The organism is Rhizobium sp. Root1203, assembly GCF_001424945.1.
In the GTDB taxonomy this organism is placed as follows: domain Bacteria; phylum Pseudomonadota; class Alphaproteobacteria; order Rhizobiales; family Rhizobiaceae; genus Rhizobium.
The window spans coordinates 1-115,343 of record NZ_LMCW01000034.1 but is presented as its reverse complement, the minus strand read 5'-3'; the positions used below and the strand labels follow the sequence as shown (position 1 = coordinate 115,343).

General features: G+C 60.1%; 104 protein-coding genes and 4 pseudogenes (1 of these 108 running past the window's edge). 58 read left to right on the top strand and 50 right to left on the bottom strand.

The window, feature by feature from the left end; genetic code table 11:
• The 5 genes from ASC97_RS24870 to oiaX form a co-directional block, all read right to left on the bottom strand.
• On the bottom strand, positions 1 to 275 hold the start of the coding sequence (locus tag ASC97_RS24870) for a DUF2291 family protein (protein ID WP_057471000.1). 370 nt of this gene lie to the left of the window's left edge; the window shows 275 of its 645 coding nt (coding positions 1-275); its start codon is at positions 273 to 275; its stop codon lies off the left edge, out of view.
• A 74-nt stretch (positions 276 to 349) separates the two neighbouring features.
• Positions 350 to 1,291: a D-ribose ABC transporter substrate-binding protein gene (locus tag ASC97_RS24865; protein WP_057470999.1), complete on the bottom strand. Its 942-nt coding sequence runs from the start codon at positions 1,289 to 1,291 to the stop codon at positions 350 to 352.
• A gap of 79 nt (positions 1,292 to 1,370) precedes the next feature.
• Entirely contained in the window at positions 1,371 to 2,198 is an 828-nt protein-coding gene (locus ASC97_RS24860; protein ID WP_057470998.1) for a phosphogluconate dehydrogenase C-terminal domain-containing protein, read from the bottom strand.
• A gap of 101 nt (positions 2,199 to 2,299) precedes the next feature.
• Positions 2,300 to 3,634, bottom strand: coding sequence for a four-carbon acid sugar kinase family protein (locus ASC97_RS24855; protein ID WP_057471138.1), 1,335 nt, complete (start codon positions 3,632 to 3,634; stop codon positions 2,300 to 2,302).
• A gap of 4 nt (positions 3,635 to 3,638) precedes the next feature.
• Positions 3,639 to 4,895: a 3-oxo-isoapionate-4-phosphate decarboxylase OiaX gene (gene oiaX, locus ASC97_RS24850; protein WP_057470997.1), complete on the bottom strand. Its 1,257-nt coding sequence runs from the start codon at positions 4,893 to 4,895 to the stop codon at positions 3,639 to 3,641.
• A gap of 186 nt (positions 4,896 to 5,081) precedes the next feature.
• Between oiaX and ASC97_RS24845 the strand changes: the two genes are divergently transcribed.
• From ASC97_RS24845 to ASC97_RS24835, 3 genes and pseudogenes are all read left to right on the top strand, one after another.
• Positions 5,082 to 5,792: a transcriptional regulator NanR gene (locus tag ASC97_RS24845; RefSeq protein ID WP_057470996.1), complete on the top strand. Its 711-nt coding sequence runs from the start codon at positions 5,082 to 5,084 to the stop codon at positions 5,790 to 5,792.
• Positions 5,793 to 5,913: 121 nt separating this feature from the next.
• Positions 5,914 to 6,708, top strand: a pseudogene (locus ASC97_RS24840) (SDR family oxidoreductase); the annotation flags it as partial.
• Positions 6,709 to 7,030: 322 nt separating this feature from the next.
• The gene (locus ASC97_RS24835; protein WP_082530153.1) at positions 7,031 to 8,512 is read left to right on the top strand and encodes a phospholipase D-like domain-containing protein; all 1,482 of its coding nucleotides are present in this window, start codon (positions 7,031 to 7,033) and stop codon (positions 8,510 to 8,512) included.
• On the opposite strand, the gene ASC97_RS24830 is transcribed toward ASC97_RS24835, so the two are convergent.
• Positions 8,453 to 9,433 (bottom strand): lysylphosphatidylglycerol synthase domain-containing protein, encoded by a 981-nt coding sequence (locus ASC97_RS24830; RefSeq protein ID WP_057470994.1) that lies wholly within the window; start codon positions 9,431 to 9,433, stop codon positions 8,453 to 8,455. The genes ASC97_RS24835 and ASC97_RS24830 overlap by 60 nt on opposite strands.
• Before the next feature lie 74 nt (positions 9,434 to 9,507).
• Between ASC97_RS24830 and ASC97_RS24825 the strand changes: the two genes are divergently transcribed.
• On the top strand, positions 9,508 to 10,269 hold the full coding sequence (locus ASC97_RS24825; protein WP_057470993.1) for an endonuclease/exonuclease/phosphatase family protein: 762 nt from the start codon (positions 9,508 to 9,510) through the stop codon (positions 10,267 to 10,269).
• Positions 10,270 to 10,804: 535 nt separating this feature from the next.
• Here ASC97_RS24825 and ASC97_RS36400 read toward each other — a convergent pair.
• Positions 10,805 to 11,494: an MgtC/SapB family protein gene (locus ASC97_RS36400; RefSeq protein ID WP_057470991.1), complete on the bottom strand. Its 690-nt coding sequence runs from the start codon at positions 11,492 to 11,494 to the stop codon at positions 10,805 to 10,807.
• Between the two features lie 258 nt (positions 11,495 to 11,752).
• A complete protein-coding gene (gene rpsU / locus ASC97_RS33520; protein ID WP_082530152.1) occupies positions 11,753 to 11,992 on the bottom strand; it encodes a 30S ribosomal protein S21 in 240 nt (79 codons plus the stop codon).
• Between the two features lie 541 nt (positions 11,993 to 12,533).
• Here rpsU and ASC97_RS24805 point away from each other — a divergent pair.
• On the top strand, positions 12,534 to 12,869 hold the full coding sequence (locus ASC97_RS24805) for a hypothetical protein (RefSeq protein ID WP_057470989.1): 336 nt from the start codon (positions 12,534 to 12,536) through the stop codon (positions 12,867 to 12,869).
• Positions 12,870 to 12,971: 102 nt separating this feature from the next.
• Here the strand turns inward: ASC97_RS24805 and ASC97_RS35715 are convergent, their stop codons facing one another.
• Positions 12,972 to 13,160 (bottom strand): hypothetical protein, encoded by a 189-nt coding sequence (locus ASC97_RS35715; protein ID WP_082530150.1) that lies wholly within the window; start codon positions 13,158 to 13,160, stop codon positions 12,972 to 12,974.
• Positions 13,161 to 13,324: 164 nt separating this feature from the next.
• Here ASC97_RS35715 and ASC97_RS24800 point away from each other — a divergent pair, with 164 nt between their 5' ends.
• Together ASC97_RS24800 and treZ are read left to right on the top strand one after the other, a co-directional pair.
• On the top strand, positions 13,325 to 14,407 hold the full coding sequence (locus ASC97_RS24800) for a DNA topoisomerase IB (RefSeq protein ID WP_057470988.1): 1,083 nt from the start codon (positions 13,325 to 13,327) through the stop codon (positions 14,405 to 14,407).
• Between the two features lie 40 nt (positions 14,408 to 14,447).
• A complete protein-coding gene (gene treZ, locus ASC97_RS24795; protein WP_057470987.1) occupies positions 14,448 to 16,229 on the top strand; it encodes a malto-oligosyltrehalose trehalohydrolase in 1,782 nt (593 codons plus the stop codon).
• Between the two features lie 34 nt (positions 16,230 to 16,263).
• Here the strand turns inward: treZ and ASC97_RS24790 are convergent, their stop codons facing one another.
• The 4 genes from ASC97_RS24790 to ASC97_RS24775 all read right to left on the bottom strand — a co-directional run bounded on the left by ASC97_RS24790 (position 16,264) and on the right by ASC97_RS24775 (position 19,733).
• Complete coding sequence (locus ASC97_RS24790) at positions 16,264 to 16,596, bottom strand: DUF2934 domain-containing protein (protein ID WP_082530149.1); 333 nt, start codon at positions 16,594 to 16,596, stop codon at positions 16,264 to 16,266.
• A 29-nt stretch (positions 16,597 to 16,625) separates the two neighbouring features.
• Positions 16,626 to 16,859, bottom strand: coding sequence for a DUF6894 family protein (locus ASC97_RS24785; RefSeq protein WP_057470986.1), 234 nt, complete (start codon positions 16,857 to 16,859; stop codon positions 16,626 to 16,628).
• Between the two features lie 137 nt (positions 16,860 to 16,996).
• The gene (glgX, locus tag ASC97_RS24780; RefSeq protein ID WP_057470985.1) at positions 16,997 to 19,066 is read right to left on the bottom strand and encodes a glycogen debranching protein GlgX; all 2,070 of its coding nucleotides are present in this window, start codon (positions 19,064 to 19,066) and stop codon (positions 16,997 to 16,999) included.
• 226 nt (positions 19,067 to 19,292) lie between these two features.
• Positions 19,293 to 19,733 carry a hypothetical protein gene (locus tag ASC97_RS24775; protein ID WP_057471136.1) on the bottom strand — a complete coding sequence of 147 codons (441 nt, stop codon included), beginning with the start codon at positions 19,731 to 19,733 and terminating at the stop codon, positions 19,293 to 19,295.
• A gap of 440 nt (positions 19,734 to 20,173) precedes the next feature.
• Between ASC97_RS24775 and ASC97_RS24770 the strand changes: the two are divergent.
• Positions 20,174 to 24,513, top strand: a pseudogene (locus tag ASC97_RS24770) (N,N-dimethylformamidase beta subunit family domain-containing protein).
• Between the two features lie 112 nt (positions 24,514 to 24,625).
• Entirely contained in the window at positions 24,626 to 25,804 is a 1,179-nt protein-coding gene (locus tag ASC97_RS24765) for a GTP-binding protein (protein WP_057470984.1), read from the top strand.
• 70 nt (positions 25,805 to 25,874) lie between these two features.
• On the opposite strand, the gene ade is transcribed toward ASC97_RS24765, so the two are convergent.
• Positions 25,875 to 27,563, bottom strand: coding sequence for an adenine deaminase (gene ade, locus ASC97_RS24760; RefSeq protein ID WP_057470983.1), 1,689 nt, complete (start codon positions 27,561 to 27,563; stop codon positions 25,875 to 25,877).
• 354 nt (positions 27,564 to 27,917) lie between these two features.
• Between ade and ASC97_RS24755 the strand changes: the two genes are divergently transcribed.
• Positions 27,918 to 28,817 (top strand): DUF6030 family protein, encoded by a 900-nt coding sequence (locus ASC97_RS24755; RefSeq protein ID WP_274534175.1) that lies wholly within the window; start codon positions 27,918 to 27,920, stop codon positions 28,815 to 28,817.
• A 54-nt stretch (positions 28,818 to 28,871) separates the two neighbouring features.
• Here ASC97_RS24755 and ASC97_RS24750 read toward each other — a convergent pair whose 3' ends face one another.
• Positions 28,872 to 30,686, bottom strand: coding sequence for a chloride channel protein (locus tag ASC97_RS24750; RefSeq protein WP_244481584.1), 1,815 nt, complete (start codon positions 30,684 to 30,686; stop codon positions 28,872 to 28,874).
• Between the two features lie 90 nt (positions 30,687 to 30,776).
• On the opposite strand from ASC97_RS24750, the gene ASC97_RS36395 reads away from it, so the two are divergent.
• Together ASC97_RS36395 and ASC97_RS24740 are read left to right on the top strand one after the other, a co-directional pair.
• Positions 30,777 to 30,953, top strand: coding sequence for a hypothetical protein (locus tag ASC97_RS36395; RefSeq protein WP_443216775.1), 177 nt, complete (start codon positions 30,777 to 30,779; stop codon positions 30,951 to 30,953).
• A 303-nt stretch (positions 30,954 to 31,256) separates the two neighbouring features.
• Positions 31,257 to 31,673, top strand: a complete 417-nt coding sequence (locus ASC97_RS24740) for a MarR family winged helix-turn-helix transcriptional regulator (protein WP_057470981.1) — start codon at positions 31,257 to 31,259, stop codon at positions 31,671 to 31,673.
• 56 nt (positions 31,674 to 31,729) lie between these two features.
• Here the strand turns inward: ASC97_RS24740 and ASC97_RS24735 are convergent, their stop codons facing one another.
• The 3 genes from ASC97_RS24735 to ASC97_RS35970 form a co-directional block, all read right to left on the bottom strand.
• A complete protein-coding gene (locus ASC97_RS24735; protein WP_057470980.1) occupies positions 31,730 to 32,089 on the bottom strand; it encodes a hypothetical protein in 360 nt (119 codons plus the stop codon).
• A gap of 32 nt (positions 32,090 to 32,121) precedes the next feature.
• Positions 32,122 to 32,337 carry a hypothetical protein gene (locus ASC97_RS36390; RefSeq protein ID WP_443216779.1) on the bottom strand — a complete coding sequence of 72 codons (216 nt, stop codon included), beginning with the start codon at positions 32,335 to 32,337 and terminating at the stop codon, positions 32,122 to 32,124.
• Positions 32,338 to 32,409: 72 nt separating this feature from the next.
• Positions 32,410 to 32,541, bottom strand: coding sequence for a hypothetical protein (locus ASC97_RS35970; protein ID WP_274534174.1), 132 nt, complete (start codon positions 32,539 to 32,541; stop codon positions 32,410 to 32,412).
• Positions 32,542 to 32,914: 373 nt separating this feature from the next.
• Between ASC97_RS35970 and ASC97_RS24730 the strand changes: the two genes are divergently transcribed.
• The 6 genes from ASC97_RS24730 to ASC97_RS24705 all read left to right on the top strand — a co-directional run bounded on the left by ASC97_RS24730 (position 32,915) and on the right by ASC97_RS24705 (position 39,648).
• Positions 32,915 to 33,658, top strand: a complete 744-nt coding sequence (locus ASC97_RS24730; protein WP_057470979.1) for a GntR family transcriptional regulator — start codon at positions 32,915 to 32,917, stop codon at positions 33,656 to 33,658.
• 68 nt (positions 33,659 to 33,726) lie between these two features.
• A complete protein-coding gene (locus ASC97_RS24725) occupies positions 33,727 to 35,238 on the top strand; it encodes a putative N-acetylmannosamine-6-phosphate 2-epimerase (protein ID WP_057470978.1) in 1,512 nt (503 codons plus the stop codon).
• A 48-nt stretch (positions 35,239 to 35,286) separates the two neighbouring features.
• Positions 35,287 to 36,618, top strand: a complete 1,332-nt coding sequence (locus ASC97_RS24720) for an ABC transporter substrate-binding protein (protein WP_057470977.1) — start codon at positions 35,287 to 35,289, stop codon at positions 36,616 to 36,618.
• Between the two features lie 55 nt (positions 36,619 to 36,673).
• A complete protein-coding gene (locus ASC97_RS24715; protein ID WP_057470976.1) occupies positions 36,674 to 37,546 on the top strand; it encodes a carbohydrate ABC transporter permease in 873 nt (290 codons plus the stop codon).
• On the top strand, positions 37,543 to 38,364 hold the full coding sequence (locus ASC97_RS24710; RefSeq protein ID WP_057470975.1) for a carbohydrate ABC transporter permease: 822 nt from the start codon (positions 37,543 to 37,545) through the stop codon (positions 38,362 to 38,364). The genes ASC97_RS24715 and ASC97_RS24710 overlap by 4 nt, the downstream gene beginning before the upstream one ends.
• Before the next feature lie 141 nt (positions 38,365 to 38,505).
• A complete protein-coding gene (locus tag ASC97_RS24705) occupies positions 38,506 to 39,648 on the top strand; it encodes an ROK family transcriptional regulator (protein WP_057470974.1) in 1,143 nt (380 codons plus the stop codon).
• Positions 39,649 to 39,680: 32 nt separating this feature from the next.
• On the opposite strand, the gene ASC97_RS24700 is transcribed toward ASC97_RS24705, so the two are convergent.
• Positions 39,681 to 40,727 carry a Gfo/Idh/MocA family protein gene (locus tag ASC97_RS24700; RefSeq protein WP_057470973.1) on the bottom strand — a complete coding sequence of 349 codons (1,047 nt, stop codon included), beginning with the start codon at positions 40,725 to 40,727 and terminating at the stop codon, positions 39,681 to 39,683.
• A gap of 273 nt (positions 40,728 to 41,000) precedes the next feature.
• On the opposite strand from ASC97_RS24700, the gene ASC97_RS24695 reads away from it, so the two are divergent.
• The 9 genes from ASC97_RS24695 to ASC97_RS24655 all read left to right on the top strand — a co-directional run bounded on the left by ASC97_RS24695 (position 41,001) and on the right by ASC97_RS24655 (position 51,712).
• Positions 41,001 to 42,299, top strand: coding sequence for an extracellular solute-binding protein (locus ASC97_RS24695; protein WP_057470972.1), 1,299 nt, complete (start codon positions 41,001 to 41,003; stop codon positions 42,297 to 42,299).
• A gap of 67 nt (positions 42,300 to 42,366) precedes the next feature.
• Positions 42,367 to 43,296: a carbohydrate ABC transporter permease gene (locus ASC97_RS24690; RefSeq protein ID WP_057470971.1), complete on the top strand. Its 930-nt coding sequence runs from the start codon at positions 42,367 to 42,369 to the stop codon at positions 43,294 to 43,296.
• A complete protein-coding gene (locus tag ASC97_RS24685; RefSeq protein ID WP_057470970.1) occupies positions 43,293 to 44,135 on the top strand; it encodes a carbohydrate ABC transporter permease in 843 nt (280 codons plus the stop codon). Before ASC97_RS24690 ends, ASC97_RS24685 begins: the two co-directional genes overlap by 4 nt.
• A 37-nt stretch (positions 44,136 to 44,172) precedes the next feature.
• The gene (locus ASC97_RS24680) at positions 44,173 to 45,414 is read left to right on the top strand and encodes an ROK family transcriptional regulator (RefSeq protein WP_057471133.1); all 1,242 of its coding nucleotides are present in this window, start codon (positions 44,173 to 44,175) and stop codon (positions 45,412 to 45,414) included.
• Positions 45,415 to 45,447: 33 nt separating this feature from the next.
• Positions 45,448 to 46,302, top strand: a complete 855-nt coding sequence (locus ASC97_RS24675) for a sugar phosphate isomerase/epimerase family protein (RefSeq protein ID WP_057470969.1) — start codon at positions 45,448 to 45,450, stop codon at positions 46,300 to 46,302.
• Positions 46,303 to 46,325: 23 nt separating this feature from the next.
• The gene (locus ASC97_RS24670) at positions 46,326 to 47,381 is read left to right on the top strand and encodes an ABC transporter ATP-binding protein (RefSeq protein WP_057470968.1); all 1,056 of its coding nucleotides are present in this window, start codon (positions 46,326 to 46,328) and stop codon (positions 47,379 to 47,381) included.
• Positions 47,382 to 47,509: 128 nt separating this feature from the next.
• Positions 47,510 to 50,539, top strand: coding sequence for an alpha-mannosidase (locus ASC97_RS24665; RefSeq protein WP_057471132.1), 3,030 nt, complete (start codon positions 47,510 to 47,512; stop codon positions 50,537 to 50,539).
• Positions 50,540 to 50,686: 147 nt separating this feature from the next.
• Positions 50,687 to 50,893: a CsbD family protein gene (locus ASC97_RS24660; RefSeq protein WP_057470967.1), complete on the top strand. Its 207-nt coding sequence runs from the start codon at positions 50,687 to 50,689 to the stop codon at positions 50,891 to 50,893.
• A gap of 303 nt (positions 50,894 to 51,196) precedes the next feature.
• On the top strand, positions 51,197 to 51,712 hold the full coding sequence (locus ASC97_RS24655; protein ID WP_057470966.1) for a DUF992 domain-containing protein: 516 nt from the start codon (positions 51,197 to 51,199) through the stop codon (positions 51,710 to 51,712).
• A 472-nt stretch (positions 51,713 to 52,184) separates the two neighbouring features.
• Here the strand turns inward: ASC97_RS24655 and ASC97_RS36385 are convergent, their stop codons facing one another.
• Positions 52,185 to 52,436, bottom strand: a complete 252-nt coding sequence (locus ASC97_RS36385; protein WP_057470965.1) for a DUF982 domain-containing protein — start codon at positions 52,434 to 52,436, stop codon at positions 52,185 to 52,187.
• The gene (locus tag ASC97_RS24645) at positions 52,436 to 52,792 is read right to left on the bottom strand and encodes a hypothetical protein (protein WP_057470964.1); all 357 of its coding nucleotides are present in this window, start codon (positions 52,790 to 52,792) and stop codon (positions 52,436 to 52,438) included. Before ASC97_RS24645 ends, ASC97_RS36385 begins: the two co-directional genes overlap by 1 nt.
• 407 nt (positions 52,793 to 53,199) lie before the next feature.
• Between ASC97_RS24645 and ASC97_RS24640 the strand changes: the two genes are divergently transcribed.
• A complete protein-coding gene (locus ASC97_RS24640) occupies positions 53,200 to 53,484 on the top strand; it encodes a DUF982 domain-containing protein (RefSeq protein ID WP_057470963.1) in 285 nt (94 codons plus the stop codon).
• Positions 53,485 to 53,680: 196 nt separating this feature from the next.
• A complete protein-coding gene (locus tag ASC97_RS24635; RefSeq protein WP_057470962.1) occupies positions 53,681 to 54,028 on the top strand; it encodes a hypothetical protein in 348 nt (115 codons plus the stop codon).
• An 87-nt stretch (positions 54,029 to 54,115) separates the two neighbouring features.
• Here the strand turns inward: ASC97_RS24635 and ASC97_RS24630 are convergent, their stop codons facing one another.
• The 8 genes and pseudogenes from ASC97_RS24630 to ASC97_RS36380 form a co-directional block, all read right to left on the bottom strand.
• Entirely contained in the window at positions 54,116 to 55,156 is a 1,041-nt protein-coding gene (locus ASC97_RS24630) for a trans-3-hydroxy-L-proline dehydratase (protein ID WP_057470961.1), read from the bottom strand.
• 22 nt (positions 55,157 to 55,178) lie between these two features.
• Positions 55,179 to 56,198, bottom strand: coding sequence for an Ldh family oxidoreductase (locus tag ASC97_RS24625; protein ID WP_057470960.1), 1,020 nt, complete (start codon positions 56,196 to 56,198; stop codon positions 55,179 to 55,181).
• A 1-nt stretch (position 56,199) separates the two neighbouring features.
• Positions 56,200 to 57,396, bottom strand: coding sequence for a M20 aminoacylase family protein (locus ASC97_RS24620; RefSeq protein WP_057470959.1), 1,197 nt, complete (start codon positions 57,394 to 57,396; stop codon positions 56,200 to 56,202).
• 364 nt (positions 57,397 to 57,760) lie between these two features.
• Positions 57,761 to 57,964, bottom strand: coding sequence for a cold-shock protein (locus ASC97_RS24615; protein ID WP_057470958.1), 204 nt, complete (start codon positions 57,962 to 57,964; stop codon positions 57,761 to 57,763).
• Between the two features lie 109 nt (positions 57,965 to 58,073).
• Positions 58,074 to 58,991 (bottom strand): polyphosphate kinase 2, encoded by a 918-nt coding sequence (ppk2, locus tag ASC97_RS24610; RefSeq protein ID WP_057470957.1) that lies wholly within the window; start codon positions 58,989 to 58,991, stop codon positions 58,074 to 58,076.
• 141 nt (positions 58,992 to 59,132) lie between these two features.
• The gene (locus ASC97_RS24605) at positions 59,133 to 59,369 is read right to left on the bottom strand and encodes a hypothetical protein (protein WP_338012542.1); all 237 of its coding nucleotides are present in this window, start codon (positions 59,367 to 59,369) and stop codon (positions 59,133 to 59,135) included.
• A gap of 157 nt (positions 59,370 to 59,526) precedes the next feature.
• Positions 59,527 to 59,835, bottom strand: coding sequence for a hypothetical protein (locus tag ASC97_RS24600; RefSeq protein WP_156390460.1), 309 nt, complete (start codon positions 59,833 to 59,835; stop codon positions 59,527 to 59,529).
• Positions 59,820 to 60,026: pseudogene (locus tag ASC97_RS36380) on the bottom strand (hypothetical protein); the annotation flags it as partial. The pseudogene ASC97_RS36380 and the gene ASC97_RS24600, both read right to left, overlap by 16 nt.
• A gap of 217 nt (positions 60,027 to 60,243) precedes the next feature.
• On the opposite strand from ASC97_RS36380, the gene ASC97_RS24595 reads away from it, so the two are divergent.
• Complete coding sequence (locus tag ASC97_RS24595; RefSeq protein ID WP_057470955.1) at positions 60,244 to 60,504, top strand: hypothetical protein; 261 nt, start codon at positions 60,244 to 60,246, stop codon at positions 60,502 to 60,504.
• An 18-nt stretch (positions 60,505 to 60,522) separates the two neighbouring features.
• Positions 60,523 to 61,296 carry an exodeoxyribonuclease III gene (gene xth / locus ASC97_RS24590; RefSeq protein WP_057470954.1) on the top strand — a complete coding sequence of 258 codons (774 nt, stop codon included), beginning with the start codon at positions 60,523 to 60,525 and terminating at the stop codon, positions 61,294 to 61,296.
• Between the two features lie 100 nt (positions 61,297 to 61,396).
• Here the strand turns inward: xth and ASC97_RS24585 are convergent, their stop codons facing one another.
• On the bottom strand, positions 61,397 to 61,639 hold the full coding sequence (locus ASC97_RS24585) for a DUF1127 domain-containing protein (protein WP_057470953.1): 243 nt from the start codon (positions 61,637 to 61,639) through the stop codon (positions 61,397 to 61,399).
• Positions 61,640 to 61,813: 174 nt separating this feature from the next.
• On the opposite strand from ASC97_RS24585, the gene ASC97_RS24580 reads away from it, so the two are divergent.
• The gene (locus ASC97_RS24580; RefSeq protein ID WP_057470952.1) at positions 61,814 to 63,826 is read left to right on the top strand and encodes a BTAD domain-containing putative transcriptional regulator; all 2,013 of its coding nucleotides are present in this window, start codon (positions 61,814 to 61,816) and stop codon (positions 63,824 to 63,826) included.
• Between the two features lie 98 nt (positions 63,827 to 63,924).
• On the opposite strand, the gene ASC97_RS24575 is transcribed toward ASC97_RS24580, so the two are convergent.
• The gene (locus tag ASC97_RS24575) at positions 63,925 to 64,287 is read right to left on the bottom strand and encodes a winged helix-turn-helix transcriptional regulator (RefSeq protein WP_057470951.1); all 363 of its coding nucleotides are present in this window, start codon (positions 64,285 to 64,287) and stop codon (positions 63,925 to 63,927) included.
• A gap of 101 nt (positions 64,288 to 64,388) precedes the next feature.
• Here ASC97_RS24575 and ASC97_RS24570 point away from each other — a divergent pair, with 101 nt between their 5' ends.
• Positions 64,389 to 65,402, top strand: coding sequence for a zinc-binding alcohol dehydrogenase family protein (locus ASC97_RS24570; protein ID WP_057471130.1), 1,014 nt, complete (start codon positions 64,389 to 64,391; stop codon positions 65,400 to 65,402).
• 49 nt (positions 65,403 to 65,451) lie between these two features.
• Here ASC97_RS24570 and ASC97_RS24565 read toward each other — a convergent pair whose 3' ends face one another.
• Positions 65,452 to 66,474: an LLM class flavin-dependent oxidoreductase gene (locus ASC97_RS24565; RefSeq protein ID WP_057470950.1), complete on the bottom strand. Its 1,023-nt coding sequence runs from the start codon at positions 66,472 to 66,474 to the stop codon at positions 65,452 to 65,454.
• Positions 66,475 to 66,629: 155 nt separating this feature from the next.
• Between ASC97_RS24565 and ASC97_RS24560 the strand changes: the two are divergent.
• The 3 genes and pseudogenes from ASC97_RS24560 to ASC97_RS24550 all read left to right on the top strand — a co-directional run.
• A pseudogene (locus tag ASC97_RS24560) lies at positions 66,630 to 66,856 on the top strand (TRAP transporter large permease); the annotation flags it as partial.
• 137 nt (positions 66,857 to 66,993) lie between these two features.
• The gene (locus tag ASC97_RS24555) at positions 66,994 to 67,956 is read left to right on the top strand and encodes a sugar-binding transcriptional regulator (protein WP_113000881.1); all 963 of its coding nucleotides are present in this window, start codon (positions 66,994 to 66,996) and stop codon (positions 67,954 to 67,956) included.
• 71 nt (positions 67,957 to 68,027) lie between these two features.
• On the top strand, positions 68,028 to 70,082 hold the full coding sequence (locus ASC97_RS24550) for a bifunctional aldolase/short-chain dehydrogenase (protein WP_057470947.1): 2,055 nt from the start codon (positions 68,028 to 68,030) through the stop codon (positions 70,080 to 70,082).
• Between the two features lie 129 nt (positions 70,083 to 70,211).
• On the opposite strand, the gene ASC97_RS24545 is transcribed toward ASC97_RS24550, so the two are convergent.
• The 3 genes from ASC97_RS24545 to ASC97_RS24535 form a co-directional block, all read right to left on the bottom strand.
• Entirely contained in the window at positions 70,212 to 71,264 is a 1,053-nt protein-coding gene (locus ASC97_RS24545) for a substrate-binding domain-containing protein (RefSeq protein WP_057470946.1), read from the bottom strand.
• Between the two features lie 62 nt (positions 71,265 to 71,326).
• Positions 71,327 to 72,346: an ABC transporter permease gene (locus ASC97_RS24540; protein WP_057471129.1), complete on the bottom strand. Its 1,020-nt coding sequence runs from the start codon at positions 72,344 to 72,346 to the stop codon at positions 71,327 to 71,329.
• Between the two features lie 45 nt (positions 72,347 to 72,391).
• The gene (locus ASC97_RS24535; protein WP_057470945.1) at positions 72,392 to 73,906 is read right to left on the bottom strand and encodes a sugar ABC transporter ATP-binding protein; all 1,515 of its coding nucleotides are present in this window, start codon (positions 73,904 to 73,906) and stop codon (positions 72,392 to 72,394) included.
• A 192-nt stretch (positions 73,907 to 74,098) separates the two neighbouring features.
• On the opposite strand from ASC97_RS24535, the gene mtnK reads away from it, so the two are divergent.
• Genes mtnK through ASC97_RS24510 form a run of 5 tightly spaced genes read left to right on the top strand, consistent with a single transcriptional unit; the run spans position 74,099 to position 79,558 of the window.
• A complete protein-coding gene (mtnK, locus tag ASC97_RS24530) occupies positions 74,099 to 75,370 on the top strand; it encodes an S-methyl-5-thioribose kinase (RefSeq protein WP_057470944.1) in 1,272 nt (423 codons plus the stop codon).
• Entirely contained in the window at positions 75,367 to 76,461 is a 1,095-nt protein-coding gene (mtnA, locus tag ASC97_RS24525; RefSeq protein WP_057470943.1) for an S-methyl-5-thioribose-1-phosphate isomerase, read from the top strand. The genes mtnK and mtnA overlap by 4 nt, the downstream gene beginning before the upstream one ends.
• Before the next feature lie 3 nt (positions 76,462 to 76,464).
• Positions 76,465 to 77,400: a transketolase gene (locus ASC97_RS24520; protein WP_057470942.1), complete on the top strand. Its 936-nt coding sequence runs from the start codon at positions 76,465 to 76,467 to the stop codon at positions 77,398 to 77,400.
• 2 nt (positions 77,401 to 77,402) lie between these two features.
• Positions 77,403 to 78,404, top strand: a complete 1,002-nt coding sequence (locus ASC97_RS24515; protein WP_057470941.1) for a transketolase family protein — start codon at positions 77,403 to 77,405, stop codon at positions 78,402 to 78,404.
• Positions 78,404 to 79,558, top strand: a complete 1,155-nt coding sequence (locus ASC97_RS24510) for a RuBisCO large subunit C-terminal-like domain-containing protein (RefSeq protein WP_057470940.1) — start codon at positions 78,404 to 78,406, stop codon at positions 79,556 to 79,558. Before ASC97_RS24515 ends, ASC97_RS24510 begins: the two co-directional genes overlap by 1 nt.
• 56 nt (positions 79,559 to 79,614) lie before the next feature.
• Here the strand turns inward: ASC97_RS24510 and ASC97_RS24505 are convergent, their stop codons facing one another.
• The 3 genes from ASC97_RS24505 to ASC97_RS24495 form a co-directional block, all read right to left on the bottom strand.
• On the bottom strand, positions 79,615 to 80,943 hold the full coding sequence (locus ASC97_RS24505) for a DUF882 domain-containing protein (protein ID WP_244481582.1): 1,329 nt from the start codon (positions 80,941 to 80,943) through the stop codon (positions 79,615 to 79,617).
• A gap of 401 nt (positions 80,944 to 81,344) precedes the next feature.
• Positions 81,345 to 81,548, bottom strand: coding sequence for a cold-shock protein (locus tag ASC97_RS24500; RefSeq protein WP_037058066.1), 204 nt, complete (start codon positions 81,546 to 81,548; stop codon positions 81,345 to 81,347).
• A gap of 178 nt (positions 81,549 to 81,726) precedes the next feature.
• Positions 81,727 to 82,527, bottom strand: coding sequence for a class I SAM-dependent methyltransferase (locus ASC97_RS24495; RefSeq protein ID WP_057470939.1), 801 nt, complete (start codon positions 82,525 to 82,527; stop codon positions 81,727 to 81,729).
• A gap of 161 nt (positions 82,528 to 82,688) precedes the next feature.
• Between ASC97_RS24495 and ASC97_RS24490 the strand changes: the two genes are divergently transcribed.
• The 7 genes from ASC97_RS24490 (at position 82,689) to ASC97_RS24460 (ending at position 90,404) form a co-directional block, all read left to right on the top strand.
• Positions 82,689 to 83,903, top strand: coding sequence for an ROK family transcriptional regulator (locus ASC97_RS24490; protein WP_057470938.1), 1,215 nt, complete (start codon positions 82,689 to 82,691; stop codon positions 83,901 to 83,903).
• Positions 83,900 to 85,159, top strand: coding sequence for a M20 family metallopeptidase (locus tag ASC97_RS24485; protein WP_057470937.1), 1,260 nt, complete (start codon positions 83,900 to 83,902; stop codon positions 85,157 to 85,159). The genes ASC97_RS24490 and ASC97_RS24485 overlap by 4 nt, the downstream gene beginning before the upstream one ends.
• A gap of 39 nt (positions 85,160 to 85,198) precedes the next feature.
• Positions 85,199 to 86,260 (top strand): substrate-binding domain-containing protein, encoded by a 1,062-nt coding sequence (locus ASC97_RS24480; protein ID WP_057471127.1) that lies wholly within the window; start codon positions 85,199 to 85,201, stop codon positions 86,258 to 86,260.
• A 79-nt stretch (positions 86,261 to 86,339) separates the two neighbouring features.
• Positions 86,340 to 87,404 carry a substrate-binding domain-containing protein gene (locus ASC97_RS24475; RefSeq protein WP_057470936.1) on the top strand — a complete coding sequence of 355 codons (1,065 nt, stop codon included), beginning with the start codon at positions 86,340 to 86,342 and terminating at the stop codon, positions 87,402 to 87,404.
• 62 nt (positions 87,405 to 87,466) lie between these two features.
• A complete protein-coding gene (locus ASC97_RS24470) occupies positions 87,467 to 88,444 on the top strand; it encodes an ABC transporter permease (protein WP_057470935.1) in 978 nt (325 codons plus the stop codon).
• 14 nt (positions 88,445 to 88,458) lie between these two features.
• Entirely contained in the window at positions 88,459 to 89,658 is a 1,200-nt protein-coding gene (locus tag ASC97_RS24465) for an alanine racemase (RefSeq protein ID WP_057470934.1), read from the top strand.
• Between the two features lie 11 nt (positions 89,659 to 89,669).
• Complete coding sequence (locus tag ASC97_RS24460) at positions 89,670 to 90,404, top strand: ATP-binding cassette domain-containing protein (protein WP_057470933.1); 735 nt, start codon at positions 89,670 to 89,672, stop codon at positions 90,402 to 90,404.
• A gap of 62 nt (positions 90,405 to 90,466) precedes the next feature.
• On the opposite strand, the gene ASC97_RS34775 is transcribed toward ASC97_RS24460, so the two are convergent.
• From ASC97_RS34775 to ASC97_RS24445, 4 genes are all read right to left on the bottom strand, one after another.
• The gene (locus tag ASC97_RS34775) at positions 90,467 to 90,631 is read right to left on the bottom strand and encodes a hypothetical protein (protein WP_200959541.1); all 165 of its coding nucleotides are present in this window, start codon (positions 90,629 to 90,631) and stop codon (positions 90,467 to 90,469) included.
• 71 nt (positions 90,632 to 90,702) lie between these two features.
• A complete protein-coding gene (locus ASC97_RS24455) occupies positions 90,703 to 91,713 on the bottom strand; it encodes a hydroxyacid dehydrogenase (RefSeq protein ID WP_057470932.1) in 1,011 nt (336 codons plus the stop codon).
• Positions 91,710 to 93,566 (bottom strand): DUF2264 domain-containing protein, encoded by a 1,857-nt coding sequence (locus ASC97_RS24450; protein ID WP_057470931.1) that lies wholly within the window; start codon positions 93,564 to 93,566, stop codon positions 91,710 to 91,712. Before ASC97_RS24450 ends, ASC97_RS24455 begins: the two co-directional genes overlap by 4 nt.
• Entirely contained in the window at positions 93,556 to 94,602 is a 1,047-nt protein-coding gene (locus ASC97_RS24445) for a LacI family DNA-binding transcriptional regulator (RefSeq protein WP_057470930.1), read from the bottom strand. Before ASC97_RS24445 ends, ASC97_RS24450 begins: the two co-directional genes overlap by 11 nt.
• Before the next feature lie 141 nt (positions 94,603 to 94,743).
• On the opposite strand from ASC97_RS24445, the gene ASC97_RS24440 reads away from it, so the two are divergent.
• Both ASC97_RS24440 and ASC97_RS24435 read left to right on the top strand, forming a co-directional pair.
• A complete protein-coding gene (locus ASC97_RS24440; protein ID WP_057470929.1) occupies positions 94,744 to 96,033 on the top strand; it encodes an ABC transporter substrate-binding protein in 1,290 nt (429 codons plus the stop codon).
• A 230-nt stretch (positions 96,034 to 96,263) separates the two neighbouring features.
• Complete coding sequence (locus ASC97_RS24435) at positions 96,264 to 96,908, top strand: ThuA domain-containing protein (protein WP_057471126.1); 645 nt, start codon at positions 96,264 to 96,266, stop codon at positions 96,906 to 96,908.
• Between the two features lie 68 nt (positions 96,909 to 96,976).
• Here the strand turns inward: ASC97_RS24435 and ASC97_RS24430 are convergent, their stop codons facing one another.
• The 8 genes from ASC97_RS24430 to ASC97_RS24395 form a co-directional block, all read right to left on the bottom strand.
• The gene (locus tag ASC97_RS24430) at positions 96,977 to 100,009 is read right to left on the bottom strand and encodes an aminotransferase class III-fold pyridoxal phosphate-dependent enzyme (RefSeq protein WP_057470928.1); all 3,033 of its coding nucleotides are present in this window, start codon (positions 100,007 to 100,009) and stop codon (positions 96,977 to 96,979) included.
• A 28-nt stretch (positions 100,010 to 100,037) separates the two neighbouring features.
• Complete coding sequence (locus tag ASC97_RS24425) at positions 100,038 to 101,453, bottom strand: GH1 family beta-glucosidase (protein ID WP_057470927.1); 1,416 nt, start codon at positions 101,451 to 101,453, stop codon at positions 100,038 to 100,040.
• Positions 101,434 to 103,083 carry an amino acid ABC transporter permease gene (locus ASC97_RS24420; protein WP_057470926.1) on the bottom strand — a complete coding sequence of 550 codons (1,650 nt, stop codon included), beginning with the start codon at positions 103,081 to 103,083 and terminating at the stop codon, positions 101,434 to 101,436. The genes ASC97_RS24425 and ASC97_RS24420 overlap by 20 nt, the downstream gene beginning before the upstream one ends.
• Positions 103,084 to 103,172: 89 nt before the next feature.
• Positions 103,173 to 103,919 carry a transporter substrate-binding domain-containing protein gene (locus tag ASC97_RS24415; protein WP_057471125.1) on the bottom strand — a complete coding sequence of 249 codons (747 nt, stop codon included), beginning with the start codon at positions 103,917 to 103,919 and terminating at the stop codon, positions 103,173 to 103,175.
• 28 nt (positions 103,920 to 103,947) lie between these two features.
• Entirely contained in the window at positions 103,948 to 105,012 is a 1,065-nt protein-coding gene (locus ASC97_RS24410) for a LacI family transcriptional regulator (RefSeq protein WP_057470925.1), read from the bottom strand.
• Positions 105,013 to 105,176: 164 nt separating this feature from the next.
• Positions 105,177 to 105,686: a PAS domain-containing protein gene (locus tag ASC97_RS24405; protein WP_057470924.1), complete on the bottom strand. Its 510-nt coding sequence runs from the start codon at positions 105,684 to 105,686 to the stop codon at positions 105,177 to 105,179.
• Between the two features lie 455 nt (positions 105,687 to 106,141).
• The gene (locus ASC97_RS24400) at positions 106,142 to 107,296 is read right to left on the bottom strand and encodes an ATP-binding protein (RefSeq protein WP_156390459.1); all 1,155 of its coding nucleotides are present in this window, start codon (positions 107,294 to 107,296) and stop codon (positions 106,142 to 106,144) included.
• Between the two features lie 2 nt (positions 107,297 to 107,298).
• On the bottom strand, positions 107,299 to 107,991 hold the full coding sequence (locus ASC97_RS24395) for a response regulator (protein ID WP_057470922.1): 693 nt from the start codon (positions 107,989 to 107,991) through the stop codon (positions 107,299 to 107,301).
• A gap of 511 nt (positions 107,992 to 108,502) precedes the next feature.
• Between ASC97_RS24395 and ASC97_RS36375 the strand changes: the two genes are divergently transcribed.
• The 8 genes from ASC97_RS36375 (at position 108,503) to ASC97_RS36100 (ending at position 115,343) form a co-directional block, all read left to right on the top strand.
• Complete coding sequence (locus tag ASC97_RS36375) at positions 108,503 to 108,994, top strand: phosphatase PAP2 family protein (protein ID WP_443216778.1); 492 nt, start codon at positions 108,503 to 108,505, stop codon at positions 108,992 to 108,994.
• A gap of 169 nt (positions 108,995 to 109,163) precedes the next feature.
• A complete protein-coding gene (locus ASC97_RS24385; protein ID WP_057471124.1) occupies positions 109,164 to 110,069 on the top strand; it encodes an adenylate/guanylate cyclase domain-containing protein in 906 nt (301 codons plus the stop codon).
• Between the two features lie 135 nt (positions 110,070 to 110,204).
• Complete coding sequence (locus ASC97_RS24380; protein WP_156390458.1) at positions 110,205 to 110,540, top strand: helix-turn-helix domain-containing protein; 336 nt, start codon at positions 110,205 to 110,207, stop codon at positions 110,538 to 110,540.
• Between the two features lie 12 nt (positions 110,541 to 110,552).
• Positions 110,553 to 110,909 (top strand): hypothetical protein, encoded by a 357-nt coding sequence (locus ASC97_RS24375; RefSeq protein ID WP_057470919.1) that lies wholly within the window; start codon positions 110,553 to 110,555, stop codon positions 110,907 to 110,909.
• A gap of 202 nt (positions 110,910 to 111,111) precedes the next feature.
• Positions 111,112 to 112,356 carry a transporter substrate-binding domain-containing protein gene (locus ASC97_RS24370; RefSeq protein WP_244481581.1) on the top strand — a complete coding sequence of 415 codons (1,245 nt, stop codon included), beginning with the start codon at positions 111,112 to 111,114 and terminating at the stop codon, positions 112,354 to 112,356.
• Positions 112,357 to 112,521: 165 nt separating this feature from the next.
• Entirely contained in the window at positions 112,522 to 113,196 is a 675-nt protein-coding gene (locus tag ASC97_RS24365; RefSeq protein WP_057470918.1) for a response regulator, read from the top strand.
• Entirely contained in the window at positions 113,193 to 114,641 is a 1,449-nt protein-coding gene (locus ASC97_RS24360; RefSeq protein WP_057470917.1) for a sensor histidine kinase, read from the top strand. Before ASC97_RS24365 ends, ASC97_RS24360 begins: the two co-directional genes overlap by 4 nt.
• A 219-nt stretch (positions 114,642 to 114,860) precedes the next feature.
• Complete coding sequence (locus ASC97_RS36100; RefSeq protein ID WP_338012541.1) at positions 114,861 to 115,343, top strand: hypothetical protein; 483 nt, start codon at positions 114,861 to 114,863, stop codon at positions 115,341 to 115,343.

Sequence of the window (115,343 nt, the reverse complement as noted above, 5' to 3'; positions counted from 1 at the left end):
GCGCTGCTCTGCTTGTGTGTGTTGCCATATTTCTCACCGGCCTGGTCGGGAGCGGACGCGGCCAATGCCACGACGTCCTTAAGGTCGCCGGCGCGCTTTTCCAGATAGGGGATAGCCTGCGACTGCCAGATGGCTTCGACTTTTGCTGTAGGATCAAAGGCGCCCTTTGCAATCTCGGCTGCCTTTTCCTCTGCCGTCGGCGTCTTGATAATTTTGCAGCCCGGCAGTGTCATCGCAAGCAATGCGATCACAACCGCGCTCTTCACCCTCGCCATCCAAGAAACTCCGTGGGATAGGATAAAAAGCGAAGAACGCCATTCGCGCTCTTCGCCATTGGCCTGAACCGTCTTTAGTTGGTGACAGCGAAGGTTTCGAGCGCGCCTGCGTTGTCTGTGTTGATAAGAACGCAATCCATCAGCTGCTTTTCTTCCTTGGGTGTCGCCTTGGTCTTGATGTAGGCGTCGGCCTGTTCGACAGCCATTTGAGCCTGCGCGTATGCAGGCTGCAATACGGTTGCCTTGATGCCGCCTGCCTTGATCGAGTCGCGCACATCGTTGGAGCCATCGAAGCCGACCACGATTACGTCCTTGCGGCCAGCGGCCTGCAATGCAGCGATCGCGCCCATGGCCATCGTATCATTGCCAGAGATCACGCCCTTGATGTCGGGATTGGCTTGCAAGATGGTTTCCATCTTTGCGTAGGCTTCTGTCTGGCTCCAGTTGGCGGACTGCTTGGCGACACTCTTCAGGTCGGGGTAGTCGTCAATGACGTCATGGTAGCCCTGCGACCGGATGCCAGCATTGGTGTCGGATTCCTTGCCGACGAGTTCGACATAATTGCCCCTCTCACCCATCAGCTTGACGAACTCCTGCGCGCCGAGCTGAGCGCCCTGGTAGTTGTTGGAAACGATCTGCGCAACGGCGACGCCTGTCGCATTGATCTCTCGGTCGATGAGGAACGACGGAATGCCCGCGTCCTTGGCCTTCTTGACAGCCGCGACGGTCGCATCGGCGCCGGCGTTGTCGAGGATGATGGCTTTGGCACCGCGACCGATTGCGGTATCGATCATCTGAGACTGCTTGTTGGCGTCATCGTCATGGGTCATGACAAGCGCCTCGTAGCCCAGTTCCTTCGCCTTGGCTTCGGCTCCGACGGCTTCAGCTTTGAAGAACGGGTTGTCGTGGGCCGGCGTGATAATGGCGATCAGGTCGGCCGAAAAGGCGGGCATTGCAGTCCCCAGTGCAAGTGCGCTTACGAAGGCAGCGACAGTCAGTCTGCGTGTCAGTCTCATGGTTTCCTCCCAATATGAAACAAGCCCTGTTCCCAGCAGGGCGGCAAAGGGAGGGGTGTTCCCCTCCCGGGATGTGTTGTCAGGTGATCCGCCGGATGCTTTCGGCAATCTCCTGAGGTTCGAAGACCTTTTTCCAGTCATCCCGCATCAAAGCAGGGATGCCAAATTCGATCGCCTTGTTGCAGGCGTCGGAAAACACACCATCGACTTCCTTGAAGATGACCGCGCCCAGCACGTTCATGTGCCCGAGCAGGAAGTCGCGGGCAGCTTCCGCCGGCACGCCACGTGCAACGCATTCGTCCATTGCCTGACGCATGACAACCAGAAGCGAGGCACAGACCGTCTCCGAAAGACCGGGCTCAAGCATCGCCATCTGTTCCACGGTCACCCGATGCGAGCGCATGACGGGTGCCCAGATCACCTTCGCGATTTCCTCGCCGAGCCCATAGGCGTCCTCCGGACCCTGCATCAGCGCCGAGACGATATGCTGCTTGGCAAAGAGGCCACCAAAATGGTCCTTCTTTGCCGACATTTCCGTCTCGTCGTTGAAGATCGGCGGGTGGCAGGGGTGGGTGACGAAATAGGTGAGATCGGCACGCTTGGGCAGGTGATCGGCAAAAGGTGCGGCGGCATCGAGAGCCACGACCATGGTGCCGGGCTTCAGCTTGTCAACGATGCTGGAAGCAACCTTGCCGATGGCCGTATCCGGCACAGCCAGGATAACAACATCAGCACCATCAAGAGCCGTGTCAGTCGCCAGGCATTCCAGCCCCAGATCGTTCTTCAGCCGCGCTTTCCCGGCGTCGCTGACCTCGACATGGCGCACGTCGAACCGGGAACCCTTGAGGTTTTTTGCGAGCCGGTAGCCCATTTTGCCGCCGGCCCCAAAGAGAGCAATTGAAGTCATGTTTCCTCACCTCGTACGTTTTTTGAATTCCTAGCTTAACTGGTATGATGAGTCAATCACCATGTCATCATACACTAGGGGTGCCGGCCGATAGATGACGACTATTGGCTTCCGTCACGGATCTGCGAAAAATATCCATCGCTACCAACCTGTCCGCCCTTCAATGCCACCTGCAATCCATTGGTCGGCGTGTAGTTACCATGAGCCGTGCAGAGGGGTGAGCCGGGTGTTTGGGGTAGGGGAAGCAATGTTGTCAGCGCGTCGATGCGCAACTCTTTCAGGGCGTGGCTCGAGGTATCCCCACCGGCGACGACAGCGCGGTTGAGGGTTTCCCTCTCCACGAGGCGCCTGAGAATGATCCCAAGGGCCGATCCAAGCTGATGGCGAGCTCCTGGGAGCCGATCAATCTCGCTGCCGCGGTCTGCTTCCGGTCCAAGGGCGGTGTGCAGAACGACGCTGCGCCCCGCTTTCAGCCGGGTGACACCTTCTTCGACGGCTGCATCGATCGACCGATCACGGTTCTCGCCCACCAACTCGAGGGGATCGACGCCGATGCCGTCGAAGCCGTTTTTGGTCGCATCGCGGATCTGGCGTTCCGTCGTCGGAGAGACGCTTCCCGAGACGACGGCAAGCCGCTCGACTTTTCCGGGCGTGCGAAATTCCGGCTGCTTACCGAGTATGCCCTCCGCCTTCCACGCTTGAAGCAGCGCGTATTCGACACCGGACGAGCCTGCGGTAAACAAGCCAGGCTGACGTTTAGCCCGCCAAAGTTGCCGGCCGGCGGACGCCTGCGACTGTGCGCTGTCGACGTCGATCAGCATGATACCGGAGATTGCGGCGGTGATTTTGTCCATGCGCTGATCCGCATCGGATGCGGCTATGGTGGCAAGGTCTGCAAGGGCAACGGGAAGCGTTGTCTGTTTCGCCAAATGCACGGCAAGATCGGCTTCGTCCATCGGCGTCACCGGGTGGCGGCTCATGACCGGATGACGATCAATGCGATAGACCTGATCCTGATAGGCTGCGAAGAGATGCCCGAAGGCCGTGTAGCGCTTCAATTGCGGCGCACCGACGATTACCGGAACGATCGGCTGATCACCAAAGACGGTCCTGCCGATCTCGATCGCCTTGCCGATATTGCCGATCTCAGGGCTGGAATCGAAGGTCGAGCAGACCTTGTAGTGGCAAATGTCGGCACCGCGCGACTTTAGCCACTCGAAGATTGCGGGCAGGTGCTCGTCCATCCAGTCAGGGGTTTCACTCCGGCTGGTCCCGGCAATTCCGAAGGCCCGGTAGTCCGCAAAACGCTCGGCCGTGGCGTCCGTGGGAAGTCCGAGAAACAGGACCGTCGATACGCCGCTCGATGCGAGGGCCTCCATGACGTCCGTGGAGCCGGTAAAGTCATCGCCGTAGTAGCTGAGAAGAGGCTTTGCCATGGCGTCACGCAGCCTTGCCATCGCCGAATTTCGCAATCGAGGCTGCAAGCTCGGGATGATCTCTGGCATATTCCTCGAGTGGGATGTCGGCGACGGCCGCCTGCCAGGCTTGCTGCACGGCGCGCACGCCGGCAGCAGGGCCATCCGGATGACTGACGATCCCGCCGCCACAGAGATAGAGCAGGTCCGTCGTCCGGCCGGTGCGCTGATATGTGTCGGCTGCCTGTCCGCCCCATTGTCCGGAGCCGGCAACCGGCAGGCAATCGACCATGTCGAACAACGGCGTGCTGACTGCCTTGAAGGACTGGACGAAGCTTTCGTCAGGCTCCCAGTATTTCACGCGAATGCCATTGATCTGGAACTGGTCGACACCCAGAAGACGCCAGAATTGCTGGTAAACCCTGAAATCGAGGCCAGCCCCCGGATCGCGGGTGAGAACATCCCATCCGTTCCGATGGGCATGCAACACCAGGCCGGACCGCTTCCTGAGGAAACTCATGCCGCCAAAGCCGATGGAGTTGATGTTGACGACAGCGCAATTCCCGCCCGCATTGAGAACGAGATCATGGTTGCGCATCATTTCATCGGGATCGGCATGTGAGATGCCGAAGGCATACATCACCTTTTTACCGGTCTTCTGCTCATGATCGAGGATCATGGGCATGATTGCCTCGACGCGTTCCTTGAGAGGCGAATAAGCGGGGCTCATCAGCTTCTCGTCGTCCTTGATGAAATCCACGCCGGATTGAATGAGCTCGCCGACGAGGGCAGCAGTCTCCTTCGGTCGAAGGCCAAGGGCGGGCTTGACGATCGTTCCGATGATTGGCCGATCATCGACGCCAGTCAGGCGACGGGTGCCAGGAAGTCCAAACTGCGGGCCAGGGTGCGCTGATCTAAACGCCGCCGGCAGTTTCATGTCCACGACACGGATGCCAGTCATGCCCTTGATCGAAAACACGCCGCCAATCGCGATCGTCATCAAAGCCGACAGGTCGGTCCCGATCGCATCGAGCGGAAAGGCGATGTCGACGTCAGCGCGGCGAAGTGGACCATGTCCAGGAGCGACTTCTGGCCAGGTCGGGAAATCCGTGTCCGGCAGATGTCGTATGTCCAAAACGCGTGCGGCGACGCGGGCCTTCAGCTCTTCGGTTTCGCCGGGAACAGCAACGAAGGTGCCAGTTGACTGGTCGCTGGCGATCTTGGCCGCCATGGCCTCGACGCTGCTAGGGGTTTCGATGCGGTAGGTCAGCGTAATCATCATTTCGAGCCCGTTGTTCCTCCTGCCGCGGACATCTTTGCCATGGCATCAACTTGTGATCTGGTATAATGAGTATTCCATTTTCTGCAACGATAAATTTCCATCCCGAGCTATTCGAAATGTCGGACTTTCTTGCAGGCGTTCGAAGATGCATAAGGAGAGGGGAACATTTTGAGCCAGCGAGAGACCATGAACCAGCCAATCGAACAGATCGTCCGTCGTAAATTGTCCGATGAGGTCTTTGACCGGCTGGAGCGGATGATAACGTCGGGCGAACTTCAGCCTGGCGATGAAATGCCTTCCGAGCGCGTTCTCATGGAAAGGTTTGGCGTGGGACGCCCCGCCATTCGCGAAGCAATGCAATCGCTAGCGAATATGGGATTGGTCAGCATCTCCCATGGAGAACGTGCGAAGGTCCTCCGATTGACCGCCAAGTCGATTTTGCGGCAGGTCGACTTGACTGCAAAGATCATGTTGTCACAATCATCCGATTCCCTGGAGCATCTGAAAAGCTCGCGCATTTTCTTTGAGCGCGGAATGGCGCGTGAAGCGGCCGCCAAAACAACGGAAGCTGATATCCGCGACCTTAGAGAGATTCTGGACAATCAGCGCAGCGCCCTTGGCAATGCCCAGGAATTTATCGCGGCCGACATGCAGTTTCATACCCGAATTGCACAGATCTCAGGCAACCCGATATTCGTTGCCGTAAGCGAAGCCATGCTCGCATGGCTGAAGGCGTACCATACCGAAATGCTGATCTGGACGGGCAAGGAGAAGTTTACCCTTGTCGAACACCAGGAAATACTCGAGCGGCTGGCAGCGCATGACGCCGATGGCGCCGAAGCGGCCGTTCTCAAGCATCTTGAGCGATCGAGTGCTCTTTATACGAGTCGAGACTAGGATATCCGCGTGTAGCGGTGGGGCAAGACCGAGGTTCTGTCCGAATGAGCGCGGCCCCGCTTTTATCCGGTCACCTAAAACCTTTTCGTTCCAGCGACGTTGTACTCCCACGATCCAAGGGAAAGCGGACCTTCCCTTGGCTCCGATGTACGATGCGCCTTTCTACCAGGGCTCCGGGAAATTGAAGGACAAGGTGGCGCTGATCACAGGTGGTGACTCTGGTATCGGACGTTCGGTGGCGATCCTGTTCGCCCGCGAAGGTGCCGATGTCGCGATCGTCCATCTCGATGAAGTCCAGGATGCCGGAGACACGAAGGCCGCCATCGAAAAAGAAGGACGGGAGTGCTTGATTATCCGTGGCGACGTTAAGGACGCGAGCTTCTGCAAAAAGGCTGTCGAGAAGACAATGACCCGGTTTTCCCGCCTCGACGTCCTGGTCAACAACGCCGCTTTCCAGGTCCACACAGCCGACATCGAAGACCTGACCGACGAGCACTTCGACGAGACACTCAAGACCAATCTGTACGGCTACTTCTACATGGCCAAGGCAGCCATCCCGCATCTGAACAATGGCTCCGCCATCATCAACACGGGGTCCGTCACCGGCCTGGAAGGATCGAAAGGGCTGCTCGATTATTCGATGACCAAAGGCGGGATCCATGCCTTCACGAAGGCCCTTTCTAGCCAACTGGTACCGAGAGGGATCCGCGTCAACGCGGTCGCTCCGGGCCCCGTATGGACGCCGCTCAATCCATCGGACAAGGAAGCCGACGACGTCGCGACATTCGGCAGCAAGACGCCGATGAAACGCGCCGCGCAGCCCGAAGAGATCGCTCCCGCCTACGTCTTCCTCGCTTCCCCGCAGGTGTCGAGCTACATCACGGGTGAGATCCTTCCCATCGTTGGCGGCTATTAAGAGAGGCGGTCAGTGTTCACCGAAAGTTGTTCCCCGAACACACGCTCCCAGGGATGATCAAAAAGCCCGCCCCGGCCCAACTGGGGCGGGCTCGTACCGATCCGACCCCTCGGACCACGGCTGCCTTCTTACCGCTACGAAGGAAGGTAGCAGTGGCCCGGTAATAGACAACTCGAACCTCGTTCGATGGTTATTCGGTAAGGTTACCCGAGATGCGATCCGGATTTATGCAAATCCAGAGCCCCTCTGGAACGGATGATCAACGTCACGCGTTCCTGGGGTTGGGCACGAAAAAAGTGCGGTCTTAAATATCGGAGTTTCGATGGCTACTATGAGGTGGGCGATGGGAGAAGTGTCGTCGGTATCTGCAATCGTCGAGCCGGGGCGCAATGTCTGGAACGTCGCGAAAGCGGAAAAGGCGTCGTTCCTGATCGATGGATCTGCTTATTTCTCCGCCCTCGATGCGGCTCTTCGCGGTGCGCGACGCACGATCTGGATCGTCGGCTGGGATTTCAACCCGGATATCTGCCTGCGACCGCGCGTCAGTTCCGAAACCCTTGGGGAGCTGCTACTTCGTCTGACCGATGACGCCCCGGAACTGCAGGTTCGGATCCTTGTCTGGGGGATGGGTCCTGTCTATTCGGGCAAGTCCCTGAAGATTTTCCGTGAAAGCGCTTTTTCGAGGCATCCGCAAATCAACTTGCGGTTCGATCTGAGACATCCCTTGAGAGGCAGTCACCATCAAAAGCTGGTGGTTATTGACGATGCGCTTGCATTTCTCGGGGGTATCGATCTCACGGCGCGCCGCTGGGACGAGCCGGACCATCGCGTCGACAATCCATTGAGAGCCGCTCCGGACGGGCAACCTTACGGTCCCGTCCACGATATTCAGGCGATGGTTTCAGGTGAGGCAGCGCTCCTCATCGGAGATGTCGCACGTCGACGCTGGAGCAGGGCGACAGGAGAGCCAATCGACCGTCAAACTGATATTGCGGCGTCCTGGCCCGAGTCGATTGTCGCAGACATGCGCGGGGCCGCTTCTGGTGTCGCGCTGACTGAGCCCGGCCTTGTCGGAAAGCGTGGTCGCCACGAAGCCATAAAGTTGACCCGCGATGCGATCCGCGCAGCCAGGAGGTCGATTTATATCGAGACGCAATACCTCGCCTCATTTGGGATCGCTCGCAGGCTGGGGCGCCGATTAAGAGAGGCGGACGGGCCGGAGATCGTCGTACTCGTCACCAGGAGTTCGCACGGCCTGATCGAAAAGCTGACGATGGGGGGCAACCGCGATCGCGTCATACGGCGGCTAAAACGAATGGACCGACACGACAGGCTCCGGATTCTTTATCCTGTCGTCCCAAATCCCGCAGGCGGCGAGCAGGAAGTTACGATCCATTCAAAGGTTATTATAATCGACGATCGGTTCGTCCGCATTGGCTCCTCCAATCTCAACAATCGATCAGAGGGCCTCGATACGGAATGCGATTTGGCACTGGAAGCGGGCGAAGCAGCGCATCGCAATGCAATCTTCGCCCTCAGAAGCAAGCTTCTAGCCGAACATCTCGACGCAAACCCCGAAACGGTGGGCCAAATGCTTCGACAATCGGGCTCCCTCGTGAAGTCGCTCGATGCGCTCAATACAGGTTCCCGTGGCCTGCGGGAGTTTTCCGTCGATCTGACGCGCGGCGGGATTTCGCCGCTTCCCGGTACCTCCGTCATCGATCCGCAAATTCCCTTTCGGCCCTTACGCAGAATGCGCGCCTTGTTCGCAAACCTCAGGATGAGGTTGGCCGCCATCTTTTGACCGACGCCCATCCTTTAGCCGGCTCCACATTTCACTGATCGCGAGAAGCGCAAGGCCCAAAGCAAGAGGCAGAAGGAAATAGATGGCTCGAAAGGCAACCAAGGCACCGATTGAAGCGGAGTCCGGCAAGACATGCCTCACGGTCGCTTCCAGAACTCCCAGGCCGCCCGGCACGTGGGTCACGAGCACTGCGATGTTTGCCAACACGAAAGCCGTCACCGTCTGAACGAAGCCGGCGTCTGTATCAGCTGATATGAGCTGGTGAAGGCATGCGGACACGAACACGAAATTGAGGGTCCCAAGCGCGATCTGCGCAAGGCTTGCGGATACGCTCGGAATCTGGAAGCCCCATCGCCGGATTTTGAGAGGAGCGCGAACCGTGGCCGCGAGAACGAGGTAGGCCACCGGAATTACCGCACATCCGATGCCGAGGAAAAAGACATGCCCGGCAGTCATGTTCAGTGCCTTTCTGGCATCATCGGGATTGGCGAGAAGGGCGATAGCAGCGAGCGAAGTCAGACCCAATCCTACCGTCACGCCGCAAAACAGGACAACCTTTGCAACTTCTTCCGTCGTCAGGCCCCAACGGCTGTAGAAACGATACCGCACAGCGCCGCTGCTCAGCGCTGCTACTCCGAGATTGTGACCGATAGACAAGGCGGTGAACGAGGCGATCGCAGCCTTGGAATAGCTGAGCGGCTTGCCTGCATAGCGCAGCCCGAGCCAGTCGAAGCCGGTCAAACAGGCATAGGAGGCGGCAGCAAAAGCGGCGCTCGTCACGAGTCGGACGGTCGGGATGGCGCGGATTGACGCCACAACCTCATCAAGCGAATAGCGATGAAAGACCCTGTACAGCAGGTAGCTCGCCAGCATGAGACTTGCGACAAGGACGATGTTAACCAGCAGGCGTTTCAGAATCATCGGTATTCCGTTTTGTGTACGGTGAAAGGAAACTCCCAGATGGAACGAACGGTGCCGATCGAGGTTCCTTTACAATGAGCTCAAATCGCGACAGTTCCCCCCGCCAGCGTTCGCCCACAGTCTCAATATTGACGTACAATGTTCACAGCTGCATCGGCACGGACCGCAAGATCGATCCGCATCGGATTGCCGATGTGATCGCACAAACGGGCGCAGATATAATCGCTCTGCAGGAACTGGACGTCGGGCGAAAGCGAACCGGCAGAATCGACCAAGCGCACGTCATAGCCTCGCTTTTGAAGATGGAAGCGCACTTTCATCCGGCGCTCCACGTCGAAGAAGAAAAATACGGCGATGCAATCCTGACGGCACTTCCAACGCGACTTATGAAGGCGTCGCCACTGCCGTCTCTTGGGGAACTGCGGGGAGCCCTATGGATCCTAGTCGATCTGCCGTGGGGCGCGTTGAACGTGCTGAACACCCATCTGGGGCTGAGAAATCTTGATCGCTTGCGGCAGGTCGAAACGTTGCTGGGTCGCGATTGGATGGGAAGTCCCGAGTTTCAGGCTCTCCCCGCGATCATCTGTGGCGACCTCAATGCCGTCCCCTCCTCGGCAGCCTACAAGGCTCTCGCCGCCTGCTTTCGCGACGTTGCACCGGCAAGGGCGGCGCGGACGTTCCCCTCCCGTTTTCCATTGCTTCGACTGGATCATATCTTTGTTTCGAAGGAGTTTGGCAATGTCCGTTCGGAAGTGATCTCGACGGCAGCCGCACGGCAAGCGTCCGATCATTTGCCGGTTCTGGCCGAAGTCGAATACCCGGCGCGTTCCGGCTAGGTCAATCGCAGGACACAAACGTGTGTTCACGTGGATCGGATAGGGTCATCGGGAACGGTTCGGAGCTTCATGATGATACCTCGACCCTCTTCCGGCGTGACTAGGCGAAAATAATCCGCGAATGGCATCCTTGTGCAGTTGGCTTTCCGCAATCGGCACGTCTTTTTTCGTCCGCCCAAACCGGCGCGTGAGCTCATCGCAGAGCTCCGACGGATCGGTCATGCCGTCTTGGTAGAGGTGAATGAGCAATCTGCCAGCGAGGTTGGGAGAGGCTGATTGCCCACTTGCAATATTACCCGTGTAGCCGCAATCGATTAGGACTTGCTGGAGGAGGCGGAGGTCGTCTGTAGTCAGGCAGCGGGACGTCAAATCGAAAGACATGGAACCCTCCTTTCGGCCAGAGCGAGCCGTATGTCCTCCAACTATCCAGCGGAAAAAAAGTTCCATTCTCTGAGCGTCGCGAAACATTCGATTGGGGAGACAGGCAGCTGCCTGCATTGTTGGGAGAACACCCTAAAACAACAGACCGGTGATATCAGGTGATACTGGCGCGATGTTCGAACTTCGTCACATGGAACTTCGCCTTGATATCCCTGGCAATGTCGGCAGCGGAAGGCGCTCCATCCGTCGCAAACCACCGCAATTCGTAGATAAACTCGTCATGATGGTCGTCCAGCCCATTTATCATGGTCGTGAACCGCGCTTGCGATCCTGGCGGCAGGCAGGAAACAATTTCGGGGATGTCAGTGCCTTTGGGCACCTTTATGCCGACGGCTCCCTTCTGCTCGGACGGGACTTTAAGCCCGATCCTCTTGAATGGCGACAGGACAACGAAGGCGACAACGGTGGCGATGGTTCCGAGGACAAGCTGTCCGCCGCCGACACACAGGCCGATGGCGGTAATCAGCCAGAGGGTGGCAGCCGTTGTAACCCCGGTCGCAATGTCGCCTCGGCGCAGGATGGCACCGCCGCCGATAAAGCCGACACCGGTCAGTACGCCGAGCGGGAATCGAAGGATATCCATAGAGCCGTTGGTGCTTTGGCTTGTCGACAGCAATAAATTTGCCTGAATCATGGAAATACACGCCGCAAGGCCAACCAGGATCGTGGTACGCAGTCCGGCGGAATGCCCGCCTCGCTCCCTGTTCATCCCGATGAGGCTACCCGCAACAAGGATCGCTGCGACTCGGATCGCTATGTCAGTCCAACTTGGCGTCACAGGCATCAAGTCGTCCAATGTCACTGCCGCAATCCCGTTTTATGACGCGCCAAGCATCTCTGTGTGATGCTTAAAATGCAAGCTTTTCGACAATGTGCCGCAATGCTGCTGAAGCCAGCCGCGTGGGAACGTCGCCATTTCCGTTGCCGAACGCAAAACGAGAGCGGGGCCAGATCAACTCTGCACTCCCGATCCGCGGCGGAGATGGTTTTCGAGCTCTACGTCGTCAGGTGCCAAACATCGCGCCTTGACGTAGCTTGTTCTCTAGCGGCCTGGCGCTCTGATCTTCTTGGGGGCCGAAACACCGCTTTCCCGCTCAAGCTTCTTGCGGGCGAGCTTGCGAACGCGCCTTATGCCTTCGGCCTTCTCGCGAGCACGTTTCTCAGAAGGCTTTTCATAATGCTCCCGGAGTCGCATATCCCGGAAAACGCCCTCACGCTGCATCTTTTTCTTCAAAACACGGAGCGCTTGCTCAACGTTGTTGTCACGTACCAGAACTTGCAATTTATGCTCCTTGGGTCACCAACGCCCTCATAGATCCATTCAATATCCACGATCAAGAGCGAGGAGCGCGTCACGGCAAAAATCTTTGGGGTTTTGCAGTCCGCCCCCTGCGAAGTGCGCTTAGGACCAAGTGACGGGTGTTGGCGCGATCAAATTACGCTTATTGTAGGAAGGTGTGAGATGACTTCATTCCTTTTCTCTTCGGGAAGGGTTTCGATACGGTTCCTCCAGAAGGATTTTGCTTCCGGACTGTCCGGCTCCCATTCTCGTGTGGAAGCCTTGTTGTCATCGTTTGCGGATCGGCGTTTTCCACCGAGTCTGATGTATTCCCTCGCGAGTTCGAGTGCGGGTGTCGCTGCCGGTGGCGGTCGTTCTGCCATTTTTACATTCCTCGAATTTCCGTTTGCCAAGCATAAACGGGAGGGGACAAGTCTTGTTCCAGCGACACTGCGAGGCGAAATGCGCGAAACGCTCCAAGGAACCAAAGGCACCTCCAGACTGTTCATTCTCCAGGAACAGTTATCGCAGGAAGGAGAGAGCCATGCGCAACATCCTGAAATCCGCGCTGGTCGTGGGCTTGGCCGCTTGCAGCCTCGCATCCAGCAACACACTGGCCAATGCTCAGGACCTGGAACTTCGAGTCGGGCCTGGAGGCGTCGGCGTTTACGACAGGAACCAGGATCGGGAATACGGCCATAACCGTTACGGCAGAGGCGGCTGCGACCCGGATGAAGCCCTCGACGCAGCCCGGGATGCGGGATTCCGTCGTGCTCATATCGTGCGTGCAAGTGCACGCAATATTGTAGTCGAAGGGTTCACTCGCGGTGGGCCGGATCGAATCGTATTTGCGAATGTGCGAGGCTGTCCGGAGATTTAATTGTCTGTGCCGTCAGGCTCGAGCGGTCCAGCTGGAGAGTCTCCAGCCGAACCGCTCGAGCCGTCTCTTGACTTCAGATTTTCAGCTGCTTGCCCGCGCAGCTCATCGGAATTTCGGGGGTTTTGGGGGCGCATTGGCCTGAAGTTCATGGAGCGGAGCATGCTTTCCGAGCAATCTCTGGAGTTTGCGCTCTTCTGCCGGACCGATGCCGAACTTTTTGCAATGCTCGGCGATGCTCCGGTCAGTGGGGCCCGGGATGCGAACTTGGCGGTTGTCCTTGGAATGTGACATGGATTCTCCTCCTGGCAAGAAACGCGCAACGCCGCCCGACGGTTTCATTGAACGTCAAAAAACAGGGCCAGGTGACGACCTTCCACATTCGCTTCTAATGCCGGGAAGCCGCGCCCATCTTTACATAGGGCGGAACCCGCGAGCGTCCAAAGTGTTCTGCTGACATGAACCAGATACTTCAAACCGACATCCTCGCGACCGCAGCGGAAGCAAAACTATCGTGCGGGCTCGTCTACGTTCAGGGTCTGGAAACGGGGATCACCCGCAAGGAAGGCAAAAGGGGCTTCCTCTACTACAGGCCAGACGGGAGACGGATCACCGACAGCGGCGAGATCGCGCGTCTGAACGCTTTGGCGATCCCTCCAGCCTATCGCGATGTCTTGATTTCCACAAACCCGCTATCGCATCTGCAGGCTGTGGGCATCGACGCCCGCGGTCGCAAGCAATACCGATACCATCCCGGCTGGCACGCCGACCGCGGTCGAGCCAAGTTCGAACGTCTCGTCGAGTTCGGTGCGCGGCTTCCCGACATACGCGAGCGCGTGGATCTGGATCTCCGGTCCAGGGGAATGACGATGGAGAAGGCGCTGGCGACTGTCGTCTGGATGCTGGACAATTTATATATCCGGATCGGCAATGCGAGCTATGCCGAGAACAACCGGTCCTATGGACTGACGACGCTTCGAAATCGCCACGTGAAGATCGAGGGGTCGAATGTTCAGTTTCGGTTTAAAGGCAAATCCGGAAAGGAATGGAATCTGATGCATTGCGACCGGCGTATCGCAAACGTCGTTCGGAAGCTCCAGGAGTTACCGGGCCAGCAACTCTTCAAATATGTCTGCAACGAGAACGATTGCCGCCAGATATCGTCTCAGGATGTCAATGCCTACATTCGCGAGGCGGCCGGTGACGATGGCAGCAGCTCACGGCAGTTCCGCACATGGGGGGCGACATGCATGGCCGTTTCAATCCTCGCTCCGCTGGAGGTCCCTGGTTCGCAACGTGCCTTGGCCGTCCAGCTCAACGGCGCGATTGATGCCGTTGCTGCAAAGCTCGTCAATACGCGAGCCGTCTGCCGATCGTCCTACATACACCCCGCCGTCTTCGAAGACTTTCGCGCAGGGCGGCTGGGTGATGTCCTGCGTCTGCGGAAGACGACAAGCGAGCGCCTTCTGAACTGGATGGACGACGAGGAGATACGGGTTCTCCGGTGGCTCAAGACCCAGCCCCCGGCGAGCGAAAACTGATGAGCGGGCGAAGAGTTGATGTCGACCAGGACTTGATTCGATGAGCGGGGAACGAAGTTATTCGTGGGGGCCGTCCTTTGCGCTGGACGGCTCGACGACATTTCGCCTCTGGGCTCCCTCCCAAGCGCAGGTATCGCTGGAGATCGGGAGCGAAACCATCCCGATGAGCAGGTCGACGGAAGGCTGGTTCCAGTGCAGGATCGATCGTCAACCGTTTGGGGCCGAGTATGGCTTCGTTTTGCAGGGTCAACCTCCTATCCCCGACCCGGCATCGCGCTATCAGCCGAGTGGCGTTGACGCGCCCTCCGTGCTCCTCGATGAAAACAGCTACCGATGGCAGAATCTCCGCTGGACCGGCCGGCCGTGGGAAGAGGCAGTAATGTACGAGCTTCACCTCGGAACCTTCACGCAGGAGGGCACATTCCGCTCAGCGATACCGCATCTTCGACGATTGGCCGAGATCGGCTTTACCGCGATCGAGTTGATGCCGCTCGCCGAGTTTCCTGGTGAACGAGGATGGGGATACGACGGCGTCTATCAATACGCGCCGCACCACGCCTACGGTTCGCCCGATGATTTCAAAGCCCTTGTCGATGCAGCCCATCGTCATGGAATGATGGTCATTCTCGACGTCGTCTACAATCACTTCGGGCCGGCCGGAAATTACATCAAAAACTACGCGCCGGATTTCTTTCTCGCAGACGATCCAACCCCCTGGGGACCAAAAATCGCCTTCGCGCGGGATCCGGTTCGGCGGTTCTTTGTCGATAATGTCTTGTACTGGCTGCAGGAATTTCGCCTGGACGGTTTGCGGCTGGACGCGATCGATCAGATCGAAGACCCCAGCAGCAGGCACATCCTGCGGGAAATGTCCGAAACGGTGCGCAGGCAGATCCCGGATCGAACGGTTCACCTGATCATCGAGAACCCTGCCAATGGCGCAGACCTGTTGGCGTCCGATGAAAGTGGTGAAGGCCTGTTCACCGCCGATTGGAATGACGATTTCCACCACGCACTGCACGTCGCGGTGACGGGTGAGGCAACTGGATACTACGAACCTTTCAAGCATGACTCTTGGGGAAAACTCCGGAAGACCCTTGCCGGGGGATATCTACGGCAAGGCAGGAGCATGCTTGGCCGGCCCTTGCCCGACGGCGCCTCCCTACCGCCCACGTCATTCGTTCATTTTCTCCAGAATCACGACCAGGTCGGCAATCGCGCACTCGGCGAACGTCTGCATGCCATGATCGATCGACGATGCCATTCGGTCCTGACCGAGCTGTTGGTGTTTTCGCCGCAGATCCCGCTGATGTTCATGGGCGATGATCATCGTAGCTCCAAACCCTTTCATTTTTTCGCAGATTATGACGGCGAGCTGGCCGACGCCATCAGACGTTCAAGGCCAAAGGAGGCACTGAACTTTGGCGGATTTCCTGATGGAACCGACGCTTCGGATGTTTCGGATCCGAACGAGAGTTCGACGTTCCTGCGGTGTAAGCTGCATTGGAGCGAGGCGAACGAAAGAGCCAATGTCGCCTGGGCGGAATGGCTGCGCGACTTGATTTCCGTCCGGCGACAATGGATCGTTCCGCTCCTTTCGAACAAGGCGAGGTATTCGGGAACGGTGCTGCCTTCAGAGGACGGTGCCGTCTTCATCGACTGGAAGTTGGCTGGCAGCATCCTATCCCTTCGCGCAAACGCCAGTCCGCGCACTTACAGGCTTGACCTGCGTCCCGTCGACATGCGCTATCCGGGACGAGGCCAGACTGTCGCCGGTGTCCTGGACCCGTGGTCGACTCACCTCTACATCGGCGATCGGTGATGATCGGGTTGGCCGGCCAGCTCCGGGGCCGTCCTTAAGGCTGCTCGCGTACACCCGGCGTCGCTTCGCGTTGATCTGCGTCCTCAAGGTCGGTTTCCACCAGGAAGGTGTCTGTGTGCTGTCTGGCGGCTTCACGCAATGCATCCAATCGCGGCAAATCATCGCCTTCGATCACGTCACCACCGTGGCTTATTTCTCGCTCTGCCTGAAGCCAATGGTCGTCATGACGGCCCGCTGGCGATCCTTCCTGTTCCCATAGTTCGTAGGCACGCTTGCGGATTCGATGGATCTCTTCGGCGCGGTCATCCGCGTTGGGTATCGGGCGCAGTTGCTCGTTCGCGGACGTATACTTTGCTGTGGGGGCCATTCTTCGTTCTCCTTCCTGCTGTATGCAACTCAGTCGAATCGCACTGCGTCCTTAAACGGGAGGGTCGCAAGAACCCTGCCCTCTTCGTCGGTGATCTCGAACCGCATGTTATCGATCGTCTGCCGCTGCAATACGAGTTCGGCGACCATTTCGCGCGATGCTTTCTCCGCTTCGCCTTTCGCGTGATTGAGCGAAGGCAGGTCGATCCCCTCCGCGTCTCTGTCGACCCCTTCGTCCGAGCGGACATTGAAATAAAAGCGCATGTTCATTTCCCATCTTTTGGGGACAAACGGATGGACGAGCGCTTCGTTCCGCGTCGTGCCGCAATGGGCCGCGCGCCTGGATCCTCGGTAGAGCGTTGCCCGACAGCCGCAAATCCGACACCGGTCGAGGGATGATCTCAACTGCCCCTGAGAACGACCAGGCTTCGGGCTTCCAGGCGATAGGCTTCAGGGCGGCCGATATCCTCTCCCTGTATGTCCGCGTCGTCTGTCGTCAACTCGAGCACCCAATTACCGCATGAGCTGTCAGGAAGTTTGAACTCGACATTACCGTCATGCGGATTAAACAGCACGAGTACGTCCTTCATTCCCTCGCAGTCTCCTGAAAGCCGCAAGCCGATCGTCGTGCTGCCGACATCCTGCCACTGTTCTTCCGTCTGTTCGCCCCCGACTGGATTGAGCCAGGTCACGGCCATGCCATCTCTCCAGCTTTCACGGCGAAGGATCTCGTTGTCACGGCGCATAGCGATCAGTCTCATGGTGAACTGTCGGAGCGCCTCCGCGGAGTCCGGAAGGTCCTCCCAATGCACCCAGCTTAAATCGTTGTCCTGGCAGTAACCGTTGTTATTGCCCATCTGGCTGCGTCCGAACTCGTCTCCTGCGAGCAGCATTGGCGTTCCATGCGAAAGGAACAAGGTAGCAAGGAAGTTCCGCTTTTGACGATCGCGAACCGCATTAATGGCTTCGTCGTCCGTAGCACCCTCGACACCGTAATTGTCGCTTCGATTGTCGCTGTGGCCATCCTCGTTGCCCTCCCCGTTCGCGTCATTGTGCTTGTCGCTGTAGGAGACGAGATCGTTGAGGGTGAAGCCGTCGTGGGCGGCAATGAAATTAACGCTCGCCCAAGGGCGGCGGCCGCGCAGGTCGTATACGTCACCGGAGCCGAGGACGCGGGCTGCGAAGTCTTGCGTCGCTCCGTCGGTGTCTTTCCAATAGTCGCGCACGGTGTCGCGATACTTGTCGTTCCATTCCGACCAGCCTGGTGGGAAGCCTCCGACCTGATAGCCGCCGGGGCCGATGTCCCAAGGTTCGCCGACTAGTTTGAGTTTCGAAAGCACCGGATCCTGGCCAACGGCATCGAAGAAGCCGCCACGCTGATCGAACCCTTCCGGCTCGCGCCCGAGAATGGTGCCGAGATCGAAGCGAAATCCATCGACGTGCATGTCCTCGGCCCAATAGCGAAGGCTGTCGGTTATCAGTTGCAGGACGCGGGGATGCGAGGTGTTGACGGTGTTCCCGGTGCCCGTGTCGTTGACATAGTAGCGGGCATTGTCAGGCATTGTGCGGTAGTAGGAGAAATTGTCGATACCCTTGAACGACAGGGTCGGCCCCAGCTCGTTGCCTTCGGCGGTGTGATTGTAGACCACATCGAGGATCACTTCGATGCCGCTGTCATGGAAGGCGCGCACCATATCCCGCAACCCTGTCATGCCGCGGGGCCCGTAATAGCGGGAGGCAGGGGCGAAGAAGGCGAGAGAATTGTAGCCCCAATAATTCTTCAGGCCCTTGTCGAGCAGATGGCTGTCGTCGGGAAAGAAATGGATGGGCAGCAGTTCGATCGATGTGACGCCGAGGCTCTTCAGATAGCTTACGATTGCCTTTTCGCTCAAACCTTCGAAGGTGCCGCGGTGTTTTTCCGGGACTGCTGGATGGAGTTTCGTGAATCCTTTGACATGCGCCTCGTAGAAGATCGTTTGTGGCCAGGGAACCACTGGTTTTCGATCCTTCTTCCAATCGTATCCGGCGGGATCGATGACGCGGCACTTGGGCATCACCGACGCGCTGTTGCTTGTCTCGAAAGTGAGGTCCTTGTCTTCGCTCTTCATGTCGTACGAGAAAAGAGCGTCTGACCATTCGACGTGGCCGGCGAGTTCGCGAGCATAGGGATCGATCAGCAGCTTGTTCGGGTTGAAACGATGTCCATTCTTCGGATCATAGGGGCCGTGGACACGATAGCCGTAAAGAGCACCAGGTTTCAGACCCGGCACATAGCCGTGCCATATCTCGTTTGTGAATTCCGGAAGCACGACGCGATCCGTCTCGTTCTTCCCGCTTTCGTCGAACAGGCATAGTTCGACGCGTTCGGCGTGTGCGCTGAAAATCGCGAAATTGACACCGTCCCCATCGGACACTGCGCCAAGTGTAGTCCAGTCGCCCGATTGAATGTCAAGTCCGCCACGATTGCTCATCCCTGTCCCCGTCACTGTTGGCGCGGCAGAAACACGAGAGCAGTCCTTTTGTTCCGAGCATTTCGCTGCACCGGTTGGGAGCGACCTTCATTCGCTTCCCGCTTTTGGTGTCAGTTGAGCAACCGAAGTTCCCCCCGGAAGTCCAAAGACAGACTGGGCACGGCCGCCGCCTCCTGACCCGGTGCGATCAATAATTCGTTGCTTCGGCGTCCCTACCTCGACGTCCCTACCACCCGAGCATATTGCGTAGTCTGCCCACTATCCCGCGTCGGTCGCCTGCGGCAATCAGTGCGCGGACCTGATGGGCGGCCGCCACGGCGCTGACGCTTGTTCCGAAGTGGCAAAAACAGACCACTCGGTGCAACTGATGATCGCTTAGCTCGAAAAATCGTCTTGCCTCGCCGTAGTGGTCGCTCTCAAGTCCGGCCGACCGCAAGACCGGATCGGCAAACGCCACCGAGATCGGTGAATGATCGACGTGCATGACCGCACGCTCGTCGGTCGCTTGATATTCGGTCTCGTGCAGGGTCGAGAGCGAGCGGCGAGGACTGCGGTCCAAGAGATCGGCCCAGCGCTCGAGGCGTTCACGGCGTGACATGGCTGGCCGCGGATAGTCAAGATTTACATTGGCGACGATCTGGAGTTGTTCAAGGGCATGGTGTTTCATGGAAACCTCCTGTTCAAACAGCTGGTTCATCCTTCGAGAACTTCCGAGGTGAGCGTGACTCCGACAGGCGATGAAGTCCAATCACGATCAGACAGACAAAGGTCACCATTGCCGTGTTTTCGCTTTCCATTCGCACATCACGAAGGCGATAAGCAAGTCGCTGCAATGACTTGGATCATGGACCGGCAAGCGGCCATCCAGGCTTGCCATTGCATCAAACCTTCCGCGACGTGAAACAGAAATGAAATAACCGGTGCGATGTCACATGACCAACGGTCGATAAATCGGGCTCGTAGGCATTCCATAAACGTCGACTAGTCGTTTGACCTACGCCGAAGTGGGTACAATGCATTTCCCGCCATTTCGGCTATGCTTCTGGCGATCACACATAGTTCCCCGGTATCTTGAGTCCCGCAAATTTTTCGCGAGAGGGTCACCCCATGTATCGCAATGCCCGTCGGTGGACTTCAAGGTCGCTGTTGCCAGACGCATTGGCTCCGAGGTGGCTGGCCACTGGCCAAAAGGCCGAGCCACGCAAATTTGTTCACAAACGCGTGGAGTATTCGCAGCCCGCTTCGACCATTGCCGATTGGACTAAGATCGACACGCGTGTCGACCTGACGATCAACAACGCCACGCTCAACGAGCACCCGGGTGATCAGGACGACAATGAAGATGTTGTCGCCGACGTGCACGTCGATGCCGCGCCGCTGCTTGAGAACCGTGTAGCTGGCCTCGCGCCGTATACGAGGGACGTGGCCTCATTGTGGGCCGCATCGCCGCTGCCTGCGGTTGGGGCGGGCCTCGGCCGCATAGCCGGCGATGGCGATCCTTTGGCACCATTACTTCTGCACAGCCCCGCTCTGCAAAGCCGCGGCCCGACCGCTGCAGGGCAGGGAGCGCCCACTGTGACGGTCGAACCGGCCTCTTCAGGCAATGTCGTCATTCTCGACTCGGCGCCGACGGCGAAGACGACGGCGCACCTTGTCGGACATCCATCGTTTCTGGCGTTTGGCTTGCCCTATGGCGTTTGCGGGTGCGGCTACTACACCTCTCCAACGCACCTTCTCGATTGGGCCCCCGGAAGCAGCCTGCTGCAACCGGACGGTCAATTGCCCGGGACCCGGCTGATCGAAGGACCGGACTACATTTCTGCCGGCAAAAGCAAGATGGGCGCTTCGATCAGCGACCCGCTCCTCGGCCGGAACGTGTCCCAGCTCTCGGGGTGGACCGGTACGGCAAATGGGGCCGAATCGGCTGCTTGGATGGGATCGCTGCCCGGTGGCGGAGAGTCGGGAACAGGGAGCAGCACGTCGAAGGGTAGCGGCATCCTTTCCGGCTCGGTCACCAATCCACCGCCGACGGTGACCCAGAAAGGTGCGACGCAGAGCCTGGCGGCGGCGGCGGCAGCCGTCAATGTGATCGTGGCGGAAAACGAAAAGCTGGGCAACCCCGAGAGCGAGTGGGGGATCGACGGTGCGGGAAGCTCCAACATCGAGGGATTCGCGACCGACATCAGCGTCGACAACGGCAAGACGATAAGCTTCAAGATTGATACGGATTCCAACAATTACCGTATCGACATCTACCGCCTCGGCTACTATGGCGGCATGGGTGCCCGCAAGGTCGCAACGATGCAACACACGGGATTTCAGGCACAGCCAGACCCCTTGCGCGATGCCGCGACCGGACTTGTCGACGCCGGCAACTGGGCGGTCTCTGCGTCCTGGGCCGTGCCCGAGGACGCCGTTTCCGGCGTTTATATCGCCAAGCTCGTGCGTCAGGACGGCACCTTCGGCGAGAACCAGATCCCGTTCATCGTGCGCGACGACGCCAGCCACAGCGACATCGTTTTCCAGACCTCGGATGAGACCTGGCAGGCCTATAACGGTTGGGGCGGCGCCAACTTCTATGGCGGCAACGGCCCGGCGACGGGGCAGGGCGCAGGTCGCGCCTACGCCGTGAGCTACAACAGGCCGATCGTGACGCGCGGTGGCATCGGCACATTCGCCGGTCCGCAGGACTATCTCTTCGGCGCGGAGTATGCCGGTATCTACTGGCTGGAACAGAACGGCTACGACGTCTCCTACATGGCAGGCGTCGATGCGGACCGCTACGGCAGCCTTCTTCTCAATCACAAAATGTACCTCGATGTCGGTCACGACGAATACTGGTCGGGTCAGCAGCGGGCGAATGTCGAGGCCGCCCGCGATGCGGGCGTCAACCTGCAGTTCTGGAGCGGTAACGAAGTCTACTGGCGCACCCGCTGGGGCAACAGCCTGAGCGCCGACGCCACGGCCTACCGCACGCTGATTTCCTATAAGGAGACCTGGTCGCCGGGGGCCAGCATCGATCCTTCCAGCGAGTGGACTGGGACGTTCCGCGATCCACGGCTCAGCCCGCCGGCGGTCGGCGGAGGAAATCCGGAGAATTCTCTGACCGGGCAGTTGTTCAAGGTCGATGACGTCGGCAACAATCTGCAGTCGATCACCGTCCCCTATGATGATGCCAACCTCCGCTTTTGGCGCAACACGAGCGTTGCCAATCTCCAGGCCGGACAGACGGCGACGCTGACGAAGAATTACCTCGGTTATGAATGGGACGAAGCGACCGATAACGGCTTCGATCCTGCGGGCCTCGTCAAATTGTCGTCGACGACACTTCCGGTCAGCACCTATCTCCTCGACTACGGGAATACGACCGGCGCCGGCGTCTCGACCCACAATCTTACCCTTTACCGCGCTCCGAGCGGCGCACTCGTTTTCGGCGCCGGAACCGTCTACTGGGCCTGGGGTCTGAGTGACAATCACGACCTTCAGGTGACGCCGACCGATCCACGGGTGCAGCAGGCAATGGTAAATCTGCTTGCGGACATGGGCATCCAGCCCGGGACATTGCAGTCCGGGCTCGTCACCGCGACGGCTTCGACCGACCACACGGCGCCAACCTCCACCCTCACGGCGCCGGCGACCGCTGCCCTTGGCGCAAGCGTGACAATTTCTGGCACCGCTTCGGACGTCGGTGGCGTGATCGCTGGCGTGGAGGTTTCGACAGACAACGGCGCCAGTTGGCATCCCGCGACCGGCGATGAGAACTGGACCTACACCTGGACACCTCAGGCTGCCGGCGCCTTTGTCATTCGCTCGCGCGCAGTGGACGACAGCATCAACCTCGAAACACCATCGGCCGGGCGCACGGTCACTGTCAGCGGGCAAAGCTATGTCTCGCTATTCCCGGCGGGTGCGACGCCTGCGATCGTGAACACCGACGATGCAAGCGCGGTCGAACTCGGGGTCAAATTCCAGACCTCGGCTGCCGGCACCGTCAGTGGCATCCGCTTCTACAAGGGTAGTCAGGACATCGGCACCCATACCGGCTCGCTGTGGTCGAGCACCGGAACGAGGCTCGCCACCCTCACGTTCAGCGGCGAAACCGCAAGTGGCTGGCAAACAGCGTATTTCTCCAGCCCGATCACCCTGACGCCGGGCGCGACCTACACGGCCTCCTACCACACCGACACAGGCCACTATTCCTCCACGGTCAATTATTTCACTTCGGATGTGACGAGCGGTTCGTTGACGGCGCCGGCCAGCGGAAATGGCGTCTACAGCTATGGCAACAGCAGCATTCCGACCAGCACCTACCAGGGGACGAACTAGGCAACACAGTACCGACGGCGGTTGCCGACACGGGCGACGCCACCGAGAAGGGCGGTATCGCCAACGGCTCGGGCGGCGTGGCTGCCGTCGGCAACGTGCTGACCAACGACACCGATCCGGAYAGCGGCGACACCAAGGCCGTCACCGCCGTCAGCTTCGGTGCGACCGCGGGCACACTGGGCACGGCGCTCAACGGTACCTACGGCAGCCTCGTGCTGAATGCTGCGGGCGCCTATACCTACACCGTCAACGAGAGCGCTGCCGCCGTGCAGGCGTTGCGYCAGTCGACCAACACGCTGACCGACGCCTTCAGCTACACGATGCGCGACGCTGCCGGCGCCACCGCCACGGCGACGCTCACCGTCACCGTTCACGGCGCCAATGACGCGCCGGTGCTCGCCGTCCAGACATCCAACCAGAGCGCCACGGTCGGCACCGCCTTCTCGCTTGCGCTGCCTGCSGGCACGTTCACCGATGTCGACGCCAGCGACGCGCTCGCCTACACGGCCCTGTCCGCCGACGGCTCGGCGACCTTCACCGGCACGCCGACGGCGGCCAATGCCGGCACGCTCAGCGTCCGGGTGACGGCGACCGACCTCGGCAGCCTCGCGGCCAGCGAGACCTTCARCATCGCCGTGTCGACGGCACCGCCCGTGACCTACAGCCTCTTCGGTGCGACCAGCACACCGGCCCAGACCAACCTAAACGACGGTCAGCAACTGGAGGTCGGCGTCAAGTTCCAGTCGAATGTCGCCGGTGAAATTACGGCCCTCAAGTTCTACCGCAGCGCCAACGACACCGGCCAGGATGTGCTGGACCTGTGGACCGCGACCGGCACCAGTGGCTGGCAGACGGTGGCCCTGGCGACACCCGTCTCCATCACCGCCAACACCACCTATGTCGCGTCGTACCACACGACCGGCGCCTACGTGGCCACCGACAACTTCTTTGCCAATGCCGCCTCCAACGGCCCGCTGACGGCCCCGTCGAGCGCCACTGCGGGAGGCAACGGGGTCTATGCCTACGGCGGGTCCGCCACAGCAGGCCTATTCCCGACCAATACCTTCGCTTCCGCCAACTACTATGCCGACGTTGTCTTCCGGCCGCAGCTTGTAACCTGAACGATCCGATGAGGCCGATAGGAAAACAAATGGTTTGTGCGGCACCGGCCGATCTGAATGGGCACCGGCTGATTTTCGCAGGCAAGGGATGTGGACGAGGGGAAAAGAGGACATGACCGATCGGCTACCGGTGACCGTGCTCGCCGGATTTCTGGGCGCGGGCAAAACGACGCTGCTCAGCCACATCCTGACAAATCGCGAGGGCTTGCGGGTCGCGGTCATCGTCAACGACATGAGCGAGGTGAACATCGACGCAAGCCTCATTCGCGACGGTGGCGCCAATCTATCGCATACGACGGAGACGCTCGTTGAACTCAGCAACGGCTGCATATGCTGCACCCTTCGCGACGACCTGCTCACCGAAGTGCGGCGTCTGGCCGAAGAAAAGCGGTATGACTATCTGCTGATCGAGGGGACAGGCATCGCAGAGCCGCGCCCAATCGCGGCTACCTTTTCCTTTCGTGACGAGAACGGGATTTCCCTATCCGATTTTGCGAGGCTCGACACGATGGTAACCATCGTCGACGCGGCGAGCCTCCTGGCCGACTATAGCAGCGCCGACCTTTTGCGCGACCGCGGCCTGCAGAGCGACGGACAAGACCAGCGGACGCTGATCGACCTCCTGGTCGACCAGATCGAATTTGCCGACGTGATCGTGATCAACAAGATCGCGGATGCGACCGAGCCAACGCGCGCCGAAGTCCGCAAGGTGGTTGCTGCGCTCAACCCCGATGCGCGCCTGATAGAAACGGATTTCGGCGATGTTCCTCTTACAGCTGTCCTCGATACCGGCCTCTTCGACGAAGCAAAGGCATCCGCTCATCCCTTGTGGCACAAGGAGCTTTATAGTCCGGGCTCCCACGTTCCGGAGACCGAGGAATATGGCGTATTAAGCTTCGTTTATCGCGAAAGGCGTCCGTTCGATCCAGCACGGTTCAGGTCGTTCCTCGACAAGCCCTGGCCGGGAGTGCTTCGTGCCAAGGGCCATTTCTGGCTTGCCACTCGTCCGCAGCATGTGGGTCTGATGTCGGCCGCAGGGGTCCAGCGTCGCTGCGAGCCGATGGGGCTTTGGTGGGCGGTCGTTCCCCGACAGGATTGGCCACCGCACCCGGAGTTTCAGGAGTATCTGCAGAGCCGTTGGGACAGCGCATGGGGCGACCGTCGGCAGGAACTCGTATTCATCGGGGTCAGCATGGACGAGGCCGTCGTCCGCGCTGCGCTGGACGACTGCCTGGCCAGCGCGGATCCGAGCGACTGGCGCGACCTCGCTGATCCGTTTCCGGCCTGGTAGCTCGCGGGGGCAGGATCAATCAGTATCCATGGTCGCCAACGATCGACGTACGGCTCGCTGGAGGGACCTCCTACAACAGACAGAAACGATCGACGTCCACCATGCCCTTGTCCGAGATCTTGAGATGCGGAATGACGGGCAGCGGCAGGAATGCGACTTGCAGGAAAGGCTCCTCCAGCGTCGTGCCGAGCGCATAGGCAGCCTGTCGGAGGTGATGGAGCGTGTCGCGGACGGTCTCATAGGGTTCGAGGCTCATCAGCCCGGCGACGGGCAGTGCGATCTCGCCGGTGACCTTGCCATCTTCGACCACCACGAAGCCGCCCTTGATCTCGCCAAGACGGTTGGCGGCGAGCGCCATGTCGTCTTCACTGACACCGACAACGCAGATGTTGTGGCTGTCATGGCCGACCGTCGAGGCGATTGCGCCCTTCTTCAGTCCAAAGCCCTGGACGAAGCCGTTGGCGTGATTGCCGTTCTTGCCGTGGCGCTCGATGACCGCGACCTTGATGATGTCGTTGGCAAGGTCGACGGATGTCTGGTTGCCCTCGACCGGCAGCAGGTAACGGCGGTGTTCGGTGATAATCTTGCCAGGCATGACACCGATGACGGGCGTTTCACCATCGGCGACCGGCACGCCGAAATGGGCGGCGTTGACAGGCCTCGCCTTGACGCTGTCAAGGCCGACGGGCGCGACCGGCCTGCGGGTAGCAAAGAGCTCGGCATTTACGTTGCGTCCGGCCGAGAAGACCATCTCGGCCTTGCAGTTCTCCAGGCTGTCGACGACGACGAGGTCGGCACGCCAGCCCGGCGCGACGAGGCCGCGGTCGCTGAGGTGGAAAGCGCGAGCGGCCGAGATCGAGGCGGCGCGGTAGAGGGCAAGCGGCGCGACGCCCTGTCGGATTGCCGTGCGGATCACGTAGTCGAGATGCCCCTGTTCGGCGATGTCGAGCGGATTGCGGTCGTCTGTGCAAAGGGAAATGAAAGGCGAAAGGCGCTCGGTGATGATGGGGATCAGGGCTTCCAGGTCCTTGGAGACGGAACCTTCGCGCACGAGGATGTGCATGCCCTTGCGGATCTTCTCCAATGCCTCTTCGGCGGTGGTGCATTCATGCTCGGTACGAATGCCGGCTGAGAGGTAGCCGTTGAGGTCGTTGCCCGACAGCAGCGGTGCATGGCCGTCGATGTGATCGCCCTGGAAGGCCGCGAGCTTGGCCATGCAGATCGGATCCTTGTGGATCACGCCGGGGAAATTCATGAACTCTGCCAGGCCGATGACTTTGGGGTGATCGCGGAACGGCAATAGCTTTTCGATCGGCAGGTCCGCGCCCGACGTCTCAAGATGGGTGGCGGGGACGCAGGAAGAGAGCTGGACGCGGATGTCCATGATCGTCTCCAGCGCCGAATCCAGGAAGAACTGGATGCCCTCGGTGCCGAGCACGTTGGCGATCTCGTGCGGATCACAAATGACGGTGGTGACACCATAGGGCAGGACGCAGCGGTCGAATTCGTGCGGGGTCACCAGTGAGCTTTCGATGTGCAGATGCGTGTCGATGAAGCCGGGGACGACGATGCGGCCCGCAATATCGATCTCGGTTTCGCCCTGGTAATCGCCGCAGGTGCCGACGATGCGGTCGCCGCAGATGGCAATATCCGATTGCACCAGTTCGCCGGTCACAAGATCGAAGAACCGCCCGCCCTTCAGAACGATATCGGCCGGCTCGCGGCCGGTTCCCTGGTCGATAAGGCGTTCGATGTACATAAATGTCCTTCCTGATTGCTCCGCTCGTCACGATAGCCCTATGCGGAACCACAGCTCGGGCTGCGGCAATATAGGATTACCGCCCGGCCACTGTCATCTCCCCATCAGAGCCAGTCGCATCAGACCTTCACCTTCGATAATCAAAACTCCCGTCACAGGAGACATCGTCAAGTTGCAAGAAGCGCAGGCTGCCAAGCACAGATATCGTGGTTACAAAATCGCGGGGGACATAGCACCAGAAAATGTTGGCGCCGTCATAGTCATAATCTGCCGGTTTCGTGAACAGATTGCTTATCTGCAGCCATTGAAGCATTATTCGTCGCAGTGTGAACTTCGCATCAAGCCACGAAGGTGATGGATTTGGTGGGTGAGACTACCGAAAAGCTTGCGAAGACGCCGCGACTGGGGCGAAGTTCTCGCGGTGTCCTCTGGATAGTGTTGTCTTTGTCTCTGTCAATTGCTGTGGGGACCACCCTGCTTTCAAACGATATGGACCATCTTCGAAAACTCATCGGACACTTCGAACACCAGTTCGCCAGTGAACAGGCCCGAACATCTCGCCTTCCCGTCCGGCCATCTGGGTTGCCTCCTGCTTCTCCAACGCCGGAACTCTCGATACCGCGCCGCCTCATCGAAGCTCCGAAGTTTGAATTGGCAGGTCAGTTTTTGCGCATTTGGCGGGTCACGGGGCCGAACATGTGCAAGGCTCTCCGGGAGGCCGGCATCGAAATGACGGAATGGCGTGCCCCATCGATGCGCAGCACCAGCCATGAATGCTATTTTCAGCGCATCTACACACAGGACGAGGCGCGTCCCCTCAGTTCGATCTTCCTCAAAATCCGAGGAAATGCGAGGGGCGATATCCTTGAGGTTCGAGGCAAGATCAACGGACCCAGCACAGATGGCGAGGGGCGCCTCGATCCCGCGCTCATGCGGATCTTCGAGACCCTGGTTGACCAGGCGCGCTGGAGCGATTTCCAGGATACACTCGTCTCGGTCCGAAGCCTCCGCGACGTCGAATACGAACGCTTTGGCGCATATTTCAGCTTCACGCGCCAAGCCGCCGGCGAAAACAGCTTCAATTTCATGCTGGTTCTTGCGGCGACGTCAGGCCCGCAGACACGGACCAGGGCGTATTTTTCGTCCGACCGTTGGGTGGCCGCACCGGATCCCCTGATTTCAGGAGATCTTGTGCCGATCTTCCAACGGGCGCAGAAACGAGAAGCGGCGAGCGGAAAGACCAGTCGTCTCTGACGGCGGATGGGCCTCCCGACATGATGGCCTGTCGCGCCTTAGCGTGAGTGGCACCTATCTGGCCTCGGCAGGGCGAGTTCCAAGGAACGGACGGCGGTCCGTCTCTGTTGACCTGAATGAGCTTCTCAACCGCAACAGATCCTTGCGGGCGATCAGCCCCACCAGCTTGCCGGACGCAGGATCGACAATCGGGATCCGGCCGGTGTCGGCAGAGAGCATCAGATCGGCGATATAGCCGACTGTATCGCCGGGGTGGCCAACCGGGATCGACGCATCGGATACCCGTTCCCCCAAACTCTGGCCGGCCAGTTCCCTGTCGCCTTGCCAGCGGAGCACGTCGCCGCGGGAGACGACCCCTGACAACCTGCCGTCGTCCTCGACTACAGGGTAAAGACGATGAGTTTTCGACTGCCCGGTGAAGAAGGCGCAGGTTTCGGCAACCGTCATCGACGACGCCAGCGTATCGACCGCCTCGATCATGATTTCGCCCGCGCGCGTGAGTTCGAACGGATCGACGCCGTATTCGCGGGTGATGTGCTGGCCGCGGCGTGCGATTTTTTCGGTAAGAATGGAGCGCCGAAGAAGAAGGACCGTGACGGCGTACGCCGCGACTGTCGCAGCGAGCAAGGGTACTAGGGTGCTTGAATCGCCGGTAACCTCGAACGCGAAGAAGGTGCCGGTGAGGGGTGCGCGCATCGTGCCGCCCATCATCGCAGCCATGCCAAGCAGCGCCCAGAATCCCGGTTCGCCAGGAAATACGAGGCCGACCAGCCAGCCAAGTGCCCCGCCCAGAATGAGTAGCGGCGCCAACACGCCGCCGGATGTTCCCGACGACAGCGCAACAAGCCAGATGCCTGCCTTGACGAGGAGAACTGCGACCACAGCCTTGGCGACGATGTGATTGCCGAGCAGGTCCGAGATTATGTCGTATCCGACGCCGAGTGCCCGCGGTTCGATCAGTCCTCCTAGCCCGACAACGATGCCGCCGAGCGCCGGCCACCACATCCAATGGATGGGAAGCTGTTCGAACGCGTCCTCGATCTTATAGAGCAACGTCGTCAGCAGTCCGGACTGAAGACCTGAGACGATGCCCATCAAAGCACAAAGAAGGATCCCCCACCACGACAGATGAACGTGAAAGCTCGTGGGGAAGAGAAGCCCGTCGCCAAAGAGGAATGGTCGCCAGCATATGGAAACCGCGGCGGCAACTGCGACAGGGATAAAGCTGCGTGGCTTCCATTCGAATAGCAGCAGTTCGACGGCGAGCATCACCGCCGCAATGGGGGTTCCGAATATCGCCGTCATTCCGGCGGCAGCGCCAGCAACCAGAAGAGTTTTGCGCTCCGCGGAACTCATGTGGAAAAATTGCGCGAAAAGTGAACCGATTGCGCCGCCGGTCATGATAATCGGACCCTCTGCCCCGAAAGGTCCGCCTGTCCCGATCGAGATTGCCGACGATAACGGCTTCAGCAATGCGACCTTCGGCGACATCCGGCTGCCGCCGATCAGGATCGCCTCAATAGCCTCCGGAATCCCGTGTCCGCGGATCTTCTCCGAACCGAAGCGCGCCATAAGTCCGATGACCAGTCCACCAATGGCCGGGATTGCGACCATCCAGACGGATCTCGGCGCGTTGGCCAGCGATGAAGGTTCGATACTGACATTTCCGAACCACACGACATTTGTCACCAGCGAGATGAGGCTGACTAAAATCCAGGCGGCCAGCGCGCCGCCGGTGCCGACGATCGCCGCCATTCCCATCAGAAGCAGCACGCGCTTGTCTGTCGTGAAGTCGCCGGCTTCCCTGCGGGCGAGGCCGCCGGTGAAGTCGTGCTGCGGATATCTCCGCTCGATCGAAGGCTTGTTCAATTCTCGCTCCGTCTGGATTGAAATGGCAGGATCGCAATCCAATTATATCGTATAACGATATAAATCAACAACGTTCCTGAGGAGCTTTCCATGACGATGAAAGAGGAGACCGAGACCCTCTCCGCAGGCGACTACGAAGCCCTCGCCAACTTGCGATTTGCGCTCCGCAAGTTCACGGAATTCAGCACGATCGAGGTGCAGAGGCTCGGCATAACGCTCCAGCAACACATCAGGCGCTACTTGCAATCAAAGGGTTGCCGGCGATGAAGCGCATGACGATTGGGATGTTGGCGGATCGGCTTCTCCGCGACAGCGCTGGTCAACCGATTGGCGCAAACCGGGTTGGTCGAAAGGAACGCCTCCGGAAGCCACAAGGCGAACGAGATTCTCGAGAAATTGAGCGGTGCCCATCTGCATGAGATACGGGAAATGGCTCCGGAACTCATGCAGGCGCTTAGAATGCTTCGGGACAGACAAAAGCTGGAGAAGATCGCCTGGATGGCGTAGTTGCAGAAGTCCCGAAGATCGGCCTCTCCGCGGAAGCCAAAAATTGAGTGAGTTTCTTCCCGAATGGTAGAAAAGAACCCATTGAGCCAGAGCGACTATGAGACCCTGGCAAACCTGCGATTCACGCTGCGACGGTTCATGGACTTCAGTACATCCGCTGCCCAGAATGAAGGACTTCCGACACAGCAGCATCAGGCGCTCCTCGCCGTCAAGGGACATCCCGGTCCCGGGCCGATGACGATAGGCGCACTTGCCGATCGTCTCATGATAGCGCCGCACAGTGCCACCGAACTCGTCGGACGACTGAACGCCGCGGGCCTGATCGAGCGACGGACCGATCCGCTGGACAAGAGGAGGCAGACGTTGGAGCTGACGGCCCAGGCAGAAGCGGTCCTCGTCAGGCTGAGTTCGATCCATCTCAGGGAAATCCGCGAGATGGCACCCGAACTGATAGAGCTGCTTCAGCGCCTAGGGACGTAACTATTGCGCATCAAAGCAGTTCGACCGGCTACTCCACGCCGCCGCCCTTTCCGTTCTCAGTCTTCGAGAGCGACCGTTTGCACCATCAAGCTGAGCTGGAATACGTCGGCCCGTGCCTTGCCAGAGCTATCTTCACTGCCAACGATCAGAAGTCCCGTCGGCAGCTCAAATGCCGCTCCATAGGCAATGCCAGTCGGCAGTCGACCGATTTCATCCCAGTGTCCTTCTCTCAGCGCGTAAATTTCATCGCGCCACTTTTTTTGCAGCCCCTCATGAGCGAACCACTTTCCCGCAGCCGCATTCGCCTGGGCGCCGACAAAATTGGCGCCGCCGGCAACCAGCAAGGTTTCACCGATCTGCCCGGCGAATGCTCCTGAAACCCCTTCCTGGCGGGTGTGCGCCGATGGTGTCGGCAAGGCGTGCCCAGGTTGCCCGCGCCTGGTCTATCTCAAAGTGACTTCACGTCAGGCGTTCGAAGGCCCGGCTTGATCTCGCCGCTGACAACCGCGAAATTGTCATCCTTTTTTGCGATGGCTGAATCACAGTTGGGCAGGAAAGGGTTGTCCCCTAGGGCCGACCACTGATTGTCCGCAGGTTTGTACGACAAGACCCTTGTGTTCCATTGATATGCACGAGCGCAGTGATCAACGTCGATGGCGGCAATGTTGCTGCTACGAGTCCCGTTCTGCCTCCCCCTTTATAGATAGCCGAAGGATTGGGATCGTCGAGGAAATAGTCATTCGCTGCGGGTGTTGCGGGCACTTCGTTTGGTGTGCCGGCAACGGATAGCGGTCATGGCGTTCTTTTGGTCGGTACGCCGCTCGACCGCGCCGTCCTGGCGGAAATGGATCGCGCCGGTGGCACGCATCCGAAGCTCGACAAGCCCAGTTCCAGCCTTGTAACGGCGTTATCGATTGAGGAGTTCCGATTTCGGCAGCCGCCCTGGAATAGGATGGGTCATCGATGTCCTGAATGGTCTGATGATCGATCTCTTGCCGGTGGGTGGTCGTGACCAAGGGCCTGGATGCCGGGGGAGATCGGTTGGCGACCTATGTTGAAACCCATCCCCACGACACTGGGCCAAATTTGCGCTTTCATCCAGTTGGCGGTTTATCAGGATGACCGGCCGGAAATCCAGCTGGCGAAGAGACAGTTTGCCGTTTGCCGATAATACCAGTACAAGTCCAGGCAGATTGGCAGAAAATAGGCTAGGCCGCAAGTCAGCATAGGAGAGGCATGCAATGGGCGAGCTGATTGATTTGATCGGCAAGGAGTTGGGAGGGACAGGATCCGGTCTGCCGCTCTACAAGCGGTTGAAGACGGCAATCGAAGCGGCAATCCTGTCGAATGCTGTCAAGGCCGGTGCTGTCCTGCCTGGTGAACGCGTGCTGGCCGAGACGCTCTCTGTTTCCAGGGTGACGGTGCGCAAAGCATTCGCGCTGCTCGAGGAAGAGGGTTTCCTCCATCGCCGCCAGGGCTTCAAAACAGAAATCGGATCACGCGTCGAGAAGTCGCTCGCCACGCTTACCAGCTTTTCTGAAGACCTCCTCGCGCGTGGGCTCGTTCCGGGATGTGTATGGCTTTCCAAGCAGATAGTCCGCCCGTCGCCCACCGAAATGATGGCTCTCGGCGTTTCCGGCAACAGCGGTGTCCTGCGCATGAAACGTATCCGCACGGCTGACGGTGCGCCAATTGCCATTGAGATCTCAGCCGTACCTGTTCGTTTCCTGCCGTCGCCCGATATGGTCAAGAATTCGCTTTACGAAGCGTTGGACGGTCGAGGCTTTCTGCCGCAGCGAGCTATCCAGCGCATGCGATCGCGCGCAGCCTCGGCGGAGGATGGGCAGCATCTCCATTGTGAGCCCGGGGCGCCGTTGCTGACGACGGAGCGCCGATGCTTTCTTGGCGACGGCCAGATCGTGGAATACTGCGAGACCCGTTACAAGGGAGATGTATACGACTTCGTATTCGAGTTGCAGCGATGATACCAGTTATAAACTGGTTGTAATCTGGTATTTTCCATTTATCGTGAAGCTGAAATGGAGTGCCACCATTGCAGCGCGACGACATCAAGAACCGCCTTATCGTTTCATGCCAGCCGGTTCCCGAGGGGCCGACTGATACGGCGGAATTCGTCATCGGATTTGCCCGAGCCGCCGTCGATGCCGGGGCAAAGGCATTGCGGATCGAATCCATAGGCTATGTGAAGGCGGTCCGCCCGTTCGTGAGCGTACCGATCATCGGCATCGTCAAGCGCGATCTCGACGACAGTCCCGTGCGCATCACACCGTTCATTGCCGATGCGGAAGCCTTGGCCGACGCGGGTGCCGATGTCGTTGCTTTTGATGCCACGGATCGCGTTCGCCCTGCTTCCATCGAGGAGCTGGTGAAGGCCGTCAAGGCCAAGGGCAAGCTGACGATGGCCGACTGCTCGAGCATCGATGATGCACGCAATGCATTGGCGGCCGGAGCCGACTTCGTCGGGACCACGCTTTCCGGATATGTCGGAGGACCTGAGCCGGTCGATCCGGATGTCGCCTTGATATCTGCGATGCAGGCACTGACGCCCTACGTGATCGCTGAGGGCCGCATCCGCACCACGGAACAGGCCGCCGCCGCCGTCAGGGCCGGCGCCTTTGCAGTCGTCATCGGCTCGGCGATCACCCGTACGGAACATGTGACCTCCTGGTTTCGCGATGCCATCGCCGAAGCCTACGGTGCCTTCGGCCTGCAAACGGTGCTTGCGGTCGATATCGGCGGCACGAAGACGATGGCGGCGCTTGTCAGGGGCCGCGACGTGCTCGAAGAGATCACTGTGCCGACCGTGCGGGAGACCGGTCCCGATACATGGCTTGCCCTGATCGCCGACGCAGTTCGCCCATGGGCCGATCGTTATTCTCGTGTCGGCATTGCGGTGACGGGCTTTGTTCAGGATGGCCTCTGGTCGGCACTCAATCCCGCGACGCTCGGCATTCCAGATGCTTATCCGCTCGTCGAAAGGGCGACCGCGGCTTTCGACAAGCCGGTCTTTGCGATCAACGATGCACAGGCGGCTGCCTGGGGAGAATACAGGTACGGCGCAGGCGATGGCGGCGATCTGGTGTTCCTCACAATCTCCACGGGGATCGGCGGCGGCATTGTGGTCAATGGTCGCCCGCTTGCAGGGCTCGCCGGCCATTTCGGCCTGATCCGTGGCCCGTCCGCGGGTCAATCCCCTCTGGAGGACCAGACATCGGGCCGCTGGATCGCCGCGGAAGCCCGGAAGGCTGGACATGAGGCGACCGCTGCCGAAGTCTTCGATCAAGCGAACCAGGGCGAGGCATGGGCCACAGCGATCGTTTCGCAATCTGCGTTCCGTGCTGCAACGCTTTGCCGCGACATCCAGATGATGATCGATCCGAAGCAGATCGTCATTGGCGGCGGCATCGGCCTTGCGGCCGGCTATCTCGAACGGATGCGTCAGTGCCTTGAAGGCATCGACGCCCGACTGACACCCGTCCTCGTCGCCGCCAAGCTAGGCCGTCACGCGGGGATCGTGGGTGTGGCAAGTCTTGCCTCCGAATAGTTCGGAAGACATGCATACTGGCGTAACAATAAGAGAGAGGGAACTACGATGACACTGAACAGGACGTCTTTATCTGCCCTTGCGTTGCTCCTCGCGAGCGTTGCTCTTCCGGGGACCTCGAACGCGACGGTGACCGTTCTCGGCTGGCCGGGTGGCTCGGAGGAAACGGCGCTTCGCGCCACCGTCGAGGCATACAATGCGACTTCGGGCATTTCAGATGCCGACAAGGTCGAGCTTCTGTTCTTCAACCGCGAGGGTTTTTACGACAAGCTGCAAGCCGACATGGCCGCCGGCTCGACCGCCTTCGACATCAATCTGGTCGCCACATACACGATCGGCCGTTATGCGGCCTACATGGAGCCAATCGATCTCGGCAGCGACGCCGAAAAGACATTTGGCCAGTCCGTCCTGAAAACGATGCAGTTCGACGGCAAGCAGTATGGCGTGCCGACCGATTTGTCATTGCACTTCATGTATTATCGCAAGGATCTTATCGACGCCCTGATGAAGGACGAGGCGGCGAAGGCGAAGTATGCGGAGATATCGAAGCAATATCTCGGCAAGGAACTACAGCCCAAGGACCCCGATAGCTGGACCTGGGACGACTGGGCCGCGACCGCGCTTTACTTCTCAAAGCAGGTCAACTCCGAAAGCCCCACGCGCTATGGCACTGTGCTGCAGATGAAGAACCTCCTGTTCAACATGATGGTGTTCCAGTCGTTGCCACGTTCCTATGGCGCGGACTGGCTGGACAAGGACGGCAACGTCACGGTCGATTCCGCCGCCTACAAGACCGGCCTGGAACTCTACAAGAAACTCTACGACGCCGGCGCTTCGCCGAAGGATTCGCTGAGCTACGAATATCCCGAGACCAACGCCGCATACGGTTCCGGCCAGGCCGCCACAGCGCTGCAGTGGAATGCTGCCGCCGCCGACCTCACCAATGCCGAGAAGTCCCCCGCGGTTGCGGAGGTCACCGGCGTCGTCGCACCGCCGGCCGGTCCGAACGGCCGCGCCGACCATATTCACGGCCTTGGCCTCGGCCTCAACAAGAATGCCAAGAACAAGGAGGGTGCCGTCAAGTTCCTGAAGTGGCTGGCAACCGAGGATGCCGCATTGCTTTATGCTCGCAGCGGCGGCTCTCCAGCCCTTGCGCCCGAAGTAGTCACGAAGGTCGCCAAGGAACGCCCCGACCTGGTCAAGCTCGGCGAGTTCGCCGGCAAATACGGCTACGTCATGAATGGAGCGACCTCAGCCAACGCTCTCTCGGTGTACGACCTACAGGCCAAGGAATTCACCGGCTACTGGTCGGGCCAGCAGAGCCTCGAGGATGCGCTGTCGCATACCAAAGCTGGCATGCAGGACCTTCTGAAGAAGTGATACCAGCCGGATGCCTTGCTTGCGGCAAGGCATCCGGCCCATTGGGCGGATTGAAATGGCTATTGTACAACGTGCCGAGGGACGAGCCTATCTGACGCCGCTCGTGGGGTTCCTGCTGCTGTTCCTCGGATTTCCTGCGATCATCAACCTCATCTATTCGGTTTCCACCGTCAGTTTCCAGACGCTGCGAAGCCCGACTTTGAGTGGCGTCGGAAACTACCTCGCGGTGGTCACCGATCGTGGTTTCTGGCAGGCAATCTCCTTCTCCCTGCAATTTGGAGTTCTGACGGCGCTCATCGAGTGCCTGGTCGGCCTGTTCCTCGCCATCTTCCTGGCGCCGCTCCTGTCCAAGCGATCGGCGCTTATGGCGCCGCTGATGCTGCCGCTTATGGTGGCGCCCGCAATGATCGGCCTGATGTATCGCCTGGTGCTGCACGAGTTTGCCGGGCCGGTGCCCTATTATCTCTTCGAATGGTTCGGTGACAGCCCGGCATTTCTGGACATCGGTCACGCATTCTGGACGCTGATCGTCGTCGAAACGCTGCAATGGACGCCATTTGCTTTCCTGCTGTTCTACATGGCCTACGTCGCCGTCCCGGGGGACGTCCGCGAAGCAGCTGCGCTCGACGGCGCCTCCGCGATGAAGGTTCTTTGGTTCATTGAATTGCCATTAATGCTGCCAACGCTCGTGATTGCCTTCTTCATCCGCTTCATCGATGGGTTCCGCGTCTTTGACAATGTCTACGCGCTCACCGGCAGCGGCGCCGGCGGGTCGACTACGTCGCTGTCGATCTACATCTATCAAGCGTTCTTCAAGGAAGGCGCAATCGGCAAGGCTGTCGCGGCATCGGTTATCCTCTTCCTTGCTTCACTCGCCGTGCTCTACGGCCTCAACTGGCTGGCCGGCCTCAGGAGGAAGGAGGCATGATCAACACGCTCCGCTGGATCGTCTTTGCCGTCGCCGCAATTGCGATGAATTTTCCGATCATCGTCACGATCGTTACCTCGTTCAAGAGTGCGCGCGAGCTTTCAGTCAATCCCGGTTTGTGGGTCAGCCAGCCGACACTCGAAAACTACCTTCGCGTTCTGACGCAGACCGATCGCTTCAACATCTATTCCTACCTCTGGAACAGTACCGTCGCCGCGTTCATCGGCACCGCGCTTGCGATCGTGCTCGCATTTCCTGCGGCCTATGCGATCGCGAGAAGCGAGGCGGGCAAGCATACCTTGCTGCCGATCGTCGTTAATCTGCGCGCCGTCCCGCTGATCATTTTCGCGATCCCGCTCTACATGATGTATCAGTGGCTAGGCCTGCTCGACACACAGCTTGGGCTCGGCCTGATCCTTACAATTGTCAACACGCCGCTGGCTCTGGTCATTCTCGTCAATGCGATTTCAGATGTGCCGTTGGAGTTGGACGAGGCGGCTAGGGTCGATGGCGCGAGTTCGTGGCAGATCATGATCAGCATCATTCGGCCGGTCGTGCGGCCGGCGCTGGTGACCACTTTCATCTTCGGCTTCATAACAGCGTGGAATGAATTCCTCTTCGGGCTGATGCTGACGACCAACAAGGCCGTTCCCGTCACCGTCGGCGCATCATTCTTCTTCGCTGCAAGCGGTGGCGGCGTTCAATGGGGCACGGCCTCGGCAGTGATGATCCTGAGCGCTCTACCCCCCGCTGTCCTTGGATTGCTGATGTACCGGCAGATCTCAGGCTCGATGACCGCCGGCGCAGTCAAAGGCTAGGCCGGACGCGCGGCATCGTCGATATTCCATGTCCCTTGGCAGCATGTTTGGCGCAGCGAAGGCTCTTGGATCGAAGAATGGTATTGTGGTCGATGGCCGCATCGTTCAAAAGCGCATGATCGCTATCGAAGAAAGTAGACCATGCGGCACCTGCGATCGAGACCGGGGCGCACCGTTACTATGACGTCCGAACCTGCCTTCGGCAAGAAGGTCGGCCTGCGCTCGCTTGAAATTGCCGATCGGAATTTTCGCGTCATCCTGGAGGCCATTCGCCGTCACGGGCCCCTGACACGTCTGGAGCTTGGCGTGCATTGTGGCCTGACGGGCCCCGGCATAACCAATGTCCTCGGCAGGCTGACAAAAGAGGGGTTGGTCAGCTCGTGTCGCCGCAACGGTGTCGTCGGTGGCGGGGCGTCCTCGACGGAGTTTGCCCTGATACCGGACGGCGCTTTATCGGTTGGGCTTCGCCTTCGGCCGGGCCGCGTCGAGGCAGTCCTCGTCGATCTCAGCGGACAGGTTCGCAAACGGCTTGACTTGGCGGTTGGGAGCTCGACCGTCGATGCGGTTTCCGAGGCCGTTGGCCGCATTTTGGAGGCCGGGCGGCCCAAAAAGCCGATCATCGGGGTCGGCATTGCGGCCAACGGATGGGACGTCGGGCTGGATCGCACGGTTGCCGATACTTTGGGAACGCGGGTGCTGGTCGAGAACGAATGCGTTGCGGCGGTTCTTGCCGAGCGGACGATCGGTGCCGGCGTTCCGGCGGGCGGTTTGGCGATGATCATCATCGATGACGACATACAGGCGGGGTTCCTCGTGCGCGGCGTGCCTTTTTCGGGCGTTCATGGAAGGGCAGGGAGCATCGGTGCGATGCGGACCGGCCCCGACCATGTTCGTCTGGACAGCGTCGTTGGCCTCCAGGCATTGAGGGCGATCATTGGCGAGGACGAATTCATGCGTGTTCTCGCCGATGAAGAGATCGCGTTTTCTCCGGCACTGGGCAAGTGGGTCAAGGATGCGGCGGGTCACTTGCTCGATCCCATCCTCGCCATTGCTGGCTTCATGGCACCCAGCACAATCATGATCGGAGGACGCCTACCACGGGGGATCGTCGAAGCCTTGATCCACCAGTTGTCGATCGAGCGCCGCGACACGACCACCCGGCCATTTCTCACGCCTTGGATTTCGCCGATAAAACCGGCAAGCTTCAGCGGCGGCGGCATCGCTCTCGGAGCGGCATTGCTGCCATTCCTCGACACGTTGCTGCCGCCGCCGGTGGCAGGTTAGGGCGTCCCTGCCATTAGCGCGAGGCAGACTTTCTAAATCAATTCCTCGTCCTTGTGGCTCGCGTCCGAGGCAAGTGCCTTGTCGAGGACTTTCTGGATGTTTGCGGCCCGGCGGAACGATGGCTCTTGGGTTTTCCCGGCCCTGACGGCCTGGACGAAGCGCTGATAATTCGTTTCGACCGGATCGAAGGGGATGTCGCGCCACGTGCGGGTGTGCACGTCTTCGCCAAGGCAGGCGCGCAAGGTTGATTTGCCTGTGTCGTAGATCATCTCGATGGAGCCGGTTTCACCGTAACAACGCAGCCGCAACTGGTCGAATTGGCCGGCCGCGGTGCGTGTTGCCTGGATCGTTCCGATTGCGCCGGTGGTGAAATCGACATTCATCGTGAAGCTGTCATTCGCATCGAGATCGTATTCCCCGATCCTATGCCCAGGCGCCTTGTCGAAGGTCTTGAGCCGCGCGAAGACGTGGGCGACGTCAAGCCCTGAACCGTATGACGCGAAATCGACGATGTGGATGCCGATATCGCCCAGCGCGCCGTTCGAGCCGTGTTTCTTGCTGAGGCGCCACAGCCATTTGCTTTCGGTCTTCCAGTCGCCCCAGTGATTGCCGACGAGCCAGCTTTGCAGATGAGAGGCTTCGACGTGGCGCACCGCGCCGATCTCGCCTGCCAGCACCATTTGACGTCCCTTCTGCAGGGCAGGCGAGTTCCGGTAGGTGAAATTCACCATTCCGACCTTGCCGGAGCGCTCGATTGCTTCGGTCATCTCCATTGCTTTCGACGCATCGGTCGCCAGGGGCTTTTCGCAGAATACGTGCTTGCCGGCAGCGATTGCCTGAAGAGTTGTCGGATGGTGGATTCGATCCGGCGTAACGTTGGCGACGGCATCGAATTCGCCCCAAGCGAGCGCATCCTCAAGAGAACCGAACTGATGAGCAATGCCGTGCTCCGTGCAGAAAGCTGCAAGACGCTCAGGTTCGACATCCACGCCACCAACGACGCTCACGCCTTCGATGGCTTTGAAATTTGCCGCATGCTGGTTGGCCATGCCGCCGGTACCGAGAATTAGTAAACGCATGAAATCCTCCATGGACGTTGGAAATCGGCCGCCGCGACGCGACGGCGCAGCTATTCGCAGCCGCCGCGGAAGTCGCGGCACCCTCATTTCAAACTGGAAATCCGGATCTGTCTGCCCCGGTTAGCTGGTGTTGGAAACCGCCATGATCCGCTCCTCCACGTTCATGCTTGACAGGAAATCAAAGTTACTTAATCTAATCACTGCAGCATGGAAATGAGGATAGGTCAACAGACTGCCAGGCTGCATTCGTTCAAAATGGGGAGGAGACCCATCATGATCAGAGCTATTGTCAGCGCACTTGCGCTGAGCACTGCGTTATTCTCAATGCACACCGCGTCAGCTCAGGAACTGGCTGCAAAGGACAGGATCGGCCTAGCGGAAGCGCCAAAGTCGCTTGTCGTCAGGCTGACAAACGACAGCCCGAATAATGCCGATCCGGCGATTGCCGAGGGCTATCAGAAGATCTTCGTCGACTTCATCAAGAAATATCCGGATTGGAAGCTGCAGCTTCAGTTCATGTCCGCCGATATCGGGACCGAGCAGGCGAAGATGCTCGAGCAGGCCAAGGCCGGAAATGCGCCCGATTGCGCAGCCGTGGATTCCTTCGTGCTGTCCCAGTTCATGGTCAATCATGTGCTCGCCGACTTCACCCCCTATTTCACCAAGGACGAAGTCGCCGATCTCTTTCCCTTCATCCGCGACGGCATTACCGATAAGGATGGCACGGTCCGCGCCTGGTGGTGGGATACCGACCTGCGTGTCCTCTATCGCAACAAGTCGATCGTTCCCGATGCGCCGCAGACCTGGGACGATCTGAAAAAGGCGGCTTTGTCCTCCGTCCAACAGGGCATGGAGGGCGTGCTTTTCAATGGCGGCCGGTATGAGGGGGCAACGTTCGATTGGCTTGCCAATTACTGGGCCCTCGGCGGCAAGCTGGTCGACGATTCCGGCAAGCCGGTCTTTGGCGAAGGCGAGAACAAGGAGAAATTCCTCAAGGCTCTCAGCTATTACAAGGATCTAGTCGATTCCGGCGCCGCCCCGAAACGCGTGACTACCATCGCCAACTACGACGACCTCAATGCCGCGGCCGCGGCGGGCACGTCGGCCCTATTCATCGGCGGCAATTGGCAATATGCCCAGCTCAAAGCTACCCTCGATGAGAACGATTTCAACAACTGGACCTTCTCACCGATTCCTGGGCCGACCGCAGACCAGCGTTCGACTGGCACGGGTGGCTGGACAATCGCCTCGTTCAGCAAGGACAAGGAGAAAGTCGAGATGTGCGCCAACCTTGCACGCGAAGTCTACATGGGCCCGGCCAACGCCCTGCAGCAGCAGCTGCCGACACGCAAGTCGCTCTTTGACAAGTATCCGGTCTTTGCCACGGACGCCAACAAGGTCTTTGCCCAAGCGCTCACCGATGGCCAGGCGCGTCCCGGTGCTCCCATCTATCCGGAGATATCCAATCAGATCCAGATTATGATGGGTGATGTCCTGTCAGGCACCAAACAGCCTGAAGAGGCACTGAATGCCGCATTCAATGCGACAATGGAGGCCTACAAGCGGCTCTAGTCCTTGCGATCGCGGCGGCGCCGAAAGGCGCCGCCAATGACCATCAAAATCCGGATAGAGAAGCCTTATGAGCCCAATCGCAATGGAGGCCGCGAGTTCGCCTCATCGCAGATCGTTCATGCGCAGTTTCGCAGGCGCCCCGCTGCCGTGGATGCTGCCCGCCATCGTCGTTATCGGGATTTTCTATCTTTATCCCGTGCTCGACGTCTTCCGCCTGTCCTTCACAAACGCCACGCTGATCGGTGACAATCAGCAATATACGTTCAGTTCGATATACAATGCGCTGACCTCTCCGCAGCTGCCCGATATTCTCTGGGCGACACTGATTTTCGTCGGCGGCAGCGTCGTCGGCCAGCAGATACTCGGACTTGCCGTGGCCGTCGTCGTGGTCCGCGGCGAAAAGCGTGGCCTGTTCGGCACGACGATCCTACGCACGACTGCACTCGTCGCCTGGGTCGTGCCAGGGATTGCCGGCGGCATCATCTGGCAGATGCTGTTTTCCGAAGCCCCTTACGGCGCGCTCAACAGCATCCTTCGCCTCATGCATATGCCGACCGTCGCGTGGCTCTCCGACCCTTCTATCGCGCCCTGGTCGGCGCTGATATCCAACATCTGGCGCGGAACGGCTTTTTCCATGGTCGTGATGTATGCGGCGCTGAAAGCCATCGATCCCTCGCTCTACGAAGCTGCAGAAGTGGACGGCGCCACGTCCTCGCAGCAGTTTGCCTTCGTCACACTGCCGCAGCTGCGCGCGGCGATTCTCGTCAACATGATCCTCATCACCATCATGACGCTCAACACCTTCGACGCCATCATCACGCTGACGGGCGGCGGACCGGGGCGGGCAACAGAGGTGATTTCGCTCTACGTCTTCAACATTGTCTTCAGGAACTACGATCTCTCCGGGGGCAGCGTCTTGTCAGTGCTGATGCTGCTGATCAGCCTCGGTCTCGCCTTCGTCTATGCCTCGTTTCTGCCCAAGGAGGAAGAACAATGAGTGCCAGAACAGGAAGCCGTTTCGGAGACCTCCTCAGCTACCTTTTCATGGTCGTGATGTTTGTCTTCTTCGCAGGCCCATTATCCTATCTTCTGTCGCTGGCGATGCGCGACCGGCGGGAAATCTATCGTGGTGTGGCACGCTACATTCCGAACAACCCGACCTTCGACAATTTCATCACGGTACTCACCAACAGCTACTTCCCGATTTATCTCTGGAACGGCCTGAAGCTCGCAGCGCTCAGTGGCTTCGGCGTGCTGATCGTAGCCCTGCCGGCCGCCTACGCCTTCTCCCGCTTTCACTTCCGCGGCAAGGGACTCTCGATGATGGGTCTGCTGCTCTTCCAGATGATTTCGCCGCTTGTCATCATGGTTCCCCTTTACCGCTACATGAACCGCCTTGGACTGCTCGACACTCATTTTTCGGTGGTGATGGTTTACGTGGCGCTCGGTGTGCCATTGGCGACCTGGCTTTTGAAGAGCACGGTCGACGGTATCCCGCGCAGCCTCGACGAGGCTGCAATGATCGATGGATGCAACCGCTTCTCGGTGTTCTGGCGGATCGTGCTTCCATTGTCAGCACCGGGCATTGCTTCGGTGTTCATTATCACCGTGATCGCCGGCTGGTCCCAGTTCCTCGTTCCCTTCCTCCTCCTCACCCAGAACAACCTGATGCCGATCGGTGTCGGCATCTTCAACTTCAGGGGGATGCAGACGGATTCATCGGTGCAATTGCTGGCGGCGGCTTGTCTGATCTCCGTGGTACCTGCGATTGTCGCCTTCCTGTCCTTGCAGCGGCTCATTCTGAGCGCCATGACGAGCGGAGCCGTCAAAGGCTGACATTGAGGACAGGATGGAAAAACGGCACGAGGTTTCAATGACGCGGCAACCACGCGACAATCATGATTTTGCAGATCTGTCAGGGGCAAATGTCGAGGATGCAGGCGAGCACAACCGTGCCATCGTCTTGCGGTGCATCCATCGTCAGGCGCCGATCTCAAGGGCCGAGGTCGCCCGGCAGACGGGTTTCACCAAGCCAGCGATCGCGCGTATCGTCGACAGGCTCCTGGATGCGGGCCTCATCATCGAGGCGCGCCGCCGTCATGGCCTCAGGGGTCAGCCGGCAATCGAGCTGGAAATCAATCCGGACGCCTGTTTTTCGATTGGCGTGAACATCGACCGTGACCATCTGACGATTGTGGCGGTCGATGCGGTCGGCAATGTCCGCGGTCGGGTCCACCACGAGAAACCGTTCATACTGCCGGATGAGTTCATCGAGCTGACCTCGGACGCCATTTCGCATTTCCAGCGCAGCCGGCTGATCGACGATGCCCGGCTTGCTGGCATCGGCCTGGCGGTTCCAGACTGGTTGGGGGAGATCGCGTTCCTCGGAAAGCCCCCAGGATATCAGGCCTGGACCACATTCGACGTACGTGCGGCGCTCGAGAGCCTGACCGACCATCCGGTCTACATCGAAAACGAGACCAATGCCGCGGCATTGGCGGAGTTGGAATACGGCCTTGGCACGGAGAGCAGCAGTTTCTTCTACATTGCGATCAACGCCTGCATGGGTGGTGGCCTCGTCCTGGACGGCAACGGTCATCGCGGTGCCATGGGTCTGAGTGGGGAGATCGGCTGGCTTCCCACCGTTGACCCCGCGAAACCGGAAGCCACCAGAGTGGAACTCTTCGGGGAAATATTCTCTCTATTTTTCCTCTACGACTATCTTGGCAAGAACGGCGTTCGGGCATCCCGTCCGCAGGACCTGCTTGCCCTAGACGCAACCGGCAGGGCCCTCGTTTCACGGTGGCTGAAGCAAATGAGCGTCTATGTCGCCGAAGCGGTGACGCATATCGGCATGATCGTCGATCCCGATGCAGTGCTTGTCGGCGGCCGGCTTCCGGTGCGCATGATCGACGAACTGCTGCGCTACACCCACGAGCATCTTCAAGGCACGGATCCCGATCTGCCGTCGATCCACCGCGCATCCCTCATGGAGGATGCCTCGGCACTCGGCGGCGCGGTCATGCCGATGGCCGCCGCGTTGATGCTCGCATCCGCCAATCCCGAACAACGCACCCGCTCACCGCTCAAATTCATGGACAGGATGAATGCCTGACCCAGCCGGCGACCGGATTGAGGAGAAACTGATATGAAAGTTGGATTCTATACGTCGACCTTCAACGACCGGCCTTTCGAGGAGGTGGCGGATTTCGCTGCCGCTGAGGGCTTTGACGCGATCGAGATCGACGTGGGCGGCCATATCAAGTCGCCCGAGCGCGTGGCTGGCGCCGTCGCAATCGCGCGCGAACGCGGTCTGTTCGTCTCGTCGATTACTTTTTTCGGCAACCAGCTCGATTCAGAGCCCGGCCGGCGGGAGGAATTGCGACGCAAAACCGCCGATTTCGCGCATGCGATAGGCGAGGCCGAGGTGCCGGTGTTCGTCATTTTCCCGGGGCGCGACGACACGGTGAGCGACGAGGCCAACTACGACGATTTTGCCGACTACGCCAATCGCCTGATTGCCAAAACTGAGGCGAACGGATTGATTTTCGCCATAGAGAACTGGCCAGGCCCGAAAGACAATTTTGTCGGTACCACCCCTCAGGGGTGGCAGGAGCTCTTCAAACGTATTGCGAGCCCGCGCTTCGGACTGGAATTCGACCCCTCACATCTGATCCGCCTCGGCATAGATCCTTACAAGGCGCTGGAGGATGTGAAAGACCGCATCGCCATCCTGCATGCGAAGGATACGGCGATCGACCCTCGGATTCAGCAGGCGGTCGGCTATCACGGAAAGGGATGGTGGCAATACAAATTGCCCGGCAAGGGCTTGCTCGACTGGCAGAGATTTCTGCGCCAGGCAAGCTCATACGGCTTCGACGGCACGGTTTCGATCGAACACGAGGACGCGGCCTACGGGTGGCCGGGCAAGGATCTCGACGCACGCAAGGAAGGCGAACGGCTTGGCCTTGCCTATCTGCGCGACGTGCTGAAGGCGATCTGACAGGGCAATCAGGGAGAACTGCAATGGCGAATGTATCGGTTAGCAATGCGCGCAAGAACTACGGCGCCTTCAAGGCGATCAAGGGCGTCTCGGTCGACATCGGAGACGGCGAGTTCGTCATTTTGGTTGGCCCTTCCGGTTGCGGCAAATCTACCCTCCTAAGGATGATCGCCGGGCTGGAGGGCATAACCGACGGTGAGATCCGGATCGGCAAGCATGTCGTCAATGAACTTGCCCCGAAGGATCGCGACATTGCCATGGTCTTTCAGAACTACGCGCTCTATCCGCATATGACCGTCGCCCAGAATATGGGGTTTTCCTTGCGCCTGAAACGCATGCCCAAGACCGATATAGCCGCGCGGGTCGACAGGGCGGCTCGCATTCTTGGTCTCGAAAGCCTTTTGGAGCGATATCCCAAGCAGCTGTCCGGCGGCCAGCGCCAGCGTGTCGCGATGGGCAGGGCGATCGTGCGCGACCCGGCGGTCTTCCTGTTTGACGAACCCCTGTCCAATCTCGATGCGAAGTTGCGCGTGCAGATGCGCTCCGAAATCAAGGAGCTGCACCAGCGGCTGAAAACGACGACGATTTATGTGACGCACGACCAGATCGAGGCAATGACGATGGCAGACAAGATCGTTGTCATGCGCGACGGCCGCATCGAACAATCGGGATCGCCGCTCGATCTCTACGACCGGCCGAAGAACCTTTTCGTTGCCGGCTTCATCGGTTCGCCAGCGATGAATTTCATCAAGGGACACATGACGCCGGATGGTTTCCGGACGGAGCACGGAGCCGTCCTTCCGGCCGGTTTCAAGCCGGCAAACGCGGACATATACGGAATAAGGCCAGAGCACCTCCTTCTGGATCCTGAAGGTATCGAGGTCGATATCGTCGTATTGGAGCCAACGGGTTCTGAAACATTCGTGATTGCACGCCTTGGCGAGCAGACGCTTTCCTGCGTGTTTCGCGAAAGGATCAGCCTCAATCCCGGGGATACGCTGCGCGTTTCCCCAATCACCTCGGCCATTCATCTCTTCGATGAGAAAGGTGATCGGATCGTGCCGGGAAACAGCCACTGACATTGCGGATGCGGCAACAGCCGGCACCAGTTGGTGGCCTCCGATATCGTCGCACAACGCCTAACCCTTGAAGGTCACGACCGCTGAGACGGTCAATGGCCGCAATATGCAAAGACAGGACACCCGTCATGCAGCATTTGACAATTTCTCAGCGTCTCGATCGCCTTAAGGTTCGTACCGCTGAACTTGCCCACTGGCGAAACAGGGACACTATCGAGATCGACGGCTGGACCTTCAACGGCAAGCCTATCGCCCATCGAGAGGATTGGCCGCGCAAAGAGGGCGTTGTGCATTTTGCCGTGATGGCCCAGGCGCCTGAAGAGTGGCCACTCGAGGATATCCGTCTTCAGCTGGATCTCGGCGGCGAAAGCCTGATCACACTTTCCTATCAGGACGGTCGGTCCGAGACCTTCGGTCTGGATCCCTATCACCAGGAGTTCGAGGTAAAAGACCGTGATTTCTCGATCACGACCGACAGCGTGGCACGGTTTCCCTTCGGCGAACCCAATCGTTATCCGAAGCTCAACCGCGCAAGGCTGGCGTGGCTGGACCTGCCGGTGCACCGCCTGCACCTCCTCCTGCGTCAGGTCGCCGAGACAATCGAAGCCCTGGGCGACCATGAGGTGATTCCGCATCTGTTGGAGGTGGCGGAATCTGCGCTTCGCAGCCTCGACTGGCCATCGGCCACGCCGGCGTATATCTCCCGCACATCCGGCGCAGAATATCAGCAGAAAATCTGGCAGCTGCCAGAGCTTGAGGAACGCCCCGCTGGCCTGACAAGCGGGCAGAGCGCATTGGCCGGCGCTGCCTTCGAGACACTGACGGCGCAGTTGCGGGAATTGCAGAAGCGGTTCCCCCCGAATGGCGAATTGATGCTGTCAGGCCATGCGCATATCGACCTCGCCTGGCTCTGGCCTTACGACGAGACACGTCGGAAAATGCGGCGCACCTTCAATACGGCGTTGTCCCTGATGGAGCGGTCCGACCACTTCCGGTTCAACCAGTCGACGGCACACTATTACGCACAAATGGAGGAAGACGATCCCGAGCTTCTGGAGCGCATCAAGAAGCAGGTTGAAAAGGGCAGATGGGAAACGGTCGGTGGCATGTGGGTCGAGCCCGACACCAATATGCCGACCGGCGAGAGCCTCGCCCGCCAGGTGCTCTACGGTCAGCGCTACTTCGAGAAGATGTTCGGCACGCGACATACCGTTTGCTGGCTGCCGGATTGCTTCGGGTTTTCCGGAGCACTTCCGCAGATCCTCCGTCTCGGTGGTATCGACAGCTTCTTTACCATCAAGGTGAATTGGAGCGAGACGAACCGCTTTCCGTCGGATCTCTTCTGGTGGAAGGGTCTCGACGGCAGCAAGGTTCTGACCCACACATTCGACAATCCGATGCAGGGCTACAACGGCTTCGTGCGGCCGGATTGCTTCGTGCCGACCTGGAAGAATTTCCGCGGAAAGACGCAACACCAGACATCGCTGCTTGCGGTTGGGTACGGTGATGGCGGCGGGGGCGTGACACCGGAGATGGTCGAGCGCGAAGTGCAGCTTCGCGACTTCCCGGCCATTCCGCAGGCGCGCTGGGGCACCGTCAAGACGTATTATGAAACCGCGCATAGGACGGCTGCCGAGAAGGACCTGCCTGTGTGGGACGGCGAAATCTATCTCGAACTGCACCGTGCGACGTTGACCACGCAGAGCGGCGTCAAGCGAATGCATCGCCAGGCAGAGCGCGGGTTGATCACCGCGGAAACGCTCGCTTCTCTGGCCCATCTGATCGGTGGCGATGCGCCACGGAGCCTTGAGGCGGATTGGCGCATCGTCCTGAAGAACGAGTTCCATGACATCCTGCCGGGCTCCAGTATCCGCGAGGTTTATGTGGACGCCGAGCGGGAGCTTGGAGGCGTGCTCGAAAACGCCGGGGCCGAACAGGACAGGGCCTTGGCAGCGCTGATATCGAAGCTTTCCAGGGGGAGCATCGCCAATGCCGTGGTAGCCGTGAATCCGTCGCTTTGCGGCCAGCCGCTAAACGTCAAGCTGGCGGATGGCACAGTGCTCTCGACGGGGGATACGGTCGCGCCGCTTTCGGTTGCGGTTTTCGACCGCGCCACGCTCCGGCCCGCAAGCGAATTGAAAGCGGGAGCGTATTCTCTTGAGAACGCCTATCTTTCGGTGGAAATCGGCAAGGATGGCGCAGTATCCAGTCTGGTTCACAAGGCCACCGGCCGCGAAGCGCTGGACGGCTCGGCAAACCAGCTCTGGGTGTATCCAATCGACAAACCGCGCAACTGGGACGCCTGGGATGTCGACGCCGACTATGCCGAGAAAGGCATTCGTTTGGACAGGCCTGAAAGCATAGCGCTCGTCGAAAGTGGGCTTCATCGCGCGGCAATCCGCGTGACCTACCGCTACCGAGACTCGAGCGTGACCCAGACCTATGTACTGACCGCCAATGCCAGGCGCCTCGACATCGAGACGACAATCGACTGGCATGACCGACGCACAATGCTCCGCACTCTCAATCCAGTTGCCGTGAAGTCTCGGACAGCCACGTTCGAATGCGCCTTTGGGGTAATCGAGCGGACGACGCACACGAACACATCGTGGGACCAGGCGATGTTTGAGGCGGTGGCTCATCGCTTCGTCGATCTGAGTGAGCCCGGTTTCGGTGTCGCACTGCTGAACAACGCGAAATACGGACACAGCGCTCGCGGCAACGAGATTGGCATGAGCCTGGTGCGTGCACCTATTTATCCGGATCCTCTGGCCGACGAAGGCGAGCAGAGTTTCACCTACGCCCTGATGCCGCATGAAGGCACGTGGCACGAGGGAGGGGTTCTCGGTGAGGCAATCGATCTCAACCAGCCGCTCGTCTGCAGTGAGGCAACGGGGCTCGCTCCGGGCTCAGTCCAGCCGATTGTCGTTGAAGGTGTTCCTGTCGCGCTTTCCGGTCTGAAACCTGCGGAGGAGGGCAATGGCCTGGTCGCGCGTCTCTACGAACCCGCGGGACGTCGGGGCGACCTGGTCCTTAAGGGACCGGACGGCTGGACGCTCTCGGATCCTCTGAACATTCTCGAAGAGCCCATGCAGAGACAAGGTCCGGCCGAGATCATGCCGTTTGAAATTCGCACCTGGAGGCTGCAGCATCGATAAGACGGTCCCGACCAGCGTGGTCGAGGCGACGAATTTGCGAAGCGACACACGCGAATTGGTTCCATCGACGCTGCCAGATTTATGTTCGGAACTCCGGTCTTCTCCAGTCGTTATTCTCGTATGGCAGCGAATAAAGGAGCAAAACCAATGGACTGGAATCGCGTTGAAGGGAACTGGAAGCAGATGAAGGGCAAGGTCAAGGAGCAGTGGGGCAAACTCACCGATGACGACCTTGACCAGATCAACGGCAAGCGCGAACAACTGGAAGGCAAGATCCAGGAGCGCTATGGCTTGGAGAGAGACCGGGCCAGAACAGATATTGACGACTGGTACGGCAGGCAGACCTGGCACTAACTGTTGAACGTCCTTGACGGACGCTATCTCCGCACCGGATTGTTAAAACGAATGGAGGCCCGCTTTGCCGGCGGGCTTTCGATTGCGGGAAATGCATGACTTCCAAAGCGCGCTCGCGCGGTCCCGAGGGCGGTCGCAAAGCTTCACATTCAGTGGACCCAAGTTTTCAGGCGGGTCCCGTTCGGACGTATACGCCTTTTGCGGTCAGGTTGGCGCCACCCAGCGGCCGCGTGGCTCTCCGGAATGAACGAACTGGCTTTGGGCGCGTTAAAGATCAGCCCCGAACTAAAAAAAGGAAACTCCATGAACAAGATTTTTCTCCTGGCTGCGGCCCTCTCTGTCGCCGTGATCCCGGTTGCCAACGCTGCCACCACCCATAAGCAGAGCATGCGTTCCACCCAGGTCGTCGCTGAACCCAGGCAGCGTCTTGGGACATTGTCCTGTGAGGTCGCCGGGGGCGTCGGGCTCATCATCGGTTCGAGCAAGTCGGTAGATTGCACCTTCAAGCAGCGGTCCGGAAGGATCGAGCGCTATGCTGGCAAGATCGGCAAACTCGGAGTTGACGTCGGCGTTACAGGCAAGACCTATCTGAGCTGGGTGGTCCTGAATAACGCACCCACCCGCGTCGGTGACGGCGCTCTTGCCGGCACCTATGTCGGTGCTTCTGCCGCTGCCTCGGTCGGCGTTGGACTTGGAGCAAACGCGCTGGTGGGTGGCAACAGCAAGAACTTCGCCCTGCAGCCCCTCAGCACCGAAGCGGGCACCGGCCTGAACATCGCGGCAGGCGTGTCTCGTCTGCAGCTTCAGCGCGTGCGTTAACCTGTCAAAGCGGCGACCGTCTGGTCGCCGCTTTTCATATGTGCGTCCGCCATGGGCGCGGTCTTGTGGGCGCAAGTCCCACCGTAAGCTGGTCACTGCGAACGAAGTGAAGCGCAACCGCGGAAGGGTGACTGACCGTGGGGAGGAAGCGTGGATCGAAACTGCGGGCTGATGAACAGGAACCGGAGCTTCCAGCGCGAGCGGGCATGTAACCGCGAAGCTGTTGTGACCAAAGGGTGGTGGCGCGATAGCGGCATTCTCCTCAATGTCGTACTGACCCTGTCAGGGTTTGATCAGGGGGCCTACCCCGGCTCTCGTAACTCAACTTCTCGAACCGCCTAGTGCGGACCCGCTTGCTGGGTGGTGTGGCAGGTGCGACTGATAAACTCGCCCTCTGTGCCGATTGTGGATTCAATTCATTTCTGAGGGGAGGGGATTTAACCATTCATCACCTGTGGCTCGAGGTGGCATGCTATTTCTCCTTGACGAAGAGATTGGCTTCCACCGCTGCAGCAATGAATGCTCGCCTTGCTTCAGCGGGCGGTCGCTTTCCCTCAAGAACTTCGAGGCATATTTTTTGAGCGTCCTGGAGGTGTCTTCCTTTGGCGACAGGCCATTTCTCACGCAGGACCGCGATAGCTTCGTTAGCGCTTCCAATTGTTTTGAACTCGCCTGTTTGCGGAGACGCATACGAGATCGGCCTGCTCCATTTCTTCGTATGCATCACGTACCCTCAGTCGGGCTCGTGACGACCGGGGGCAGTAGATCGTCCGGGTGGGCACTCTCCGGCAGATCCAGATCCGGCACGCCCTCAACGCCTTCGCGAGCTTTTGCATCACTCTTCGGGCGCTTACTCCGCTCATCGATGCCGGGCTCTGAATGCTCGTCTTCTCCCGGGTCGGTATCGATAGATGGCGGCGGCAGGAGGTCGTCCCCTGGCATCTCGTCGGTATCGAGGTAGTTTTTGCGTTCGGCCATCAGAAATCTCCTCTTCAAGGAGAGCCGCGCACCGTTCGCAGCCGAGCCGTCGTCGACTCTGGCAAAGGATCCTGCCTCGTATTGAAAGACCGTGACGAACATTTGGTTCTCCTTAGAAGGAAAACCCATGTCGAGAAGGTTGGTTCCCCTCGCCGTGACGTGTGCCAGCACCGCGCGACGGACCCATTTCCTGATCGGGGATCAGCCAGCTTTTCTTTTCGCCGGCTTGTGCGGATAATGCTCCCAGCACCACCAGAGCGTCTCCCCCGTGGTCGCCGAAGCGAAGCCGAAGCCTCCCCACTTGTCGCACCCCTCAATGCAGCACAGATGTTCGATGTGGACATTTGCGCCAGGCGCTTTTGTGTGACTCTCAATCGACATCCAGAGTGACTTTCCGGTCGTCTCGCTAACGTTCGATTTTTGTTCCTCCCATTTCGCAAAGTCAATCTGGACGAAAGCGAATCACCCGCCATCTAGTGATTCGCGGCATGTCAAGAAGGCAAAGCGTCATGGATGGTACTCGTATTCCCATTGCCCCTCTTCACGTTGAGATCGAAGGCATCGCCAGGTATCGGCAAGCTGAAACCGTCGAGGACCTTGCTGCAATGCTTCTAAGCGCCACCTGGACAGGCCCAAAGGGCCCGTCGTTTAATCGTGCTCTCGTGACATCGTTGGAGGCCCTTGAGTTTTACACCGACGCTAAAACCGCTCGCGCGGCGTTCGTCGCCGCGGCACATGCGGCGGGCATGCATGTGCTCCCCGATGATATGGAAGAAGCGAAGAAGGCAGGCTAGCGCTCTTATACTTGTCCTGCATCTCCTCACCTGACTTCCGCGTCTGCCGGAACATGGCTCAGTCCACGCAAGCAGGCGACGGCTGTCGCGTGCCCGGGGACAAGCCAAATACGTTCATGTGGCGTTAAGCATAGTGGCTCCATATGTCTCCAACGGGTTGGGAAACCTTATGAGCTCGTTCTCAACTGGAGACGCAATGAAGAAGATCGTCCTGTCCGCGCTTGCGGCAGTCATAGCAGCGAGTGGCGTGGTCGCCACGGCAGACACCGTTGCCGCCCAGGAGTGGCGCCGACCGCATTACGACCGCTACCCGCCACCACCCCCACGCCGGCACCATGACCACGGCAATCGCGACGCCATTGTTGGCGGCCTGGCGGCCGGCGTCATCGGCGGGCTCATCGGTGGTGCAATCGTCAACAATAGCGGTCCCCGTTATTTCGATCCCCCGCCACCGCCGCCGCCGCGTTGCTGGTTTGAAGACCGACGAGTACCCAATGCCTACGATGGCGGATGGCACATGGAGAGCATGAGAGTTTGCCGTTGATCCTCGGTGCTGGCGCTTGAAGGAGCTCTCCTTGAGCTCCTCGTCCGCCCCGCTCCTGGGGCTGAAGTGCCCGTCGCCAGTCCGGGGTCAGCTCTTGGTGTCTATCTTTGGCCACGTATCCGACAGCCGGTAGCCTCCCGGCCACGGATCTGAAGGTTCGAGCATCAGCTGGTGGGTGCCGGTGATCCAGGCGCGGCCCGAAATCAGTGGATAGATCGCATCGAGCGCGCCGATCTTCGTTGTCGAATCGATGCTACAGCGGAATTCGGAGCCAATGATCGATTTCGCGACATAGGTCTCGCCGATTGCCATTTCACCGCGCGCGTGCAGCACCGCCATGCGGGCCGAGCAGCCGGTGCCGGTCGGCGATCGGTCGATCTTGCCCGGTTGGATGACGACGGCATTTGCGCCGGTCAGTACGCCGTCTTTGCGCGTCATCGGGCCGGCGACCTGGCAAAACGAAATATGGTCCCAGCCGGCATTTTCGGGATGCGCAAAGCCGAGCTGTTCGTTTGCCGCAGCGGTGATCCGCACGCCGGCCTCGGCGATCTCGCGCGCTTCATCGGGCTTTACCTCGAAACCCAGCGCCTCGGCATCAACGATGACAAAACTGTCGCCGCCGTAGGCCGTATCCACGGTCAATGTGCAGAGCCCCGCCACCTCCAGCGATACGCCGAGCCTGTCGGCGAACGAGGGAACGTTGCGGACGGTGATGCGCTCCGCCTTGCCGTTCCTGCACTCGGCCGTTACCTCGACCAACCCGCCGGGCGCCTCCAGCGTAATCCTGGTAACCGGTTCGGTCATTGGGATGATGCCGCTGTCGAGCAGGACGGTGGAAACGCAGATCGAGTTCGAGCCGGACATCGGCGGCGTGTCGGCCGGCTCCATGATGATCCAGCCCATTTGTGCTCGCGGATCCTTTGGTGGCACAAGAAGGTTGACGTGGCGGAAAACGCCGCCGCGAGGCTCGTTCAGGACGAAATTGCGCAGTGTCTCGTCCTTCGCGATAAATCGGGACTGCTCCCAGATCGTCTCGCCCGGCGGCGGCAGCACGCCGCCCACGATGACATCGCCGACTTCGCCTTCCGCGTGACAGCTGACGACATGAATGAGCTTCGACGTGTGCATTCCATCCCTCCCGTGACGAGCGTCAGGCTTTGGCCAGCGCTGTCAACATTTGGTAGTTTTGAGCCGAGAGCGGAATGCCGGCGGTTGCCGCCTTGGCGCGGGTGGCATGCCGGCGGTCCCCCGGCAGGCGGTCCTGCCCTGCCTCCAGAACGAGATCGCATATTTCGGCGACTCGGTGGGCAAAGGTATTGTTGCCGCCACGCTCCGGATCGATGACGACGAAGAATTGTCCGGTGAACGGCGTCTGCGCGCCCTTGTGGCCGCTCCAGTCGAATTCGCCTGAGAAATAGCCGCCGGTCAGCGCAGCGCCGAGGATCTCGACCATCAGCGCGATCGAATTTCCCTTGTGGCCGCCGAACGGCAGGAGCGCGCCTCCGTCGAGGATGGCTTTGGGATCGGTGGTCGGCTCTCCGTCGCGATCGACACCCATGCCCGGCTTCAGATCATGGCCGGCGCGGGCAGCGATCTGCACGTCGCCATGGGCAATGGCACTGGACGCCTGGTCGAAGACGAACGGGGCTGCGCCCTCGCGCGGCGAGGCGAAGGCGATCGGATTGGTGCCAAACACTGCCTTATTGCCGCCATGCGGCACGACGCAGGCCATGCTGTTGACGACACTGAACGCCACCAGGCCTTCATCGGCGAACGGTTCGACGTCCGGCCACAGGGCGCTGAAATGATGCGAGCGACGGATGGCTAGAATCGCTACGCCGCTGGCCTTGACCTTTTCGATCAACAGCGGCCGACCGGCCATGAAAGCCGGCTGGGTAAAGCCGCCATTGGCATTGATGCGAACGAAGGCTGGCCCACAGTCCTCGACCTCGGGCACCGCCTGGCCATCGACCCAACCGCTGTTCAGCGACGAGATGTAGCCCGGTATGCGGAAGACGCCATGGCTCAGCGAACCATCGCGTTCGCAGGACGCACAGTTTTCCGAAAGAATTCTGGCGTTGTGTTCCGATGCGCCGTTTTTCACGAAGATGCGCTGAACAAGGGTTACGAGATCGTTGTAGGCGAGGTGGACATCAGTGCCGGCGGTCAAATTACTCTCCTGCGGAATCGTTGAGGCGTTGATCGACCAGCGTCAGCCAATAGCGCACACCGTGAACGATCGCATCGTCGTTGAAATCATAGGCCGGACTGTGCAGATCGGCACTGTTGCCGTTGCCGAGCCAGATCATCGCGCCTGGGCGTTTGTCCAGCATGTAGGAAAAGTCCTCCGAGCCCATCGTCGGCGGCCAGTCTGTGTCGACATTGTCGGCACCGGCGGCAAAAGTTGCGGCCTTTGCTGCGGCCCTCGCCTTGACGGGGTCGTTGACGGTGACCGGATAACCCGGCCGCCAGTCGATCTCGGCTTGTGAGCCAAAGGACCTCGCGGTGTTGGCGACCACCTCGCGAAAATGCTGCTCCACCATCTCGCGGGTGGCGGTTTGCATGGTGCGGATCGTGCCGCCGATACGGATTGCTGCCGGAATGACGTTGAGCGCGCCCGGATTGCCGCCTTCGAGATAGGTGACCGACACGACGACAGGGTCAAATGGATTGGTGAAGCGCGAGGCGATCGCCTGCAGTGCCACGATCACTTGCGCTCCGGCAAGCACCGGGTCGTGGGAAAGATGCGGGTAGGCGGCATGGCCACCCTTGCCGTTGATGGTGACGACGAAACGGTCACCCGCAGCCATCATCGGACCGCTGCGGATCGCAAAGGATCCGATATCGAGCCCCGGCTGGTTGTGCATGCCATAGACTTCATCGATGCCGAACCGTTCGAGCACGCCTTCCTCGATCATCACTCGCGCGCCTGCGCCACCTTCCTCGGCGGGTTGGAAGATAAGAACCACCTTGCCGGCGAAATCGCGGTTGGCGGAAAGCTGCTTTGCTGTCGCCAAGAGCATGGCGGTATGGCCGTCATGGCCGCAGGCATGCATCATGTTTTCCACCTTCGAGGCATGCTGCAGGTTCGTCTGCTCTGCCATCGGCAGCGCGTCCATATCGCAGCGCAATGCTATCGTCCGACCCCGCCCCTTTGTCCCGTTGATGACTGCGACGACGCCCGACTTGGCGATCCCGCCCACGATCTCGTCGCAACCGAACTCTGTGAGTTTCTCTGTCACCAGTGCTGCGGTCTTCGGCAGGTCGAATAGAAGTTCGGGATACTGGTGGATGGTCCGGCGCCAGTCTTTCGCTTCATCGGCCACTTCATCGAGAGATGAGCGGACGAGAGGGGTATCGAAGGTCATGCAATCTCCAAAAATGTCAGGCGAGCAGCATTTCACGTATAGTCGTTTGGCGGTCGTCGAAAATATCCGCAATCGTGTGAATAGAAAGGTGATGCCAAGGTCTCGCCGCAGGCTATACATAAGGTCCGGGACAAGTTCCTGAACCGAGAGCGGAGGTCGGTTCGCGGATCGGGGGTTCGGGACGAAAGGCAGGAGTCCAGGCGCTGTCGATTCGGTCGCTGGAACCGCCGCGGGCGGTGGCCGTCGGCGCTGACACAGTTCAGCCCCGACGGGCGCCGTTCGCCCCTTCGGGGCGAAGCGCTACCGCCAATTCCGACCCAACGACCTGTTCCGGTTCGCTAGCCCTGGATCAAACAGTCTCTGTTCAGAGAAGGCTGACGTTTTCGGCCTTCGACTTCCCGGTCTTGCGATCCTGGCCCAGGTCGTAGCTCACTCGTTGACCTTCGCGGAGCGAACTGGCTCCCTGCAACGCAGAGACGTGCACGAACACGTCCGTGCCACCATTTTCGGGAGTAATGAAGCCAAATCCCTTGTCTTCATTGAAAAACTTAACAGTGCCGGTGGCCATAACTCATCCTCGTCGCTTACGCGGCTGTGTGCCGCGACGCAGAACCTATAGCTCGATCGCGTCGTCCGCAACATTTCCTTGCCTCGCGTTCGCGCGGCTGCGCGAACGTTCAATACTTGGAGGGCACGTAGAGTTCGGGCGGGAGGACTTTTCGCTCATAGTCTGGATTGAAAACGCGATCCGGGAGGGCAATGTTTTCATGCGGAACGTCTTCGTATGGTACCTGCTTCAACAGGTGATCCATGCAGTTCAGGCGGGCACGCTTCTTGTCATTGCCTTCTACGATATGCCAAGGCGCTTCCGGAATGTTCGTGCGGGCAAAAGTCTCCTCTTTCGCCTTGGTATATGCCTCCCAGCGGACACGCGACTCCAGATCCATCGGCGAAAGCTTCCATTGCTTCAGCGGGTCGTGAATGCGTACGAGGAAGCGAAGCTGCTGCTCCTCATCGGTGATCGAAAACCAGTACTTGATAAGCCGAATACCCGAGCGCACGAGCATTCGCTCGAACTCCGGAACGTCGTTGAAGAATTGCGAAACCTGATCTTCGCTGGCAAATCCCATCACCCGTTCAACGCCGGAGCGGTTGTACCACGACCGATCGAAAAGCACGATCTCGCCGCCCGCCGGTAGATGCGGGACATAGCGTTGGAAATACCACTGCGACTTCTCGCGGTCGGATGGCGCAGGCAATGCGACGACGCGGGCCACGCGAGGATTGAGTCTTTGGGTAATGCGCTTGATAACGCCGCCCTTGCCGGCGGAGTCGCGGCCCTCGAAGATCACAACGACTTTCTCTTTGTGATAGGTGACCCAGTCCTGCAGCCGGATCAGCTCAGCCTGAAGGGCAATCAGCGCGCGGAAATACTCGATACGCGGCATCGAAGGCGGATGCGACTTTCGGTAGATCTTCCGGATCTCTTCGGATAGAGCAGGCTCCGACAACTCAAGTTCGTAATCCTCGTCGAGTGTATCGGCCAATTCGGCTTCGAGCCAATCGGTTGAAGGCGTGCCGTTGGTGTGGATCATCGTTACTCCATATTCCGAATTCTATGGACGTCGATCCACGAGATCGGCCCGCCATGCCACACTGTACCATGCCAGCTGTATATGTCTTGCAGATGTCAGCTTGTATTGCACAGGTACCCACGACACGAACAGAAGGCGCTTCTAGTTGTTGCGTTGGAGGCGATCGCTACCGGACCAGTGAACAACTTCACCCTTGATCAGGATAAGAAAGTTTTCGTCGTCGAGGCGGCTGACGACCTCGCCATCCTCGGTGATATAGTCCGCCTTGGGCGATGCGTTCCCCAGAAAGGAATCCGATACCCTTATCTGCTCGATGATGACGCAGTTTTTGCCGGCATCCCCCTGGCAACAAAAACGCTTGGTCTCTTTGTAGCGCAAGATTTTAGCCCTCCGTATCGACAATAGACTTTGGGTGATTGGAGAGCGAATTCAAGACCGCAAAACTAGGTAATTTCACTGGCGCTCCCGAGGGGAAGCCGAGCTTTTCTGTCGGCATCGACGCGCCGTCGCGGATTGATCCGAGATCGGATCCCGCCTAACGGCTCGCGCCCAGCGCAAACGCAATTGCCGCAACGATGCCGACAGCCAGAAGCGGGCTCTCCCTGACACGGTCCTTGATATCGGACAGGAGCCCGGGCGCTTGCTCATATGCCGTATGTTCCGAACGCGGCGTGATCGCCGCCGCGTGTTTTGACCTTCCGGCCGTCGGCTTGACAGTCGCAATCTCGCGGACGACGTTCTTGGCGGGCGAGCGCAGTGGGGACCGATGGCGCGGAGCCCGATGGCGCGGAGGGGCAACCTCCGGGGCGCTTGCGCCGCTGTCTGGGGCCGGCCCCGTCCTCACGCGCTCAGCCTCGTCGATGTCGGTTCGCCCGGCGGGCACGCTGCTGCGGGTGATGGAGATCGGATCAGACGCCGGGAAAGTGTCTTCAAGACCTTTGTCCAGTTCGTCCTTCGTGCCTTATCGCGCTGGGTCGCTTGTTCCCGTTTCATGGAAATGACGGCTGGCGATGTTGGCTTGCTGTTATCAGGCATGGCATGCTCTCCTGTAATCAAGGGATTTTCCGGGCGCTTCGGAAAGAGGAGTCTGCGTTTCTAAATGACCACGTTCCAACGTCCCACCATCTCCAATGTTCCGGCCAGAGATGGCAAAGCTTCGATTGTTCAAGCTGGTTCAGCACCACTGAAAGCTTGGCGCAATCTTAAAGACATGCCACGATGCAGGTCGCAAACGACAGATATCGGAACTGTTATGACACACGCCACACGTCCAAAGGACTGGTACGACATCGGCAAGGATCAAGGTATCCGTGCCGGGAGAAGAGGTGTCGAAGTTCAACGGCATCAGAGTGACTTCGTGAACGAGGACGAGAACGCAGCCTGGATCGATGGCGTTCTGGAAGGAGTTCTGTCGGTCGGCGCAAGGATTGCTGCCGTCACCAGCGTGCAGGATGTTATGCCAGGCTCCAAAGGCGGCATCATTCAGGTGATCATGGTGGAGAGGCTGGGATGAGCAGCCGGGCGTGCTGACTTGAAGGTGGCGACATACAACGTCAACGGCATAAACGGGCGTCTGTCCGTTCTCCTTCAATGGCTGAAGGAGGCAGAGCCCGATGTCGTATGCCTGCAGGAGTTGAAGGCACCCGATGACAGGTTTCCGCGCAGCCGGCTTGAAAAGGCGGGCTATGGTGCGGTTTGGCACGGGCAGAAGTCCTGGAACGGGGTAGCGATCCTGGCGCGAGGTCAACAGCCATTGGAAACAAGGAAGGGACTTCCGGGCGACCCGGACGATACCCATAGCCGCTACGTCGAAGCGGCTGTCGATGGCATCCTGTTCGGATGCCTCTATCTGCCGAACGGCAATCCCGCGCCAGGTCCCAAGTTCGACTACAAGCGTCGTTGGTTTGCGCGACTGTCGTCCTATGCCGCCGAGCTCATCGAACTGGACATTCCTGTCGTGCTTGCGGGCGATTACAACGTGATTCCAACCGATCTCGACGTCTACAGGCCGGAGCGTTGGAGAGACGATGCGCTGTTCCGGCCGGAAATCCGCGCAGCGTTCCGCAAGCTGGCGGCACAAGGCTGGACCGATGCCATCCGCCATCTGCATCCGGACGAGGTGATCTATACCTTCTGGGACTATTTTCGGAATGCCTGGGGGCGAAACGCGGGCCTGCGGCTCGATCATTTCCTACTGAGCCCGGCCTTGGCTGGCCAGCTTCAGACGGCGGCGGTCGACTCGCATGTGCGGGGGTGGGAGCACGCAAGCGATCATGCCCCCGCCTGGATCGAACTCGATACGTAAGGTCCGTCAACAGCAGCGCGATTGCTCGGAAACTCGGTAAGGAGCGGGGCCGACCGCCCACGCCACCCATTCCAGGCGCCGCCAGTTCAAGTTGCGGATCTCATCGCATCGACATCAAGTTCGTCATCAGGCCCGCCTTGATTTCGAGCACGGGCCGATGTGCACCCGGAAGGCCTATGTCGTTCAGCTGATCGGGCGTGAGGTCTGCGAGTGCCGCCTGCGTGGCGGCGGTCCGCCGCCACTGGCTGATGGCAGTGATCACTATTGCTGCGGCATTCAGAGCGGATCCAAAAGACTGAATGTTCGCCACGCTGCGGCGGGCGCGAGTGTCCGTATGAGCCATCTTTAGTCTCCATCTTGAGAGTTTGCGGATGGAAGCGTGCCCCGTGGGCGCTTTGGCGCTGTGCTGCTGCGCGTGAACAAAAGTGACAACATCGACAAGTCGGCGCTAAATCGGTGTTAAATTCATTCGTCGAAATGCTATTCTGCGGCGGCGGTCATAATCTGGAGACGATCTGTGCGCATCAGATTGCTAGGCGGCTTCGAAGTTACGTCCCAGGAAAACCGGCCGGTCCGCTTCACCACGCGCAAGACTTCGCTTCTCTTTGCTGCCCTGGTCCTCGCGGGCCGCCGTGGCTATCGTCGCGAACAGCTGTCCGAGGCATTCTGGCCAGGACGGAGCAACGGCCATGCCCGCAACAGTTTGCGGCAAGCGCTGGTCGACATCCGGCGGTCATTCCCGGCAAGCAACGATGCAATGCTATATGTCGATGGGGATCAGGAGACAATCGCGCTGATTGGAGGTCCTGACGAAGCGGATATTTCGATATTCGAGCGTAAACTGGCGGAGGGCCGGACGGCCGAACTTGCATGCGCTGCAGATCTATACCGGGGCGAGCTCCTTGCGGGTATTGCCTTCCCGGACGGACTGGATGATTGGTTTGGACCGTATCGGAGCAAATATCAACGCAAGGCCCAGCAGTTGGCAGAGCGACTGAGCCTCGACCTCTCCGAGCCCGACACTGCGGAAGAAATAGCTTGCGAAGGGCTCGCAGAGAGACTGCTCGCTTCGGATCCAACAGCGGAGGAAGCTCATCGGACCTTGATGCGGATCCACCTTCTCCGGGGTCACGAAAACGCAGCTTTGCGTCAGTTCGAGTCTTGTCGGGCGCTGTTGAGAAAGCACCTGGGCGCAGAACCGGAGGCACAGACGACCGCGCTGGCGGCCTCGCTGCAAGCGCCAGCGGGAGCCGCCCGCAAACTAACTGCACCGGGTCCCGAGGTCATGTCGCAGCCGCAGGTCTTCTCGGATCCGGCGAAACATCACGATCGGGCATCGGTTGCAGTATTGCCGTTTCAGAATTTAAGCGGCGATCCGGAACAGGATTACTTTGCCGACGGCATGATCGAGGACATCATCGTCGCCTTGGCTCACTTCAGGCACCTCTATGTCATCGCACGGTATTCGAGTTCCACATACAAGGGAAAGGTCGTCGACATAAAGCAGGTGGGTCGCGAGTTGGACGTTCGGTATGTTGTCGAGGGAAGCGTACGTCGGACGGGAGACCGTCTGCGCATTGCTGGGCAGCTTATCGACACTTCGACGGGCGCCCATCTCTGGGCAGAACGGTTTGATGGGACCCTGGCGAATGTCTTCGATCTTCAAGATCAGCTCGCCTCGAGCATAGTCGGCGCAATTGCGCCGAAACTGGAGGAAGCGGAGATCGAGCGCGCCAAACGCAAGCCGACAGAGAGCCTTGACGCCTACGACTATTATCTCCGCGGGCTGGCGGCCTTTGATAGGACGACCACGAACAGGGCAGTCGTTGACGATGCATTGCGGCTGTTCATGAAGGCGATCGAGCTTGACCCCGAGTTCGCTACGGCCCATGCCCGCGCCGCGCGATGCTATGCTACCCGAAAGAGCAACGGCTGGATGGTCGACCCTGCAGAAGAGGTTGCAGAGGCTACCCGACTGGCCAGGAAAGCGGTCGAACTCGGGTGGGACGATGCGGTTGCGCTTTCCTACGGTGGATATGTCCTTGGTTACGTCGGCGGCGACCTCGATGACAGCGCGGCGTGCATCGACCGGGCGCTGGCCCTCAATCCGAACTTTGCTGCTGCATTGGGCGTTAGCAGTTGGGTGAATTGTTGTTTGGGCGAGCCACACAAGGCCGTCGAGCACGCCGCGCTTGCCATGCGCCTAAGTCCCTTGGATCCGAGGCTGTTCGCTTGGCAGTTCAATACTGGGCTCGCCCATTTTTGTGCTGGCCAGTATGACGACGCTGTTGCCTGGGCAGGAAAGTCGTTGCGCTACCAGCCGAACTACCCGAGCGCGATGCGTGTCGTGGCGGCGGGTCATGCCTTGGGGGGTCGGCTGGCGCACGCGCGCGAAATGATTGCGCGCTTGTGCGAATTCGATCCCGCGCTTCGGCTTTCGAACCTTGCCGATGTACTGCCGCCGTTCCGGCGTCTGGACGATCGGAACAGATACGTGGAGGCACTTAGGAAAGCGGGATTGCCGGAGTAGTGCTTGTGTCTTCCGAACGGACTGCGTTGCTTTAGCAGCTATCGTCCGTTCCCGCATGAACTACCCAAGGTCGATTTCAGTCGGCGGGAGTGTGGTGGCTATGCGACTTGCGGGGCGCTGATTGTGAAAAGATGCATGTTCTGATCCCCCCAGGTCTTCAGCACCTGTACGACGGGTTCAAGGCTTCGACCTCGCTCCGAAAGCGAATAGTCCACGCGCGGTGGAACTTGAGCGAAAACCGTGCGGACGATAAGCCCATCGGCTTCCAGCTCTCGCAATTGGTTCGTGAGCATTCTCTGCGTGACGCTGGGCAGCTTTCTGCGGATTTCGTTGAAGCGCATCGTCCCGGACATCAGATGGAAGAGGATCACACCTTTCCACTTGCCATCGATCATGCTCAGCGTGGCCTCCACGGAGCAGCCAGGGGTACAATCGTAGGTATTGTGGCGCGAGCGTCCCATCCAACAGTATCCTTTTCGACACTATGTGCACTCTGTGTGCGTTCTTGCGAAAATTAACCATAGAGGCCATGTTCGTACCGATCAACAGAAGGAACCAGCAGATGCGTGCCGTCGCCTATCAAACCCCACAGCCTGTCGAAGCAGAAACCTCGCTGGTCGATATCGAACTGCCAAAGCCTGTGCCAACCGGCCGCGACATTCTCGTCGAAGTCAAAGCCGTCTCGGTCAATCCCGTCGATACCAAAATCCGCCGCTCAGCCCAGCCTGCCTCAGGGGAGTGGAAAGTCCTGGGGTGGGACGCCGCGGGGGTAGTGGACGCCGTCGGTCCGGATGCAACGCTGTTCAAACCCGGCGACCAGGTCTTCTATGCGGGCGCTATCAACCGTTCCGGCACCAATGCCGAATTTCACCTGGTCGATGAGCGGATCGTCGGCATGAAGCCGAAGTCGATAGACTTCGCTGCTGCCGCAGCCTTGCCGCTAACCTCGATCACGGCTTGGGAAATGCTCTTTGATCGGCTTGAGGTGACCCGCGCGGTGCCGGGTGCGGCCAACGCGCTTGTGATTGTCGGAGGTGCGGGAGGTGTAGGCTCGATCGCCATCCAGATCGCACGCGCCATGGCCGACCTTACCATCATCGCCACGGCATCCCGCCCGGCAACGCAGGAATGGGTGAAGTCGTTGGGCGCCCACCATGTGATCGATCACCGTCAACCGATTGCGCTACAGGTCGAAGCGCTCGGCATCGGGCAGCCGGCTTTCGTTTTCTCGACGACCAATACCGACGATCACCTAGCTCAAATTGTCGAGCTTATCGCCCCGCAGGGCCGCTTCGGTCTTATAGACGATCCAAGGGAATTGAGCGCTCTATCGCTGAAACGCAAGTCGATTTCGCTCCATTGGGAGCTGATGTTTACGCGTTCGCTGTTCAACACCGCTGACATGGAAAAGCAGCATGACCTTTTGACCCGTGTCGGCGAAATGGTCGATGCCGGTACAATAAAGTCCACTCTTGCCGAGAACTTCGGCGTCATCAACGCTGCCAACCTCAAGCGGGCGCATGCATTGATCGAATCCGGCAAGTCCAAGGGCAAGATCGTCCTAGCCGGTTTCTAGCCTCCGCTACTTGGGTTGGCGCCGTTAACGGCGCCAACGGCTTCCCCCATCAACGCCAGCCGAGCGCCGGCGCAACATGCTTCAGGATCGCCTCGATCACGTGCGCGTTGTACTCGACGCCAAGCTGATTGGGGACAGTGAGAAGCAGGGTATCGGCTTCGGCGACGGCCTCGTCCTCGGTGAGCTGCGCGATCAGCGCTTCCGGCTCGGCGGCGTAGGAACGACCGAAGATTGCCCGGGTATTCTCGTCAATGTAGCCGATCGAATCCTGTTCCTTGCCGCCACGACCGAAGTAAGCCCGGTCGCGATCGTCCACCAGTGCGAAGATGCTGCGGCTGACCGACACGCGAGGTGTGCGGCTGTGGCCGGCTTCCTTCCAGGCATCCCGATAGGCGCGTATCTGTGCTGCCTGCTGGACGTGGAAGGGCTCGCCGGTTTCGTCATCCTTCAGGGTCGAGCTCTGGAGATTCATGCCAAGCTTGGCTGCCCAGACGGCAGTCGCGTTCGATCCTGCTCCCCACCAGATACGCTCGCGTAGACCCTCGGAATGGGGTTCGAGACGCAGGAGCCCGGGGGGATTCGGGAACATCGGCCGAGGATTGGGCTGTGCAAATCCATCACCTTTCAGCGCCTGCAGGAATACTTCGCCATGGGCACGGCCGAGATCGGCGTCGCTGGCACCCTCGTCCGGCTGGTAGCCGAAGTAGCGCCAGCCATCGATGACCTGCTCGGGGGAACCTCGACTGAGGCCGAGCTGCAGGCGACCGCCGGCGATCAGGTCGGCAGCACCCGCGTCTTCTGCCATGTAGAGAGGGTTTTCATAGCGCATGTCGATGACAGCGGTGCCGATCTCTATGGACTTGGTTTTCGCGCCCACAGCGGCCAGGAGGGGAAAGGGGGAGGCGAGTTGCCGGGCGAAGTGATGGACGCGGAAATAGGCGCCATCGGCGCCGAGTTCTTCCGCGGCGACGGCTAGATCAATCGATTGCAGGAGCGCGTCGCCCGCTGACCGGGTTTGGGATTGCGGCGAAGGTGCCCAATGACCGAAGGAAAGAAAGCCGATTTTCTTCATGATTTTGCCCGTTGAATGTCGCTGTGCGACGTTGACGTGTGGTTGGCATAACATGGGAACGGATGTCAGCCATGAAAAGACGATTGAACGCTCTGTTCACTGGATTTGCTGACCTGCTCGACTGCCCCAAATCGGATAGGTCAAAAATGATGGAACGTCTGATGTCGGCCTCGCTTGAGGTCGTGGTCGTGTTTTGCGTCCCACTCCTGGTATTCCTCCTGATGTCGGCTGGGGTGACGACGAATCTTGCCGTCGGCAAGGCGCTTGTCGCCTTGCTTGCGGTCTACTGGTATTTCGATTTCTCGACTGTCATGGCGTTGATGATCCCGATCACCTGATCGGCGGCATGACGATGGGCTGGTTTACGCCGACGGAGGCGGCGGGTGGCCGCCGGCGATCACTCTGTGGCTTTCGACCGAGCTCGGGCTGATCCGCTAAAGGGAAGACAGAAAGGCACAATTTGACTTTTGTCAGCGAGCGTGAATAATGTCGAGAGAGCTCATTTCTGGAATAAATCGTATGCCCATCCGCTCCACCGACCAGGTTTTACACAAGGCCGCCTGGCTCTATTACACACATGGCATGCGACAGGATGAGGTGGCGAAGCATCTTGATATTTCCCGGGCCTCGGTTGCGATGTACCTGCGTCGCGCCAGGGAAACAGGCATCGTGAACATTGCGACCTCCACGCAGCTCTTCGCCGACGACGTGCTTGCCCGGCAGCTCGAGGACGCGGCAAAGCTCAAAGCAGTGTGGATCGTTCCCGAAGATCGGCAGGCGATCGACCCCACGGCGGAAATGCCGGTGGTTGCTGCGGCAGTTTTTCTGGAGTTGATCGGCAAGGGAGACAGGGTCGGGGTTGCCTGGGGCCGTACCGTTTATCACATCGCTGATGTCATGCCGTTCGCCGATCTCCAGGGGGTGACGGTCGTGCAGCTCTGCGGCAACCTTGGCGCACCTTACTCCTATCGGCCTGATCAGTGCACCACGGAAATTGCAAGACGGCTGAACGCCGAGGGTATCAACTTCTATGCGCCGCTCGTTTTGAGTTCGGAACGGCTTGCGCAGGAACTGCGCCAGGAGCCGGTCATCCAGGAGCAGCTGGCGACAATACCCGACTGCACCCTTGCGCTCTATTCGGTTGGCGGAATCGAAGCCGACAGCCACCTGGTGAAATGCGGCGCATTGACAGCCGAGGAGATGAAGGCTCTGGGCGAAGCGGGTGCGGCCGGTGTCATCGCCGGCCAGGTCATCGATCGCGAAGGGCAGTTGATGGATTGCGCACACAACCGCCGGTGTATCTCTGCCGATCTCGATTCCATCCGCTCCATTCCGAAGCGGATGATGGTCGTGCAGGAAGACGAGAAACTGGAGCCCCTGGTTGCTGCCATCAAGGGCGGATTTGCTTCGCATCTCGTCATAACCGCCTCGATGGCACGTCGCCTGCTCGACCGCTGGAGCGGCGCGGCGCAGCCACAGTGAAAAAAATTTCAGCAAGCCGGTGCGCAGCGACCGTTGCGTTGCCGGCTTTGCCATGAGTGGAGGAGGACAATATGGAAAATCTCTGGCGCGACAGCGATGCGGAAGCGACGGTCGAAGCCTATGCCGGCAAGGGCATCAATCGTGATCTGGCTTTGAGGACCTATACAACCCGGCTGCTCGGTGGGGAACCGCGGCTGGTGCTGCATGGCGGCGGCAACACCTCGGTAAAGACTGTGGTCAGCGATCTGGTCGGCGACGAGTGGGAAGTACTCTGCGTCAAGGGCAGCGGTTGGGACATGGGCACGATCGAGCCCCAAGGCCTGCCTGCCGTCAAGATTGCGCCGCTGCTCAAGGCCCGCAAACTCCAAACGCTGTCGGACGAGGACATGGTCACGCTGCAACGCGCCAATCTTATCGATCCTGCCTCGCCGAACCCTTCGGTCGAGGCACTTCTGCATGCATTCTTGCCGCATAAATTCGTCGATCATACCCATTCGACAGCAATTCTTGCGATTGCCGATCAGTCAAGCAGCAAGCAGATGAGCGCTGCGGTATTTGGCACGAAGATGGGTTTCGTGCCTTATATCATGCCGGGCTTTGCCCTGGCGAAGGCTGCAGCGGAGGTTTTCGATCGCGACCCCGGCGTGGACGGCCTTATTCTCGACAAGCACGGCATTTTCACCTTTGGCGATACGGCAAAGGAAGCCTACGACAGAATGATCCACTATGTGACGCTGGCTGAGGATTATGTCAGACAGCATGGGAGAAAGCCGTACAAGGCGGCATCGCTGCCGCAGACGATCGCGGCGTCCGGCGATATTGCGGCGATGTTGCGCGGTGCCGTCGCCGTTGCCCGCGGGGAAGGGCGGTACGACCGCATGGTAGGGGAATTCCGAACGTCGCCGGAAATTCTCGAATTCGTCAACGCCGCCGAGGTCGAGGATCTGGCCTCAAGGGGTGTATCGACACCGGACCTGTCTATCCGGATCAAAACCGGCCCTTTGGTACTGCCGGCGCCCGATGCCGAAACGATCCAGGATTTCCGCGGGGTCATCGACGAACGTGTGGCAGCCTTCATAGCCGACTATACCGAATATTTTCGCGCAAACGATGCGCGCGACGACGTAAAGCGGACGATGCTCGATCCCATGCCCCGTCTGACCCTGGTTCCCGGTCTCGGCATGTTCGGCCATGGCCGTACGCTCAAGGACGCAAGGATTGCGGTTGACGTAGGGGAGATGTGGATAGAGGCCGCGCGGGACGCTGAATCAGTCGGACGTTTCGAGCCCGTCAGCCGACCGGACCTGTTTGATCTCGAATATTGGTCGCTGGAGCAGGCAAAGCTCGCCGGGGCCAAGCCAAAGCCCCTGACGGGACAGGTGGCATTTGTAACCGGCGGTGCCGGCGCCATAGGGGCTGCCACGGCAAAGCTCTTCGCGCGTGAAGGCGCGCATGTCGTCGTGGCGGATCTGGATCCTGGCAGAGCCGGCGATATCGCGAGGGCGATCGGCAACCACTCCATCGGCGTTGAATGCAATGTGACGGATCCAGCCTCAGTTCGCGCGGCCTTTGACAGAGCCGTGGCGACGTTCGGTGGCGTCGATATCCTTGTCTCCAACGCCGGCGCTGCCTGGGAGGGTGCTATCGCGACGCTTGACGATGGCCTGCTGCGCAAGAGCTTCGAACTTAATTTCTTTTCGCATCAGCTGGTCGCCCAGAATGCTGTGCGGATCATGAAGCAACAGCGCACCGGCGGCGCCTTGCTCTTCAATGCCAGCAAGCAGGCGGTCAACCCAGGTGCAAAATTCGGCGCCTATGGTCTTCCAAAAGCTGCGACACTGTTTTTGTCGCGGCAATACGCTCTGGAACACGGCGTTGACGGCATTCGTTCGAATGCCGTCAACGCCGATCGCATCCGCTCCGGCCTGCTGGACGACGAAATGATCTCCAAGCGCGCGGCGGCGCGCGGCCTTTCGGTCAAGGACTACATGGGAGGCAACTTGCTTGGACAGGAGGTAACGGCCGAGGATGTGGCACAGGCGTTCCTCCATCACGCGCTGGCCGAACGCACGACGGCCGATGTAACCACAGTCGACGGTGGCAACATCGCGGCTGCATTGCGCTGACCTGAGCGCCCGCATTTTCTCCTCCGGTCGACTGATCGGAGGAGCCCGCCCCGGCGGGGTTGCGCCTGTCGAGAGCATGAAAAAGGCGGCCCGAAAGCCGCCTCGATTTTTCTTCGGAAGACCTAGGGATTATTTCTTGTTCGGAGTCGGCATCCAGGCCGGAACAGCGACGTCGGCATGGGCGAACTGTGGCAGCTTGGAGCCGAGTTCCTCCATGTTCTTGATGTCGGCATCCTTCAGCTGTTGCTGGGTGATCAGCGTCGGAGGCACGATGACGTTGTGACCAGGGTCCTCGCCGGCAAGGAGCATCGCAAGGGCGCGGACCGAGACCTGTCCGACAACGGCCGGATTGGTCGCCGCAGTCGCTGCCCAGGCGCTGTCGGGTTCGCGCATGGCAGCGATATCTGACGTCGAGATATCCGCCGAATAGATCTTCACACTCGTGGAGAGCCCTGCTTCGTCGACCGCGATCTTCACTCCCTTGGCGAACTCGTCATAGGGTGCGAACATCACCTGGATGTCGGGATTGGCCGACAGGACGGAACGCGCCTGATTGGCAACCGAGTTTGCGATGGGGTTGTCCATCGTGCCGAACATTGCCGCTTCCTTGATGCCCGGATACTTCGTCTTGAATTCCTTCCAGGTCTCGTCGCGGCGATCCAGCGGCGCAATGCCGGCAACGTAGACATAGCCCGCCTTCCAGCTTTCGCCGTTGTCCTTGATGGACTGTTCGAGCGCGAGGCGTGCCAGATCGCGGTCCGATTGCTCGATCTGAGGGATCTTCGGATTCTCGACGTTGACGTCGAAGGCGACGACCTTGATGCCGGCATCGACTGCCCGCTTGGCCGCTTCCTTCATGGATTCCGTCAGGCCGTGTTGGATGATAATGCCATCGACCTTAAGCGCGATGGCCTGATCGACCATATCGGCCTGCAAGGCCGCGTCCTGACGGCTGTCCAGGACCCGCAGGTCTACGCCAAGGGCCTTGGCCTGTGCTTCGACGCCGGACAGATAGGACTGGAAGAAATCGCCAGTCGACAGGTAGCGTACCAGCGCGATCTTGACCTGACCGGGATTGTCGAAGGGCTTAGGCATGTCGGCAGCAAGGGAGATGCCGCAGAAGGCCGTCGCTCCCATAAGGCCCATTGTGAGTTTACCGAGTGTTCTGCGCGTAATGTTCATTCCTGTCTCCTCCACAGTTGATCGTTTGTTGTTCATGCATATGCGCGAAGGGCCTCCCAGCCCTATCGTTTGCCTCTCCCCGATAGAGCAAAGGTAAAGACCAGCGCGATGACCAGCACCGCGCCCTTGACGAAATCCTGCGTGTAGTAAGGCGCGTTCATCATGGTCAGGCCCTGCAGGAGAACACCGACGAAAAGCGCGCCGACAGCCGTACCGAAGGCGTTCGGCCTGGCAACGCCGAGCACCGCGAAACCGATGAGCGCGGCAGCGACCGCATCGAGCAGGAGATTGTTGCCCGATGCGATGTCGCCCCGGCCGAGACGTGCAGCGAGCAGGATCCCGCCGATGGAGGCGAAAACACCTGAGATGACATAGGCAAACATCTTGTAGGCATTGACCGGCGCACCAGCCAGCTGAGCTGCCCGTTCATTGGACCCGACGGCATACATCATCCGGCCGAAGCGGGTGTATTCCAGAAAGAACCAGATCAGCACCGCGAGTGCAATCAGCACGACGACGGAGACCGGCAGCAGATTAGGGAGCACAAAATCGAACCGGTGCCGTCCCAGTGCCAGGAAGGCCGGGCTGAAGGTGCCGGTGGCGGTGCTGCCGTCCGGCATGCTCATCCCGGTTGCGATCGAGCGGCCTTCGGTCGGGATGCGCTGCAACCCGACAAGCAGAAACATCATGCCGAGCGTTGCCAGAAGGTCCGGCACGCGCATGTAGACGATAAGGAAACCATTGATCAGCCCGATCGCCACCCCAATCAGGAGGCATACGGCGATGGCTGTGAGCGCGTCGCCGTTCATGATGACCATGATGTAGGAAGAGGCCATCATCGCGGTTGTTGCAACCGAGCCGATAGAAAGGTCGAACCCTCCGACGACCATGGTTGCCGTGACACCGAGCGCCAGAATGCCGGTGATCGAAACGGATTGCAGGATGAAGACAGCGCTCTGCGGCGATGCAAATCCGCTCGTGACAATAGAGAAGTAGACAAGCATGCCCGCAAGCAGCAGTAGAAAGCCGTAGCGGATTGCGAGCTCGCGGATGCTTGCCGCCGTCGCCTGCGGCGGAACCATTTTTGCGGGTTGCGCCGCGGCGATCGGCGTGTCGTGATCAGTCATTCAATTCACCATTTCATGCTGGCCGGCGATCTCGGCCAGAAGCTTGTTGACGTCGATATCCGCGTTGCGATGCTCGCCAACCAGCGTCTGTTCCGACATCACCAGGATGCGGTCGGCGATTTCGAAGGCTTCGTCGAGTTCGGTCAGGAAGACGACGGTGGCGCGTCCCTCTGCTGAGGCGCGCAGCTTGGCGGCGATGTCGCGGCGCGCGGCGATGTCGACACCCTGGAACGGCTCGTCGAGAATCAGCAGGCGGCAGGGCTGGCTCAGCCAGCGGGCCACCATCACCTTCTGCTGATTGCCACCGGACAATGTGTGCATCTCGTCGCGCTCTGACCGGCAGACGATACCAAGCGCCGAAATTTGTCGTCTCGCCTCACCGCGCTCCGAGCCTCGGCTTGAAACGCCACCGAGACGGGCAAGCCGTCTCAGGAACGGCAAACTGATGTTCTCATAGATGTTGAAATCGGGAACGATGCCACTGTCCGTGCGATCCTTGGCAACGAGGAAAACACCGCCCTCGTCGATCGCCTGCTGCGGTGTGCGTGGCCGATACGGCCTGCCGTCGAGGGACATGTGACCTGAAACCGGGTGTCTGGCGCCGAAAAGCGTCTCGGCAAGAGCAGTCTTGCCGACACCAACGAGGCCAGTGATTGCGACGACCTCTCCTTCGCGAAGCACAAAGGAGAAAGGTCGCGTACCGGCGGCGAGCTGTAGTTTCTCTGCGCGAAGGATCGCGGAGCCACCTTCGCGGACGTTGATCTCGCCATAGCTGATCGTCTTGCCGAGCATGGCGTTGACGGCGCCCTCGTAGTCCAGTTCGGGGCCTGTGAAGGTGCCGGTGATGCGCCCGTCGCGCAGACTGACGATACTGTCTGCAAGGCGCCGGATATCCGACATGCGGTGTGAGATGTAAAGGATGGCGACGCCGCGGGCACGCAGGCGATCGACAAGCTGGAAGAGCCGCTCGGCTTCGACACTCGACAGCGAAGAGGTCGGTTCGTCGAGGATAAGCACTTTCGGTTCATGGGCCATGGCGCGGGCGATGGCCACCATCTGCCGGTCTGCCAGGGAGAGACCGGCGATGCTCGCATTGAGATCGATCGAAAGCCCCATACGGTCGGCGACGGCCTTCGCCTCGCGCCGCACACGCCTCGGATTGAAGAACCAGCGGGCGGCGCGGCCATTCAACCGGTCGAGCGTCAGGTTGGTTGCAACGTCAAGATCTGCAACCACCCCGTCGTTTATATTCTGGTGAACGGTGACGACACCGGCGCGAATGGCTTCGGCTGGCGAGGTTGGAAAGAAATCCTTGCCTGCGAGCGAGATATGACCGGCATCGCGCGCATAGACACCGCTGACAATACGCACGAGCGTCGACTTGCCGGCGCCATTTGCGCCCATAAGGGCAGTAACAGAGCCGGCGCGCAGCGAAAGGTCGATGCCGCCCAGCACCTGGATGCGACCAAACGACTTCCGCAGCCCTTCGACGCGGAACACAGGTTCTTCGTTCATCTCCATCCTCCCGACCACGATGCTAGGACGGGATCTCATCAAATGTCAAGTGCGTTGACATTTGACAAAGTGGTCCCTATCAAATGACATCATGATCGTTGATTGGGAGATCGCCGACTTACCGAAGAGGAAGGAAAGTCGGCCGCGCCCGGGGGAACACGAACCCGCGCAAAAGCGATCCGGGAGGAAGAAATGACGGATACGAAACCGTTCGTGGCGCTATGCCCCGAAACGCTGCCGCAGCGGCTGGGCGCCCTGCCGGGACTTAAAGAAAGACTTGGCGCAAACAACAATTCCTGGCGCGTGAAAGAGGTTGGCGACGGCAATCTCAACCTGGTCTTTATCGTCGAGGGTGAGCAAGGAAAGGCCATCGTCAAACAGGCGCTGCCCTATGTTCGTCTCGTCGGAGAGAGCTGGCCACTGCCGCTCAAGCGCTCGTTCTTCGAATATCACGCCCTGATGCGCCAGTCGGAGCGCGATCCCGGTACGGTGCCGCAGATATTTCATTTCGACGCCGAGCAGGCCATTATCGTCATGGAGTTCTTGTCACCGCACGTCATATTGAGGCGTGCCCTGATCGAAGGACGGCAGTTGCCGAGGATCGGTCGCGACCTTGGCCGATTTGCCGCGCGCACGCTCTTCCGCGGCTCGGACCTTGCTATGACTGCGCGCAGACGCAAGGAGGATCTGGCCCTTTTTTCCGACAACGTCGAACTCTGCGACATTACGGAGAACCTCGTCTTTTCCGATCCCTATTTCGAAGCACCGCTCAATCGTCACACCTCGCCCCAGCTTGACGGCACAGTCGCCCAACTGAGGGCCGACCGCGATCTGAAGGTTGAGGCGCAGAAGCTCAAGCACACTTTTACTTCCAAAGCCGAGACGTTGCTGCATGGCGATCTCCATACGGGGTCCGTAATGGTGACGGCGGATGAAACGCGCGTCATCGACCCCGAGTTTGCTTTCTACGGCCCGATCGCCTTTGATGTCGGCATGATGATCGCCAACTTCTGGATGAGCTACTTTTCCCAGAGTGGTCACGAGGCGCAAGGAAGCCGCCAGGGCATGCGGGACTACCTGCTTGCGGTCGTTGTCGAGATCTGGACGACCTTCTGCGAGGAATTCTCCCAACTTTGGCGTTGCGAACGCAACGGCATCCTCTACCAGCGCTCCTTGTTCGAAGATCGCGGCGATCCGCTGGGTGCCGAACAGGCCCTCGATCATGTCCTGCACGACATCTGGACAGATATGCTGGGCTTTGCCGGAGTCGAGATCCACCGCCGTATCCTCGGCCTTGCCCACAATGCCGATTTCGAAACCATCGCGGATTTGGACCTGCGTGCCCGCTGCGAGACGAATGCGCTGAAGCTCGGTCGCCACCTCGTCGTCAATCGCCGGCATATCCACGGCCTCGCAGAAATCAACTCCCTGGCCAAACTGCTCGAGAAGGAGACAGTCAGTTGAAAGTCGGAGCGCATCACTACCACACCATCTGGCTGAATGAAGACAGCGCATCCGTCGATATCATCGACCAGCGGTGGCTGCCGCATGAGTTTCGTATCGTGACTCTGAGGACAGTCGAAGACGTGGCCGTCGCCATTCGCGACATGTGGGTCCGTGGTGCACCGCTGATCGGCGTGACGGCGGCCTATGGCGTCGCGCTCGCCATGGCGGCAGACAGCAGCGATGCATCCCTTGACGCCGTATGGGAGAAACTTCATGAGACGCGGCCGACGGCAATCAACCTGCGCTGGGCGCTGGATGCAATGCGCGGTCTCCTTCGCGAGCTTCCGGACGGCGAACGTGCCGAAGCTGCCTACAAGCGCGCGGCCGAGATTGCAGAAGAAGATGTAGAGCTGAACCGCAGCATCGGCATGAACGGGCTTGCAATCATCCGGGAAATTGCCGCCGGCAAGAAGCCGGGGGAGCCGGTCAATATCCTTACCCATTGCAATGCCGGCTGGCTTGCCACCGTCGACTACGGCACGGCGACCGCGCCTATTTATCTTGCGGCGGAAGAGGGCATTGCCGTGCATGTCTATGTCGACGAGACACGGCCGCGCAACCAGGGAGCACAGCTTACCGCATGGGAGCTGAACGGCCACGGCGTTCCCCATACGCTGATCGTCGACAACGCCGGCGGCCACCTCATGCAGCATGGCGACGTCGACATGGTGATTGTCGGCACCGACAGGACGACCGCGAACGGAGACGTCTGCAACAAGATCGGCACCTACCTGAAGGCGCTTGCAGCCAGGGACAACAACGTCCCCTTCTATGTCGCCCTTCCGTCACCGACGATCGACTGGACCGTGCACGACGGCATACGCGACATTCCGATCGAGGAACGCAGTGGCGACGAGGTGACGTTCGTGCAGGGCCGGGGCGCGGACGGCGCGATCGTGACTGTGCGCGTTTCCCCGGAGGGGAGCCCGGCCGCCAATCCAGCGTTCGACGTGACGCCTGCGCGCCTGATCACGGGTCTCATTACAGAGCGCGGCATTGCAGAAGCCTCGCCCGCGGGCCTGCAAGCGCTCTTTCCGGAGCGGAGATAATCCATGACGATACCGAACAATCAACGTACCGAGGATGTCGCGGCCGGCATTCGCAAGCGTGTCTTCCTTCATACGATGCGCAACAATGGAGGCTATTTGAGCCAGGCCTGCTCGGCCGCGGAAAGCCTGGCATTTCTCTACAATGAGGCACTCAATCTGGGTGAGCCGACGCTGCCGAAGGTGCCGCTCCCCTTCGCTGGCGTTCCGTCTTCCAGCAATCCCGACGCATTCACCGGTGCCGGCTATCACGGCCCGTTTGGGCCACAATACGACCGTTTCATTGTCTCTCCCGCTCACTATGCACTGGTCATCTATTCTGCGCTGATCGAAGTTGGGCGCATGGATGAACATGCGCTGGATCACTTCAACCGGGATGGCGGTTCTGTCGAAATGATCGGCGCCGAGCACAGCCCGGGCATGGAAGTGACCACGGGGTCGCTCGCTCAGGGCCTGTCCATGGCATCGGGTATAGCCTGGGCACGCAAACGCCGCGGCGAACCCGGCAAGGTCTGGGTCTACATGTCGGACGGCGAGTTCCAGGAGGGGCAGACCTGGGAATGCCTTGCGGCGATGCGCTTCCACGCCATCGACAACATTCGCGTCGTCGTCGACGTCAACAGGCAGCAATGCGATGGCGCCATGTCATCTGTTCTCGATCTGGGTGATCTGCCAGCCCGCGTTGCTGCCTTTGGCGCCGCCTGCCGCTCGATCGACGGTCATGATCTGCAGGCATTCCGAAACGCGGCCGGTAGCGCGGAGGCCGGCAAGCCGCTGGTCATCCTTGCCAACACGTCGCCCTTCGAAGGCATGCCATTTCTGAAGAGGCGCTTTCCGCGCCTTCACTATGTCCGTTTTAAAACAGCCGATGAGCGTCAGGAAATGCAGGCAGCCATCGGCGCCGAGCTCGGCGTTGAACCGGCAGAAATTGCGAGGGCCTGAGCATGGTCGAAATCGTCAACCGCCCCTATGCCAGAGCGTTCGAGACATTCGCGTCTGCGCGCCCGGAGGTCTTGTGCCTGTCGGCCGATCTGACGTCATCATGCGAGGTCGACGGCTTTCGCGATCGTTATCCTGATCAGTTCCTGTCGCTCGGAATGGCCGAGCAGAATATGCTTTCCTTTGCCGGGGGGCTTGCGATGCAGGGATATCGCCCCTTTATCCATACGTTCTCCGTCTTCCTTTATCGCCGTCCCTACGATCAGCTGATCAATTCCATCGCCTATTCCAACCGCAAGGTCAGGATGATGGGTTTCCTGCCGGGTATCACCACGCCTGGCGGTATCACCCACCAGGCGATCGAAGACATTTCCGTCATGCGTGCCATTCCGAACATGACGGTGCTCGAAACGGGCGATGCCACCGAAGTGGAAAGCGTGCTGGATGTAGCCGACAGCATCGATGGGCCTGTCTATGTCCGGGTCTTGCGTGGCGAGGTGCCGCGGCTGTTTTCGACGCCGTTCGAATTCAATCGGCTGCGCACGCTGAGCGAAGGAGACGATATCCTTGTGGTTACCTCAGGGGTCTGCACGGAAGAGGCGCTGCGGGCTGCGGGTCCCCTGGGGGATCGTGGGATCGGCATTCACCACCTGCATGCCTCGACGTTGAAGCCTTTCGATCGCAACGGCCTTGTCGCGGCGGCGCGCGGCAAGAAAGGCGTGGTGACGCTGGAGAACCATACGATCAATGGCGGGCTCGGTTCGCTGGTCGCCGAGATCCTTGCGGAGGAAGGGCTCGGCATCCGCCTTCGCAGACTGGGGCTGGAGGACACCTTCGCCCACGGCGCATCGAAGGCGTATCTCATGAAGAAGTATGCGCTTGATGCCGGGGCGCTGGTGCGCGCGATCGGCAAGTTGCTCGACCGAGACCTCGACATCGCCGACGCCGAACTGGAGGCCGTGCGCCTTGACACGGTGCATTCGGCGCAGAAAGCAGAAGCACTCTGATGGCACAGCGATTTTCAGTCGCCTATTGGCTGGCCGCTGCCGATGAACGAGAAGCGTACGCGCGGGCGTTGGACATCTGCGTCGAGCAGACGGTCGAAATCCCCCGCGATATCGTCCCTGTGGGCTATGTCGAGGACGAAATCCTCGGCAGGCTCGAAGCTCTTCTGCCTGGCAGCGACGAGCGCGGCGGATTCCTGGCAGACATCTCCTACAGCGAAGACGATGTTGGCGGCGATTTCCTGCAGCTGCTAAACATCGTGTTCGGCAACTCTTCGATCAAGACGGGCACGCGTGTCGAGGCGATCCAGCTGTCCGACGGCTTGCGCGCACTTTGCCCCGGGCCACGCTTTGGTGCAGCGGGATTGCGGGCTCGAACCGGAATTTCCTCCGGACCGCTCATCATGTCGGCGATCAAGCCGGTCGGTCTGTCGACAGGCGAGCTTGCCAATCTCGCCCACAAGTTCGCGCTCGGCGGCATGCATCTGATCAAGGACGATCACGGCCTGGTCGACCAGCCAACGTCGCCCTACGCAGAGCGACTTGCAGCCTGTGTGGCAGCCGTCGAAGAGGCAAACGACAAAACCGGCTATCGATGCGCCTACGTGCCGAACATTACCGGCTCGGCTTCGCAGATCTTCGAGAGAGCCTTCATGGCAAGGGAAGCCGGGGCGGGCGCCGTCATGCTGGCGCCCTCTCTGGTTGGCTTCGACGTGTCGCGCAGCCTTGCCGCGGATCCCGATTTCGGCTTGCCTGTCGTCTCCCACCCAACGTTTGCCGGGGCCAACATCATCACGCCCACGACCGGCTTCTCACACCGCTTCTTCTTCGGCACGCTGCAGCGGTTGATGGGAGTGGATGCCGTGGTTTTTCCGAATTTCGGTGGCAGGTTCGGGTTCTCACGCGAGGAATGCCTCTCGATCCTCCAAGGTTGCACGGAAGATCTCGGCGGACCGAAGCCGATCTTTCCTGCTCCGGGAGGCGGCATGACATTCGAGCGAATACCGGACATGCAGCGCGCCTACGGAGACCACGTGATCTATCTGATCGGCGGGGCGCTTCTGCGCGAGCGTGAGATGGTGGCCGCGTGCCAGGCATTGAGGGCCGGTATTGCCGGTGCCGCGACCGCATCGGGTAGCGGCACGCCGGCTTACTAGCATTGACGATCCCTGACGTATCGCGCAGTGCCTCAAAACAGCTGCTGCCATACGCCTCAACCTTCGATGCCGAACCTTTCGTCGTTGAACCTGTCTTCGGAAAGTTTGACAACGCTGTCGTCGTCTTCGCTTTCAGCATGCTCTTCAGGGCGGTGGACGCCGGGAAGGCTGGGCGCCGTCATGTCGATCGCGATGCCAGGCGGTTGCAGCGACCATGCGACAAGCGCCCTGGTGGAGATGGCGCCGACGCCAGCTGACAGCTGCCGCAACGCGGCGCCGGGCACGGAGGGCACAGGCTGCATCGTCGCAATCCGATTGGTTATCGAGTTCTTCGCCCGGTCGGTCACGTGCAGCTCGCCGGCCATGCTCCTGCCCACGACAATGCTGGCAAATACGACAGGAGCGACGTCGCTCGGAGTGGACGCAACGGATCCGTCGCTTCTCTCCGGCCGCAATGTCGGACGTGGGACCCTCATCGAGACGATTGCGGGTACGGGGCGATCGTCGTTGTTTTCGTCGGCCTGTCGACCGAGCTGTCGCGCCAGTCCGTTCTCGGCCCGGCTTCGAGGGATCGGCAGAAGAGCAGCGACGAGGCTGCCCGTCACCTCGTCGGGCGCGATGGCGCCCGACCCGGCATCGTCGTCATCGTCAGTGCGAGCGCTCTGGATGGCCAAGGGGCGCACGCGTTTCTTCTGATCCGCCACTGCCACCTCATAGCCCGGTAGCGGCCGGCCATCGGCCGGGAGGTGGAGTGTCCGGCCACCCGGAAACAGCCGCGCCAGCTCCTGCCGCGACATTCGGGGCCATGCGCGAACGTTGCCGACATCCAGGTGGACAAACGGCGATCCGGACGTCGGATAGTAGCCGACGCCGCCTACCTGCATCTGCATTGCAAGCCCCCGCAGCGTCGCGAGTTTCACGCCGGGTATGTAGAAGTCCATCGCCTTTCCAAGCATGTGCTGGCTTTTCTTCGCGACACCGGTACTGCGCGAACGGTTTCGCAACATATTGTTGGTCGACGGAGAGCGATAGGCAGACACAACGTGAATAGGCTCGTTCGCGCCGCTGCGGCGGTACACTTCCCAGACGAGATCGAGCAACCGCGGATCGATCCTGGTGGGCTCGTTCTTTCGCCAATCGCGCAGGAAGCGGTTGATCTGCATAAGACCCTTGGGGTCGAATTTGCCATTCCGCTTGTAGACGATAGTGGCTCTTTCGCCCGTGTGGGTAAAGAAGAGCTTGAGCGCCCGGTCGTCGGCCGCTGCCTGCGCAGCTCCCGTCATGGCGGCAAACATCAACAGGACAACCAGCACCGTTCGGTGGGCGACGAACGAAAAGAGCAACGCCAACGTGGTCGTCGGAATGGAAACGATGGCTTGGTGCACGAACACGGTTCTCGTCATTGATGAAGGGCAGCGGAAATCAGGACCGTCGTATCGGCGACGTCGCATGGTCCCGATTATGGTCAACAGATCCCTAACGGACCGTTTATGGCTGCCGGAAATTCGAACCAAAGTCCCGAGTTGGAACAGACAATACAGTCGCCTGCACCAGTAAAGGTCCTCTGATCGGCATCTGGACGGGATGACAGGGCGACTTCGTCATGCATTTTGCTCGGACGAGCGAGGCATGCGGGCAGGGCTCCGATACCGCGCCAGGTGACCAGACATAGCAATGCTACCGTGCAATGCGGTTTTTGCTGTGAGGGGGGAAGGATTTTTGCCCTTCCGACACCAACGACCGGTTCAGGTTCGCGGCTGACCCCCAGGATCAGGCAGTTGCCCGATCAAAGCACGCTGACGTTTTCAGCCTTCGACTTCCCTGTCTTGCGATCCTGGCCGAGGTCGTAGCTTACGCGTTGCCCGTCCCGGAGCGAACTTGCGCCCTGCAACGCGGACACGTGCACGAACACGTCAGCGCCACCATTTTCAGGCGTAATGAAGCCGAATCCCTTGTCGTCGTTGAAAAACTTAACGGTACCAGTGGCCATAACTCATCCTCGTTGCTTGCGCGGCAAAGTGCCGCGACGCAATACCTATAGCTCGATAGCGTCGTCTGCAACATGTACGTGGCTTGGGATAGTGGATCAGCGATATCAGGTGGCCATTTCGCCGGCAGCGTCAAGCTGAAGGAGATCGCCGGCCGGAATGGCAGGGACAATTTGTTCGTCAGGGGACGACGCCGCGGCAGGCCCAGGCAACGTTCACGAAAGACCGTGGCCCATCGGGTCTCCCGGCTTCGTAGGCGTCACGTACTGCGGCGTCCGTCCGTGCACGCTCGCTGGCGTCGAGGGTCTCCATAAATTTTCCGAGGGGGCCTTCGCCCGCGGCGATCGGCGCCCAGAAATCATTGAAGTTCCGGTAGTCCATCCGCACCATCAGTTCCGTTTCGGAGACATCGGCGAGATTGTGGTCGAGAAAACTCCGTCTCATTTCACCGGGTTGCATCATCGGCTGGAAGCAGTAGCGGGCACGCAGCTGCCGGCCACTGTCGCTGAGCGCCGCGACGGTATCAACCATCATGCGCATCGCGGGCATGCCGCCGAGGTGATCCCAAACGGCTGCGGCGACCACGCCACCCGGCCGCACGACGCGGCACATCTCGGCGATTGCCTTCTCGGCCCCCGGCACGAAGTGCAGCACGAGCAGCGCCAGTGCACGGTCGAACGCGCCGTCGTCGAAAGGCAGGGCGCAGGCATCGGCCTGCCGGACTTTTATGCGCGGGTCGGTATTGCGCCTGACGGTCTCGTCGACAAAAACGGGAGAGTAGTCGATTGCCGCGATCTCGCTCAGATCTGCGGCCGCCGCAAGTGCGAAGGTCAGGCTCCCCGTGCCGCAGCCAACGTCAAGAATCCTTTCGCCGTCGGAAAGTCCTGTGAAGTCAATGAACAGAGGCGCGAGTTTTTGGCTCCAACGGCCCATAAGCTGCTCATAGCCGCCCGCATCGTGGATGGTGAAGGTTGATGTCATCGACGCCTCCATGCACCAGCGCAAGTTAGCCCTTCGCACGAGTGTTGCCAAGCGAATGCCGTCACTGGATCACCGGATCGCGGTTCAATTCATAATTTCGGATTGACAATGCGGCAACTCTGAATAATAGTTCGGTGACAGAACGAATTAATGAGGTGAACGTGAGCGAACCCCTTCGCATCTCCCGAAAATTCTCGCAGCGCGACGTAATGGAGGCTATCGTTCAAAACGGCCCGATCTCGCGGGCATCCATCGCCAAGCAGACGGGACTTTCGAAGCAAACGATCTCCGAGATCGTCCGGCAGCTCGAAATCAACGGCTGGGTGCAGGAAACCGGGCGCACCAGCGGCCATGTCGGCCGCACCGCTGTTACCTACGAACTCATCCCGGATGCCGCCTATATCGCCACCGTCGATCTCGGCGGCACGAAGATCCGAGTGGCGATCGCCGACCTCGCATTTCAGGTCTATGCCGAAGAGGTGGTGCCGACAGACCAGCGCGGCGGCCAGTTTGTCATCGACCAGATCGTGGCCCTCTGCTGGCAGGCAGCCAGCCATCTCGACATTCCGCGCGAGCGCATCCGGATGGCTGTGATCGGCGTGCCGGGGGCACCGAGCGAGAAGACCGGCGCGGTCTATCTCGCGCCGAACATTGCCGGGTTCGACAAGATGGATGTCGTCGCCGCTTTCGAAAAGACTTTCGGCGTCGACGTCATGCTGGAAAACGACGTCAATCTCGCCGTGCTCGGCGAGAACTGGCTTGGCCAGGGACAGGGCATCGACAATCTTGCCTATATCGCTGTCGGCACAGGTATCGGCGGCGGCCTGATGGTCGGCGGCCAGCTCGTTCGAGGCGCGACGAATGCGGCGGGCGAACTTGGCTTCCTGCCCTTCGGTGCCGATCCTTACGATCCGGAATCCCTGCGCTCCGGCGCCTTCGAGCGGGTGGTCGCTTCGATCGGTATCATGGAGCGCTACAGAGCCCTTTCCGGTCACGATGCGACAGTTCCTGCCATCTTTGAACGTGCCGTTGCAGGTGAGCGGCATGCGATGGCCGTGCTCGATGAAACAGCCAAGTACCTCGCGCGCGGCATCGGTGCCATCGCGGCGATCGCCAATCCTCAAAAGGTCATTATGGGCGGCTCCATCGGACTGCGGCCGGAGCTGATCGAGCGCATCAAGACCTTCCTGCCGATGTGCTTTCCCTATCCTGTTGAGATCGAGGCAAGCGTGCTCGGCGCGCGTGCCGCCATCATCGGCGCGGCTGCGATCGGTCTGGAGCATCTCCACAACGCGCTTTTCGGCGCCGATACGCCTGATAGCCGCATGTCTCTGCCGCCCGCCGAGATGATCGCCTTGAAGGAGGCAGGACGATGACGGTTTCCAATACGTTCGCAATACGGCTTGCCGAAACGCTTGATCGCGACGATGCCCTTGAGTTGCTCAGAGGCGCGATTGCCCGGGAGAGCATCACGGGAAACGAAGCCAACTTCGTCGCGATGCTGAAGGATGAAATGGCGTCGCGCGCTGTCGAGAATGTCGTGCTCGCCGATTTCCGCCCCGGTCGTCCCAACATCTGGGGTGAGCGCAAGGGAACCGGCGGCGGTCCGCGGCTGCTCTTCATCGGCCACACCGATACAGTTCATGTCGATGGCTGGCGCGAGCACTGGGCCGGCACCGAGCGAGAGGATCCCTTCGGCGGCGCCGTCATCGACGGACAGATCTGGGGTCGCGGTTCAGGCGATCTGAAGGCCGGCATCTGCAGCTCGCTCGCCGCTCTGACGCTTCTGGACCGGGCGGGCATCAGACTGAAGGGCGATGTCGCCTTTGCCTTCGTTGGCGACGAGGAAAGCGGCCAACCCGATACCGGCGTCTCCGCCGGCATCAAGGCCTATACAGCGCTGATCGAAGCGGGCGACGTCGCCAAGCCGGATTTTACTGTTTATGTCGAGCCCACCCAGCTTGCGGTCTACACGGCACAGATCGGTTTTTTCATCGCCGACATCAAGATCACCGGGAAATCCGCCTATTTCGGCGTGCCGGAGCTCGGCAAGGATGCGCTGAAGGCAAGCCATGCGGTCATGTCGGCGCTCTGGAAGCATTCCGACGAGATCTCGGCGCGCGCCAACCATGATTTGGTCGGACGAGGCTTCCTGTTGATTACGGGACTTGCCGGCGGCGGCTTCATCGCCGTGCCGGAAGAATGCAGCCTTTCCTTGATCCGAAAGCTTCTGCCTGGCGAATCTCTGGATGAGGCCGCCGCAGCCCTTGAGACGGTCATTCGAGGCGCAGTCGCAGATCCCGAGATCGCCATCGAGATTTCCTATCCTGCCGGCCGCGACCACACGCTCGGCGGTTCGGCGGCAGAGATCCGGTCGGACCTGCCTGAAGTATCGCTGCTCGCGGGAGCCGTATCGGAAGCGTTCATCGGCCGCGGCGAGATCAGGGGCGCGCCCTTCTGGTCGGAATCGCCCTTCTTCGTCAATCGACTGGGGGTGCCCGCCGTCTACTGCGCGCCCGGGGATATCCGCAACTGCCACACCTTCGAGGAGCATGTCGACGTCGAGGAATATTTCGCCGGGATCGTGGCTTTCGCCACCTTCATGGCGCGCTATTGCGGCGTCGAGGAATAGACTGCCGAACCATCAATAATGGAAAAAGGGAACATGACGATGCTGATGAAAAAACTGTTGAATGCCGCCTTGCTGGCCGGCGTTGTAATGACTGCCGCCCCCGCGCACGCGCAGACTGTGGGCCCCCAGGGCGAGACGGCGGTACCGAGCGCCGAAGTCAAGCTATCCGATGCCGACCTGGCAGCACTGAAGGGCAAGGGTTACAAGGCTGCGCTTCTCTGGCACACATCGTCGGATTTCACCAATGCCGTTTCGGCCGGCGCAAAGGATGAGTTCGCCAAGGCCGGCGTCGATGTCGTGGTGCAGACGGATGCCGGCTTTGACGCCGCCCGCCAGCGCAGCGATATCGAAACGGCGCTCGCCGCCAAGCCGAATGTCGTTCTCTCATTGCCGCTCGACCCGACGACGTCGGCAGAAGCCTTCCGCCAGGCAGTCAAGGACGGCACGAAACTCGTTTTCCTTTCCAACCTGCCGACTGGCTACAAGCATGGCACCGAGTATGCCGCGATCGTCACGGACGACCTGTTCCAGATGGGCAAGCAGGCAGCCGATGCGCTCGCCAAGTCGATCGGTGGCAAGGGCAACGTCGGCTACATCTTCCATGATGCCACCTACTACGTGACCAACCAGCGCGACCAGGCTTTCAAGACGACGATCGAGAAGGACTATCCCGGCATCAAGATTGTTGCCGAACAAGGCATCTCGGACCCGGCCCGTGCCGAGGAACTGGCCAGTGCCATGCTGCTGCAGAACCCGGATCTGGACGGTATCTACGTCACTTGGGCAGAACCGGCCGAAGGCGTGCTCGCTGCCCTTCGCTCAGCCGGCAACAGCAAGACGAAGGTCGTCACGCTCGACCTTTCCGAACCTGTCGGCCTCGATATGGTCAAGGGCGGCAACGTCACGGCGCTCGTCGCCGACAAGGCATATGAACTCGGCCGCGTGATGGCCGCGACAGGCATGAAGTCGCTGCTTGGCCAGGAAACCCCTGCCTTCATCGTCGCTCCGGCACTGACCGTCACCAAGGACAATGTCTCGACGGGCTGGAAGGACTCCCTCAATCGCGACGCGCCGAAGTCGATCCTCGACGCTGCCAAGTGATCGGCAGGCATACGTCATGCGCAACGGTTGGCAGCGGTCGCTGCCAACCGTTTGCAAACACAGTCTCAGGAGCAATGTGATGCCCAGATTTCTGACGGTGCCGGCGCTGCTGGCCGCGACATTCTTTACCACCCATGCCTTCGCCGCCGAGGGCGCCACCAGCGGTCCGCACGGCGAAAAGCCAACACCGGCCTCGAGCGTGGTGCTGACCTCTGACGAAGAACAGAAGATCAAGGACGGCAAGTTCACCGCAGCCCTCGTCTGGCACGAGATGAGCGAATATACCAACGCCGTCAACAGCGGCGCGCAGGACGAGTTCAAGCGCATCGGCGTGACGGTGATCGCACAGACGGATGCAGGCTTCGACGGCGCGCGACAGAAGGCCGACGTCGAGACGGTTCTTGCAAAGAAGCCGTCGATCATCCTGTCTCTGCCGGTCGATCCGGCCACAGCGGCTTCGGTCTATGAACCGGCCCTCAAAGCCGGCGTCAAGCTCGCTTTCGTCGACAATTCTCCGCAGGGCTATGTGCAGGGCAAGGACTACGTGACGATCGTCTCCGACGACCTCTACCAGATGGGCCACAAAGCGGGCGTCGCAATGGCCGAGGCACTCGGCAAGAAGGGCAAGGTCGGCTACATCTTCCACGATGCCGATTTCTACGTGACCAACCAGCGCGACGGCGCCTTCAAGTCGACGATCGAGCAGGATTATCCCAATATGAAGATCACGGCGGAGGCCGGCATGGCTGATCCGGCCCGCGCCGAGGAAATCGCCCAAGCCATGGTCACCCAGAACCCGGACCTCGACGGCATTTACGTCACCTGGGCGGAGCCGGCGCTGAGCGTCCTGTCGACACTGCGCTCGGCCGGAAACAGCCATACGAAGATCGTCACGCTCGATCTGAACGAGCCGGCGGCCCTCGATATGGTCAAGGGCGGAAATGTCAGCGCCCTCGTTGCCGACGAAGCCTACAATATCGGCGTCACTGTCGCCCGTGCCGCGGCCGGCTCCCTGGTCGGCAAAAGCGCCGCACCCTTCCTCGTCGTCGATTCCCTGGCTGTGACCAAGGATACGGTCAAGGAGGGCTGGAAAACGTCGCTGAACAGGGACGTCCCTGCCAGCATCGCTGATGCGATGAAGTGATCTGCCTGCGGGTGGGCAGGGAGCCCTCCCGCTTCAAATTCCCGCACTTCGGAGGAAACGCAATGTCCACTGCTCAATCGAACGCCCTCCAGCCGAGAAGGAGCTTCGCCAAGCGCATCAACCTGCAGCAATACGTCGTCTATTTCGGCTTTCTCGCGATCTTTCTCTTTTTTGCTATCGTATTGAAAGACAGCGGCTTCCTGACGGTGCGCAATCTTTCCAACATAGTGCTCCAGACAGCCCCGGTGACCATCATGGCGATCGGCCTCGTCTTTGTGCTTTCCGCCGGCGAAATCGATCTGTCGATCGGTTCTGCGGTCGCAGTCTCGGCCTTATGCGCCGCAGTCGTCATGGCCGACTACGGCATGATGACGGGCATTGCTGCGGGTCTCGGCGCGGGTATTGCCATAGGCCTGATCAACGGCGTGCTCGTCGCCTATGTCAGGCTGCCCTCCTTCCTGGTGACGCTTGCGACGATGGGGCTCTTTGCCGGCGTCGCCCGTTCCCTCACCAATCTGCGGTCCATCCCCGTCACCGACAGCGTCTTTACCGGCTTCTTCGGTTCCGGTTCGCTCTTCGGCGTCCCCTCGCTGGTCTGGTGGACTGTTGCGGCGATCGCTGTTGGCCACGTCATCTATCGTGAGACCCGGTTCGGCGCGCACGTGCTCGCAACGGGGGATAACGGCCGGGCGGCCAGCGTTTCCGGCATCAAGGTGCCGCGCATCCGGCTGACGGTACTGGTCCTGAGCGGCGCACTCGCCGGGCTGGCCGGGTTGCTCTATGCCGGTCGCCTGCAGGCGGCGAAGTATACGCTTGGCGAAACCGACCTGATGACGGTCATTGCGGCCGTCATCGTCGGCGGGACGATGCTCAACGGCGGCAAGGGCTCGATCGTGGGTGCGCTGGTGGGCTCGCTGATGATGGGCATGCTGAACAATGGCCTCATCCTGATGGGGCTTTCCGTTTCCGACCAGATGATCGTGCGCGGTCTCATCATTCTTGCCGCTGTCGCCGTCTCGCTGCGCGAAAAGCTGCGCTGAAGAAAGGGTTCCCTATGTTTCTCGATGTGCTCCGTCGCCGCAATCCCAAATTCATCGAAGCTGCCATTGCGCTGCATCGCGAAGGCAAGATCCCGGCGAATGCCTATGTGCTCGATCTTGATACGGTCGAGGCCAATGCCCGCCTGCTGAAGACGGAGGCAGAACGGCTCGGCATGAAGATTTTTGCGATGACCAAACAGGTTGGCCGCGCAAGTTCATTCAGCAAGGCCGTGATGCGCGGCGGCATCGACCGCTCGGTCGCCGTTGACATGGCCTGCGCCCGTGCGACCCACAGGGCGGGGCTCAAGGTCGGCCATCTCGGTCATCTCCAGCAGGTTGCGCGACACGAGGCCAATGCCGCCGCCGCTGCCTTTCAGCCGGACTTCTGGACCGTTTTCAACGAAACCAAGGCTGGCGAGGCAGCTGCCGGAGCCGCCGCCGCAGGCTATGTCCAGAACTTGCTGGCACGCATACGCGCCGAGGGCGACACCTTCTATCGCGGCCATGAAGGCGGCTTCGACGCCGATGACGTTGCCGCTGTCGCCGATGCCTTCGACCGATTGAAGGGTGGCCGCTTTGCCGGCATCACCACCTTCCCGGCGTTGCTCTTCGATCATGCAACCCGCAAGGTGCTGCCGACGCATAACCTGACGACGCTCGCCAAGGCAGCCGAAGCGTTGGCGAAATCCGGGCGCAACGGGATCGAGATCAATGCGCCGGGAACGACCTCTGCCGTGATGTTGCCGGCACTAGCCGAGGCCGGCGCCTCGCAGTGCGAGCCGGGCAATGGCCTGCACGGGACGACGGCGCTCCATGCCGTGGACGACCTGCCGGAACTGCCCGCGGTATGCTACCTCACCGAAGTCTCCCATCTCTCGGGCGGCAAGGCCTATTGCTTGGGCGGCGGTTTCTATATCGATCCGATCTTCCCGGACTATGATGTGCAAGCGATCGTTTCCGGCGAGCCGACAGTCGCCGCCACGGCATTGCGCAGCGTCGAAATCCCGCCTCCGTCCGCCATCGATTATTACGCGATGATCGACGCTTCGGGGCCGAAGGCGCCGAAGCCGGGCGATACGGCCGTTTTCGGCTTCCGCGGACAGGCGTTCGTAACCCGCGCCTACGTGGTCGGCGTTTCCGGCATTTCCAAGGGGATGCCCAAGGTTGAAACCATCGAGAATAGCTTCGGCGAACCCGAATCCTGGCCGGTATAGGAGTACAGCAAATGACCGCCTCCACACCCGTCCTGCAGCTCACGGACATCCGCAAGCATTTCGACGCCGTCGTTGCGATCGAAAATTTTTCGCTCGATATCTATCCGGGCGAGATTGTCGCGCTTGTCGGCGATAACGGCGCCGGCAAGTCGACGCTCATCAAGATCGTATCCGGCGTTTACGCGCCGTCCTCCGGCTCGATCACCATCGAGGGTGAAACGGTTTCGATGTCGAGCGCCACGATGGCGCGTTCCCACGGCATCGAGGTCGTCTATCAGGACTTGGCGCTGGCCGACCAGCAGACCGTCTACATGAACATGTTTCTCGGTCGGGAACTCACAAATTCGTTCGGGCTTCTCGATCGCAAGACCATGATCTCGGAGACCCAGAAACTTGTCGATGAGCTGGATGTGCGAATTCCATCACCGTTTGCGACCATCCGCGATCTCTCCGGCGGCCAGCGCCAGGGCGTGGCGATTGCCCGCGCGACCCGATGGGCGAGCAAGCTGATTCTGCTCGACGAGCCGACAGCGGCGCTTGGCGTTGCCGAAACGGCGAAGGTCGAGGCAATCGTACAGTCGCTGAAGTCACGCAATATCGGCGTGCTGATCATCAGCCACAGTCTCGACCAGGTCTTCAAGCTCTCCGATCGCATCTGCGTCCTGCGCCGAGGCAAGCAGATCGGTATCCGCAAGACGTCGGAGACCGACAAGAACGAGATCGTCTCGATGATTACGGGCGTGTAGCCAGGGCGTGAAAGGGACACGGCCGCGATTGTTGGTCGTGTCTGCTTTGGCAACGCGTGGTCCTAGAGAGGTTTTCCAACCGAGGCAAAGTAAGCCCACACTGCAACCAACGCCATGACGACGCACATGGCTGTCAGAAATTTGCGCAAGCCCGGTCGGGGTGTCTTCTGTGGCTTGCGTTTGCGGAACTTGACGACGTTGCCGTTCGCCTGTGGGTCTTGCTTCATGCTCGCTCCTTGGCTGCTCCGTCACCCATAGCAGCACCGGCTTCAACGAAAAGCAGAACGCCGGTTTAGGATCAAGCCATTCTTGCAAGATCCGTCAATGTTATACCGTACCTGAGCGGCTCGCCCTTCAAGAAGCGCTCGATTTCGTCAATCGCCATTTCTCCCAGCCGCGTGCGCTCGAGCCCCACGGCGCCCGCGATATGCGGGGTCAGGAAGACGTTCGGGAGATCGTAGAAGGCAGATGGCGGGTCCGGTATCTCCGGATCGGTCACATCGATGATCGCATCGATCCGGCCCGTCGACAGTGTCGAGAGAAGTGCTGCCTCGTCGACGATGGCGCCCCGCGCGGTGTTGATGAGCGTCGCTCCGTCCTTCATCAGTGAAAGTTTTTGGGCATCTATCATATGGCGTGTCGAGGGAAGGGACGGCGCGTGCAGCGATACGATGTCCGCGCTGCGCATGAGCGTATCGAGATCGACTTTCTCCGCGCCGATCGCCGCGCAGTCCGCAACGCCGAGGGTGGGGTCGAAGAGCAGAACCTTGAAATCGAAGGGCTTCAGCAGCTCGATGACGCGGCGACCGATACGGGAAGCGCCGACGATGCCGACGGTCCTGCCGTAGTTGCCGATCGCAAGCCGCTGCATCGCGTAGGTACGGTCTCGATTGCGATCTGCCGAGTAGTAATCGCGAAAGCGGAAGACCTGTTTGCCGGCAAAAAGTATGGCCGCCAGCGCAAACTCGGCAACCGGCACGGAATTGGCTTCCGCCGCATGGCTGACAGCGATGCCCGCCTCGAACACCTCGTCGCCGACAATGCCTTTCACCGTTCCCGCTGCATGGGCAACGATCTTCAGACTTGCGGCGGCCGACAGCACGTCCCGACCGACATAGGGAGCCCCCCAGCCGGTGATCAGGATGTCCGTTTCCGGCAGGAGCCGCCTGGCGCGCTTGTCGTCAAAGGTCTGCAAGGGTTCGCGGTCCAGCAATCGGCCGAGCGTGTCCAGACGATCAAGCAGGCGATCCGGCAGGACGTGCTCGGTGCGGTCAGGCTGCATGGCAAGCACTATGCCCGGACGGCTCATGGCATCTGCCCCGGCGCTTTTATCGCGCTGACGGTGCTGCCTTCCTTGACTACCCTGGCTTCAAGTGCTGCGATATCCGGTGCTGCCGGGCGCTTCGTCCAGGCGCCGGAAGCGGCTGCCGGATCGTCGAGTGCAAGCACGGCCGTGACCAGGACTGTTTCGCCCGCAGGGATCTCGCCGCGCAACTGCGGCACCAGGGTCTTTGCAACGATCATGTTGGTGTTCGGCAACGCCTTTTGCGCCAGACCCATGCGTGTCACGCTGGAGCCAAGATCGGCAATGCCGGAGAAATCTGCTTCCCCGGTCACATGAGCGCTGCCCTGCTCAGCAACGAGCGTATCGAGGTCGAAATCGCGCTTGGCGATCGCGAAGCCGCCTTCGGCGGTCTGCAGGGCACGCGTCGACTTTATCCGGTGCACGCGGACGTGCCACGGCGCGGCGGGAACGAGCCACGTCTCCACCGACACGTCCTTGAAAGGCGACCACTTCGAATAGAGGATATCGCCCGCGAGCTGCGCTTCCGTGTTCGTCTCGCGTACGCGATAATGCAATCCGTCATCGCTGAAGGCGAGCGCGGAATCGAAAGCCCCGCCCGCGAAACTCCGCTCATCGGCTTCGACGCTGAAGCCATATCGGGCCGAATAGGCGAATTTGGCGTATTTCTCCGTGCCAAACCGCATCTGTAGGTTCTCCTGTCCAGACGAGAGCGCCACGACATCGCCTCCGGCTCGCATCAAAACCATGCCGGGATGACGCTGCGGTGCGACCTCGTCGGCCGTGGCCGGCGCCTTTTCCTCGACCGTCCAGAACGGATGATCCTCTGCAATAGCCAGCGGCAGGAAGGCCTTGAATGCCCAATAGGGCGAACCCGCGGAATTATAGCTCTCCGACATCAGCAGGTTCGGATAGCCGAAGCCGATCGACAGGATACCGTCCCGGCTGGTGATCGGCTTATCCCTCCACCAGCGCAGATGCTGGAGGCAAAGATGCTTGACCTCTCCCCAGGGGAGCGCCTCCAGATCGGCAAAGGCGAGCGCCGACCAGAACCCCGCGCAGGCGAACCGATAGGTCAGGCTGCGACCGAACGGAATCGTGGCACCATCCGGCGCGAACCAGTTGCGGAAGTCCTTGGCGAACAGGACGGCGCGCTCCCGATAGCGCTTGGCGTAGTCATCATCGATGAGCTTGGAGTAGATCAGCCCGTAGAAATGCATAGCGAAGGGAATGTAGTGGTCGACGCGGCGGACATTCCCGTCGCGATACCAGCCATCGCCGACATAGAATCCCTCAAGCTCCTCGAGATACTGTTTCGTCAGGCTGCGGTCGAACTCGGCGCCGACACGATCAAGCGCGATATCAACGAAGATGCGGAAAAATTTCCAGTTGTTGTCGGCATAGTCGAACTGCCGCGCATGCTTGAGGTAGGCCACGACATTGGCGCGCGCCCTGTCGCCAAGCGGCTCCCAGATCTTGTCCGGAACAAGCGCGAGTGCAAAGCCGAGCGCCGCCAGTTCGACCATGCGCTGGTCACGGCCGTAAACGGTGCCCCAATATTCCGGGTGATCGGGATCGGTTCCGTTGGCGAGGCCCTCTGCAAAGCGGTGCCAGTGGGCAAAATCGCCCTTTCCTGCACCCAACGGCGCAAGCCCCCAGAGAGGACGGGCAAAACCTTCCAGGTCGGCGGCCGCGCGATCGAAATGGGCGCCGGCACCGTCCAGCCGAACGCGGGCATTGCCGTCGGAGAAATAGGCAAGCAGCGGATCGAAGAGGTCGAGGAGGGCGCGGCTCATGTCCTCGCGCGTTTCCAGCGGATTGCCTGCTAGCGGATTGGCGCTGGCCGGATCATAGGTCATCGGTATCACTCATCGGTTTCGGCATGGGCACGGTACCCCCGGCGACGGGGACGACCGCATGGCATACATGGCGGACAGGTGCCGCCCGGTCCCGGAAACGGGCAAGCATCAGTCCGATCGCCTCGCGGCCAAGCGCGGCGCGATCGACGCGCATGGTGGATAGCGGCGGATCTGTCATCAGCGCACAAGGCAAATCGTCGAAGCCGACGATTGCGAAGTCTTCGGGTACTCGAAGCCCCGCCTCGGTAACTGCCTCGAGCACACCGACCGCAACGAAGTCGTTCATGCAAAAGGCAGCGGTAAAGCCCGCATTCTGGGCGAGGATGGCGGCCGCCAGCTCATGCGCCTCCCGGCTGGCACTCCCGTTGAAGCTCATCGAAACGATCCTGCTCTCGGCACCCTCCACGGCGTCGATTGCCGCGTCGAAGCCCCTGACGCGTTCGCGAATGGTGTGGCGATGCGAGCCGGTGAAATGCAGGATCCTGCGATGCCCAGCGGCGAGCAATCGATCGGCCGCCTGGAAGGCCCCGAAGAAATTCGCCGGCGAAACGCCATCAAGGCGAAGCTGCGGATCGGTGCCGTTCACGAGGACGACGGGAATTCTCTCTGCCTCGATCCATTGCCGCAACGCTGGATTCGGATCGATGCCGACCAGAAACAGTCCTTCTGCCTTGGCTGTCGTCATATAGTCGCGAATGACGTCAGGCGTTGCGCGATCCTCCCGAACCAGCCTGACTTCGAAGGGCATAGCTCGTTCCAATGCACCCGTGCGCAAGCCGTCGACGATCGCTTCATAAAAGACGCTAAGGCCGCCTGTCATGCCGTCGCTGGCGATCAGCGCAAGCCCGCCGAGGACGGCTTCGGATGTTGCCTTCGCCTGATAGCCATGCTCGGCAGCAACACGCAGAATATGCTCCCTTACGCTCCCGCTGATGCCTGGCTCATTGGCAAGGACCCGCGATACGGTTGCTACGGAGACGCCTGCGGTGGCAGCGATGTCGGCTTGGCGAGGACGCTTTGATTTAATTTCGTTCATAGCGCAACGTTATGCAAAACAATGCAAATTTGCAAGAAAAAGATATTCTGTTGCAAACGGGAATTTTTTGCGTAGTCTGATACGTGAAAATGCCCGAAAGACGTTGGAGGACGCAAAGGGCATGTAAAAAGGAGGATCATCATGCAGATCAATCGACGTTCATTTCTGATGGGTTCGGCCGGCGTAGCAAGCGGCCTTGCATTCGGCGCCGCAAGCAGCATGCCGGCCTTGGCCGATGACGCCCAGCTCCGCGCCATGTGGTGGGGCTCGAACGACCGCGCAAAGCGCACGCTCGACGTGGCCAAGCTCTATCAGGGCAAGACGCCAGGCGTGACGATCGTCGGCGAATCCCTCAGCGGTGACGGGTACTGGACGAAGCTGGCGACGCAGATGGCGGGTCGCGCGATCGCCGACGTCTTCCAGCTCGAGCCCGGAACGATCTCCGATTACTCCAAGCGGGGCGCCTGCCTGCCGCTCGATGAATTTGTGCCGTCGACCCTGAAGGTCGATGCTTTCGGCAAGGACATGCTGAAGCTGACGACGGTTGACGAAAAGCTTTACGGGATTGGCCTCGGCCTCAATTCCTTTGCGCTGTTCTTCGATCAGACGGCCTTCGAGAAGGCCGGTCTTCCCTTGCCAACGCCTGACCTGACCTGGGACGAATATGCCAAGCTGGCCGTCGAACTGACGAAGGCAGGTGGCAAGGACAATTACTGGGGCGGCCCTTACGGCGCCCGCTACACCTATGTGTTCGATGCCTGGCTGCGCCAGCGTGGAAAGAGCCTCTACAACAACGGCACGCTCGGCTTCGACGTCGAGGATGCCAAGGAGTGGTACAGCTTCTGGGAGGAACTGCGCAAGAAGGGCGGGACCGTGGCTGCCGACGTCCAGACGCTGGACCAGAACACCATCGACACCAATGCTCTCGCGCTCGGCAAGTCGGCAATGGGCATGGCCTATTCCAATCAGCTCGTCGGCTACCAGCTGATCTCCAAAGACAAGCTGGCCATCACCATGCTACCACGCGAGAAGAAGGGCGGCCCCTCGGGCCATTATTATCGCCCCGCACTGATCTGGAGCGTTGGCGCGACGACGAAGAACGGCGAGGCGGCCGCAAAATTCATCAACTTCTTCGTCAATGATCCGGAGGCCGGCAAGATCCTTGGGGTGGAGCGCGGCGTTCCGATGTCGCCGGCGGTGCGCGAGGCCATATTGCCGAACCTCAACCCGACGGAGCAGGCAACGGTCCAATACGTCAACCTTCTGAAGGATCAGGTTGGGGACTATCCCGCTCCTGCGCCATTGGGATCGACGGAGTTCGACCAGCGTTTGTTCCGCCCGATTGCCGACGAACTGGCCTTCGAGCAGACGACACCTGCTGAGGCCGCCGCGCGCCTCGTTCAGGAAGGCAAGGCCACGATCCGCAGCTGACGTTCGCTGCACGTTGCTGAACGGCAAGGAGCGCGCGTGCTGCGGGCTCGCACCGCCGACACCCCGGTTCGGCAAGAGCGCTCCATGCCGAACGGGAAAACTCTCGACACAAGGGCCGGGGAAGCGAGTTGCCCCGGCCGCCGAATTCGCGCGGGCTTCAATTCGTCTTGCCGCGCTGCGTGGTAGAGCCCCGCTACGGCATCACATCGACAACCCAGGAAGGATACACCATGCGCAAAGCGATCATCGTTTGGGGTGGATGGCAAGGACATGAGCCGGACCAATGCGCGCGCATCGTTGGTGAACTTCTGGCAAAAGACGGCTTCCAGACCGAGGTCACCAACGATCTCGGCATCCTTGGTTCCGCGATGCTGGCTGAAGCCGATCTGCTTGTGCCTGTCATCACCGGCGAAACCCTGGAAAAGGCCCAGGCCGCTGCGCTCGTCGAAGCCGTGCGAAGCGGCCTCGGCCTCGGCGGCCACCATGGCGCGCTTGCCACCTCGTTCAAGGAAAGCGCTTCCTTCCGCTATGTCTCGGGCGTCACCTGGGTGGCCCATCCCGGCAATATCATCGACTTTCGTGTCGCGGTCACCCGTCAGGACGACCCGGTGATGGAGGGCATTGCGGATTTCGACTATCGCTCGGAGCAATACTATCTCCATTACGACCCGTCAGTCGAAATCCTCGCCACCACCACCTTTACCGGCGAGTACGATATGGCGGCACGCAACGTCACGATGCCCGTCGTCTTCAAGCGTCATTTCGGCGCCGGTCGCGTTTTTTATTCGGCACTCGGCCACCGCGCTGCCGAATTCGACCATCCCTTTATGCCGCTTATCTTGCGCCGCGGCCTCAGCTGGGCCGCGCGCCGATAGCGTGCCAACGAAAACGCCAATTCCATCGAACCCGGCACATCGTGCCAGGCCTCGTCGGGTCTCCGATCTCAGGGCGTCGCTAGGCGGGTCAGCGTGTCGTCGAGCGCGTCGAGGAAGGTGTCGCAGTCGTTATAGCTGAAGGCCGCGGGCGGCTTGATCTTCAGCACATTGTGATGCGGCCCTTCGCTGCTGAGGAGAATCCTGTGGCGTTGCTTCATGTCTGTGATCAGAACCTCCAGCTCGTGGGCTGCAGGCTCCAGTGACCGGCGGTCGCGTACCAGCTCGATACCGTTGAAGAGGCCGTAGCCCCTGACATCCCCAATGATCGCATGCCTGCCGGCCAGTGCACGAGCACCGTCCATCAGCCGATCGCCGACCGTCCTGCAATGATGCACCAATCTCTCGTCGCGAATGACATCAAGGACCGCAAGACCGATCTCGGCGGAAACAGGATTTCCGCCGAACGTGTTGAAATATTCCATCCCGTTGGCGAAGGAGCCGGCGATCGCCTCTGTCGTCACGACGGCGGCCATCGGATGGCCATTGCCGATCGGTTTGCCGAGCGTGACGATATCAGGGACGACTCCTTGCGTCTCATGTGCCCACATGTGGCTGCCGACCCGGCCGAAACCGACCTGCACCTCATCTGCAAGGCAGAGGCCCCCTGCGGCGCGCACATAAGCGTAGGCCTCGCGAAGATAGTTTTCCGGCAGGACAAGCTGGCCGCCGGTTCCCAGAATGCCTTCGCTGAAGAACAGTGCCGGGTTGCGTCCTTCTTCCTGCAGCGCTTCGACCTGCCGTTTGACGTCGAGGGCATACTTGCCGCCGGCGTCAGGATCCCCATAACGGTAGGCGCCCCGATAGAGGTCTGGCATCTCGGCCACGCGAACATGGGCCGGTCGTCCTTCGCCGCCACGTCCAGCAAATTTATAAGGACTGACGTCGATCAGACTCGTCAAATGGCCGTGATAGGCGTGATCGACCGTCAGGACGCCTCGATTGCCCGTATAGGCGCGTGCCAGCCGGATGGCCAGATCATTGGCTTCACTACCCGAGTTGACAAGGAAGCAGACGTTCAGTGGATCGGGGAAGAGCGCGGTCAGCCGGCGCGCATATTCGACGAGACTGTCGTGCAGATAGCGGGAGTTCGTGTTGAGATGCGCCATCTGCGTCTGCGCCGCCTTGACGACGCGGGGGTGGCAATGACCGACATGGCAAACATTGTTGACCATGTCGAGCCATCGTGTGCCGGTCTCGTCGACGAGATGAGCGCCTTCGCCGCCGACGATCTTGAGCGGCGCCGAACTATAGGCGATGCTGAGCGACCTGCCGATGTGCCGGTGGCGTTCCCGCACGAGAAAGTCCTTGTCCCGGGCGACAATGACGGAAGCAGGCACCGACAGGCCGAAAACAACACTCGGATCCGGGCTGATCTCGCGCCAGATCTGCCACTGCGCGGCAACGCCGACGCCATGCATTCGGGCCTCCAGCCCCAGGTGGTCGGTAACGATCTGGAAATGCAGGTGCGGCGACCACTGCCCGTTCTCCTCCGGCGTACCGAATGCGGCAAAGGCTTCGCCTTTGGCAATGGCCTGGCCGATTGACAGCGTCGCCCACCTGTCCCGCGACAGGTGACCGTAGAGTGTCCAGAAAATGTCACCGCCGTTGGTTTTGTGCTCCAGCAAGACTGTCGGTCCGAAGCCAAATTGAACAGCGTCGTCATTCAGGAAGGCAACGGTGCCGCCGAACGGAGCATGGATGGGCTCATGTGCCGGTGCAAATATATCGATGCCGAGATGGACGCTGCGGCGCTGGCTCGCCACTGTCGTCTCGAAGGCGTCGCCCTTGTAGATTGCCCGGTTCTCCCCGTAGAGACCAATGCCGAAATCGGCGCCTTCCTTCAGGATACGGGCCGAGATCAGGTTCTCGGCAGCAGCACTGTTGAGGCCTTCCCAGCCTTCGGTCTCGATAGCCGCCTCGGAAAAATCGAAAGTCGCGACCTTCGGCTGCTTGACCGTCGGCCTGATGATCGCGGCGAAATCATGCGCGTTGTTCTCCAGCCAGCGCACCACGTCCGGTGCATGTGGGATCGGGAGGAAGCCGCAGGCATCGCGAATTCGGGCGATTGCGACAGCGCGATTCTCGCGCTCTATTCGTTGAAGTTCGCGCCAGACGTCCTCCTGGCTGACGAGCAAATACAGGTTCTCGGGGAATTCGCGGATCTGTTTTGCAGCCATGCACATGCTGACGGCGTAGCGGGTGCGGACAAGATCGAAGATGAGGGACGCTTCAGTCTGGCTGATGGGATTGACCTCATGGTAGGCGGCCGCAAGGATGCCGATGGTGCCAACGGCATCCTGCGAGCCGATAAGCGCATAGGCAGCTGCAACTGCAATCTCAATGACGCGCCAGGTCTCGACCATGTCGCCAAAATCGAGCAGACCGCTTACTCCGCCATCGGCATCGAGGAGAACGTTGTAGTCGTTGGCGTCGTTGTGGATTACCTGACGCCGGCAGGTATCGAGGCGTGGAAGAACGTCGGACACGAAATGCTCGAGGATCGCCCTCACGACCGCGCGCTTCTCCGGATTGTCGATGAGGTCGATGTCGGGAAGGTGCATTGCTGCCCGTCCGATATCCCAGGCATAAATCCGATCCGCGCCGGAGTGGCTGAATGTTTCCAGGCTCCGGTCGAGTCGACCGAGGAGGTGGCCGAGGGTTTCGGCGCTGGCCGCGTTCCGGTCTGCCCGTGCCCAGATCCCTCCTGGCAGCCAGGTCAGGAGGCGACCCTTGCGAGGGCCGCGGATGTCGGCTTGGGTTAGCAGCAGCCCGGCGCGGTCCCGAAGCGATCTCGAGACGGGAAGATCGGCTGCCGTGCCTGCAAGATGCTCAAGAACGGCGACCTGCATATTGAGGCTTTCGGCATCTTCGTCCGCGTGCAGCTTCAGGAGAAATTCGCCGCCGTCGGCGCCGCGGATGCGATAGTTGAGATCGTGTTCGCCGGGCAGGGGATCGACCGTTCCTTCGATGCCGTATTTTTCCAAGAGAAACGCCCGGATGCTCGTCAGCTCCAGATCGGTCTTTGCTTCACGCCCTGTCATCGTCTGCTTACCTTCTTACCACGGAAGTTCACCGGCCAAGGCCGGTCTTCATCATCGGTATCGACCGCGCCTGCTGGGCGATCTGGCCATAGATTTCGCCTGAGTATTTTATCGTCCGCACCTGCGTGTGAAAGTCGACATGGGTGATCCCGAAGGGGGTCGAATAGCCGTAGGCCCACTCGAAATTGTCGGTCAGCGTCCAGGCGAAGTACCCGTTGACGGGAACGCCCTCGGAGGCTGCCTTGGCGACCTGCTCGAGATGATCGACATAGTAGGTTGCGCGCTGGTCGTCCCACACATGGCCGTCCTCGGAAACAGTTTCCGGAGCGGTCGCAACGCCGTTTTCGGAAATGACAATCTCCTTTGGCGCATAGTTGTCATTCACATAATGCAGAATGTCGTAGATGCAGCGCGGCCATATCTCGTAGTTGACGGCGGAGTAGGTTCCTTCCGGCGACACTCTTTGAAAATTCAGCGGTGCCAGTTCTTCTCCCTCGGCCATGACGGATCGGCGATAGATGTTGACACCCAGATAGTCGATCGGCGCAGCGATTGTGGCATTGTCATCGGCATGGATTGGCGGCAGCAGGTCGGCATAGAGTTCCAGCATATCCTGCGGATAGCTGCCCTTGAAGACTGCGTCGAGGAACCAGCGGTTCTGCGCACCGTCGAAGCGCCTTGCAGCGGCAATGTCGCGCGGATCCTCGCTCGCGGGCTCCGTCACGTTGAGATCGAAGACGATGCCGACTGCAGCATCCGGTACAGTCTGGCGAATGACCGGGACGGCGAGACCGTGGGCGAGCAACGCGTGATGGCTGGCGATCACACCACCCTTCGTGCCGTCCTTAAATCCCGGGGCATCCTCGCCGCTCGCATATCCAGACCAGCAAAACGTCCAGGGTTCATTGAGTGTCGTCCATTTTTTGACACGGTCGCCAAAGGCGCGCGTTGCAACGGCGGCATAGGCTGCGAAATGCTCCGCGGTTTCCCTGTTATACCATCCGCCGCGATCCTGAAGCGCCTGTGGAAGATCCCAGTGATAGAGTGTTGCATAGGGTTCGATGCCGGCGGACAGGAGATCGTCGATCAGCCTGTCGTAGAAGGCGATGCCGTTGTCGTTGATCGCACCCTTGCCATCCGGAATGAGGCGCGTCCAGGCAAACGAGAACCGGTATGCGCTGAGACCCATTGCATTCAGGACGGCGATATCGTCGCGCCAGCGATGATAGTGGTCGCACGCAATATCGCCACTGCTGGCATCTGCGATGACGCCCGGCACCTTGCAGAAACGGTCCCAGATACTTTCGCCCTTTCCGTCTGCATCAGGAGCGCCCTCGATCTGGTAGGCAGCGGTTGCCGCGCCGAAGACGAAACCTGGCGGGAAAACGAGCTCTTTAGCGCGAGCTTCAAGGACCTTCCGGTTGTTATCGGTGTTTGACGTCATATTTTCTCTCGATGGTGTTGACGAGGCTCGCCGCGGCAAGCGTCAGGAAGATGTAGAAGATGGCAGCGGAGTTATAGGGCGCGAAGGGCAGGAAGCTCGCCGACTGGAATTCGCGCATTCGCTGGGTGATATCCCGGATCGACAGGATGGACAGAAGCGATGTGTCCTTCAATATGGCGATGAGTTCGTTGCCGAGCGGCGGGATGATGATCCGGAACGCCTGTGGCAGAACGATGAGGCGCGCTGTCTGCCAGCGGTTGAGACCGATGCTGCGCGCCGCCTCGACCTGGCCGGCCGGAACGGCATTGATACCGGAGCGGAAAATCTCTGCGAGATAGGCGGAATATGCGACCGCCATGGCGACGATCCCGCGGACGATGTTGGGTGGATCGATGACGCCTTGCGTGGCATCCTTCAGGGCGCCGCTGAGCGGCAGGCCGATGTAAAGGACGATAACCAGCATGGGGATGCCCCGGATCGTGTCGACGACGAATTCCGACCCGACAGCCAGCGGGTGCCTGTGGTGGAGAAAGCCGCCGAAGGTAAGCAGCCCGAGTATGATGGCCAGGACGGCGACCGTAATTCCCGCAGACCGGTCGCGATCGTTGAGCGTGTCGACCTGCCAAAGAATTGGCCGGTCGGCCGGGGCCGATGCTGCCGGGACGAGCACGGCGCTGACATCCTCGTTCCTTTCGAGGGCAACGATTGCCTCGTTGGGACCGAGGAACGTTCGAACGGGCGTCTCGCTCACGGGGCCGCCCGGATACTGCCCGTAGCGTACGGCTCCAATCAACGACGACGGCGTCCTGCTGACGATCGCCACTTTGCCGCTAAGCGTACCCGCCAGCACATAGGTGTCGCGAGGTTGCATCAGGAACGAGGCGGCAGCGAGCGCAAGAACCAGCGTGACCGACCCAAAGATAAGTCCGGTCCGCTTTGAGTAGTTCAGCTGGAGCAACCCGACCCAAAAGAGCCCGAGGCACGCAGCGAGAACATAGGCGGCAAGGGCCGCGCGGATGGTCGTGGCGACGCCCGCCGCAAAGGCGATGTGCGCGAAGAAGAAGATGAAGATTGCTCCAGCGCCGTTGGTGATGCCGGTCAACCATCTGCCGATCGTCCGCAGACGGCTGTCTGCGCCGCTGTGGCGCGTTGCAACGAATAGGCCAAATCCGATTAGCGTCAGGCCGAGATAGAGGGGATAGAGCACCGCTTCGACGCCGCGCATCGCAAGATCGGCCGCTTCCGTCAACTGACGTGGCGTAACGCCTTTGGCCACGAGCGATGAGGTAAACGGGTCGACGGAATTGGCGACAACGGAAGCGACAAAAGGATGTACGACGCCGCTGGAACAGATCGCCGCGGCTGAAAACAGATTGAGCGCGGCCGCCGCCAGAGCCAACTGTGGCCGATGGGCTTTGGTACGCGAAAGGACAAGCACTGCAATCCCCGACGAAAAGGCGATTGCCAACGCCAGAAAACCGGGCACGAGGGCGGATGAGCCGTTTTCGACGCCGAGAATGGCTCGAAGCGAGCGCTGGTAGTCTGCTGAGGAGATAAAGAGGTAGATGATGAATGGCAGCGCGGTGACAATAATGAGATTGCTGGGCCGCACGCGTTTCAGGAACGACATTCATTCCTCCGCGGTAATGGGTTCAGGAAGGTCCAGGTGCATCGCCCGGAGCGAACATGCGCCGCTCCGGGCGGTCTCCAAGTGGAGAACTATTTGAGACCCCAGTACTTGCCGACCAGCTTGTCGAGCGTGCCGTCGTCCTTGATCAGCTTCAGGCCTTCGTTGAAGGCCGTGATGTTGGCGTCGTCCTTGCGGAAGACGAGGCCGAGCGGATCCGATTGAAGATCCTTGATGGCCACCACCAGTTCCCCGGCAAATTCGCGTTCATAGGCGGCTGCATTGGCGCCGTTGATCACGACGCCATCGACATCCTTGTTTTTCAGGGCGATGACCGAGGCGCTGAAGCTGTCATAGGCGATGACGTTTTCCTTACCGACGATTCCTTCTGCAACTTGCGCATCGGTCGTGTTGGCCTGAGCCGAGAGTTTCTTGCCCTTGGCCTTGAAGTCGTCGAGCGATATTCCCTGGTTCTCGATGCGCATCAGCACGGCCTGGCTGTTGACGATGTAAGGATCGGAAAAATCCATGGCCTTCTTGCGCTCGTCGGTGATCGAAACGCCGGAGGCCACCAGATCGAAGCTGCCCTGGTCGAGCGCGGCAAAGATGCCGTCCCAACCGGTCGTGACGAATTCCGCCTGGCAGTTGATCTTGGCGCAGATGGCGTTCACCACGTCGACATCGAAGCCGACGATCTGGCCGCTGGCCGGGTCGACGCTTTCCATCGGGGGCGAGGTGGTATCGGATCCGACTTTCACCAGCTTGCCGCCGAGATCGGCCGCCTGAGAAACGCCGGATGCAAGAGCAGCCACGGCAAAGGCAATCAGCAATGTCTTCACGTTCATTTCCTCCGTTTGTGAATGGATGTCAGGCCGGCCGTCCGCCGAGATTGTCGGACTGCCTTTCGATCAAAGTTGGCCTGAAAACCTGCCTCAGCGTCTGCGGATCTTCGCCCGCCATGCGCTGCAGCAGGAATTGTCCGAGCGTCCTCCCGAGGACTTCGATGGGTTGGTAGAAGGTGGTAATCGGCGGGGTGAAATAAGCGCTGACGTTGATGTCGTCGTAGGCGATAACGTCAATGTCGGTTCCGACCTGTCGTCCGAGGCTGCCAAGGCCCGACAGGACGCCCAGCGTCGTGGATTCGTTGATGCAGATGAAGGCCGTCGGCGGCTTGGCTCTCCGCAGCAGGTCGATGGCGCTTTCTCGACCGAAGCGTGTCGATAGATCGCCTTCCGCAACGAGATCGCCGGACGCTTCGATCCCGGCCTCGCTGAACGCGCGGCTGAAGCCGTCGATCCTGTCCATGGCATAGGAAAGCGGGCGTTGCGGATTGATCAGAGCGATGCGGCGGTGGCCGCCGGCAATCAGGCGCGCCGTCGCTGCGAACGCTGCCCATTCATTGTCGATGTCGACATGTGCATAGACCAGCGGCTTGCGGCAGCGGCCGAGTGAGACGAAAGGAAACTGGCTTTCTACGAGGAGGTCGATGCGCGGGTCGTCTGCCAGAATGCCCGAAAAGATTATGCCGTCCGCAAGGCCCTGATCCATGATACGGCGCGCCGTCTCGCAGCCATCCTGGACATCGCGAATGACATGCACGGATAGTCGGTAGTCTGAGCCTTCAAGTGCCTGGCTGATGCCGCTCAGGATCTGGGTGTATTCGACGCCGTCCCATTCGTAGTCCCGTACCGCCGTCACCGGCATGAGGATGGCCGCCTGATAGGTCTTGCCGGTTCTTAGCGCCATGCCGCGGGCGTTTGCCTGGTAGCCGATTTCCTGGGCTGCCTTGAAAATCGCGTCTTTGGTCGCCTGGGCGACGACAGGCGAGTCGCGCAGAGCCTTGGAGATTGTGGCGATGGAATAGCCGGTCAGTTCCGCCAGCGTCTTGATCGTGGGAGGCGAGCGGCGCGGTGCGGGTTCGTTTTCAGACATGCTTTCCTCAGGCCCTTCAATCGACACATCGGATTCGTATCAAACAATAAAAACGATTTCAATGAAAATAAAAACGTTTTTATTCACGTCGTGAATCGTCCCACCGGTGGGGTTTCAGTGTGGGTCTGCCTGGGGGAAGAGGTGCGCAGCCGGCATCAGGACGCTCAGTTGAGCAGGGGCGGCATTCCTTGCAGATCGCGGACGAGGGCGCTCAACTTGGCGGCGACATCATCCCTTCCGGTGCCGACGGCAATGCGCAATGCCGCCGCGCAGGCGTCGAGCAGGGGATCGGAAGCCACTTCGGAGGGGTCGAACGGAAACACGATGCCAGCATATTGGACTGGCTGGCCGTCCCGGCTGCGGAAACAGCGCCCGAATGCTTCGACATTGCGGTAGATATCCCCGTCACCAAGTACCCGGTACTGACATTGGTACGGGGCCCCCGTCGCAATGGCTTCGCGGATTTCTCCGGCTACATTGGCAAGATCGTCAGGATGAATTTGCTTCAGGTACGCGGCAATCGTCTGGCCGCTCAATGCGTCGTCCACGGTCATACCGAACAGATGTGCAATCGCGCTGTCACCAAAGACCGTATCGGTCTCGATGTTCCAGGTGAAAATACCCGCCTCCGACAGCTCCGGGGTAGCGAGCCTCGGCAGTCTGCTCTCGACCATGTGCGCTCCATGCCGTTTCGAAGCTTGTAGTAACGTCCAGTATTACCTCGAGTGAAGTCGACTCACGTTATGCAACACTACTCGTCCTCATGAAAGACAATACCGCTTATCCCCGGGAGTTTCTGTCTTGAAGTCACGGGTCGGCGTCTTTTATTCCAACGGTCGAGCAGTACCAGTCGACTCGCGCTGTGTCTCGACGGCGATGCGGAATCATACCGCCGCGTTGTTTGTGGGATCAAGGAAATCGCCGCTGGAGTGCTAAACCTTGCCGCAATCGGGGCTGCCGACCCATAACCTGACGAGGATGGAGATGAAGGTCGACGTAAGACACGCCTCTTAACATCCATACCCTACGCTCGCTGCGGGAACGATTTTTGCAGGAGCTGGCAGATAGCCATCCAGGCCCCGCGGGTCACGACTTCATGCGGAGCCTGGGATCGCGGCACGAGGGTTTCTCAAACAGTTCGGAAGCGGATCGTCACAACGGCCCCGCCGCCCTCGCGCGCGGTGATTTCCATGTCGCCGTCATGGGCGCGTGCGATCGCCTTGGCGATGGAGAGGCCGAGACCGGTGCCGCCTGTCGTGCGGGCGCGGGACGGTTCTGCCCGCCAGAAGAGATCAATGCCGTGCGCTTCGATGCCGGAGGGAAACCCGGGTCCCCTGTCCTCGATGGCGATGAACGATCGCTCGTCCTGCGTTCCTGTCGTGCAGCGGACGCTCCTGCCGGCTGCCGCATAGCGGCGCGCATTGTCGAGGAGGACGAGCAACAGTTGTCGGATGCGCTGGCGGTCTCCGCAGATCGTGGCGGGTGCCAGCGACACGTCGAGGCAGATTCCCTCCTCATCAAGAAGAGGCCGCGCGGTTTCCGCTACCGCTGCGCATTCTGCGGCAAGATCGAGCGGTCGCGGATCCCTGACGAGACTGTTGGTTTCGGCGAGCGAGAGTGTCCTGAGATCGTCGACCAGGCGTGCCAATCCTTCGACATGGACGATCAGATGACCGATGGCCTCCCTGTCGAGCTGAAAGACGCCGTCAGCAATTCCCTGCAACCGGCCCTGGAGGATCGTGAGCGGCGTGCGCAGCTCATGCGCGACCGCCATCGTGTTGAATTTCAGCCGTCGCTCCATCAAGTGAAGCTCATTCGCCAACCTGTCGACACTGTCCACGAGAACAGCAATTTCGGCGACGCGGTTCGCTTTGATGCCCATGCGCACGCTGAAGTCACCATTCGCCATCCGCCGCGCCGCTTCCGTGAGTTCCCGCAGCGGGGCGGTGATGCGCCGCGCGATGAAAAAACCGATCAGGCTGCAGAGAAGTGCCCCCGCAAGGCCGAAGGCGAGCACGGACGCCACGAGTTCCTTGTCCCCAGCGCCCTGCACTGACGGCACAACCTCGACAAGCGCCTGCAATTGCTTTTGGTCCGGCATCACGCCATGGTCAAGATCGGAAAATGCCTTTGCGGCATCGGGAGATAGGCTGGCAATCATCCGTTCCTGAACGTCGCCGGCATACCATGCAACGCCGCCGTAGATCATCGCGACTGCAAAGAGCAGCATTGCTGCAATCGCAATCGCCGTCATGGTGCTCAGGCGGATGCGCCGAGGGCTCACGATCATTCCCCTTGTGCCAGTCGATAGCCGATGCCTCGTACCGAGACGAGATAGCCGCCGGCTCCGTGGTCCTCGAGCTTTTTCCGCAGGTTGGCGATATGCGTGTCGATGGTGCGAGCCAATGCATCGCTTTCCGGCAGGCAGGCATCGAGGATATCAGCCCGTTGGAATGCATGGGTGGGGCGGCGCATCATGTGCGCGAGGATACGAAACTCGCTGAGAGTCAGAGGAAGAATAGCGCGGCCCGTATGGCCCCTGATAGCAGCGACATAAGCTTCGGTATCCATTTCTATTGCACCGAAGCGCAGCATTCCGCTCCCGGCCCGCTGACGCGTGCGTTTCAGCACTGCGTTCACGCGCGCGACCATTTCCTGCGGGTTGAATGGCTTGACGATATAGTCATCCGCACCAAGGCGCAGGCCCGTCAGTCTGTCCAGGTCTTCTGCAAGCGCCGTGACCATGATCGTGGGCGTGTCGTGCTCGCGCCGAATGCGGGTCAGGACCTCGATGCCGTCTATCCTGGGAAGCCGGATGTCCAGGAGAACCAGATCTGGCCTGAGCATGGAGAAATGCGTCATAGCCGTTTCTCCATCGGCTGCGCGGACCGTCCGATATCCCTCACGAACAAGGTAGGCGTCCTGGATCTGAATGATGTCGGGATCGTCTTCGACGATAAGAATGAGCCCCTTGTCCACGGTGCACCCTGTAGTTGCTTTTGCGTTGGATCTGTCGATATCGGGAGGGCAGGGTCTTGCCAAGGGGCAGACGAGGGCAGGTGCGTGAAACGGGCCTGACGGACACCGCTTTCCGCACAGTCTTGGACCATTCTCCCCGAAATCTTGACATTCCCGGTCGAGAGACGCTGCCATGCGACAGTTTCTCTCCGACAAGCTCAAACAGGTGGATTGCTCAAGGGCCGAAAGGTCCAAGGTCCGCTCGGCCATCACCGATCCGCTCCGGCGCGTCCTTGCCAGGTGCGCGTTTCATCCGTCCTCGCTTGCTTTGCTGTCGGTGCTTGCAATGATGGCGCTCTTCAGTGCCATGCCGCATCTCGATCTTGACGCCAGTCGCTGGTTCTGGACGGACGGCTTCCGGCTGACCGACGACGATTTCCTTCTTGCCGTGCGGGAGCTCAATCGCGCGCTTCCCGCTTTCCTGTTGTCAGGGATCGTCGTTTTGTTCGTTGCCATCCCGCTGGTCTTCGACGTGCCGTGGTTCGTCCGTCCTTACAAGGTCGCATTCGTGCTCGCGTTTTACGCGCTTGCGCCCGGGGCACTCGTCCAGATTCTGAAAAGCCTGTTCGGCCGGCCCCGGCCGAGACACATCGTGGATTTCGGTGGAGACCTGTTCTTCACCCCCGTTCTCTCTTTCGATGGCGGCTGCCTCCGCAACTGCTCGTTCCCCTCAGGCGAAAGCGCCTCCGCAACCGCCCTGCTGGCCTTCGTTGTCCTCGTCCCCAAGCAGTTCCGTCGGACCTGCGTCGCCATTCTGTTGCCCTTCATCGTGCTGTTCTCCTTGAACAGGGTGGCGATGGGCGCCCACTTCCTCTCCGATGTCATGATTGCCTGGTCCCTTATGCTTGCCGTCATGTTCCCGACCTTCGGGCTGTTCAGGCGATACCGAGCTGCCATCGATGCCGCTGTCATGCGGAAGGGGAGATTGCGCACGAGCCATCCAACGGTTGAAGCAAACTCTTGAAACATCGGGTGTCGAAGAGCAGACGATCCAAATTTCACAGTTCCGCCCGCTTCTGGTTCGCCCGATGCGACCGGAACCGGGTTGCATTGTGGCAGCATACATTTCACATATGTCTCGATCGCGCTTCGGAGGTCGTCGCGGGCTGAAGTTGAGTTAGGGTCGAGGCATGATGAGCGAGACGCAACGCAAGCTGACTACCATCTTCTCCGCCGACGTTCAGGACTATACCCGCTTGATGGGGATGGATGAGGAAGGCACGCTTGCCACTCTGAAACGCTATCGCGATGCGATGTCGCGCTTGATCGGTGCGCATGGCGGGCGCGTCATCAACACCTGGGGCGACGGCCTGATCGCCGAGTTCCCGAGCGTCGTCGAGGCGGTGCGGACGGCCGTGGACATCCAGAACGAGTTGGCCGGTCTGAACGCCACACGCCCGGCCGACGGGCGCATGCTGTTTCGCATCGGCATCAACCTCGGAGACGTGATCGTAGAAGGCGATGATATCTACGGCGACGGGGTCAATATTGCCGCGCGGCTTCAGACGTCGGCGACGGCGGGCGGTATCGTGATCTCCAGTACCGTCTATGACCAGGTTCGCAACAAAGTGCCCGTCGGCTTCGATTTCCTCGGCCCCCTCGCGATCAAGAATATCGCGGATACCGTACCGAGCTATGCCATCAGGATCGGTGAGGATACCCACGGTGCGCCGCAGCAGATGATCGAGCCGTCGCCGTCGATCGTAGCGGCGGCAAAGCCTGCCCCGCAAGCGGCGACACGGAGGGATCGTCGAATGGGATTCCTCGCCGTCGTGGCCGCAGCCCTGATCGCCATCAATGTGCTGTCCTGGCAAGGGGTCTTCTGGGCTGGTTGGCCGATCCTTGCGCTTGCCGTGCTGTCGGCACTGGGCTGGGCTCGGAAGCAGCGCCGCGTGGACCCTTCAATTGCGGCGCTTGCCATCGTGGCGCTGGGCCTTGTCGGCATAAACCTCCTGTCATGGCATGGAATATTCTGGGCGACGTGGCCGCTCTTCGGCATCGCCGTCGTCGCGGGACTTCGGTGGTCAATGCGAAAGTAAGCGCCGCGATACAGAGCAGACGCGTCAAAACGCTCAGTTCCGGTCGCGCGCATTCTGGCCTTTTCTCGGCGTTTTGATTTGCTGGCGACAGTTAGATGTGTATTTTATCCAAGTTCGGTTCCTTGGGAGATCGCTTTGGCTATAAGTGGCAATCAAATCAGGGCTGCCCGTTCACTCGTCGGGATGGACCAGCAAACGCTTGCCGACAAGGCTGGCATTGGAATCAACACCGTTCGGAACATGGAAGGTGCCGGGGCCGATCGAATACGGGTCAGAACCGATACAATGGATGCCGTCGTGGATGCTTTGGGCGCGGCGGGCGTTGTCCTGGTCGATGAGGGCCAGAGTGACGGAGGTCCGGGCGTGAGACTTGCAAAGGCGGCGACGAGATCGTTCGACACGATCGAACAGGAAGTCGTTCAGTATCCCGAGTATCTGGAGAATGATGCACCTCCGGGCGCGGGCGGTTGAGGAGATTCTGACATGAGCTACGAATTTCACGTTGGCCAGAAAGTCGTCTGCATTGACGACAGGTTCAAGCATGTCAGCATCGACCAGGGAATCCGCAAGGGCGAGATCTACACACTGCGATGGGTCGGCGAGTACACGCACTACATCGATGGCACATTCTTTGGTGTGAAGCTCGAAGAGTTGCACCGCGGCAACGATGACGGCCCGGAGGGCTACGGGGCCGCAGACATGCCGTTCCGCGCGACACGGTTCCGCCCGCTCGTCAAAGACAGGATTTCATCGCTGCGCAAACTGCTCGCGCCGACGCCCGATGCGCCCGTCGAGCCGACGAAACCCAAGGAAAAGGCCAAGAAGAAGGAGAGGGTTTGAGCCGGGGCTTCGATTGGATTCCTGCTGGGAAGCGAGCCGACAGGAGTGGATGAGGGCTGCGATGAAACGTCGCCGTTCGTCATGTCACCCGGCGATGCCTAGGTCCTAGGTCCAACTATATTTTAACCTCTCACCCCACGACAATGGGTCCGACTCTTCCCAGGAAGAACGCGATCGTTGCAGGCCGCGAACGAGAAGCCGGATGAGAACACGCTCTCACGTCCCCGATACCATTCTCGCTTGCCTGCTGGTGGGCCTCGTCCTTTTGTTGGCGTGTATGGTCGACCCCTCTTTCGCCGCCGGAGAACCACGACAACCGTCGGACAATCTCGCCACGAAGACCAGCAGTTCGGACGTCGTCAAGGCGGCGGCGACGCCAGGCAGCGAACGCCATATCGCGCAAACATCCGCACAGACTTCGCCATCGCCGCCTTCCGGATTTCCGGATCGGGAACTTCTCGTGGGAACCAAGGAGGCGCCCCCGTTTTCCATGAAGGCGGCGGATGGGACCTGGACAGGCATCTCGATCGATCTCTGGCGGCAGATCGCAGGCAAATTCGGTACGAAGTTCCGGTTTGTCGAAGAGCCCTCCGTACAAAGCCTGATCGACGCGACGTCGCGAGGCGATTTTGACCTATCGGTCGCGGCGATCACAATCACCGCCGAGCGGGAACGCAGCGTCGACTTCTCGCAGCCCTTCTACGACACGGGACTCGGCATCGCCGTCTCCGTCACGAGCGTCTCCGTCTGGCACGAGATCATCAGGACGATGATCTCGTTCGGATTCCTGCAGGCGGCCGGCGCTCTGATCGGCATCTCGCTCGCGGTAGGGTCGTTGATCTGGTTGTTCGAGCATCGCCACAACGAGGATTTCGGCGGCGGGGCGGCCAAGGGACTGGGAGCCAGCATCTGGTGGTCTGCAGAAGCGATGACGCAGGCAAGCACCGGACATCGGGGGCCAAAGACGCTGGCTGGGCGCATCCTCGCCATCATCTGGATGGTCGTATCGATCATCACTATCGCGGTCTTTACCGCGAGCGTCACCTCGGCCCTGACGACCCGTCAGATCAGGGGACTTGTGAATGGCGTTGAGGACCTGCCCACAGTACGCGTCGGCACGGTGACGGGGTCCGCCACCGTCGGCTTTCTCGACGGCGAGCGCATCAGGCATCGGAATTTTGCCACGGTACAGGACGGCTTCAAGGCCCTTGTTGCCGGTTCTATCGATGCTTTTGTATATGACAAACCGCTGCTTTCTTGGATGGCCGAACAGCAGTTTTCATCCAGCGTGCAGGTGCTCGATGCCGTCTTCGATCCACAGAACTACGGTATTGCGATGCCTGCCGGCAGCGGCTATCGCAAGGCCATCGACGTCGCCATCCTCGAAGCCGTCCACGACGACAACTGGAAGCAGGTCCTGTTTCGATATCTCGGCGAGAGGCACTGAGAGGGGAGGCTGCCCGGGTTTCGGTAAACGGAGCGCTTGCCTTGCTGAATATGGGTGGATTTTTTTGCGACAAGCCCGTGGGTCGGCCCGGTTTTGTAACGTAGCGGCAATCTCCAGTATATCAGTGGACGAGCGGCAGCGCCGATCAGGACTTGGAGACATGCATTGCGCATACTGTTGCTTGAGGACGAGCCGGAAATGGCAGCAGCGCTTATCGCGGCGCTCCGCCGCCGTGATATCATCATCGACCATGTGCGCACGCTTGCCGATGCCGAACTGATGGCGCGGGTGGGGACTTACGACGTACTCGTGCTCGATCGCCGCCTGCCGGATGGTGAGGGCCTCGATCTGATCCCGGTGCTTCGTGGCCAGAAGATCACCGCGCCGGTCCTGATGCTGACAGCGCTCGGCGGCGTCGATCATCGTGTCGAAGGGCTCGATGGCGGCGCCGACGACTATCTCAGCAAACCCTTCGCGATTGAGGAGCTTCTCGCGCGGCTGCGCGCACTGCAGAGGCGTTCGCCGACGGTCTCGGCCGAGCGTTTTTCGCTCGGCAATCTGACGCTCGATCCACGCAGCAACGAAGTGGCGGTTGCTGGCGGTTTTGTCGATCTGGCACGACGGGAATATTTGGTCGTCGAGGCGCTGATCCGGCGCGCAAACCGCATCGTCACGCGATCGATGCTAGTGGAAGCGGTTTATACGATCGATGATCAAATCGAGTCGAACGCCCTGGATGCGCATGTGTCGCGGGTCCGCCGCAAGCTCGGCCTCGCCGGTGCCTCGGTGGAAATCCGCGCCGTCCGCAACGTAGGCTATCTCTTGCGGGTGAGCACATGAAAAAAAAGCGCAGCAGCCGCTCGCTCAAATGGGTACTGACACGTCGCCTGATCGGCCTGCAGGCCTGCCTCCTCCTGCTCTTCTTCGTCCTGCTCGCCGGCTGGGTGTGGATCATCGATCCTGAACTGGAGGACACAAATGCATCGATCATCCATGTGCTCGCAAAGCACGTTGAACGCAACGCCGATGGTTTGCTCGGGGTCGCCGAAGCGCCGGAGATCGCTGAACTGACGCGCCAGTATCCGGATTTGTGGTTCATCATCCGCGACGACCGGAGCAATCTCTACCATCGCGGTGTCTTTCCGCCAGAACTGCTGGCGGCGGTCTTTCCGATGACTATCGACAGGGCGACGTTGAAAGGCGGCACGACTGCCCACGTTGCGGTCAGTAATCGCGAGACGCCAATTGGTCGGCTTCAGTTCATGGCATCGATCGACCGGATCGGTGCGAAAAGCAAGGATGTCAACATCTGGATCGCTCTCGATATCGACCTCCCCGAGGGTAGCGATGCCAGGACGTTCTGGCTGAACGTCGTTCCGGCGACCGGCCTTATTCTTGCCATCCTCGTGCTTCCGATCTTGCTCGTCACGGGTGCGGCAACGCTGCTCGTCACGCCCTATTCCATCGGACGGTCGCTGACCGGTCTGGTCGATACGGCAAACCAGGCAAAGGCGATCGAATTCGAAACACGATCGGCGCGCATTGAAGTCTCCAAGGTGCCGAGCGAAATCGTGCCGCTTGTCGATGCCTTCAATCATACGCTTTCAAAACTTGACCACGGCTACAAGCAGCACAGCCGTTTTCTCGCGGATGCCGCGCACGAACTGCGCACACCAATCGCCATCGTGCGCACGCGGGCCGATCTGCTGCCGGAAAGTGCGGACAGTCGCCAACTCCTGCATGATATAGACCGGCTCTCCAGGGTCGCGCATCAGCTGCTCGACATGCAGGCGATCGGTGCTGGATCGCAGGCCCCGCAGATGGTCGACCTGAATATGCTTGTCGGCCGGATCGCAGCCGATCTTGCACCCGGGGTAATCGATGCAGGCTATGATTTCCTGTTCGAACCAGGCGCCGTCGAGGCATCTTTCATGATTTACCCCTCGACAATAGAGCTTGCCGTCACCAACCTGATCCGCAATGCGGTCGACCATGCCGGCTACAAGGGCACTATTGCGGTCAGCGTTGATGCAAAGGGCTTCATCGATGTCTGCGATGAAGGTCCCGGCATTCCGCCTGCGGAACGTACGCGTGTGCTGGAGCCCTTCTACAGGCTGAATACGCATTCGTCGGGTGCGGGCCTCGGGCTCAACCTGGCACAAAAGGCGGCGGATCTTCATTTCGGGCGTTTGTCGTTTGCCGATACAAGTTGCGGCTTCCGCGTGAGGCTCGAGATCGGGGCATTCGGCGCCGGCCGTGAAGGCCCCCTGGCAACTCAGGCCTGATCACGCCTCGCGCGCTTTCGTTGCGGTTAGTCGCGCTCTCGGGCAGTCGGTAATGCGCCTGCAATCTCTGCCTCGTAGCAAGCTGCAAAACCAACTGGAGCGGCTGCGTTGCGCAACGAATCACCCCGGAARACATACCGAACGCRTTCACGTCTTGCTTTTGCAGGTGCCGCCTTCGCGTTGGTGGGGACTGCGCTGCTTGCGAGCTGTGCCTCCCAAGTGATGAAAAACTATGTCGGCGGGCCGCTGGAGGTCGTGATGCTGGACTACGGGCCACCCGACAATGTCATCGAAATCGGTGCCGGCGAAAGGGCGTATCAATGGCGTTCACGTCTTGCTTTTGCAGGTGCCGCCTTCGCGTTGGTGGGGACTGCGCTGCTTGCGAGCTGTGCCTCCCAAGTGATGAAAAACTATGTCGGCGGGCCGCTGGAGGTCGTGATGCTGGACTACGGGCCACCCGACAATGTCATCGAAATCGGTGCCGGCGAAAGRGCGTATCAATGGCGGCGTGTCAACACCGAAGCCGTGACCGGGACCACCAGCGGTGAAGTCCGCCAGACGCGCCATGGCGAACGCTACGAGGTCTCGGAGTCACCGGGTTACGTCAAGGAGACCGAGTGCTTCTACACATTCTATGCGCGCGCAGCCGGGACGCGATGGATCGTCACGAATTTCCGCAAGCCGAAGCTCGAATGCGAATGA

Bases quoted from the DNA above. Each gene is read 5' to 3' on its own strand.
- ASC97_RS24855 (WP_057471138.1), bottom strand. From the start codon at position 3,634: ATGGCAAAGCCTCTTCTCAGCTACTACGGCGATGACTTTACCGGCTCC.
- ASC97_RS24450 (WP_057470931.1), bottom strand. From the start codon at position 93,566: ATGACCTATGATCCGGCCAGCGCCAATCCGCTAGCAGGCAATCCGCTG.
- ASC97_RS36400 (WP_057470991.1), bottom strand. From the start codon at position 11,494: ATGCCTGTGACGCCAAGTTGGACTGACATAGCGATCCGAGTCGCAGCG.
- ade (WP_057470983.1), bottom strand. From the start codon at position 27,563: ATGTACATCGAACGCCTTATCGACCAGGGAACCGGCCGCGAGCCGGCC.
- ASC97_RS24715 (WP_057470976.1), top strand. From the start codon at position 36,674: ATGGCTATTGTACAACGTGCCGAGGGACGAGCCTATCTGACGCCGCTC.
- ASC97_RS24585 (WP_057470953.1), bottom strand. From the start codon at position 61,639: ATGGCTCATACGGACACTCGCGCCCGCCGCAGCGTGGCGAACATTCAG.
- ASC97_RS24430 (WP_057470928.1), bottom strand. From the start codon at position 100,009: ATGACAGGGCGTGAAGCAAAGACCGATCTGGAGCTGACGAGCATCCGG.
- ASC97_RS24545 (WP_057470946.1), bottom strand. From the start codon at position 71,264: ATGAACATTACGCGCAGAACACTCGGTAAACTCACAATGGGCCTTATG.
- ASC97_RS24360 (WP_057470917.1), top strand. From the start codon at position 113,193: ATGAAAAAAAAGCGCAGCAGCCGCTCGCTCAAATGGGTACTGACACGT.
- ASC97_RS24375 (WP_057470919.1), top strand. From the start codon at position 110,553: ATGAGCTACGAATTTCACGTTGGCCAGAAAGTCGTCTGCATTGACGAC.
- ASC97_RS24860 (WP_057470998.1), bottom strand. From the start codon at position 2,198: ATGACTTCAATTGCTCTCTTTGGGGCCGGCGGCAAAATGGGCTACCGG.
- ASC97_RS24830 (WP_057470994.1), bottom strand. From the start codon at position 9,433: ATGATTCTGAAACGCCTGCTGGTTAACATCGTCCTTGTCGCAAGTCTC.
- ASC97_RS24445 (WP_057470930.1), bottom strand. From the start codon at position 94,602: ATGAACGAAATTAAATCAAAGCGTCCTCGCCAAGCCGACATCGCTGCC.
- ASC97_RS24405 (WP_057470924.1), bottom strand. From the start codon at position 105,686: ATGGTCGAGAGCAGACTGCCGAGGCTCGCTACCCCGGAGCTGTCGGAG.
- ASC97_RS24510 (WP_057470940.1), top strand. From the start codon at position 78,404: ATGGCACAGCGATTTTCAGTCGCCTATTGGCTGGCCGCTGCCGATGAA.
- ASC97_RS24570 (WP_057471130.1), top strand. From the start codon at position 64,389: ATGCGTGCCGTCGCCTATCAAACCCCACAGCCTGTCGAAGCAGAAACC.
- ASC97_RS24645 (WP_057470964.1), bottom strand. From the start codon at position 52,792: ATGTTCGTCACGGTCTTTCAATACGAGGCAGGATCCTTTGCCAGAGTC.
- ASC97_RS24805 (WP_057470989.1), top strand. From the start codon at position 12,534: ATGCGCAACATCCTGAAATCCGCGCTGGTCGTGGGCTTGGCCGCTTGC.
- ASC97_RS24775 (WP_057471136.1), bottom strand. From the start codon at position 19,733: ATGAAACACCATGCCCTTGAACAACTCCAGATCGTCGCCAATGTAAAT.
- ASC97_RS24435 (WP_057471126.1), top strand. From the start codon at position 96,264: ATGCGCAAAGCGATCATCGTTTGGGGTGGATGGCAAGGACATGAGCCG.
- ASC97_RS24535 (WP_057470945.1), bottom strand. From the start codon at position 73,906: ATGAACGAAGAACCTGTGTTCCGCGTCGAAGGGCTGCGGAAGTCGTTT.
- ASC97_RS24845 (WP_057470996.1), top strand. From the start codon at position 5,082: ATGAACCAGCCAATCGAACAGATCGTCCGTCGTAAATTGTCCGATGAG.
- ASC97_RS24730 (WP_057470979.1), top strand. From the start codon at position 32,915: ATGGGCGAGCTGATTGATTTGATCGGCAAGGAGTTGGGAGGGACAGGA.
- ASC97_RS24825 (WP_057470993.1), top strand. From the start codon at position 9,508: ATGAGCTCAAATCGCGACAGTTCCCCCCGCCAGCGTTCGCCCACAGTC.
- ASC97_RS24790 (WP_082530149.1), bottom strand. From the start codon at position 16,596: ATGGCCCCCACAGCAAAGTATACGTCCGCGAACGAGCAACTGCGCCCG.
- ASC97_RS24460 (WP_057470933.1), top strand. From the start codon at position 89,670: ATGACCGCCTCCACACCCGTCCTGCAGCTCACGGACATCCGCAAGCAT.
- ASC97_RS24370 (WP_244481581.1), top strand. From the start codon at position 111,112: ATGAGAACACGCTCTCACGTCCCCGATACCATTCTCGCTTGCCTGCTG.
- ASC97_RS36385 (WP_057470965.1), bottom strand. From the start codon at position 52,436: ATGCATACGAAGAAATGGAGCAGGCCGATCTCGTATGCGTCTCCGCAA.
- ASC97_RS24655 (WP_057470966.1), top strand. From the start codon at position 51,197: ATGAACAAGATTTTTCTCCTGGCTGCGGCCCTCTCTGTCGCCGTGATC.
- ASC97_RS34775 (WP_200959541.1), bottom strand. From the start codon at position 90,631: ATGAAGCAAGACCCACAGGCGAACGGCAACGTCGTCAAGTTCCGCAAA.
- ASC97_RS24660 (WP_057470967.1), top strand. From the start codon at position 50,687: ATGGACTGGAATCGCGTTGAAGGGAACTGGAAGCAGATGAAGGGCAAG.
- ASC97_RS36395 (WP_443216775.1), top strand. From the start codon at position 30,777: ATGACGATGAAAGAGGAGACCGAGACCCTCTCCGCAGGCGACTACGAA.
- treZ (WP_057470987.1), top strand. From the start codon at position 14,448: ATGAGCGGGGAACGAAGTTATTCGTGGGGGCCGTCCTTTGCGCTGGAC.
- ASC97_RS24700 (WP_057470973.1), bottom strand. From the start codon at position 40,727: ATGCGTTTACTAATTCTCGGTACCGGCGGCATGGCCAACCAGCATGCG.
- ASC97_RS24785 (WP_057470986.1), bottom strand. From the start codon at position 16,859: ATGCGCTTTTATTTCAATGTCCGCTCGGACGAAGGGGTCGACAGAGAC.
- ASC97_RS24470 (WP_057470935.1), top strand. From the start codon at position 87,467: ATGTCCACTGCTCAATCGAACGCCCTCCAGCCGAGAAGGAGCTTCGCC.
- ASC97_RS35715 (WP_082530150.1), bottom strand. From the start codon at position 13,160: ATGTCACATTCCAAGGACAACCGCCAAGTTCGCATCCCGGGCCCCACT.
- ASC97_RS24720 (WP_057470977.1), top strand. From the start codon at position 35,287: ATGACACTGAACAGGACGTCTTTATCTGCCCTTGCGTTGCTCCTCGCG.
- ASC97_RS24675 (WP_057470969.1), top strand. From the start codon at position 45,448: ATGAAAGTTGGATTCTATACGTCGACCTTCAACGACCGGCCTTTCGAG.
- ASC97_RS24575 (WP_057470951.1), bottom strand. From the start codon at position 64,287: ATGGGACGCTCGCGCCACAATACCTACGATTGTACCCCTGGCTGCTCC.
- ASC97_RS24695 (WP_057470972.1), top strand. From the start codon at position 41,001: ATGATCAGAGCTATTGTCAGCGCACTTGCGCTGAGCACTGCGTTATTC.
- ASC97_RS24385 (WP_057471124.1), top strand. From the start codon at position 109,164: ATGAGCGAGACGCAACGCAAGCTGACTACCATCTTCTCCGCCGACGTT.
- ASC97_RS24765 (WP_057470984.1), top strand. From the start codon at position 24,626: ATGACCGATCGGCTACCGGTGACCGTGCTCGCCGGATTTCTGGGCGCG.
- ASC97_RS24630 (WP_057470961.1), bottom strand. From the start codon at position 55,156: ATGCACACGTCGAAGCTCATTCATGTCGTCAGCTGTCACGCGGAAGGC.
- ASC97_RS24865 (WP_057470999.1), bottom strand. From the start codon at position 1,291: ATGAGACTGACACGCAGACTGACTGTCGCTGCCTTCGTAAGCGCACTT.
- ASC97_RS24500 (WP_037058066.1), bottom strand. From the start codon at position 81,548: ATGGCCACTGGTACCGTTAAGTTTTTCAACGACGACAAGGGATTCGGC.
- ASC97_RS24670 (WP_057470968.1), top strand. From the start codon at position 46,326: ATGGCGAATGTATCGGTTAGCAATGCGCGCAAGAACTACGGCGCCTTC.
- ASC97_RS24705 (WP_057470974.1), top strand. From the start codon at position 38,506: ATGCGGCACCTGCGATCGAGACCGGGGCGCACCGTTACTATGACGTCC.
- ASC97_RS24835 (WP_082530153.1), top strand. From the start codon at position 7,031: ATGGCTACTATGAGGTGGGCGATGGGAGAAGTGTCGTCGGTATCTGCA.
- ASC97_RS24710 (WP_057470975.1), top strand. From the start codon at position 37,543: ATGATCAACACGCTCCGCTGGATCGTCTTTGCCGTCGCCGCAATTGCG.
- ASC97_RS24620 (WP_057470959.1), bottom strand. From the start codon at position 57,396: ATGACCTTCGATACCCCTCTCGTCCGCTCATCTCTCGATGAAGTGGCC.
- ASC97_RS24425 (WP_057470927.1), bottom strand. From the start codon at position 101,453: ATGACGTCAAACACCGATAACAACCGGAAGGTCCTTGAAGCTCGCGCT.
- ASC97_RS24555 (WP_113000881.1), top strand. From the start codon at position 66,994: ATGCCCATCCGCTCCACCGACCAGGTTTTACACAAGGCCGCCTGGCTC.
- ASC97_RS24520 (WP_057470942.1), top strand. From the start codon at position 76,465: ATGACGATACCGAACAATCAACGTACCGAGGATGTCGCGGCCGGCATT.
- ASC97_RS24475 (WP_057470936.1), top strand. From the start codon at position 86,340: ATGCCCAGATTTCTGACGGTGCCGGCGCTGCTGGCCGCGACATTCTTT.
- ASC97_RS24615 (WP_057470958.1), bottom strand. From the start codon at position 57,964: ATGGCCACCGGCACTGTTAAGTTTTTCAATGAAGACAAGGGATTTGGC.
- ASC97_RS24515 (WP_057470941.1), top strand. From the start codon at position 77,403: ATGGTCGAAATCGTCAACCGCCCCTATGCCAGAGCGTTCGAGACATTC.
- ASC97_RS24595 (WP_057470955.1), top strand. From the start codon at position 60,244: ATGACACACGCCACACGTCCAAAGGACTGGTACGACATCGGCAAGGAT.
- ASC97_RS24495 (WP_057470939.1), bottom strand. From the start codon at position 82,527: ATGACATCAACCTTCACCATCCACGATGCGGGCGGCTATGAGCAGCTT.
- ASC97_RS24690 (WP_057470971.1), top strand. From the start codon at position 42,367: ATGAGCCCAATCGCAATGGAGGCCGCGAGTTCGCCTCATCGCAGATCG.
- mtnK (WP_057470944.1), top strand. From the start codon at position 74,099: ATGACGGATACGAAACCGTTCGTGGCGCTATGCCCCGAAACGCTGCCG.
- ASC97_RS24485 (WP_057470937.1), top strand. From the start codon at position 83,900: ATGACGGTTTCCAATACGTTCGCAATACGGCTTGCCGAAACGCTTGAT.
- ASC97_RS24550 (WP_057470947.1), top strand. From the start codon at position 68,028: ATGGAAAATCTCTGGCGCGACAGCGATGCGGAAGCGACGGTCGAAGCC.
- ASC97_RS24800 (WP_057470988.1), top strand. From the start codon at position 13,325: ATGAACCAGATACTTCAAACCGACATCCTCGCGACCGCAGCGGAAGCA.
- ASC97_RS24540 (WP_057471129.1), bottom strand. From the start codon at position 72,346: ATGGTTCCGCCGCAGGCGACGGCGGCAAGCATCCGCGAGCTCGCAATC.
- ASC97_RS24685 (WP_057470970.1), top strand. From the start codon at position 43,293: ATGAGTGCCAGAACAGGAAGCCGTTTCGGAGACCTCCTCAGCTACCTT.
- ppk2 (WP_057470957.1), bottom strand. From the start codon at position 58,991: ATGATCCACACCAACGGCACGCCTTCAACCGATTGGCTCGAAGCCGAA.
- ASC97_RS24635 (WP_057470962.1), top strand. From the start codon at position 53,681: ATGAAGAAGATCGTCCTGTCCGCGCTTGCGGCAGTCATAGCAGCGAGT.
- ASC97_RS24440 (WP_057470929.1), top strand. From the start codon at position 94,744: ATGCAGATCAATCGACGTTCATTTCTGATGGGTTCGGCCGGCGTAGCA.
- ASC97_RS24640 (WP_057470963.1), top strand. From the start codon at position 53,200: ATGGATGGTACTCGTATTCCCATTGCCCCTCTTCACGTTGAGATCGAA.
- ASC97_RS24455 (WP_057470932.1), bottom strand. From the start codon at position 91,713: ATGAGCCGTCCGGGCATAGTGCTTGCCATGCAGCCTGACCGCACCGAG.
- ASC97_RS24740 (WP_057470981.1), top strand. From the start codon at position 31,257: ATGGTAGAAAAGAACCCATTGAGCCAGAGCGACTATGAGACCCTGGCA.
- ASC97_RS24665 (WP_057471132.1), top strand. From the start codon at position 47,510: ATGCAGCATTTGACAATTTCTCAGCGTCTCGATCGCCTTAAGGTTCGT.
- ASC97_RS24465 (WP_057470934.1), top strand. From the start codon at position 88,459: ATGTTTCTCGATGTGCTCCGTCGCCGCAATCCCAAATTCATCGAAGCT.
- ASC97_RS24480 (WP_057471127.1), top strand. From the start codon at position 85,199: ATGCTGATGAAAAAACTGTTGAATGCCGCCTTGCTGGCCGGCGTTGTA.
- glgX (WP_057470985.1), bottom strand. From the start codon at position 19,066: ATGAGCAATCGTGGCGGACTTGACATTCAATCGGGCGACTGGACTACA.
- oiaX (WP_057470997.1), bottom strand. From the start codon at position 4,895: ATGATGATTACGCTGACCTACCGCATCGAAACCCCTAGCAGCGTCGAG.
- ASC97_RS24410 (WP_057470925.1), bottom strand. From the start codon at position 105,012: ATGTCTGAAAACGAACCCGCACCGCGCCGCTCGCCTCCCACGATCAAG.
- ASC97_RS24565 (WP_057470950.1), bottom strand. From the start codon at position 66,474: ATGAAGAAAATCGGCTTTCTTTCCTTCGGTCATTGGGCACCTTCGCCG.
- ASC97_RS24680 (WP_057471133.1), top strand. From the start codon at position 44,173: ATGACGCGGCAACCACGCGACAATCATGATTTTGCAGATCTGTCAGGG.
- ASC97_RS24420 (WP_057470926.1), bottom strand. From the start codon at position 103,083: ATGTCGTTCCTGAAACGCGTGCGGCCCAGCAATCTCATTATTGTCACC.
- ASC97_RS24755 (WP_274534175.1), top strand. From the start codon at position 27,918: ATGGATTTGGTGGGTGAGACTACCGAAAAGCTTGCGAAGACGCCGCGA.
- ASC97_RS35970 (WP_274534174.1), bottom strand. From the start codon at position 32,541: ATGCGTGCCACCGGCGCGATCCATTTCCGCCAGGACGGCGCGGTCGAG.